104 protein-coding genes and 1 other annotated feature (1 of these 105 running past the window's edge) are annotated in these 115343 nt (G+C 49.5%); of the genes, 67 read left to right on the forward strand and 37 right to left on the reverse strand.

The features are described from left to right. The first annotated feature begins 4 nt into the window (after positions 1 to 4). Positions 5 to 919 (forward strand): DMT family transporter, encoded by a 915-nt coding sequence (locus LOS79_RS07430; protein WP_315417603.1) that lies wholly within the window; start codon positions 5 to 7, stop codon positions 917 to 919. A gap of 53 nt (positions 920 to 972) precedes the next feature. Further along, positions 973 to 1806 carry a class I SAM-dependent methyltransferase gene (locus LOS79_RS07435; protein WP_315417605.1) on the forward strand — a complete coding sequence of 278 codons (834 nt, stop codon included), beginning with the start codon at positions 973 to 975 and terminating at the stop codon, positions 1804 to 1806. Between the two features lie 85 nt (positions 1807 to 1891). Here LOS79_RS07435 and LOS79_RS07440 read toward each other — a convergent pair whose 3' ends face one another. Then, positions 1892 to 2782, reverse strand: a complete 891-nt coding sequence (locus LOS79_RS07440; RefSeq protein WP_315417607.1) for a LysR substrate-binding domain-containing protein — start codon at positions 2780 to 2782, stop codon at positions 1892 to 1894. A gap of 257 nt (positions 2783 to 3039) precedes the next feature. Between LOS79_RS07440 and LOS79_RS07445 the strand changes: the two genes are divergently transcribed. The 9 genes from LOS79_RS07445 to LOS79_RS07485 all read left to right on the forward strand — a co-directional run bounded on the left by LOS79_RS07445 (position 3040) and on the right by LOS79_RS07485 (position 9622). Continuing rightward, on the forward strand, positions 3040 to 3990 hold the full coding sequence (locus tag LOS79_RS07445) for a phosphate ABC transporter substrate-binding protein (protein ID WP_315417610.1): 951 nt from the start codon (positions 3040 to 3042) through the stop codon (positions 3988 to 3990). A gap of 95 nt (positions 3991 to 4085) precedes the next feature. Beyond that, positions 4086 to 4988, forward strand: coding sequence for a phosphate ABC transporter permease subunit PstC (pstC, locus tag LOS79_RS07450; protein WP_315417612.1), 903 nt, complete (start codon positions 4086 to 4088; stop codon positions 4986 to 4988). After that, on the forward strand, positions 4985 to 5881 hold the full coding sequence (gene pstA, locus LOS79_RS07455) for a phosphate ABC transporter permease PstA (RefSeq protein WP_315417614.1): 897 nt from the start codon (positions 4985 to 4987) through the stop codon (positions 5879 to 5881). Before pstC ends, pstA begins: the two co-directional genes overlap by 4 nt. A gap of 46 nt (positions 5882 to 5927) precedes the next feature. Next, positions 5928 to 6704 carry a phosphate ABC transporter ATP-binding protein PstB gene (gene pstB / locus LOS79_RS07460; protein WP_315417616.1) on the forward strand — a complete coding sequence of 259 codons (777 nt, stop codon included), beginning with the start codon at positions 5928 to 5930 and terminating at the stop codon, positions 6702 to 6704. Positions 6705 to 6829: 125 nt separating this feature from the next. Next, positions 6830 to 7039, forward strand: coding sequence for a helix-turn-helix transcriptional regulator (locus LOS79_RS07465; protein ID WP_315417619.1), 210 nt, complete (start codon positions 6830 to 6832; stop codon positions 7037 to 7039). Beyond that, positions 7036 to 7500 carry a DUF6773 family protein gene (locus LOS79_RS07470; RefSeq protein ID WP_315417620.1) on the forward strand — a complete coding sequence of 155 codons (465 nt, stop codon included), beginning with the start codon at positions 7036 to 7038 and terminating at the stop codon, positions 7498 to 7500. Before LOS79_RS07465 ends, LOS79_RS07470 begins: the two co-directional genes overlap by 4 nt. A gap of 88 nt (positions 7501 to 7588) precedes the next feature. Next, positions 7589 to 8302 carry an MBL fold metallo-hydrolase gene (locus LOS79_RS07475; protein WP_315417622.1) on the forward strand — a complete coding sequence of 238 codons (714 nt, stop codon included), beginning with the start codon at positions 7589 to 7591 and terminating at the stop codon, positions 8300 to 8302. Between the two features lie 14 nt (positions 8303 to 8316). Continuing rightward, entirely contained in the window at positions 8317 to 8898 is a 582-nt protein-coding gene (locus tag LOS79_RS07480) for a TetR/AcrR family transcriptional regulator (RefSeq protein WP_315417624.1), read from the forward strand. Positions 8899 to 8929: 31 nt separating this feature from the next. Continuing rightward, on the forward strand, positions 8930 to 9622 hold the full coding sequence (locus LOS79_RS07485; protein ID WP_315417626.1) for an AlkZ-related protein: 693 nt from the start codon (positions 8930 to 8932) through the stop codon (positions 9620 to 9622). A gap of 94 nt (positions 9623 to 9716) precedes the next feature. On the opposite strand, the gene LOS79_RS07490 is transcribed toward LOS79_RS07485, so the two are convergent. After that, positions 9717 to 10889, reverse strand: a complete 1173-nt coding sequence (locus LOS79_RS07490; RefSeq protein WP_315417628.1) for a serine hydrolase domain-containing protein — start codon at positions 10887 to 10889, stop codon at positions 9717 to 9719. 170 nt (positions 10890 to 11059) lie between these two features. Between LOS79_RS07490 and LOS79_RS07495 the strand changes: the two genes are divergently transcribed. Beyond that, entirely contained in the window at positions 11060 to 11503 is a 444-nt protein-coding gene (locus tag LOS79_RS07495) for an Lrp/AsnC family transcriptional regulator (RefSeq protein WP_315417630.1), read from the forward strand. Between the two features lie 12 nt (positions 11504 to 11515). Here LOS79_RS07495 and LOS79_RS07500 read toward each other — a convergent pair whose 3' ends face one another. The 4 genes from LOS79_RS07500 to LOS79_RS07515 all read right to left on the reverse strand — a co-directional run bounded on the left by LOS79_RS07500 (position 11516) and on the right by LOS79_RS07515 (position 16005). After that, positions 11516 to 12715, reverse strand: coding sequence for an MFS transporter (locus tag LOS79_RS07500; protein ID WP_315417633.1), 1200 nt, complete (start codon positions 12713 to 12715; stop codon positions 11516 to 11518). 363 nt (positions 12716 to 13078) lie between these two features. Beyond that, entirely contained in the window at positions 13079 to 13252 is a 174-nt protein-coding gene (locus tag LOS79_RS07505; protein WP_315417635.1) for a hypothetical protein, read from the reverse strand. Positions 13253 to 13478: 226 nt separating this feature from the next. Then, positions 13479 to 14708 carry an aminopeptidase gene (locus LOS79_RS07510; protein ID WP_315417638.1) on the reverse strand — a complete coding sequence of 410 codons (1230 nt, stop codon included), beginning with the start codon at positions 14706 to 14708 and terminating at the stop codon, positions 13479 to 13481. Between the two features lie 58 nt (positions 14709 to 14766). Then, on the reverse strand, positions 14767 to 16005 hold the full coding sequence (locus tag LOS79_RS07515; protein WP_315417640.1) for an aminopeptidase: 1239 nt from the start codon (positions 16003 to 16005) through the stop codon (positions 14767 to 14769). A 168-nt stretch (positions 16006 to 16173) separates the two neighbouring features. On the opposite strand from LOS79_RS07515, the gene LOS79_RS07520 reads away from it, so the two are divergent. Next, entirely contained in the window at positions 16174 to 16455 is a 282-nt protein-coding gene (locus LOS79_RS07520; RefSeq protein WP_315417642.1) for a hypothetical protein, read from the forward strand. Positions 16456 to 16553: 98 nt separating this feature from the next. Here LOS79_RS07520 and LOS79_RS07525 read toward each other — a convergent pair whose 3' ends face one another. Then, positions 16554 to 17900, reverse strand: a complete 1347-nt coding sequence (locus LOS79_RS07525) for a TrkH family potassium uptake protein (protein ID WP_315417644.1) — start codon at positions 17898 to 17900, stop codon at positions 16554 to 16556. A 184-nt stretch (positions 17901 to 18084) separates the two neighbouring features. Between LOS79_RS07525 and LOS79_RS07530 the strand changes: the two genes are divergently transcribed. Continuing rightward, positions 18085 to 18447, forward strand: coding sequence for a VOC family protein (locus LOS79_RS07530; RefSeq protein WP_315417645.1), 363 nt, complete (start codon positions 18085 to 18087; stop codon positions 18445 to 18447). A gap of 64 nt (positions 18448 to 18511) precedes the next feature. After that, the gene (locus LOS79_RS07535; protein WP_315417649.1) at positions 18512 to 19030 is read left to right on the forward strand and encodes a GNAT family N-acetyltransferase; all 519 of its coding nucleotides are present in this window, start codon (positions 18512 to 18514) and stop codon (positions 19028 to 19030) included. A gap of 69 nt (positions 19031 to 19099) precedes the next feature. On the opposite strand, the gene LOS79_RS07540 is transcribed toward LOS79_RS07535, so the two are convergent. Further along, positions 19100 to 20422, reverse strand: a complete 1323-nt coding sequence (locus LOS79_RS07540; protein ID WP_315417652.1) for a hemolysin family protein — start codon at positions 20420 to 20422, stop codon at positions 19100 to 19102. 115 nt (positions 20423 to 20537) lie between these two features. On the opposite strand from LOS79_RS07540, the gene LOS79_RS07545 reads away from it, so the two are divergent. From LOS79_RS07545 to LOS79_RS07600, 12 genes are all read left to right on the forward strand, one after another. Then, complete coding sequence (locus tag LOS79_RS07545) at positions 20538 to 21305, forward strand: DUF1836 domain-containing protein (RefSeq protein ID WP_315417655.1); 768 nt, start codon at positions 20538 to 20540, stop codon at positions 21303 to 21305. An 85-nt stretch (positions 21306 to 21390) separates the two neighbouring features. Next, positions 21391 to 22605 (forward strand): MFS transporter, encoded by a 1215-nt coding sequence (locus LOS79_RS07550; protein ID WP_315417658.1) that lies wholly within the window; start codon positions 21391 to 21393, stop codon positions 22603 to 22605. A 415-nt stretch (positions 22606 to 23020) separates the two neighbouring features. Then, positions 23021 to 24706 (forward strand): TerB N-terminal domain-containing protein, encoded by a 1686-nt coding sequence (locus tag LOS79_RS07555; protein ID WP_315417660.1) that lies wholly within the window; start codon positions 23021 to 23023, stop codon positions 24704 to 24706. A gap of 8 nt (positions 24707 to 24714) precedes the next feature. Beyond that, entirely contained in the window at positions 24715 to 26076 is a 1362-nt protein-coding gene (locus tag LOS79_RS07560) for an ATP-binding protein (RefSeq protein ID WP_315417663.1), read from the forward strand. Further along, positions 26073 to 28298, forward strand: a complete 2226-nt coding sequence (locus tag LOS79_RS07565) for a DEAD/DEAH box helicase (protein ID WP_315417666.1) — start codon at positions 26073 to 26075, stop codon at positions 28296 to 28298. Before LOS79_RS07560 ends, LOS79_RS07565 begins: the two co-directional genes overlap by 4 nt. Positions 28299 to 28795: 497 nt before the next feature. Next, positions 28796 to 29269: a MerR family transcriptional regulator gene (locus LOS79_RS07570; protein WP_315417668.1), complete on the forward strand. Its 474-nt coding sequence runs from the start codon at positions 28796 to 28798 to the stop codon at positions 29267 to 29269. Then, complete coding sequence (locus tag LOS79_RS07575) at positions 29253 to 29699, forward strand: hypothetical protein (RefSeq protein WP_315417670.1); 447 nt, start codon at positions 29253 to 29255, stop codon at positions 29697 to 29699. Before LOS79_RS07570 ends, LOS79_RS07575 begins: the two co-directional genes overlap by 17 nt. A 254-nt stretch (positions 29700 to 29953) precedes the next feature. Beyond that, positions 29954 to 31330, forward strand: a complete 1377-nt coding sequence (locus LOS79_RS07580) for an extracellular solute-binding protein (protein WP_315417674.1) — start codon at positions 29954 to 29956, stop codon at positions 31328 to 31330. Between the two features lie 183 nt (positions 31331 to 31513). After that, entirely contained in the window at positions 31514 to 32404 is an 891-nt protein-coding gene (locus LOS79_RS07585) for a carbohydrate ABC transporter permease (protein ID WP_315417676.1), read from the forward strand. Between the two features lie 18 nt (positions 32405 to 32422). Then, complete coding sequence (locus tag LOS79_RS07590) at positions 32423 to 33247, forward strand: carbohydrate ABC transporter permease (protein ID WP_315417679.1); 825 nt, start codon at positions 32423 to 32425, stop codon at positions 33245 to 33247. 91 nt (positions 33248 to 33338) lie between these two features. After that, the gene (locus LOS79_RS07595) at positions 33339 to 35105 is read left to right on the forward strand and encodes a cache domain-containing sensor histidine kinase (RefSeq protein WP_315417681.1); all 1767 of its coding nucleotides are present in this window, start codon (positions 33339 to 33341) and stop codon (positions 35103 to 35105) included. Continuing rightward, a complete protein-coding gene (locus LOS79_RS07600; protein ID WP_315417684.1) occupies positions 35102 to 36310 on the forward strand; it encodes a response regulator in 1209 nt (402 codons plus the stop codon). Before LOS79_RS07595 ends, LOS79_RS07600 begins: the two co-directional genes overlap by 4 nt. A 106-nt stretch (positions 36311 to 36416) precedes the next feature. Here LOS79_RS07600 and LOS79_RS07605 read toward each other — a convergent pair whose 3' ends face one another. After that, positions 36417 to 36800 (reverse strand): DUF4190 domain-containing protein, encoded by a 384-nt coding sequence (locus LOS79_RS07605; protein WP_315417685.1) that lies wholly within the window; start codon positions 36798 to 36800, stop codon positions 36417 to 36419. An 85-nt stretch (positions 36801 to 36885) separates the two neighbouring features. Continuing rightward, complete coding sequence (locus LOS79_RS07610; protein WP_315417687.1) at positions 36886 to 37683, reverse strand: GNAT family N-acetyltransferase; 798 nt, start codon at positions 37681 to 37683, stop codon at positions 36886 to 36888. Positions 37684 to 37786: 103 nt separating this feature from the next. Between LOS79_RS07610 and LOS79_RS07615 the strand changes: the two genes are divergently transcribed. Next, positions 37787 to 38161, forward strand: coding sequence for a VOC family protein (locus LOS79_RS07615; RefSeq protein WP_315417689.1), 375 nt, complete (start codon positions 37787 to 37789; stop codon positions 38159 to 38161). Positions 38162 to 38229: 68 nt separating this feature from the next. Here the strand turns inward: LOS79_RS07615 and LOS79_RS07620 are convergent, their stop codons facing one another. Then, entirely contained in the window at positions 38230 to 38400 is a 171-nt protein-coding gene (locus tag LOS79_RS07620; RefSeq protein ID WP_315417691.1) for a hypothetical protein, read from the reverse strand. A 163-nt stretch (positions 38401 to 38563) separates the two neighbouring features. Here LOS79_RS07620 and LOS79_RS07625 point away from each other — a divergent pair, with 163 nt between their 5' ends. Both LOS79_RS07625 and LOS79_RS07630 read left to right on the forward strand, forming a co-directional pair. Next, a complete protein-coding gene (locus tag LOS79_RS07625) occupies positions 38564 to 39055 on the forward strand; it encodes a GrpB family protein (protein WP_315417694.1) in 492 nt (163 codons plus the stop codon). Between the two features lie 451 nt (positions 39056 to 39506). Continuing rightward, on the forward strand, positions 39507 to 40916 hold the full coding sequence (locus LOS79_RS07630) for a transposase (RefSeq protein WP_315411930.1): 1410 nt from the start codon (positions 39507 to 39509) through the stop codon (positions 40914 to 40916). Positions 40917 to 41041: 125 nt separating this feature from the next. Here LOS79_RS07630 and LOS79_RS07635 read toward each other — a convergent pair whose 3' ends face one another. Together LOS79_RS07635 and LOS79_RS07640 are read right to left on the reverse strand one after the other, a co-directional pair. Continuing rightward, on the reverse strand, positions 41042 to 42193 hold the full coding sequence (locus tag LOS79_RS07635; RefSeq protein WP_315417696.1) for a C45 family autoproteolytic acyltransferase/hydrolase: 1152 nt from the start codon (positions 42191 to 42193) through the stop codon (positions 41042 to 41044). A 325-nt stretch (positions 42194 to 42518) separates the two neighbouring features. Next, complete coding sequence (locus LOS79_RS07640; protein WP_315417698.1) at positions 42519 to 42641, reverse strand: hypothetical protein; 123 nt, start codon at positions 42639 to 42641, stop codon at positions 42519 to 42521. A 269-nt stretch (positions 42642 to 42910) separates the two neighbouring features. Between LOS79_RS07640 and LOS79_RS07645 the strand changes: the two genes are divergently transcribed. The 5 genes from LOS79_RS07645 (at position 42911) to LOS79_RS07665 (ending at position 48469) form a co-directional block, all read left to right on the forward strand. Next, positions 42911 to 45460 carry a diguanylate cyclase domain-containing protein gene (locus LOS79_RS07645; protein WP_315417701.1) on the forward strand — a complete coding sequence of 850 codons (2550 nt, stop codon included), beginning with the start codon at positions 42911 to 42913 and terminating at the stop codon, positions 45458 to 45460. A 240-nt stretch (positions 45461 to 45700) separates the two neighbouring features. Then, on the forward strand, positions 45701 to 46375 hold the full coding sequence (locus tag LOS79_RS07650; protein WP_315417705.1) for a M14 family metallopeptidase: 675 nt from the start codon (positions 45701 to 45703) through the stop codon (positions 46373 to 46375). Positions 46376 to 46585: 210 nt separating this feature from the next. Next, the gene (locus LOS79_RS07655; protein WP_315417708.1) at positions 46586 to 46966 is read left to right on the forward strand and encodes a GntR family transcriptional regulator; all 381 of its coding nucleotides are present in this window, start codon (positions 46586 to 46588) and stop codon (positions 46964 to 46966) included. A 2-nt stretch (positions 46967 to 46968) separates the two neighbouring features. Then, positions 46969 to 47838 carry an ABC transporter ATP-binding protein gene (locus LOS79_RS07660; RefSeq protein WP_315417711.1) on the forward strand — a complete coding sequence of 290 codons (870 nt, stop codon included), beginning with the start codon at positions 46969 to 46971 and terminating at the stop codon, positions 47836 to 47838. Further along, positions 47831 to 48469 (forward strand): ABC-2 transporter permease, encoded by a 639-nt coding sequence (locus LOS79_RS07665; RefSeq protein WP_315417714.1) that lies wholly within the window; start codon positions 47831 to 47833, stop codon positions 48467 to 48469. Before LOS79_RS07660 ends, LOS79_RS07665 begins: the two co-directional genes overlap by 8 nt. A 105-nt stretch (positions 48470 to 48574) precedes the next feature. On the opposite strand, the gene LOS79_RS07670 is transcribed toward LOS79_RS07665, so the two are convergent. Then, a complete protein-coding gene (locus tag LOS79_RS07670) occupies positions 48575 to 48928 on the reverse strand; it encodes a ribosomal protein L7/L12 (RefSeq protein WP_315417717.1) in 354 nt (117 codons plus the stop codon). Between the two features lie 187 nt (positions 48929 to 49115). On the opposite strand from LOS79_RS07670, the gene LOS79_RS07675 reads away from it, so the two are divergent. From LOS79_RS07675 to LOS79_RS07730, 12 genes are all read left to right on the forward strand, one after another. Then, complete coding sequence (locus tag LOS79_RS07675; protein WP_315417720.1) at positions 49116 to 49466, forward strand: hypothetical protein; 351 nt, start codon at positions 49116 to 49118, stop codon at positions 49464 to 49466. Positions 49467 to 49594: 128 nt separating this feature from the next. After that, positions 49595 to 50305, forward strand: coding sequence for a response regulator transcription factor (locus LOS79_RS07680; protein ID WP_315417723.1), 711 nt, complete (start codon positions 49595 to 49597; stop codon positions 50303 to 50305). Continuing rightward, positions 50295 to 51332 carry a sensor histidine kinase gene (locus tag LOS79_RS07685; RefSeq protein ID WP_315417726.1) on the forward strand — a complete coding sequence of 346 codons (1038 nt, stop codon included), beginning with the start codon at positions 50295 to 50297 and terminating at the stop codon, positions 51330 to 51332. The genes LOS79_RS07680 and LOS79_RS07685 overlap by 11 nt, the downstream gene beginning before the upstream one ends. Before the next feature lie 74 nt (positions 51333 to 51406). Further along, entirely contained in the window at positions 51407 to 52171 is a 765-nt protein-coding gene (locus LOS79_RS07690) for an ABC transporter ATP-binding protein (protein WP_315417728.1), read from the forward strand. Then, positions 52161 to 54119: an FtsX-like permease family protein gene (locus LOS79_RS07695; protein WP_315417731.1), complete on the forward strand. Its 1959-nt coding sequence runs from the start codon at positions 52161 to 52163 to the stop codon at positions 54117 to 54119. Before LOS79_RS07690 ends, LOS79_RS07695 begins: the two co-directional genes overlap by 11 nt. Before the next feature lie 96 nt (positions 54120 to 54215). Further along, entirely contained in the window at positions 54216 to 54407 is a 192-nt protein-coding gene (locus tag LOS79_RS07700) for a hypothetical protein (RefSeq protein ID WP_315417733.1), read from the forward strand. A gap of 102 nt (positions 54408 to 54509) precedes the next feature. Continuing rightward, on the forward strand, positions 54510 to 54968 hold the full coding sequence (locus LOS79_RS07705) for a hypothetical protein (protein WP_315417735.1): 459 nt from the start codon (positions 54510 to 54512) through the stop codon (positions 54966 to 54968). 17 nt (positions 54969 to 54985) lie between these two features. Continuing rightward, positions 54986 to 55534 (forward strand): GNAT family N-acetyltransferase, encoded by a 549-nt coding sequence (locus tag LOS79_RS07710; protein ID WP_315417738.1) that lies wholly within the window; start codon positions 54986 to 54988, stop codon positions 55532 to 55534. An 89-nt stretch (positions 55535 to 55623) separates the two neighbouring features. Beyond that, entirely contained in the window at positions 55624 to 56103 is a 480-nt protein-coding gene (locus LOS79_RS07715) for a MarR family winged helix-turn-helix transcriptional regulator (RefSeq protein ID WP_315417741.1), read from the forward strand. 148 nt (positions 56104 to 56251) lie between these two features. Further along, on the forward strand, positions 56252 to 57475 hold the full coding sequence (locus LOS79_RS07720) for an MFS transporter (RefSeq protein ID WP_315417744.1): 1224 nt from the start codon (positions 56252 to 56254) through the stop codon (positions 57473 to 57475). Positions 57476 to 57559: 84 nt separating this feature from the next. Then, positions 57560 to 58051, forward strand: a complete 492-nt coding sequence (locus tag LOS79_RS07725; protein WP_315417747.1) for a DinB family protein — start codon at positions 57560 to 57562, stop codon at positions 58049 to 58051. A gap of 45 nt (positions 58052 to 58096) precedes the next feature. Continuing rightward, the gene (locus LOS79_RS07730; protein ID WP_315417752.1) at positions 58097 to 58543 is read left to right on the forward strand and encodes a YdeI/OmpD-associated family protein; all 447 of its coding nucleotides are present in this window, start codon (positions 58097 to 58099) and stop codon (positions 58541 to 58543) included. Between the two features lie 55 nt (positions 58544 to 58598). Here LOS79_RS07730 and LOS79_RS07735 read toward each other — a convergent pair whose 3' ends face one another. Continuing rightward, positions 58599 to 59489 carry a helix-turn-helix domain-containing protein gene (locus LOS79_RS07735; protein ID WP_315417754.1) on the reverse strand — a complete coding sequence of 297 codons (891 nt, stop codon included), beginning with the start codon at positions 59487 to 59489 and terminating at the stop codon, positions 58599 to 58601. 164 nt (positions 59490 to 59653) lie between these two features. On the opposite strand from LOS79_RS07735, the gene LOS79_RS07740 reads away from it, so the two are divergent. The 9 genes from LOS79_RS07740 (at position 59654) to LOS79_RS07780 (ending at position 75954) form a co-directional block, all read left to right on the forward strand. Next, a complete protein-coding gene (locus LOS79_RS07740) occupies positions 59654 to 61879 on the forward strand; it encodes a GH92 family glycosyl hydrolase (protein WP_315417757.1) in 2226 nt (741 codons plus the stop codon). Positions 61880 to 62050: 171 nt separating this feature from the next. Then, positions 62051 to 66694, forward strand: coding sequence for a polysaccharide lyase family 8 super-sandwich domain-containing protein (locus LOS79_RS07745; protein ID WP_315417759.1), 4644 nt, complete (start codon positions 62051 to 62053; stop codon positions 66692 to 66694). Positions 66695 to 66787: 93 nt separating this feature from the next. Next, positions 66788 to 68506, forward strand: a complete 1719-nt coding sequence (locus tag LOS79_RS07750; RefSeq protein ID WP_315417761.1) for an extracellular solute-binding protein — start codon at positions 66788 to 66790, stop codon at positions 68504 to 68506. Between the two features lie 235 nt (positions 68507 to 68741). Further along, a complete protein-coding gene (locus LOS79_RS07755) occupies positions 68742 to 69599 on the forward strand; it encodes an ABC transporter permease (protein WP_315422060.1) in 858 nt (285 codons plus the stop codon). Positions 69600 to 69612: 13 nt separating this feature from the next. Then, on the forward strand, positions 69613 to 70491 hold the full coding sequence (locus LOS79_RS07760) for a carbohydrate ABC transporter permease (RefSeq protein WP_315417764.1): 879 nt from the start codon (positions 69613 to 69615) through the stop codon (positions 70489 to 70491). Between the two features lie 89 nt (positions 70492 to 70580). Continuing rightward, a complete protein-coding gene (locus LOS79_RS07765; protein ID WP_315417767.1) occupies positions 70581 to 72308 on the forward strand; it encodes a sensor histidine kinase in 1728 nt (575 codons plus the stop codon). 7 nt (positions 72309 to 72315) lie between these two features. Continuing rightward, on the forward strand, positions 72316 to 73941 hold the full coding sequence (locus LOS79_RS07770; RefSeq protein ID WP_315417769.1) for a response regulator: 1626 nt from the start codon (positions 72316 to 72318) through the stop codon (positions 73939 to 73941). 129 nt (positions 73942 to 74070) lie between these two features. Beyond that, entirely contained in the window at positions 74071 to 75180 is a 1110-nt protein-coding gene (locus LOS79_RS07775; RefSeq protein ID WP_315417772.1) for a glycoside hydrolase family 88 protein, read from the forward strand. Between the two features lie 63 nt (positions 75181 to 75243). Continuing rightward, positions 75244 to 75954 (forward strand): GDSL-type esterase/lipase family protein, encoded by a 711-nt coding sequence (locus LOS79_RS07780; RefSeq protein WP_315417774.1) that lies wholly within the window; start codon positions 75244 to 75246, stop codon positions 75952 to 75954. Positions 75955 to 76594: 640 nt separating this feature from the next. Here the strand turns inward: LOS79_RS07780 and LOS79_RS07785 are convergent. Then, positions 76595 to 77554, reverse strand: a complete 960-nt coding sequence (locus LOS79_RS07785) for an AraC family transcriptional regulator (RefSeq protein ID WP_315417776.1) — start codon at positions 77552 to 77554, stop codon at positions 76595 to 76597. Between the two features lie 113 nt (positions 77555 to 77667). Between LOS79_RS07785 and LOS79_RS07790 the strand changes: the two genes are divergently transcribed. After that, the gene (locus tag LOS79_RS07790) at positions 77668 to 78849 is read left to right on the forward strand and encodes an MFS transporter (protein WP_315417778.1); all 1182 of its coding nucleotides are present in this window, start codon (positions 77668 to 77670) and stop codon (positions 78847 to 78849) included. 60 nt (positions 78850 to 78909) lie between these two features. Beyond that, a complete protein-coding gene (locus LOS79_RS07795) occupies positions 78910 to 79365 on the forward strand; it encodes a sugar O-acetyltransferase (protein WP_315417781.1) in 456 nt (151 codons plus the stop codon). Between the two features lie 301 nt (positions 79366 to 79666). Here LOS79_RS07795 and LOS79_RS07800 read toward each other — a convergent pair whose 3' ends face one another. The 4 genes from LOS79_RS07800 to LOS79_RS07815 form a co-directional block, all read right to left on the reverse strand. After that, positions 79667 to 80020, reverse strand: a complete 354-nt coding sequence (locus LOS79_RS07800; protein WP_315417783.1) for a hypothetical protein — start codon at positions 80018 to 80020, stop codon at positions 79667 to 79669. 496 nt (positions 80021 to 80516) lie between these two features. Further along, on the reverse strand, positions 80517 to 81488 hold the full coding sequence (locus LOS79_RS07805) for an alpha/beta hydrolase (protein ID WP_315417785.1): 972 nt from the start codon (positions 81486 to 81488) through the stop codon (positions 80517 to 80519). Then, on the reverse strand, positions 81485 to 81658 hold the full coding sequence (locus LOS79_RS07810; protein WP_315417787.1) for a hypothetical protein: 174 nt from the start codon (positions 81656 to 81658) through the stop codon (positions 81485 to 81487). The genes LOS79_RS07805 and LOS79_RS07810 overlap by 4 nt, the downstream gene beginning before the upstream one ends. A gap of 178 nt (positions 81659 to 81836) precedes the next feature. Beyond that, positions 81837 to 82802 carry a poly(ethylene terephthalate) hydrolase family protein gene (locus LOS79_RS07815; protein ID WP_315417790.1) on the reverse strand — a complete coding sequence of 322 codons (966 nt, stop codon included), beginning with the start codon at positions 82800 to 82802 and terminating at the stop codon, positions 81837 to 81839. A gap of 233 nt (positions 82803 to 83035) precedes the next feature. On the opposite strand from LOS79_RS07815, the gene LOS79_RS07820 reads away from it, so the two are divergent. Next, on the forward strand, positions 83036 to 83545 hold the full coding sequence (locus tag LOS79_RS07820) for a TetR/AcrR family transcriptional regulator (protein ID WP_315417791.1): 510 nt from the start codon (positions 83036 to 83038) through the stop codon (positions 83543 to 83545). A 77-nt stretch (positions 83546 to 83622) separates the two neighbouring features. On the opposite strand, the gene LOS79_RS33035 is transcribed toward LOS79_RS07820, so the two are convergent. Beyond that, positions 83623 to 83910 (reverse strand): tannase/feruloyl esterase family alpha/beta hydrolase, encoded by a 288-nt coding sequence (locus LOS79_RS33035; protein WP_397386783.1) that lies wholly within the window; start codon positions 83908 to 83910, stop codon positions 83623 to 83625. A gap of 51 nt (positions 83911 to 83961) precedes the next feature. Here LOS79_RS33035 and LOS79_RS07825 point away from each other — a divergent pair, with 51 nt between their 5' ends. From LOS79_RS07825 to LOS79_RS07835, 3 genes are read left to right on the forward strand one after another with little or no spacing between them, the layout of a single operon-like run. Next, positions 83962 to 84423, forward strand: a complete 462-nt coding sequence (locus LOS79_RS07825) for a nuclear transport factor 2 family protein (protein ID WP_315417794.1) — start codon at positions 83962 to 83964, stop codon at positions 84421 to 84423. Continuing rightward, positions 84420 to 84995: a TetR/AcrR family transcriptional regulator gene (locus LOS79_RS07830; protein WP_315417797.1), complete on the forward strand. Its 576-nt coding sequence runs from the start codon at positions 84420 to 84422 to the stop codon at positions 84993 to 84995. Before LOS79_RS07825 ends, LOS79_RS07830 begins: the two co-directional genes overlap by 4 nt. Further along, the gene (locus LOS79_RS07835) at positions 84992 to 85462 is read left to right on the forward strand and encodes a DinB family protein (protein WP_315417800.1); all 471 of its coding nucleotides are present in this window, start codon (positions 84992 to 84994) and stop codon (positions 85460 to 85462) included. Before LOS79_RS07830 ends, LOS79_RS07835 begins: the two co-directional genes overlap by 4 nt. A gap of 143 nt (positions 85463 to 85605) precedes the next feature. On the opposite strand, the gene LOS79_RS07840 is transcribed toward LOS79_RS07835, so the two are convergent. From LOS79_RS07840 to LOS79_RS07905, 14 genes are all read right to left on the reverse strand, one after another. Next, entirely contained in the window at positions 85606 to 87477 is a 1872-nt protein-coding gene (locus tag LOS79_RS07840; RefSeq protein ID WP_315417802.1) for an alanine--tRNA ligase, read from the reverse strand. Between the two features lie 67 nt (positions 87478 to 87544). Beyond that, positions 87545 to 87788, reverse strand: a binding site (T-box leader). A gap of 114 nt (positions 87789 to 87902) precedes the next feature. Continuing rightward, the gene (locus LOS79_RS07845; protein WP_315417806.1) at positions 87903 to 88748 is read right to left on the reverse strand and encodes a hypothetical protein; all 846 of its coding nucleotides are present in this window, start codon (positions 88746 to 88748) and stop codon (positions 87903 to 87905) included. Positions 88749 to 88902: 154 nt separating this feature from the next. Beyond that, entirely contained in the window at positions 88903 to 90099 is a 1197-nt protein-coding gene (cntE, locus tag LOS79_RS07850; protein ID WP_315417809.1) for a staphylopine family metallophore export MFS transporter CntE, read from the reverse strand. Continuing rightward, on the reverse strand, positions 90096 to 90878 hold the full coding sequence (locus tag LOS79_RS07855) for an ABC transporter ATP-binding protein (protein WP_315417811.1): 783 nt from the start codon (positions 90876 to 90878) through the stop codon (positions 90096 to 90098). The genes cntE and LOS79_RS07855 overlap by 4 nt, the downstream gene beginning before the upstream one ends. Beyond that, positions 90865 to 91686, reverse strand: a complete 822-nt coding sequence (cntF, locus tag LOS79_RS07860) for a staphylopine uptake ABC transporter ATP-binding protein CntF (protein WP_315417814.1) — start codon at positions 91684 to 91686, stop codon at positions 90865 to 90867. Before cntF ends, LOS79_RS07855 begins: the two co-directional genes overlap by 14 nt. A gap of 5 nt (positions 91687 to 91691) precedes the next feature. Beyond that, a complete protein-coding gene (gene cntC, locus LOS79_RS07865; RefSeq protein WP_315417817.1) occupies positions 91692 to 92585 on the reverse strand; it encodes a staphylopine uptake ABC transporter permease subunit CntC in 894 nt (297 codons plus the stop codon). Next, on the reverse strand, positions 92586 to 93518 hold the full coding sequence (opp1B, locus tag LOS79_RS07870) for a nickel/cobalt ABC transporter permease (RefSeq protein WP_315417819.1): 933 nt from the start codon (positions 93516 to 93518) through the stop codon (positions 92586 to 92588). A gap of 24 nt (positions 93519 to 93542) precedes the next feature. Then, on the reverse strand, positions 93543 to 95144 hold the full coding sequence (gene cntA / locus LOS79_RS07875) for a staphylopine-dependent metal ABC transporter substrate-binding lipoprotein (protein WP_315417822.1): 1602 nt from the start codon (positions 95142 to 95144) through the stop codon (positions 93543 to 93545). A 47-nt stretch (positions 95145 to 95191) separates the two neighbouring features. Continuing rightward, positions 95192 to 96484, reverse strand: coding sequence for an opine metallophore biosynthesis dehydrogenase (locus tag LOS79_RS07880; protein ID WP_315417825.1), 1293 nt, complete (start codon positions 96482 to 96484; stop codon positions 95192 to 95194). Between the two features lie 26 nt (positions 96485 to 96510). Further along, a complete protein-coding gene (locus LOS79_RS07885; protein WP_315422063.1) occupies positions 96511 to 97293 on the reverse strand; it encodes a nicotianamine synthase family protein in 783 nt (260 codons plus the stop codon). A gap of 29 nt (positions 97294 to 97322) precedes the next feature. Then, positions 97323 to 98159 (reverse strand): histidine racemase CntK family protein, encoded by an 837-nt coding sequence (locus tag LOS79_RS07890; RefSeq protein WP_315417828.1) that lies wholly within the window; start codon positions 98157 to 98159, stop codon positions 97323 to 97325. 287 nt (positions 98160 to 98446) lie between these two features. After that, positions 98447 to 99010: a DUF4240 domain-containing protein gene (locus LOS79_RS07895; protein WP_315417830.1), complete on the reverse strand. Its 564-nt coding sequence runs from the start codon at positions 99008 to 99010 to the stop codon at positions 98447 to 98449. A gap of 290 nt (positions 99011 to 99300) precedes the next feature. Next, positions 99301 to 100620, reverse strand: a complete 1320-nt coding sequence (locus LOS79_RS07900) for an MFS transporter (protein ID WP_397386784.1) — start codon at positions 100618 to 100620, stop codon at positions 99301 to 99303. 11 nt (positions 100621 to 100631) lie between these two features. Continuing rightward, entirely contained in the window at positions 100632 to 101528 is an 897-nt protein-coding gene (locus LOS79_RS07905; protein ID WP_315417834.1) for a LysR substrate-binding domain-containing protein, read from the reverse strand. A 141-nt stretch (positions 101529 to 101669) separates the two neighbouring features. On the opposite strand from LOS79_RS07905, the gene pyk reads away from it, so the two are divergent. Then, on the forward strand, positions 101670 to 103100 hold the full coding sequence (gene pyk, locus LOS79_RS07910; protein WP_315417836.1) for a pyruvate kinase: 1431 nt from the start codon (positions 101670 to 101672) through the stop codon (positions 103098 to 103100). A 102-nt stretch (positions 103101 to 103202) separates the two neighbouring features. Here pyk and LOS79_RS07915 read toward each other — a convergent pair whose 3' ends face one another. Beyond that, a complete protein-coding gene (locus LOS79_RS07915) occupies positions 103203 to 103964 on the reverse strand; it encodes an alpha/beta hydrolase (RefSeq protein ID WP_315417839.1) in 762 nt (253 codons plus the stop codon). Positions 103965 to 104098: 134 nt separating this feature from the next. Between LOS79_RS07915 and LOS79_RS07920 the strand changes: the two genes are divergently transcribed. Next, positions 104099 to 104701, forward strand: a complete 603-nt coding sequence (locus LOS79_RS07920) for a TetR/AcrR family transcriptional regulator (protein ID WP_315417841.1) — start codon at positions 104099 to 104101, stop codon at positions 104699 to 104701. A gap of 51 nt (positions 104702 to 104752) precedes the next feature. Further along, positions 104753 to 105925 (forward strand): response regulator, encoded by a 1173-nt coding sequence (locus LOS79_RS07925; RefSeq protein WP_315417843.1) that lies wholly within the window; start codon positions 104753 to 104755, stop codon positions 105923 to 105925. Positions 105926 to 105950: 25 nt separating this feature from the next. On the opposite strand, the gene LOS79_RS07930 is transcribed toward LOS79_RS07925, so the two are convergent. Next, positions 105951 to 109763, reverse strand: coding sequence for a collagen binding domain-containing protein (locus LOS79_RS07930; protein ID WP_315417845.1), 3813 nt, complete (start codon positions 109761 to 109763; stop codon positions 105951 to 105953). A 134-nt stretch (positions 109764 to 109897) separates the two neighbouring features. Here LOS79_RS07930 and LOS79_RS07935 point away from each other — a divergent pair, with 134 nt between their 5' ends. Together LOS79_RS07935 and LOS79_RS07940 are read left to right on the forward strand one after the other, a co-directional pair. Next, complete coding sequence (locus LOS79_RS07935) at positions 109898 to 113080, forward strand: ATP-binding protein (protein WP_315417847.1); 3183 nt, start codon at positions 109898 to 109900, stop codon at positions 113078 to 113080. Positions 113081 to 113094: 14 nt separating this feature from the next. Then, on the forward strand, positions 113095 to 115343 hold the 5' portion of the coding sequence (locus LOS79_RS07940; RefSeq protein ID WP_315417849.1) for an ATP-binding protein. The gene runs 859 nt beyond the window's last position; 2249 of the gene's 3108 nt are visible here — the first part of the coding sequence; the start codon lies at positions 113095 to 113097; its stop codon lies beyond the right edge, outside the window.

Here is a 115343-nt window from a genome sequence, read left to right on the forward strand (position 1 = left end):
AACGATGAATGCCAAAAAACCGCCCGTTCCCGTTTCTCTGCTTATGGTGATCGGAATTGTGGCCATATCCTTTTCTTCAATTTTTATTAAATGGTCGTCTGCCCCTGTATCGGTACAGGGAATGTACCGGCTGCTGATCACTTCACTGCTGATGCTGCCGTTTGCCCGGCCATACAGCGGAGCAGCAAGAACACTGCATTTCAAGGATTGGCTGCTGCTGGGAGCTTCAGGTGTCATGCTGGCCCTGCATTTCCTGCTCTGGATGGGCTCGCTGAATTACACCTCTGTAGCCAGCTCCACAATGATTCTGGCCTTGGAGCCCTTGTTTATTATGATGGGTGCTTTCATCCTGTATAAGGAACGGAATAGTGGTTCAGCTATCCTTGGTATGGCGGTTGCAATCTTCGGGGTGGTCTTCATCGGCTGGGGCGATATCGGACTGTCTGCCGAGAACCTGAAGGGGGATCTGCTCTCGCTTGGCGGAACGGTGGCGGTTGCTGTGCATCTGCTGATCGGACAGAAGCTGGTGGCACGGATGCCGTCTTATCTGTACAGTCTGATTGTCTTTATTACTGCGGCTGTTGTATTTGCCGTTTATAATCTGGCAACCCGTACACCGTTCTTCGATTATCCGCCGCGGGAATGGGGGATCTTTGTACTGCTGGCAGTGGTTCCGACTGTATTCGGCCATATCCTGTTTAACTGGCTGCTGCAATATACATCGGCAACTACAGTCTCGATGAATATTCTTGGCGAGCCTGTAGGCTCAAGCATTCTCGCCTTTCTGCTGCTGGGTGAACAACTGAGCCGGATGCAGTGGGCGGGAGGGGTACTGGTTATGGCCGGACTCGGTGTCTATCTGTATGCCGGCCGCAAAAAAGCGCTGAAGCTTGAGGCAGCTCTGGCTAATGCATCATAAGGCACATCAACCGTACATTAATATAGAACACAGATAAAGGGGTAAACTAAGCAATGAATGAACATGATCAGAATGAACCGGCTGAACTAAACGGCGGGGCTGCCCCGACGAGTGAAGAGCTGTGGAATGAGGATACGTATTCCGCCTGGACCAGCCGGTTCGGAACACCTGCTGAAGCTGCGGGGAAGCTGGTTAAAGATCCGGCCGGGAAGCTGTTTCCGCTGAACACCTATCTGGGTGAGGTGAAGGGCCGCAAAATCATGAACCTGATGGGCTCAAACGGGATGAAGGCGGTGGCGCTCGCACTGCTCGGTGCGGAGGTTACGGTAGCTGATTTCTCAGAGGCTAATGCGCGTTATGCGTCTGAATTGGCGCAGGCAGCCGGAGTGCAGCTGGAGTACATTGTCTCGGATGTGCTTGGACTGCCGGAAGCCCTGCTCGACAATTCCTATGATGTGGTACTTGCTGAAATGGGGATTGTTCACTATTTTACCGACTTGGCTCCGTTTATGGCTACCGCATACCGGCTGCTGGCATCCGGCGGGAAGTTCGTCCTGCGCGATTTTCACCCGGTAACGACCAAGCTGATCTCTTCTAAAGGTTCAACCGCCAAGGTGCGCAAGCATAAAGTAAGCGGGGATTATTTCGATACGGCGCTCGAAGAGAAGCGGGTGTCGTATTCCAAGTACATGCCGTCCTCAGGCGGTGCTGCAGATGCAGACAAGCCGAATGTGGTCTACTGGCGGCGCTGGACGCTGGGGGAAATCGTGACGGCTGCAGCAGCCGGCGGACTGATTATTCAGGAGCTGGCAGAAGAGCCTAACCTGTCGTCAGATGTCTATGATAAGGGAATCCCCAAGACCTTCACCCTGGTTGCTGTAAAATAAACCTGTACTACAAAGAAACCTCTCCTTTGAAATGGTTGTGTTAACGCCATTTTCTCAAAGGGGAGGTTTCTTTAAATATAAGAATTTAATAAGCGGCTGCTGCACAAACTTCGGCAAAAGCTCTTTGCAGCGGAGATAAAGTGTAGTCCTTACGCCAAGCCAGAACAAACGAGCCGTCCGCCGGCCGGATTCCCGGCAGCGGAGCAGAGGCCAGACGTCCCGTAGCCACCTCTTCCGCGATTCCGGCTTTCGAGAATACCCCGATCATTCCTCCTTCACTTAGCATACATTTGACCGCCTCCGGCGAGCCGACAACGGCATGATTCCACACCCTGACATTGTTCAGCTGCGTCCACTTGTCCGCGATTCCCCGCAGGAAGGAGGCCGCTTCATGCTGAACCCATGGCTCCCGGGCTACTGCTTCCACCGTAAGCTCCGGCAGGACGGCAAACGGATGATCCGGTGCAAAGGTGAGTACAGCTTCATCTGCTGCGATCACCTGAGTCTGAAAGCTGTCATCCTGACCTTCCGCGCTATGAAGAACAGCCAGCTGAATCTCCCGGCTGCGCAGCCGCTCCCGGATTGCATCATCAGGCAGCATGGACAGAAAAACATCAATTCCGCTATGCAGTCCGGTGAATCGGGCCAGCAGTTTAGGCACAAGATAAGAACCGGGAATGTTACTTGCCGTCAGCTCAAGGTTACCTGAAGCAAGAGAGGTGAACTGCTTAACCGTCCGCTCCGCCTCAAGCGTAAGCGAGACGATTCTGTGCGCATATTGATATAACGCTCGCCCAGCATCGGTTAGCAGCACCCGGCCGCTCCTATACTGGAACAGGGAGGCACCCAGCTCACTTTCCAGACTCTTCATATGAAAGGAGACGGTAGGCTGCTTAAGACCCATCTCGGCAGCTACATCTGTAACCTTCTTATACTTTTCAATCAGCACTACAATTTGCAATTTCACAAGGTTCATTAACTTCTCTCCTAATATATGGATAAAGTGCGGCTATTGTTGTTTCGTTATAGATAAAATCTATGTCGTTATTCATTTTATATTATAACTTTTATCCGAGCTTTTACAAACTCAGTACTTTTAAATAACGAACGGGCCCTAGAATAAGAAGAGTCAACGGAGACGCTGACAGGAACAAATGCTTCCAAGATGAGTTTTGTACGAAGCAGAGCGAAATGGAGCACACACTCACAAAACCTTTAGGAGGAAAAACAACAATGCAATTCAGAAAATCTTGGATTATGGCTTTAGCTTTGACAAGCGTGGTAGCACTTTCGGCATGTGGTAATAACGGGGGAAATAATGCAACAACCAATAACGGAGGAAATGCAGCTGCAACAAACACACAAAACAGCAGCGGCGCTGAACTCAGCGGATCAATTCTGGCTTCGGGCTCCACAGCATTGCAGCCGCTGGTAGAGCAGGCAGCTGAGAAATTCATGGATGCTAACGCAGGCGTGGACATTCAGGTTCAGGGCGGCGGTAGCGGTACAGGTCTGACACAAGTAGCTGAAAAGCAAGTAGATATCGGTAACTCCGATGTATTCGCCGAAGAAAAGCTGAAGGATGCTGATGCTGAGAAGGCTGCAGCACTTGTAGATCATCAGGTAGCAGTTGTAGCAATGGCTACTGTAAGCAACCCGGATGCAGGCGTAGATTCATTGACTAAGCAGCAGCTGGTTGACATCTTCACCGGCAAAATCACAAACTGGAGCGAAGTTGGCGGTGCTGACCAAGCAATCCAGATCATCAACCGTCCTGCAAGCTCCGGTACACGCGCAACCTTCGAAACCTTCGCGCTTGGCACGAAGACAGAAGATCTGGCTGGTTCAATCCAAGAGGATTCTTCCGGTACTGTTAAAAAAATCATCGGCGAAACTCCGGGAGCTATCGGCTACCTGGCGCTGTCTTACCTGGATGATACCGTGAAAACACTGAACTATGATGGTGTTGAGCCTTCTGTAGACAACGTAATCTCCGGTAAATATCCGGTATGGGCTTACGAGCACATGTACACTAACGGCGAGCCTAACGAAGTTGTAGGAGCTTTCCTTGACTACATGATGACTGACGAAGTACAGAATGGCGATGTAGTAGAGCTTGGCTACATCCCGGCTTCCAAAATGCAGGTTTCCCGTGATGTTGCCGGAACAGTTACAGCAAAGTAATTGCCTTAATTTCATAACAATTATCCATTAGAACTTTAAGTGATTAGAGGCGGAATTCTTCTGCCTCTCTTTTCACTTTAGAAAGAGGGAGCAACTTGAGGGTAAAGTCTAAAAATACTCGGTTTGAAAAACATCATATTGAGAACTTTATCGGACGCGCTTATATGTCTTTTTGTGTCCTGCTATTGATTGTAATTATAGTATCGATGGTATATTTCGTAGCGTCTAAAGGGATTGCCAATTTCGTTAACGGTAATGTAAAGGTATCTGATTTCCTGTTCGGAACCAAATGGTCACCGGAGGCAGATACACCATCCTATGGAGCATTCCCGTTCATCTCGGGCTCCTTCCTCGTGACACTGCTTGCAGCGCTTATCGCAAGCCCGCTGAGTATCTGCGCCGCATTGTTCATGACGGAAATTGTTCCGGGCTGGGGCAAAAAGCTGCTGCAGCCGGTCATTGAGCTGCTGTCCGGTATTCCGTCCGTCGTATACGGATTCGTAGGCTTAAGCGTTATTGTACCATTTCTGCGGAACACTCTGCCCGGTCAGGGCATCGGGGTTGCTGCAGGCGCGCTAGTGCTGTCGGTAATGATTCTGCCGACCATTACGAGCGTGGCTGCAGACGCGCTTGCATCTTTGCCGCAAAACTTGAAAGAATCTTCCTTTGCGCTCGGTGCCACACGCTGGCAGACGATCTCCCGCGTCATTCTTCCGACAACCTTCCCGGCAATTATGACTGGTGTGGTTCTGGGGATGGCCCGTGCATTCGGTGAAGCACTTGCAGTACAGATGGTTATCGGTAATGCGCCGTTCGTTCCGCGCTCCCTGTTCGAATCCGCATCCACTCTGACGAGTGTTATCACTCTCGGGATGGGGAACACGACAATGGGCTCCCCGCAGAACAATGCGCTATGGAGTATGGCACTCGTGCTCATGCTGATGACATTTGTATTCGTATTGCTGGTAAGAATGCTCGAAAGGAGAGCTAAAATTTGAAGCCGAAAACAGCAGATAAAATCGCCACTGGTGTTATTGTAACCTTCGCTTTATTGATCGTAGCTATACTGATTGGCTTGCTCGGATACATTCTGGTCCGCGGCATGAGTCATATCAGCTGGGACTTCCTGACCTCGGCACCACAGAAGATCCGCGCAGGCGGCGGGGTGGGGCCGCAGCTGTTCAACTCCCTGTTCCTGCTGGTCCTGACCCTGATTATTACAATTCCGCTTGGACTGGGTGCAGGAATCTTCATGGCAGAATATGCCCGTCCCGGCAAGCTGACCAACTTCATCCGCCTGATTGTGGAAGTGTTGTCTTCCTTCCCTTCAATCATCGTCGGCCTGTTCGGTCTCCTGCTAATTGTTAATACATTCAATCTCGGCTTCTCCCTGATCTCAGGCGCGCTGGCGCTGACCTTCTTCAATCTTCCGCTGATGGTGCGTATTACTGAGCAGGCTTTCCGCACTGTGCCTAAGCAGCAGAAGGAAGCAGGTTTTGCGCTTGGACTATCCAAATGGAAAATCGTTACCTCCGTACTGCTTCCTGTTGCGCTGCCAACGATCATTACAGGTACAATCCTGTCTGCAGGCCGTGTATTCGGTGAAGCCGCAGCGCTTATGTTCACAGCGGGGATGAGCAGCCCGCGTCTGGATTTCAGCAACTGGAACCCGCTAAGCCCGTCTTCACCGCTTAACCCGTTCCGTCCGGCAGAGACGCTGGCGGTGCATATCTGGAAGGTGAACAGCGAAGGTCTGGCACCGGATGCCATTCAAATCGCTGCAGGCGCTTCAGCAGTGCTGGTCATTACAGTATTGATCTTTAACTTGGCGGCACGCTTCTTCGGCAGATTCATCTACCGTAAGCTGACTGCATCCAAGAGAATGAACTAGAATCATATTTGATCAAAGAGAAGAGAAACCGTAGGAGGCAGATGAGATGGGTATTGCGGAACCAGTAGTGCGTGAATCATTTCAAACTGAGGATTTGAGTATTTTTTATGGCACATATGAAGCAGTTAAAGGAATCAGTCTTCCATTCGCCCAGAACACAGTAACTGCACTGATCGGCCCTTCGGGCTGCGGTAAATCGACGTTCCTCCGTTCGCTTAACCGGATGAATGATGATATTTCCGGCTCGACCACCAAAGGCAGCATCTGGATTGACGGTGTAGATATCAATGCTTCCGGTACCGATGTAATCAAGCTGCGCCAAAAAATCGGTATGGTATGGCAGAAGCCCAACCCGTTCTATAAATCCATCTACGACAACATTGCCTTCGGTCCGAAGTATCATGGAATCAAAGGCAAACAGGCGCTGGATGAAATCGTTGAGAGCAGCCTGCGCCGTGCGGCGCTATGGGATGAAGTGAAGGACCGCCTGAAGGACTCTGCGCTGGCCCTGTCCGGCGGACAACAGCAGCGTCTGTGCATTGCCCGCGCGCTGTCGGTTAACCCGCAGATTCTGCTGCTGGATGAGCCGGCTTCAGCCCTTGACCCTGTATCTACAGGCAAGGTTGAAGAATTGATTAAAGAGCTGAAAGAAGAACTGCGCATCGTTATCGTAACCCACAACATGCAGCAGGCAGCACGGATCTCAGACTACACCGCCTACTTCTATCTGGGCTCGCTTGTGGAATACGACAAGACCGAGAAGGTCTTCAGTAATCCTGAAAACCAGATGACCCAGGAATACATTATGGGCCGCTTCGGCTGATGGTTGACTCAAGTGAAAACATCCTGCGGGATGTTTTTTTTTGTGATTCATGCAATATATATTGTACATAATGAAAGGTATAGATTACAATTGGTCTATATAACCATCTGGGCAGGAGGTAGCTGATGGGGGACAAGAAGAATGTAAAGCTTAAGCTTGCCCGAATTCAACGCGATTGGTCGCAGGAGCAGCTGGCTGAGGCGGTCGGTGTAACCAGGCAAACGATCGGTCTGATTGAAGCGGGCGGATATAATCCAACCCTCAGGCTTTGTATTGCCATTTGTAAGACACTGGGAACTACTTTAGATGAACTTTTCTGGGAGGAAGAAGAATGAAAGAGCGGGCAATTAAGGATGAACGGATCACAGCAGAGCTGCAAAGTCTGAACTCGCACGGGTTTATGATTGTTTTTGCCGGAATTATGGTCAGTCTGCTGGTTAAGGTGTTTATCCTGCAATGGGACATGAAATACTGGCTGGATACGTTTCTGATTCTGATGGCGGCTTGTCTGTACATTACTGTACGCGGAATCAGGAGCGGCTTGTACCTCCTTCCGGACCGAAAAGGGGATGTTAAGCGCCTTAAGAAGATGAACCTGATTGCCGGAGCAGCCGGTTCACTGGTCTGGGGGATCCTGATGTTCATTGATGAGCTGACTGGCAGCGGAAAGGCTGATTTGGGCAGTAACATCGTAAGTACAGTAGTGGGGATGGTCGTGTTCTTCTTGGGGATTACCGGCCTGCAGTGGCTCTGGCTTAAGCGTTCCACCAAAAATGCAAATAACAAGCTGGAGTGATACTGCACAACATTTCGGTAGCCTATTGCTAAACTAATGTCATTAGTTTATATTATAACTAATACCATTAGTTTAGAGGAGTGTCCGTATGAGAGTAACCCAAGAAGGCTATCTGCATCAGCTTACCTGGCTGCCCAGATTGTTCCCTGTTAATTGCTATCTGATTGAAGAAGAACAAGAGCTGACCCTGATTGATGCCGGCATGCCGTTTAGCACTCAAGGTATTCTCCGCGAATCCGCCAGGTTAAATAAACCGCTATCCCGGATTGTGTTGACCCATGCGCATGCAGATCATGTCGGGGCGCTGGATAAGCTGAAGCAGCTGCTTCCTGAAGCTAAGGTCTACATCTCTGAACGGGATGCTGCACTGCTGGCCGGCGACCGCTCCCTGCGGGACGGGGAGCCGCAGCTGCCGATTAAGGGCAGTGTGCCGGCCAAGGTAGTTACCCGGCCGGATATCCTGCTCTATGACGGGGATACCGTCGGTTCTCTGCGAGCCATAAGTACTCCAGGGCATACACCGGGATCGATGTCATTCCAGGATCAGCGCTCAGGCGCCCTGATTGCCGGAGATGCCTTTCAGACTTTCCGGGGAATGGCAGTAGCCGGCAAGAAGGTGGCCTCGTTTCCATTTCCGGCGATGGCAACCTGGAGCTTCGGTCAAGCCTTGGCCAGTGCACATAAGCTGATTGCGCTTGCACCTTCCGTACTGGCAGCAGGCCATGGGGATCTGGTGAAGAATCCGGTGGAGATTATGAAGCAGGCTGCAGCTGAGGCGGCCAAGGCATTAGGACATCACTGAAAGGGGAGGTAGGCATGGTACGAGCAGGTCTGGATACACACAGCCTGGTGCTGGCTGCAGCAGAGCTGGCGGACACGCAGGGCGTTGAGCAGGTAACACTGGCTGCCTTGGCAGCCAAGCTGGGAGTCCGTCCACCATCGTTGTATAATCACATTAACGGACTGGCCGGACTCCGGACGCTGCTTGCCGTACATGGCCTGGAGCTGCTGCATGAATCTATGTCAGAAGCGGCAGAAGGGCTCAGCGGAGCAGCGGCTGTCCATGCGATGAGTCTGGCTTATATCGAGTTTGCCAGGCAGCGCCCGGGGCTGTACGAGACGACGCTGAGAGCGCCTGAGCAAGGAGACACGCTGCTTGAAGCAGCGGGACAGCAGATTCTGGAGCTGCTCATCGGGGCGCTCTCCGCCTTCGGGCTGGATGAGGAAGGCAAACTGCATGCGGTCAGGGGACTGCGCAGCATTCTGCACGGATTCTCCGCCCTCGAGAATCAGGGCGGATTCGGAATGCCGCTGGACCTGAATGTCAGCCTGATCCGGCTGATCCGCGCGTATCTTGCCGGTATCCGCTGCATGGGACAGGCAGCAGAGGAAGATTAACTGGAAGAATAAGAGTATTGGAGGCGGAAGGATGACAGTTGCAGATGAGCAAGGCATAGTTACGACGTTTGAGGAGATGGCAGAGGTAGTTGGAAGAATGGGGATTGTCCCGCTGGCAGCATTGATCCCCGGGCACCCTTCAGTAAACGGGCTGACGCTTGCGGAGAATTGGCATACCGGCTCTGAGCAGGACCCTTGGGGCTGGCGTGTCAGATTTCCTGGTGAGGGACTTGCCGGATACGGGAAATTTATTAAGAAAAAAGCGGTGCTCGTCTCCCGTGAGTGGCTGCCTGCCTACCTGGCGGCGGCAGGCAGCACGCGGACACTGGAAGAACGGTACGACAGCGGTCTTGCTACCAAAGAAGCGCTGACCCTGCTGCAGATCATACGTGAGCAGGAAGGAATCGAGACCCGGCAGCTGCGGGCAATGGCTGATATGAAGGCCAAAGAGAAGAAGACAGCGTTCGATAATGCGGTAACAGAGCTTCAAGGTATGCTTGATATTGTAATCTCCGGAGTCAAGCAGCGGCTGAATGCTGACGGTGAGCCAAACGGCTGGAACAGCACCTCTTACGAAACTACAGGCCGCTGGATGCACGAAGCAGGAATGATGCCCTTTGAGGGAACGAGAGAAGAGGCAATTGCCTGGCTGCGTTCACAGATGGACGGAGTCTGGACTCCAGAGGCCATCGCCTGGATCAATAAGACACTGGGTTGGAAGTGAGAATAAGCTCAATGGATTTACAACAAAAAGGTAGTTCTCCAGCTTAGCCGAGAGCTACCTTTTTTGTTATTTGATCAGGTGATTTTGCAATTTCTCAAAATAACTTAGCTTCTCGGATACCCTTGTATACCGCTTCGCACAGCTCCGTTGTAAACCTCCCTGACATTCCTTCAAGCGCTGTATTGGTGAACGCTACAACACTAAGCTCCTCGCTCGGATCAACAAACCAGGAATGACCATAAGTGCCGCCCATCCGCCACGTTCCCGGCGATTCCGGTGTATTGGCAGCAACCGGGTCTCTAAGCAGCGTGAAACCAAGTCCAAAGCCTCTCCCCGGCCAATAGGGCATCTCAAGGCTGCCAATTTGATTGGTTGTCATTTCTGCGACAAGAGCCTCGGGCAGAATCGGATTTCCTCCCTGCCGCAAAGCTTCCAGCAGTTTAAGGAAGTCTCCTGCGCTGCCAATCATGCCGGCTCCTCCCGAGGGATAGGCTGTCTTATCGGCAAACCTGCCGGGTGAAAGGAGAAATCCTGCCGTCCCCTCCACGAAAGGAACGGTATCAAAATCCTGCAAACGCCGGGGCTCTCCCGCACTGTCTGCATAAGCCGTGGTCAATCTGTCTGCGTCCACAGCCATGAAATCCGTATCCAGCATTGAGAGGGGATGAGTTACAAGCAAACGTACAGCTTCGCTTAGCGGCATTCCAGTTACCTTTTCAATGACCGCTCCGAGCACGTCTGTTGCTATGGAATATCTCCACATTGTTCCCGGCTCATATAGAAGCGGAACAGAAGCGAGTCGTTGCAGATTCTCTTCAAGTGTAATTCCTGGCAGATCCATGCCGTCCGAGACCCCGGCAAGCTCATAAGTCCCCCTTTCTTTCTGGAAGAAACGGTAGGTTAAGCCGGCGGTATGTGTCATCAGATGTTGTATGGTGATGAAGGCATATTGTCCGTTTGGCAGCTTGGGACGGAAGCCCGGCAGCCATTGTTCCACCGGATCGTTTAACTGCAAACTTCCTTGCGAAATAAGTACTAAGGCTGCCGTTGACACGATCGGCTTCGTTACCGAAGCATATCTGAACAAAGCTTTCTCCAGCATCGGCCGTTTCTGCTCGCGGTCGGCTAACCCGGCAGACCTGCGGTAAACCAGGTTCCCCCCTTGTGCAATCAGGACGACGGTACCTACGATCCTTTTTTCCTCAAGGGTGCGGTCAATTACTTCATCGACGCTTTTATGCAGCCATTCCAGCTTTGTTTTTCTCATGCTTCTCATCCTCTCCTGTTGTAATTTACTTGATTATTCATAGCAAGTGTGTTTATTATATAAATAATTTCTGCTGTCTTACATAAAGCAAACAAGTTAAAAGAAGAAACTTTCGATGATTCTAAAGGTATTTAAAAGAAATAACTTTTAAAACAAAGGGGCTGATTTTCTTGGACGAAATTGATAACAATATCCTGCTTCATTTGCAGAATCAGGCGAGATTATCAATGACAGATATTGGGAAGCTGGTAGGACTGTCTCAACCGGCCGTTACTGAACGTGTAAAACGCATGGAAGAAAAAGGGGTTATCGAGGAATACCGGACCGTAATTTCTTCACACAAAATCGGTAAGCAATGCACTGCCTATATGCTTGTACGGACCCGCAATTGCTATCCCTTCCTTGATTTTTGCCGTGCATCACCGGAGGTCACGGAGTGCTACCGGATAAGCGGAGAGCATAATTATCTGTTGAAGGTCCTCACAGAAACAACACAGGGGCTGGAAGAGTTTGAAAACCGGTGTGATCAATACGGAACCTATACGACTCTTATTGTAATGTCTTCACCGATTGCTTATAAGAATCTCATTGGAGAGACTGATTTGCTCGCATAAGACTCACTTTTTTCAGGAAGGGAAACCATGCTTTTTCGCTTGCCAGGCTGCAAGCAAAGAGGGGAGCAACAAGAAGATTAGTGCCCCCGGAAGGAATCCGGCTCCAAGCAGTTCAAGCAGAAATCCGCCGATGATGCCTCCCCCGCCGATGGCCACATTCCATGCAGTAACCAGCATCGACTGGGCTATATCTGCGCTTTTTCCCCCAGCTTGTGCTATTGCTGTCTGCAGTAAAGTGGCTGCCCCGCCAAACGTAAACCCCCAGGCTGTAACACCAAGAATGATGATTGCAGGTTGATTCATTCCGGTTCCCAAGGCTACAGAAGCCAAAACAAATCCTGTGATGCTGATTAAAACCAGCATTCTTAGAAAACGGTCAATTAGTATGCCTGTCACCCAAATGCCAGCAACCGAGGTAATTCCGAAAATAAGCAGAATTAAATCCACCCGCTGAGCAAATGCGGTTCCCGCAAGATACGGTGCAATATAAGTGTACAAAATATTATGAGCCAGTACCCAGGTCAAGACGACGAACAAAATCGTCCGTACACCAGGAATCAGGAACACTTTGTGGAAAGGGAGCTGATCACCGGCAGGCTCACCAGCATAATCCGGCACCTTCCAGAGCACCCAGCCAATAAGAGCTACTGTGAGTAATGATACAGCTCCGAAAATGAGGCGCCATCCTGTATATGCTCCGAAAAAAGTACCAAGCGGAACGCCCAGCGCCAATGCCAGCGGGGTGCCGATCATCGCTACAGCCATCGCTCTTCCTTTCAGCGGATCAGGCACCATGCGCCGTGCATAACCGGCTGTCATCCCCCACAGAACACCTGCCGAGACACCTGCGAAGAACCGCGCGGCAAGCGTCAGTATGTAAACGGAAGATAACGCAGTGATGGTGTTAAAGGCAAGAAATCCGCTGATACACAGCAGCAGCAGTGGCCTGCGTCTCCACCCGCGGGTAGCTGCTGTCAAAGGAATGGCGGCCAGAAGTGAACCCGCTGCATAGAGTGTGACCAATTGTCCGGCAAAAGCTTCACTAATGCCAAAATCCTGTGCAATTTGCGGCAGTAATCCAGCAGGCAGGCTTTCCGTAAGAATGCAGATGAAGCCCGCCATGGCTAAAGCTAGCAACCCGGCCCACGGAAGACGTTTGGAAGACGGCTCATTTGCAGCGCCTTTTCTTATAAATGCAGTGTTTGAGCTCATGAATAATTCTCCTTTACTTATGTTTTGCTAATAAACTTTGACTTCCGTATAAGCTTATATAAATAAAGCACTTATTTACATGGATGATTAAAGGGGGATGAAGTAATTTAAGAGGAAAAACCTTTTATTTTCAGAGAAATTCCATGATTTTAAAAGCGAAGCAGGCAGAAGACAGAATCAACGGATGCCGCCTAAGGATGAACGGTAATTGACGAGCTTGAGACATGCATTGGAGATCCGGATGCTGCTTCGACCTCACCGGCACTCTATAACAAAAAAAGGCAGTCTCCGCACTGCGGAGACTGCCTTTTTTTAATTTGATCAGGGAAGCGCTTACGATTACGTGCTTATATGGAGAACTTCTTACAGCATAGGTCCAAGGTATGCAATCAGGAAGTATAAGAATCCGAATAGGAGCATGATGTAAGCAGTGTATTTGATTGCATCGGAAGCGACAATACTTAAATCTTTGGGAGGCTGGACATCCATACGCTCAATTTCTGTCGGCTCCGGATCTTGATTCAAAGATTCTTTCATCAGGATTACCTCCTATTAAGGATTGTAAAGAGTTTTCTTAATTGTATTGTGGCATATTTGTGAATATAATTCAACAATATTGTGAAGTTATTTTGAACATTTCTTTGAATTTGGGCTATTGATATGAAATGTGAATAAAAACATGAAAAAACCTCCGGGATTTCCGCTAACGGAAATTTCGGAGGTTTGGCTGCAAAAACTATTCATAGCACAGTAACAGTTACAATCAGGCCCAGTTACCGCTGCGGAAGATCGGCTCAGCTGAGCCGTCGTCGTTAATGCCGTCGATATTCATCTCCGGCGAGCCCATCATGAAGTCGACATGCGTCAAGCTCTGATTCATACCGCGCTCAGCAAGCTGGTCCTTGGTCATGTGGATACCATCCTGCAGAGTGAACGCGTAAGCCGCGCCAAGCGCCAGGTGACAGGAAGCATTCTCATCATACAATGTGGTGTAATAGAGAATGCCGCTCTCCGAGATCGGGGAGTGGAAGGGCACCAGAGCCACTTCACCGAAGTAAGCCGCGCCTTCATCCATTGCCAGCAGGGAAGCCAGAGCCTCCTGTCCGACCTCTGCGGTAAAGTCAGTGACCTTACCGTTCTCCAGGGTCAGCGTGAAGCGGTCGATGATATTGCCGCCGTAGCTAAGCGGCTTCGTACTGCTGACTGTGCCGCTGGCTCCGGTCTTCAGAGGTGCCGTGAACACTTCCTCTGTCGGAATGTTAGCCAGGAACGACTTGCCGCGGCTGTTCACCGCACCGGCCTGGCACCAGATGTGGCCTTCAGGCAGCTCGATAGTCAGATCGGTGCCTGGTGCCGTGTAATGGAGCTTGCGGTATTTCTTGGCGTTCAGCAGATCACAGCGCTGCTTGAGTCCGCCCAGATGCTTGCTCCAGGCTTCAACCGGGTTCTCCTGGTCGGCACGGACAGCCTTGAAGATGGCATCCCAGAGCAGTTCAATCTGCTGCTCCGGGGCAGCATCAGGAAAGACCTTGGCCGCCCATGACGGGGAAGGGAAGGCGATGCCGCTCCAGCTGACATGGTTCGCCATCATCATTTCCCGGTATGGCGCCATAGCCTGTCCGGCGGTCTTCTGATTGTCCGCTATCCGGCTCGGCTCTACGCCATTCAGCAGATCAGGATCTGCTGAGATGATCGTCAGAAAGGCAGCGCCGTTACGGGCCAGGTCCTCCAGCTCATCAGCCTGCCACTTAGGCGGCTCTAAGAAGCTCTCAGACGGGGCGAGATCGTACCGGGTACGTGTAACCTGCTCATCCGAATAATTAACCTTAACCAGCTTTGCGCCAGCCTCATAGGCTTGACGTACAATCAGGCGTACCAGCTCAGCCGATACGATATCAGCATTCACTACCAGCGTCTGGCCGGGCTGAATGTTCACCCCGATCTTCACCGCGAGCAGTGCATAATTTTCCAGCTTTTGCTTGAAATCCGGCATAGCTTTTCAGCTCCCTTAACATCTTCTATGTGTGTACTTTTTGGGTCAGCAGAAAGAATTAGAATGCCCAGTTTCCTTTGAGGAACACAGGCTCCTGCGTACCGTCTGCCGTAATACCGTAGATATCCATCTCAGCTGAGCCGATCATGAAGTCAACATGGGTTACACTGTTATTGAGGCCGCGTGCAGTCAGCTCCTCCTGGTTCATGTCCTTGCCGCCCTCAAGGCAGAAGGCATAAGCAGTTCCGATGGCCAGATGGTTCGATGCATTCTCATCAAACAATGTATTGAAATAGAGGATGCCGGACTCAGAGATCGGCGATTTGTGCGGCACAAGCGCTACCTCTCCAAGGTATTTGGCACCTTCATCCATGCTGATCAGGTATTCCAGAGCTTCCTGGCCCTGCTCCGCGCTGACGCTGGTAATACGGCCGTTCTCGAAGCTGATCGAGAAGCCGTCAATAATGTTCCCGCCATGGCTAAGCGGCTTCGTGCTGCGTACAGTACCGTTAACACCGGTTTTCAGGGGAGCCGTGAATACTTCTTCAGTTGGCATATTAGCGACAAAGGAGTGGCCTTTAGCATTGATGCTGTCACCTTGCGCCCATAGATGTCCTTCAGGCAGCTCGATGACAAGATCTGTTCCAGGGGCTATGTAATGCAGGCTTTTGTATTTCTTGGCGTTGAGCACATCGGCCTTCTGCTCCAGCGTGTCCAGATGCTCCTGCCAGGCTGCAACCGGGTCCTCGCGGTCCAGACGGACTGTGTGGAAAATAGCTTCCCAGAGCTTGTCAACACGTTCTTCGGCAGGCAGCTCGGGGAATACCTTGTCGGCCCACGGCTGGGACGGGATGGCAACAATACTCCAGCTGACTTTGTCGGACATTTGCATTTCGCGGTATTTCGTGAGTGCGGCTCCCCGGGTTTTCTGGAAATTGGCGATCCGCTCGGGATCAATGCCTTTGAGCGCATCAGGATTCTCGGCAATTACGGATAAGAAGGCAGCGCCATTCTCAGCGAATTCCGTCAGTTCACCTGCGAGCCAGGTAGGGGCCTTGGTGAAGACCTCCGGCGCGGCATGCTCGAACTGCTGGCGGGTAACGAATTCATCGCTCCAGTTGACCTTGACCTGGCTGGCACCGATGGCGTAAGCTTTGGCTGTAATCAGGCGCACGAATTCGGCTGCGGTAATAGGTGCATTCACGACCAGAATTTGTCCCGGCTGAACATTAACACCGATTTGCACCGCCAGATCTGCATACTTGCTAAGCTTCAATTGATGCTCTGTTTGTGTCATTGCGATTTCCTCCATTTACTATAGGGTAGCTTCTCGGATAAGCATTGTATTAAATTATTAACCGCCGGATGAAAAAAGTCAATTACAGCGCAAAAGGAAAGGAATTGCTTACATATCAATGTTATACTGATTCTTGCGGGTATGATCAGATGAAAGGAAGGAAAGAGTATGAGCCTGGAAATTATAAAAGCAGAAATGAAACGTGTAGAGGATAGAAGCTTTGTAGGGCGGACGGTATTCAAATTGGAGAATCATAATTCTCCGTATGAGATTACTTTTTTCAGCACACGGGGAACCGAATGGGATTACAGCTTAAGCTTCGCCGGTGAGCCGGGAAGTGAAGAGCAGTTCCTGGAAGTAGATGCACTGCTGGAGAATGACGATGAGACCTACAATCAGCTGCTGGATGCAGCCCTGGATACACAGGAGATCCCGGAAGAAGAAGTGTAACCTGTAAACTTGCATTAATAAAAATGCGACCCCGCGCGGACTGGAGATCTACCGCAGAGGGTCGCATTTTGGGTTTCATGTGACAGCCGGTCAGCCGTTTAGCCGATGGTAATATTGCCCTCCGGATAACGGTACAGCTCCTTGCTGTTCTTGGGTTTGAGTGCGTAAGCAAGCGTAAGCGGCCCTGTCCGGCCGACGAACATCAGAATGACGACCAGCACCTTGCCGATCGTAGTCAGCTCAGTGGTCAGGCCCATCGTAATGCCCGAGGTACCGAAAGCAGATACAGCTTCAAATAGTACTGTCAGAAAATCCGCACTCTCTGTCACCGACAGCAGCATAGTGGAGATCACCACGAGCATCAGGGACAGCAGGGTCATTGTAATAGCCCGGTAGACATTATCCTTAGAGATCCGGTGGCGGAACATCACAATATCCTCCTTCCCCCGGAGCCGGGCATAGGCGGTCATGACCAGAATGGCGAAGGTGGTAATCTTGATTCCGCCGCCGGTAGAGCCGGGTGCCGCACCGATGAACATCAGCAGAATCATCAGGAACTGCGTGGATTCCCGCAGCAGCGGAATCTCGATCGTCGTCACACCGCCGGAGCGGGGCGTAATGGCCTGCAGGAACGAAGCCATTATCTTGCCTCCGGCATGCAGCGGCTTGAGTGAAGAGTTCAGCTCCAGCCAGAAGAATACCGCCGCGCCGATCAGGATTAAGGCAGCTGAAGTAGCCAGAACGACCTTGGAATGCAGGGTCAGCCGTTTGCGTTTGGGAAAGTCAATGACATCGGATAAGACAATAAAACCGATACCGCCGAGAAAAATCAGCAGCATAGACGTAATATTGACAACCGGGTCTTCCACATACCTTGTCAGTCCGCTAAAGGGTCCGTGAACATCGCCGAACAGATCAAAGCCTGCGTTATTGAAGATGGAGATGCTATGAAAGATTCCGTAATACACTGCTTTACCAAAGGGCATGTCGAGCACAAACCGCATAGCCAGCAGGATGGCACCGCTCAGCTGGATCACCAGTGAATAGATCAGAACGCGGCGGATCAGCTTCACAATTCCCTGCATCGAGTTCTGGTTCATGGATTCCTGCAGCAGCAGCCGTTCCTTCAGCGAGATGCGCTTGTTCAGCACCAGCGTGATCAGCGTCGCCATGGTGACGAACCCGAGGCCGCCGAACTGGAACAGCACGAGCAGGACGATTTGCCCGAATGCCGTCAGCTGCGTTCCTGTGTCGAGAACAGCAAGTCCGGTAACACAGGTCGCTGACGTTGCCATAAACAGCGCGTCAATGAAGGAGATTCTCCCGCTTGTGGAAGCGGCGGGCAGGGACAGCAGCAGGGTGCCCGCAGCAATCAGCACTACAAAGCCAAGGGATAATATTTTGGGCGGCGTCAGCCTGAGCTGCCCGAACGATAGGTTAGCCAAGTCACATTCTCCTGACATCTTGATAGTGATCTGACAAGATTATAGCATAACTTATATTTACGTCACTAAATAGGCAGGAAATTGCCAAATTTTATCGAAACCAATAGAAATGGATATGCCGTCCTGTTTTTTTGAACACAAGCTTTGCCTATTACTTGTACTTATAGAGGAGGCTATACTTGTTGTGACAAGTCCGATACGTAATCAGGTTGGTGCGGTCTTCATTCCGGTTAGTGATATCGAAAGGTCCAAAAACTGGTATTGCAGCCTGCTTGGGCTGCCGCTTGACGGTGAGATTCTGTTCGGTCATCTGTATGATGTGCCAATGCAGGGGCCGGGAATCGTGCTCGACAGCAGAATTTTCACTGCTGAATCTGTGCTGAAAGTGCCATCCTTTCATCTGCTTACAGACGATATTGATGCCGCCTATGATCATGTCAAAGCAAGCGGAGCAGAGATTCTCACAGATATTGAGCATGATCACTGGTTCAAATTCAAGGATCCCGACGGCAATATGCTGATGATCTGCCGTTCCGGGGAGGCTTAGCATTAAGCCATACCTATATATCGCATAGCTGAAGCATCAGCTTCGAATTACAGGAGGAATTACAATGATAGTAACCCTGAGAGAACTGGCTCCGGAGGATGCAGGCGCACTGCTCAGCCTGCAGCACCGGCTGGATCAGGAAACTGCGTACATGATGCTCGCTCCCGGTGAGCGGAAGTCTGAAATTCAGCAGGTAGAAGAGATGATCGCAAGCTTTGCCAAGGCAGACACATCGATCCTGATCGGTGCCGAAGCCGGCGGCGAATTAGCAGGATATTTATCCGTGCGCGGAGGGAGCTTTAGCCGCAATAAGCACAGCGCCTATATTGTCATCGGCATCCTGAAGCAATATCAGGGTATGGGGATCGGCAACGGTTTATTCATAGAGATGGACAGGTGGGCGAAGGCGAGCGGGATCGTGCGCCTGGAGCTGACGGTGATGATACATAATGAACGGGCTGTAGCGCTTTATACCCGGCAGGGGTTTGACATTGAAGGCGTGAAGAAAAAATCACTGCTCGTTAACGGGGAATGGGTCGACGAATATTACATGAGCAAACTATTTACTCCCGCACTAATATAAGCACTATTCAAAGGCAAAGGCGCTTCCCCGGAGGGAGCGCCTTTGCCTTTGTAAATGTATTAATTTATCCTACTCGCTGTGCACTGGAGCATCCTCGGCAACCTGCGGGTGAATGACAATCTCAACCCGGCGGATCCGGTGGCGGTTCATCTCGCGGACAGTCAATGTAACATGCCCGTACTCATGGCTTTTGCCGACAACCGGTTCTTCCAGGTGGCTGTACAGCCATCCGCCGATCGTAGTCACTTCCTCGTCATGGAAATCGAGTCCTGTAAGATCCTTGATCTCCAGCAGGGACACATTGCCGTCAAACAGATAATGATTGTCGCTCAGCAGCTCAACATTCTTGCGTTCATCACCGTCGAATTCATCGCGGATTTCGCCGACGATCTCTTCCAGGATGTCTTCAATGGTAATGAGTCCTGAGGTTCCGCCGTATTCGTCAAGCAGTAGGGCGATATGTACGCGTTCCTTCTGCATGCGGGTCAGCAGCGTCTTCACCGGCGTTACTTCCGAGACGGTCAGCAGCGGCAGGATCAGGCTTTTGAAATCGAAATCCGGGTTGTTATCGTATTGCAGGTACAGCTGTTTGGTGTTGATCATGCCGATGATATTGTCTTTACTGCCGTCAGCCACTGGGAAACGTGTATACTGCTCTTTACGGATGATTGCAATATTCTCCTGCAGCGAGTGATCGGTGAACAGACATACCATATCTGTCCGGGGAACCATGATTTCCTTGGCCAGCATCTCATCAAAGGTGAAAATCCGGTTAACATAACCGTATTCCGCTTTGTTGATTTTGCCGCTCTCATAGCTCTCGGACAAGATCAGACGGATCTCGTCTTCACTGTGGGCGTCGCCGTGCTCGCTGGCAGGCTTCATCCCGAACATACGGACGAGCAGGTTGGCGGAACCGTTCATGAGCCAAATCAACGGGTACAATACTCTGTAGAACCAAATAATCAGCGGTGCGGTAACCTGACCAATTTTCTCCGGAATGTTTATAGCGGCCGTCTTCGGTGCTAGTTCACCGACAACGACGTGCAGGAATGTTGCGATAATGAAAGCCAGTGCGAACGCGATTGGCTCGCTGACACTGTGGCTCAGATTCGTCAGGTCGAATACGGGAATGAGCAGCTGCTCAAAGGCAGGCTCTGCAAGTGCCCCGATTCCGAGCGCCGTAATGGTGATCCCCAGCTGGCAGGCGGAGAGATAACCGTCAAGGTTGGCAGCTACCCGCTGTACCGCGAGTGCATTCTTCTTCCCGTCGAGCACCATTTGGCTGACCTGGCTTCCTCTTAATCTCACTACTGCAAACTCCGTTGCTACAAAAAATGCGGTTAAAATAATCAAAATTGCCACGAGCGTCAAACTAAGTCCTATACCCATATAATCTTTACCATCCCTTTCGTCCCTAAAATAGGGTATACTCATATTATGAGTTCATATGAACCTATTGTACGAACTTTTCAGTGAAATATCAAATGGTGGAGGGTTGCCATCTATGGAAGCTTTTACACTTAGCCGGATAGAGATGTCCGGACTATTACTGTCTCTAAGTGAACACTCGGAGCGGAGGCCGCTCCATATTCTGCAGGAAGCCTGGACCAAATTCCACCGCGAAGAGGTCCGTGAGGGGACGTCATTGCCCGCTTTTCTGTCCACCGACATTCCTCCGATTCTGCACAAGCTGATCAAAGGCGGCAGCGTCAAGGGACTGTCCCTTGGTGAAATCGCTGCGCTCGGCAGTCTGATTGAGTATTCCACACTGTCCGTCACGGCTATGCAGAACTGGGTAAAACGGGATTTCAAGGAGTATCTGGGACATCCGCGCGAAGGGAAGAAATATTCAATTAATCAGGCGGCGCTTCTATTTATAATAGATGATCTTAAGGCAGCACTTGATTTCGAGAGTATCCGCCAGCTGTTCCGGATGCTGTTCCTGGCGCCTGAGCGCGACGACGATGATCTGGTTGAGCCGGCACAGCTGTATCACGGTTATGCAGAGCTGTTCGAGGAGATCAAGACCCGTTCCCCGCTGCCGGCGGAAGGACAGGCGCTCCGCGGGAATCCCAGGGAATACTTGTGGAAATCCGACAACGGACTGAGGTCATCCATGGAGGGCATGATGAAGCGGCTCAGCCATCTGACGAGATCACAGCGTGATGCGGTACAGAATATGCTGCTGATTGCGGCGATATCCGTGCAGACCTGTTATTTTCAGGCGATGGCGCGGCAATATTTCAATGCGGTGTTATTCCTTGATTTTTGAACCGCAGGATTCTAGAATGTGTAAGAGAAACTAGTCTTGCCGCGTGCGGGATTAGCCGGAATCAGGGAAGAGGTGCTTAAGCGGGATGGGCGGAATGACGCTGATGAGGAATCCGAAGCAAAGAAAGCTGCTGTTTAGTGCAGGTCTCAGCTGGATGTTTGATGCGATGGATGTAGGGATGATCTCTTTTGTTGTGGCTGCGCTGGCGAAGGAATGGGCGCTCGGTCCGGAAAAGATCGGATATTTAACAAGTATTAATTCCGTAGGGATGGCTGTCGGAGCAGCAGCGGCGGGAATACTCGCGGACCGCTTCGGCCGCAAATCCGTGCTGCTGTGGACACTGCTGATTTTCTCGATTGCCAGCGGCCTGTCGGCATTCGCTGCAGGATATGTAATGCTGAGTGTACTGCGCTTCATCGCCGGCTTCGGGCTGGGCGGAGAGCTGCCGGTAGCCTCAACGCTGGTGTCGGAGAGCATGCCGGTCAAAGAGAGAGGACGGGCTGTCGTGCTACTGGAGAGCTTCTGGGCACTTGGCTGGATTCTGTCGGCGCTGATTGCTTACTTCGTCATTCCGGATTACGGCTGGCGGATCGCTTTTGCCATCGGTGCTGTACCGGCACTCTATGCGCTGTATCTGCGCAAGGCGATTGATGACTCGCCGAAGTTCGCCGAGATTAAGAAGGCAACGGCGGTATCCCTGCGGAATCGTATTGCCGCAGTCTGGTCCCCGGAATACCGCCGTTCGACCATAATGCTGTGGATTCTCTGGTTCACAGTTGTGTTCTCCTACTACGGAATGTTCCTGTGGCTGCCGACAGTCATGGTGCTTAAAGGCTTCAGTCTGGTCCGCAGCTTTGAATATGTGCTGATCATGACGCTCGCTCAGCTGCCGGGTTATTTCACCGCTGCTTACTTCATCGAGAAGTTCGGCCGCAAGTTCGTGCTTGTCATCTATCTGCTGCTGACTGCAGTCAGCGCAGCCTGGTTCGGCAATTCCACGACGGAGGGGATGCTGATGGCCGCCGGTATCTGCTTGTCCTTCTTCAATCTGGGTGCCTGGGGCGGCATGTATGCCTACACGCCTGAGCTGTATCCGACAGCCGTCCGTTCAACAGGTGCGGGTCTTGCCACCTCCTTTGGCCGGATTGGCGGGATTATTGCACCAACGCTTGTCGGCATAATGGTCGGCAAATCGGTGGCGATCGGGTCCATCTTCATGCTGTTCTTCGTAACCATAGTAATCGGTGCAGCTGCCGTTCTGTTCCTTGGGAAGGAAACGAAGGGGATGGAGCTGCAGTAGGGCGGATCGCTTATTTCTATCCGCTATATACAATGAGGCTGTCTCTAAGTAGGAGCTCTACTTACTTGAGGCAGCTTCTTTTCAATTTCAAGGCCTGCTTTCGCTATTGCGGCTCATAGGGGAACTATAGTATATTCATAAAAGAGACGCAAACGAACGTTCCCGTCATCTGCCTGAGTGCAGCGGGATACGCACATTCAAGATCTTGAGGTGCAAGCCAGAGCCCCACATTGTGGGGTTGATTTTCGGGGTCCCCGCAAAGTACCTGAGTAATCCTCGAAGCTAAAGCCCCACATTGTGGGGTTATTTTATATGGAGTAAGTCTAGGCCTGTGTCTGCGTGATTGCCCCGTAGGGCCAATAGGATATGATATAATGGTGAGAATTATTACGGCACACTAATGGAGCGGGTAAGTATGGCTAAAGACAGGCAGGGCCTGCATTTCTCCGAGCTGGTATGGGAGAGTACGGAGCAGAATATGGCGATTCCGCCGCGCAGTTCAGCAGAAGCTGCAATTCCGGTGAAGCCTCCGGCAGGTCCGGGCGCTGCGGGCAGGAGGAAATCTTCCGGGGAAGAAACGGTCCAGCTTCAATTGTGGGACATGGAAGAAACCGCGGAGCCGGTAACGACAACTGAAGGCCAGTTTGTCCACCGTGCCCGGGAGCTTGCAGAACATAAGGAGCCTGCGGCATTGTTTGTTCCTTTCAAAAGCTATTGGCCGACTTACGGGCATATGACCGGCGCGCAGAGCAGGTGGTATTTCTTCTGGCGGGATGAGGTGCGGCAGGGACGTTATCCGAAGACCGACCTTTCTTATATTTTCTTGAATGTGTACGAGCTGCTTAATGGTGTAGGCTGGGACGAGCCGCTGGACGGCTGCCGGCAGCTGAATCTGCTCTGGGAAGCCTACCGGGATCAATACAAACGCCTGGACCAGTACCTTGGCGGCTGGATTGCTGATTTCTCATTCGTGCATAAGCTGGAGATTCCGCTCACGGGCATTGTTGCTCGTTCCCGCGGCCTGGCCGGCGATCTGGCGGAGCTGGAGCTTGTACGCTGTCTGTCCTCGGCTCCGGAGCAGCTTAGCTTCGAAGTGCTGACGGTCATGTCGGATTATGATATCAGCAAGTCCAAATTCTATCTCGGTGACGGCAAAGCAGCGGCGGAGCGGTATATTCCCCAGGTCGTGGCCTTAATTGATGCTTATGTTGCCCGCAAACACGGCTCGAATCTGATCACGATGTTCCCGCCCGGACCGTCAGTTGTCCGTGAGCGTTATTTGTTCCGCAGTGCGGTATACGACATCTCGCTTTATGGTTACTCTGTGCTTGTACCGGTAGTGCGGATCAGCAAGTCCCCTCCGCTGCGCAGTCTGATTACACGATTGTTCCGGCTGACGGAGAACAAGCTTCGTGCGCTTATGGGCTACCGGGGCAGGCTTAAGGATGTCAAAGTGGATGCAGATATGGAAGAGCTGGTGACCCGGTTTCTGGAGCGTGAATTCCGCAAGGCGGAGCAGGAAGAGAAAGGCCCGGCAGTTGTTATTGACCAGCGGAGGCTGGAGCAGCTGGAGACTGATTCCGAGGTGGTGCGGGCACTGCTTACGGTGGAGGAAGCTGCCGAGCAGTTGGGCACTGGGACAACGGAAGATGCACATGATAAACAGAATGCAGAGGATACAGATTTAGACGGCGCTAATACAGATAATAAAGATAGAATTCTGGAAGCTGCGGTAGAAGCTGCTGAAGCTGCTGTAGAAGAAACGGTGGAGGCTGCTATGGAAAAAGTGGTAGAGGCTGCTGCCAAAGCTGCTGTAGTAGAAAAAGCGGATACTCCGTATCCTTCCGGCGATCCGGAAGCTGACAGCTGGATGCTCTTCGCGGCCGCGCTTAGCCCCCTCCAGTGTCAAGCGTTGCTTGCACTGGCAGAGGAAGCCGGACCAGCGAAGGTACAGCGCCTGGCAGCAGGCGGCGGGACAATGGCCGAACTGCTGTTCGATGAGATTAATGAGCTGGCTATGGACATGCTTGGCGATCTCATTATAGACGGCGAAGAGCTGACTGAGGAAAGCAGATCCAGGCTGCATTATATAAAGAGGTGAGAACAGGAATGAGTTCATCAGATAACCTATCAGGAGCGAACCCGTCAGGAGCGAATGTGCTGAAAATACCGAAGCGGATCACTACCGCACTCGTTAACTCGCTGACCGCAGGCGTTGTGCCGCGGATCGGCCTTGAACATATTGCTGTCGGCCGCCGGCCGGAGGTTGAAGCGATTCTCCGCGATATGGAGAATATTGCTGACGGCGGCGCTGCCTTCAAGCTGATTACCGGCAAATTCGGCAGCGGCAAAAGCTTTCTGCTGCAGATCATCCGCAATTACGCTATGGACCGGGATTTCGTGGTCGCCGATGCTGACCTGTCACCTGAACGGCGGCTTGTCGGTACGAAGGGACAGGGACTGGCCACTTACCGCGAGCTTATGAGCCATCTGTCGACCCGCACGCGGCCGGACGGCGGAGCGCTGGAGATTATGCTGCAGAAATGGATTATGACGCTGCAGCAGGCCGTGATGCAGGAGAAGGGCTGTGGTCCGGATGATCCGGGGCTGGCCGGGGAAGTGGAGCAGCGGATCTATGCCGTAGCATCAGGAATGCGCGGGCTTGTGCACGGCTTTGACTTCGCCAAGGTGCTGGCTTCTTACTGGAACGGGCATAAGCTGGCTGATGACGGGCTGAAGCAGGACTCCTTGCGCTGGCTGCGCGGTGAGTTTGCCACCCGTACAGAAGCAAGGAAAGCGCTTGGTGTTGGGGTCATCATTGATGATGACAACTGGTATGACTATATGAAGCTGTGGGCGGAATTCACCGGAGCCATCGGATACAAGGGCTTGCTGCTGTTCATAGATGAAGGAGTGAACCTCTATAAGATTACGAACAGCATCTCACGCCAGAGCAACTACGAGAAGCTGCTGACGATGTTTAACGACACGATGCAGGGCAAGGCGGAGCGGCTGGGCATCTTCGTAGGCGGAACCCCGCAGTTCGTTGAGGATCACCGGCGCGGCTTGTTCAGCTATGAAGCGCTTCGCTCCCGGCTTGTTGCCGGACGATATGCCGGGGCCGGGCTGAACAACTTTACCGGCCCGATTATTGCCCTGGACATGCTCTCCCACGAGGAGATCCTGATTCTGCTGCAGAAGCTGCGGGATATTCATGCCCTGCACTATGGATATGAAGCCGGGCTGACACAAGCGCAGCTGGTGCATTTTATGGAAGAGGCCGTCGGGCGGCTGGGTGCGGAAGAACTGCTCACTGCGCGCGAGGTGGTGCGTGATTTCATGGATCTGCTGCATACGCTGAGCCAGCATCCGGACATTACGTTCGAGCAGCTGGTCGGGGAACGGACTTCGCGGCCTGCCGAGACCGGGCAGAACGAATTGGACGGCTTCCTGGCGGAGTTTGACCTATGAGCGATACTAATCCGTTTTACCGGTTGGCACCATTCATTAAGGAGTTCATCTACAAAAACCGCTGGGAGACACTGCGCGAGGCTCAGGTTGATGCCTGCCGTGTGCTGTTTGATACGCCGCATCACCTGCTGATTGCCTCGGGTACCGCCTCCGGCAAGACGGAGGCGGCCTTCTTCCCGGCACTGACAGAGCTGCACGAGCGGCCGTCCGCCTCCGTGGGCATTCTCTACATCGCCCCGCTGAAGGCGCTGATTAACGATCAGTTCACCCGGCTGAACGATCTGCTGCGTGAAGGGAATATCCCGGTCTGGCACTGGCACGGTGATGTGCCGCAGGCCGACAAAACAAAGCTGATGCAGAATCCCTCCGGGGTATTGCAGATTACGCCGGAGTCGCTGGAAGGGCTGCTGATGAACCGCCCGAATGCCATTCCGGCGCTATTCCATGACCTGCGCTTCATCGTCATCGATGAAGTACATGCTTTCATGGGAGCGGACCGCGGCATTCAAGTGCTGAGCCAGCTGGCGCGGATCTCGCGGATGGCCGGCTGTTATCCGCGGCGGATCGGCCTCTCCGCCACGCTTAGCGACTACGCCTCCGTCACGGAGTGGCTGGCGGCAGGCACGCGTGAGAGCGTGGAGGTCAGTGCCCCGCAAGGCGGGCGCAAGCTGCGCCTGAGCGTGGAGCACTTCTCCTTCCCGGATGCGCGGAATGAGGAGGAAGCCGAACACCTGGAGCGGGCGCGCCAGGCCTATTACGGCTTCATCTATGACCATACGCATGTGAAGAAGGCCTTGATCTTCACGAACAGCCGAACGGACGCCGAAGAGGCGATTCTGGAGCTGCGGCGCATTGCCGCGAAGCGCAGTGAGCGGGATGTCTTCCATGTGCATCATGGAAGCATCTCCGCGATGCTGCGCGAGGAGACGGAGGCTGCGCTCCGCCAGGGTGCGGGGCCGGCTGTGGCTGCAGCGACGCTGACGCTGGAGCTGGGGATTGACCTGGGCGAGCTGGAGCGGGTGCTCCAGCTCGGCGCGCCCTACAGCTGCGCGAGCTTCGTGCAGCGGCTGGGCCGCTCGGGCAGGCGCGGGGACGCCGCCTCCGAGATGATCTTCGTCACGCCCGAGGAGGAGGACGAGGAGGCACAGCTGCCGGCGCGGATGCCGTGGACGCTGCTGCGGGCTATTGCCGTCATCGAGCTGTATGTACGCGAGAAATGGGTCGAGCCGCTGAACGTGCGCCAGCTGCCGGTCGGCCTGCTGTATCATCAGACGATGAGCATCCTTAAGAGCATGGGCGAGGCGGAGCCGGAGGACCTGAAGGAGGCGGTGCTCAGCCTGCCGTCCTTCCGGGGAATTGACCCGGCCGACTATGATGCCTTCATGGAATACATGCAAGGCATGGGGCATATCGAGCAGATGGATGAAGGCAGCCTGCTGATCGGCATGGCGGGTGAGAAGATCGTCAACAATTTCCGTTTCTATGCAGTCTTCAAAGACGATGAGGAGCATGTCGTCTATAACGGCACCGAGGAGATTGGTTCAATTACCACAGTGCCGCCTCCAGGCTACTGCTTCACGCTGGCCGGCAAGCTGTGGAAGGTGGAAGAGGTCGATAACCGCCACAAGGCAGTCTATGTCAAAGGCTCGCGCGGCAAGGTGGATACTTTATGGCTTGGCGCTGGCGGAGATGTCCACACGAGAATTATGACCAAGATCCGCGAGGTGCTGGGTTCTACCGCCTTGTACCCGTATCTTGCCCCAAGTGCTGCCGCCCGGCTGGAGCGGGCGCGGCGGCTGGCGAAGGAGAGCGGCCTGCTAACGCGTTCCGTTCTGCCGGCGGGTGGAGATTCCATGTTCATCCTTCCTTGGGCGGGCAGCCGCCAGTTCCGCACGCTTGAGCGTCTGCTGAAGAATAATCTCAAAGGTCCGCTGGGTCTGCGCTCAGTCGTGCCGATGGAACCTTATTACATGGTAGTCGCAGGTAAGGCGGATGCGGAGACGCTGGAGGAGGAGATCATCGCTGAAACCGGCGGCGTTTCGGATGCTATAGCGCTGCTCGGACCGGATGAGGCGCCTTATCTGGGCAAATATGATGAGTTCATTCCGCATGATCTGCTGCGCAAAGCCTTTTCGCTTGACGGTCTGGATGTGCCAGGACTGGTTAACGTAGTTAAGCAATGGCAGCAGTCAGGCAAGCAGGGAACACCAGAAGAACACTAGAAGATCATTACTGAACAGTAAAATCAGGCCTTCTTTACGATTATCGTAGAGAGGGCTTGTTTCGTTGTTGGGGAAATCCTGAAGCTGAACTGTGAAAATAGTTGGATAATCTACACTTGCTAAAGAACAAAGGAAGCAAGGTCAGCTAACAGTTGGAAAAAGAGCACTTAATATTGGATAAGTAGCCCGGATTAGGTGAAATGTGCAGAAGTAAGATACGTTTATCCACCTAAATGGCCCAATCAAACGAAAATAGCAGAATTAAGATACGTTTATCCACCTAATTCCATTCCGGATGGAAACCGGCTTAAGCAGTCTATTTAGCGGCTACCAACTATAAGAATCTTCGCCTGAAAAGAGAATAGCGGCGAAGCTGACGCTGCGCGGGCAGTTATGTTAAGTTCGCAGGCGGTTATATTCTGTGCCGTGGGTTGTTCTGCAATGCCTCAGAAATCGCATCTTGACATTGGAGTGAACTCCAATGTTATTGTGAATATATGGATAAACAATATTCTATACAACAGGTATCACGGATCCTCGGCATACCGAAGGATACCCTTCGGTATTACGACCGGATTGGGATCGTCTCGCCGTCCAGGGAACACAATTCTTACCGCAGGTACTCGCAGGCTGACCTCACCGATTTAATGAATATCCAAATTATGCAGTATGCGGATTTATCGCTGGAAGACATCAAAGAGAAGTTTCAATTCCGCAAGATGGAGAGTGCAGACCCTGCTTATTATCACGAGCTTGCACAATTCCTCGATGCCAAACAGGCGGAAACGTACCGGAAAATTGCCCGCCTTAACAAGGTAAGCCAGCTACTCGGCGCAGCGGCTGAAACGCTAAGAGATTTTAACCCCGAAAGTGACCGGCGACTGACAGCGTTCGTTCAGCAGATTTACCGGGATCTGCATAAGCAGGATTCCGGACTATCGAAGGGGGACTGTGATGGTGATCAAAATTAACAAAATTAAGAATGGTTATTATCTGCTTGCCGGCGTGCTTGCAATCCTGTTTGCTGTTACGCATGCCTGGAATGGCGAAACCACTGTGCTTCAGGCGCTCCAGGTTAATGAAGCCGCCATGGATACAGCAGTCATATTCAAATATGTCTGGCACATTATCACCGCAGAGAATCTGGTCTTCGGCATCATATTCATTATCTTGTCCTTACAAGGGGAAGGGGCGAAGGCCCGGTTTGCCGCATGGACCATTACTTCACTTCTGTCCGTTCGCCTGCTGGTCATTCTCGGTATAACGGCAGTTTACGATCTTTCGGGACTTAAAGATACGTTTATCGATTCGATAACCATCCTAATCTATATCGCTGTCAACCTATTAGGCATGAAAGTGAAAAAATTGGAGTCCGGAGGTCAGGTCACATCCCGCAGATGAACGGGAAGGTTTGAAGTACTGCCTGAAGATATTGCAATCGTATAGCGTCAGTCTAAGACAGAATCCTCTTGTCCTTAGCTGGCGCTATTCGATTTTGAGGCAACGGAGGAGACGTCACACGCCAAACCAGGCATTTAGAACCGCAAACTGGGCATACCTAGAAAAAACAAACCTTTATTCTGCAGTTCCCACCTTGTTGGAAGCGCTTCATCAGATGATAATAAGCATATCACGAACACAGGGGGCATCTATTAATGGTCAACAGAAAAATGAAGCAAACCGCTGCCATCGCATTCTCCGCAGTTATGGCGCTGAGCCTTGCAGCATGCGGTAACTCGAACAACAATGCGAATACGAATACCAAGGATAACGCAGCACCGAACGCTGCCGCCGGCAGCGGAAACGCAGCAGCAACGAATGCGCCGAGTGACAAGAAAGTTACGATTACGTTCCAGAACATTTATCCGGACCCGGCTACCCCGGCTTACAAAATGATTCATGAGCTGACCGACCAGTACATGAAGGAGCATCCGAACGTTACGATCGAACTGGACACGCTGAACACCGACCAGCAGAAGGTAAAGCTGAAAACCCAAGCCGCCTCCAAAGAAGTGCCGGACATCACCATCGTTAACCCGGCTGCACAGATGAAGCCTTTCGTAGATGCAGGACTGTTCGCACCGCTGAACGATATGCTCGACCAGAACGGCCTGAAGGACACTTACCAGGAAGGCCTGCTTGACTACTACAGCTTCGACAACAATGTGTATGCGCTTCCTGACGGCAACAACATTGAAGTCGTTTACTACAACAAAGACCTGTTCGCAGAAGCCGGCATCGCCGCTCCTCCGACCACCTTCGAAGAGCTGCTGCAGGATGTCAAGATTCTGAAGGACAAAGGCATTACCCCGCTGGCGATCGGTGAAAAGGATTCCTGGACCGGCTCGTTCCTGTTCATGAACATCCTGCTTCGCACCAACGGCGGCCCTGGCTTCCTACAGGACGTGCTTGACGGCAAGAAAACATTCGAAGATCCTGCTTTTGTAGAAGCGGTAGACGCGTTCCAGGCACTGGTTCAGGCTGGTGCATTCCCTGACGGGGCAACCTCGATTGATGCTAACGCTGGCGGTAACATTTTCAAAACAGGCAAAGCCGCTATGTGGTCGATCGGATCATGGGAAACAGGCGCCATTGACGCTTCTCCTGTAGCCGGTAAAGTGGGAGCGTTCCAGTTCCCTACAGTCAACGGCAAGGGTGACCCTAACGAATTCATGCTGGCACCAGGCAGCGCGTTTGCCGTATCGGCGAACAGCGAGCATCTGCAGGAAACGAAAGACTTCCTCAACTTCTTCGCTTCCGAATATCCTAAGAAACAATTTGAGCTGAAGAATGCTGTAGGTATCGGCCAAAAGGTTGACGGCGACCTCAAGGCTGCCGGATACTCGGATCTGGCTGTAAACATTGCCGGCCTGTTCAATCAGGTGAAAGGCGGCGACCTGGCCTTCGATAACACAATGAACCCTGCAACTGCCCAGGTTCACCTTAGCAGCATTCAGAACCTGTTCGTACAGAAGGTAGAATCTGCAGCAGTAGCGAAAGAGCATCAGGCAGCTTTTGAAGCCAACAAATAATTAGCAGTAGTCTCAGCAACGATTCATAGCAACAGCACAGCTGTTCCAACCCGATGCGAAGCGAGCTGATTCCGGCTTCTTCGCATCAGGTTTATCATGAACCTTCAAGAAATCATGCCATTAATAATTAACAGTGTTAATCGTAAATAGATAAAGAATCTGCTTGTTTAGGAGGCGGGAAAGATGAAAGTACTTAAGGTGCCGGCACGCACGATAGCCGTCTTCATACTGCCATGTCTGCTCTTGTACGTGTGCCTTGTGTTTGTTCCCATACTGGTATCATTATATACGGGCTTGTTGAAGTGGGATGGTTTAACTACCTCGCAGTTTATCGGACTTGGCAATTTCAAAGATATGTTCTTAAATGATCCTGTGTTCTGGCCTTCCGTAAGAAGAACACTGCTGTACGCGGTAGCGTCAATGCTGGAAATTCCGCTGTGCCTCGGCATGGCCATTCTGCTTAACCGTTATTTGCGCAAAGCGAATACGCTGGTATCGATCTACTTCACACCGGTAATCCTGTCGGTTGTTATCATCGGACAACTCTGGAAGACCATCTACAACCCTACATCCATGGGGGGCATGCTGAACGGAGTGCTGGTGTCGCTGGGGCTTGAGAGCTGGACGCATAACTGGCTGACCGAACCGAGCATCGCCATGTTCTCGCTGTATCTGGTGTCACTCTGGCAGTACTTCGGCTACCATCTGCTAATCCAGTATACGGGAGTGCAGAATATCCCAGATGAACTATATGAAGCGGCCAAAATAGACGGAGCTGACGGATTTAAGGCGGATCGTTACATTACCATGCCGCTGATCGTTCCGATCTTCAAAATATCAATTATCCTCGCATTTATCGGTTCCCTGCAAGCCTTTGATCTGGTCATGGTAATGACAGGCGGCGGACCGGCGCATGCGACCGATGTCATCTCCACCCATATGTATAACAGCTCGTTCATGTCCCTGAAGTATGGATACGGCAGTGCGATTGCGACCTTCCTGGTTGTCGTCTGTCTCGTCTTTACGGGAATTATCAACATCATCTTCAATAAACTCGAGAGAAAATACAACTAAGAAAGGAGTGCGCGAACCATGCGTAAAGTTAAAAAAGGAATCGTGTATCTTCTTTTTGCCATCCCGGTCGTCACCCAGCTCTATCCGCTTCTTTGGCTGGTGCTGTACTCGCTCAAGACCAACGAAGAAATCCTGGACGGCAGCTTCTTTGCCTTCCCGAAGAAATTCCAATGGCATAACTACTACGAGGCTTATACCTCGGGCAGCTATCTGAGATTCCTGTCGAACAGCGTATTCGTTACGGTACTGACGATGGTCTGCGTAATTCTGCTGGCATCCATGGCGGCTTATGCCATTTCACGGTTCCGCTGGAAGTACGGCAATGTCGTGATGACCATCTTCCTGATGGGAATGATGATTCCGATGCAGGCGACCCTGCTGCCGCTGATGATTATTTTCAAGAATATGCATATCCTGAATACCCACTGGTCGCTGATTCTGCCGTATATCGCCTTCTCCACACCAATTGCCGTATTCATCCTCAGCGGATTCATGAAGGCCATCCCGCATGAGATTGAAGAATCGGCGTTCATCGACGGAGCGAGCGTCTACCGGATCTTCCGCAGCATTATCCTTCCGGTATCTGTACCGCCGGTAATGACCGTGTGCATCCTGACCTTCATCAACATCTGGAATGAGTACATCCTGGCCGCAACGTTCATCTCCTCGGAGAAGCTCAAAACCCTGCCGTTCGGGGTCTACACCTTCGTCAGCCAGTATTCAGTCAACTATGGCAACATCGGCGCCTTCCTCGTCATGGGGGCTTTGCCGGTCATTCTGATCTACTTCTTCCTGTCTAACCAGATTACGAAAGGCATGGTGGCAGGAGCGGTAAAGGGCTGAGCTGCAGCTGCGTAAATTCACACATTGCATATCACTGTAAAGGATTTATAATAGGAAACGGCAGGACAGGATGTTGAAAGGAGAGAGTCCTATGAAAAGCGGCTTTCATTCCATCCATCATCGGTTGTTCTTGCTGTTTCTTTTTTGCATGTCCAGTATTCTGCTTATTGTCAGCCTGCTGTACTATAACCGGACTACGGATCAATTGCATGAGAAGATCAGTGATTTGTCGCAGAAAAACGTCGCCCAGACCGCAGGTCTGTTCACACTCTTGTATAAGGGCTATGATGCTTTGTCCAAATCACTCAGCAATAACTTCGAGATGATTCGTCTGCTCAATGAGCGGACGGATGAGCCGGCGGTAGCTTATATCAATGAGCAGACCGTGACGAATATTATCGGCTCAATTTTTTATTCGCGGGATGATCTCGTGGGCATTCATGTCATTACGGACAGAGGCAAGATTTATAATTACGGGAACTATATGAATGTGGTCGATCCGGATTATGCGCAGGAGGACTGGTATGAGCAGCTGCAGGCTTCCTCCGGTAAAATGGTCTGGCTCGGCGTGTATCAGCACTCTCTGATTGACCAGGTCGAGGACAGTCCTGTATTCGCTTTCGGGCGGCAAATTTATGATCTGAACGAGCATAAGCCGATTGGCATTGTGCTGTACGAGACGAATCCGCAGCCTGTGCTGGACGCACTGGAGAATCTGAAGCTTGGAGAACACAGCCAGGTCTATTTAATGTCTCCAGACGGGAAGTTTGTCACCTCGGCTACAGACCCTACACCGGATGTTGATCATCTGCCGGCGCCGCCAGTCTCACAGAATGTCATGGTCCAGCAGGAGGACGACCGTCTGATCGTCGCCTCCAAGCTGGCGATCTCCGGCTGGTGGGTTATGAGTATTACGCCTGACAGGGACTTAAATGTGGAGCTTATTGAGATGAAGCGCTATTTGCTGATTGTGATCTCCGCGCTGATCCTTGTCTCTACGCTGATTGCGTCCATTGTCTCCCAGACAATCTCTTCACCGCTGAAGAAGCTGATCCGCGAGATGAGGCAGGTGGAGGTCGGGAACTTCCGGGGCATGGTCAATGTGGCTTCCTATCAGGAGATCAATATTCTGGTCGCCTCCTTCAACCGGATGGTCCGGCGGATTGAGGAGCTGATCGAACGGGTGAAGCTATCCTCGGTCAGCGAGAAGAATGCCGAGCTGCATGCGCTGCAGTCCCAGGTCAATCCGCATTTCCTCTATAACACGCTGGATATGATCTACTGGATGCTGGATGAGGAAGGCAATGAGCAGCTGGGTGAGCTGGTGCTGTCGTTATCCTCAATGTTCCGGTACAGCAGCCAGTGGGAGGACGGTGCCGAGGTGACGCTGCGGGAGGAGCTGGCGCAGATCGGCCATTATCTGGCGATCATCTCGATCCGCCTGGAGGGCCGGCTGCAGATTATTACGGAGATCGACGAACGCTGGCTGAATATCCGGGTACCGAAGATGACCGTGCAGCCGGTCATTGAGAATGCGGTCAAGCACGGGCTGGAATCACTCGGGCGTCAAGGCATCCTGAAGGTATACACCCGGGAGGAGGGCTCCACGCTCAAGCTGATAGTTGAAGATAACGGAAACGGAATGAACGGGGAACAGCTGCTGCGGCTGCAAAGCTCGCTTGACGGGGACAGCCCCAAGGAAAGCGGCAAAGGCGGCATCGGTCTGCAAAACCTGCACCGGAGACTCCAGTTCATGTTCGGGGAGTGCTACGGCCTGCAGATTCAAAGCTTTCCGGGAGAAGGAACCCAGGTGGCGATTGTGCTGCCGGTTTCAGTGGAAGGAGAACAGACGACGTGAATATTCTAATAGCCGATGATGAACGGTTCATCCGTGAAGGCATCAAACGCACCATCGGGCAGATTAGTCCGGAGCATCAGGTGTTCGTAGCGGAGCGGGCGGAAGAGGCGGTCAAGATTATGGAAGAGCAGCGGATCCATATCGTGCTGACTGATATTCTGATGCCCGGCATGAGCGGTCTCGAATTCATGAAGATCTCGAAACGGCGTTATCCTTATGTGAAATGGATCGTGATCTCTGCCCACAGCGAATTCTCCTATGCGCAGGAGGCAGTAAGGCTCGGGGCAAGGGATTATCTGCTCAAGCCGATCGGCAAAACCAAGCTGACCGAGCTGATCGACAGCCTGGCTACAGAAATCCAGCAGGATAATCACATCTCCCGCCAGGGCGAGCGGCTGAGGACCAGTCTGCGGTTTCTCCGCGAGGGCGTCTTTCAGCGGCTGGCCTCGGGCCTCGATATCGGCAACCTCGACCTTGAGCCGTTTATTGAGGATTACAACCAATTCTCGCTGGTGCTGATCCAGCTTGATTCCGGTGACCGGAGCGTCCGGCTGGAGCACTTCATTGTCGAGAATGTGCTGTCGGAGCTGATCGACCTGCACGGTCGGGGCTTTGTTGCCAGCTATGACCGGCAGAGCCTGCTCGGCCTGGTCACACTGGCGGATAACATCCGGGTCGAACAATTCCAGGAGGAGGTTAAAGCCCATCTGACGCACTATCTGAAGATCCCGTTTCAGATTATCCACTCGGGTCTATGCTACGACTTCAATACCGTGCCGCTGGTCGTGAAGCGGATGCGTGAGGCTTCAGCCTCCCAGGCACCCCGACTGGAGCCGATGAAAGGCAGCGGCGAGAAGGCGATCGATGTGGCCCTGCATTATATCAAGGAGCATTTCTATGAGGATCTGTCCCTCGAGAAAATGGCTTCAGTCGTCTTCCTCAACCCGGCTTATTTCAGCCAGCTCTTCAAGCAGAAGACCGGGCAAGGCTACAAGGAATACGTCACCTCGCTCCGTCTGGAGCAGGCGAAGCTGCTGTTGCTGAATCCGAAGCTGAAGCTGGCGGACATTGCGGAGCGGGTCGGCTATCAGGACATGCGCCACTTCACGCAGATGTTCCGTAAGAAGTATCAGCTGACGCCGACGGAATACCGCCAGCAGGAGAGCATTAACATCCAAATGAGCAAAGGGAGTCCGCCGCAATAAGCGGGAGTACAGGTGCACGAAGCGTGGATACCCGCGCCTAAGCATAATAAAAAGAAGCTGAGCCGGTAATCGAAACCGGTTCAGCTTCTTTTTATTATTTTCAAATTTAGAAGCTGTTCAAATTGTTGAAGTTGCTGAAGTTGTTGAAGTAGTCTCCAGGGTAGTTGCTGACATCATTAAAGATGGCAACCATGAGAACGAACAGCAGGATAAGAGCCACATAAATAAGCGTGCCGACAATGCCGCAGATCAGACCGGCGATGGCCAGCCCCCGGCCCTGCTCGTAGCGCAGGCGGATCTCTTTGAAGGAGAGCGCGGCAAGAATAATTGAAATGATCCCAAAAATCAGTCCGATGAAGGGAGTCAAAATAGAGAGAATGCCGAGGACCAGCGAAGCGATTGCTTTGCCGTTTGTCTGGTCCTGCTGTGGCGGCGGCGGATACGGATGATAATACTGCTGATCTTCATATGACGGGGGTTGAACATTCATAAATGGGCTCCTTTATCGTGTGAGCAATGCTCCATAGTCAAATACATACTACATAGAGTATATAATATTAAACGGCTTGAGATAATTATTTTTGTAAAAGCTGTTCCGGGGTATAGTTAATCCAGTGCTCCAGCTTCACTGCGAGCTTAAGTCCAAGCGACTCGGCCAGAGTGATTGAGGCAAGATTATCTTCCAGCACCTGATAACGCGGGATGTAGCCTCTTTGCAGGGTATGGGCTAATGCTGTGCGGACAACCCGCTGTGCAAGCCCTTTTCTTCTGGCGGCAGGAACTGTATGTACGGCCCCGATCTCCCAGATGCTCTCTTCATTACGGAACACAATACAGGTGCTGAGCGGCAGTTCCCCGTCAAATAAGGTTGCAGAGAATGCGCCTGCCTGAAAGTACCCGCGGATTTCCTCCAGCGAATAATCATTGGCCGTCCAGAGCGGCAGCAGCCGTTCATCCAGATCCTCACTGACTAGACAATCCGCATCCGGTATGAAACTCTGGTCTTCAGCTGTGGAGTAGGAGTAAATGCTCCGGACCTTGAGCAGCTTAAAATAAGGTGCCAGTTCCTTAAGATACGCTTCCTTTTGAAGCTTAAAGACGTATCTTGCATCCATTGGCAGCAGCGCAAGCAAAGCCTGGAACACTTCAGGGTGGCAGTAATCCATCATCACCACTGTATCCGCCTCCGGGTAGGTGCGCTTGTCATATGCGAAGGTGCCGGCAGGCATCAGCAGGAGTACTCCCCAGTGCGCTTGTTGTTCGATCAGGTAACTATCTATTTTATCATGATAGGCGGTCATCATTTTGAGCAGCGTGATATTGCGGAGCGGATGCTGGCGCAGTCTGGACATTACAGCTTCATAGTGGCTCACAGGATTTGGACCTCCGTTTCTATTCTAAGGTTGCTCCTCTATTATCCATAATTTACAATAGAATTGATAGATTCATTTTGTCTGCCTAAAGGAGAGAGAACAAATGCTGGTAGCCCAATTATATTTGAATGGCGCCTGTTCGGAAGCGATTGAAGTGTATCAACAGGCTTTTAAAACGGAGATTGATTCGATTATGTATGATCCCGATAAAGAACCTGATCAATTCGTGTTTCATGCCGAGATGCATATTCTTGGAACCCGGGTGATGCTCAGTGATTTTGGCGGACAAAAGTGTGCTGGTGCTGAATCGACAATGGAGCTTGTCGCCGTGTTCGAGAACGAAGAAGCATTAAGAGAGGCCTATAATATACTCATCGACGGCGGCACAATCATTACTCCGATAGGTCCAACCTTTTATAGTGTATGCTTAACGTCTTTGACCGACAGATTTGGCGTCCGCTGGTGCTTCATGGTCTAGAAATAGAACAGCAGCAGACCAGGCGCTTCATTCGTCCTCGGCTGCTGCTGAATTATCAGTTGCTGGGGTCAGGTTTCGTTCTTGGTCACGCCATTCAAGCTTGGCACATAATCCTCTGCTTTATCCGGATCCAGCATTTGGGGAATCTCGGTGATACTGGCGTGGTTCTGCTGATTGTGCTTTTTGTCAGCCTTGTTATTGGCCCGGGAATACTTGGGATCTGCGTCATTCTTCGGCATGCGGTTCACCTCCGTCTCTGTAGGATAGTATGGGTTGTAGTTTGGATTTTATCCCAGAGGGTCCGGGCAGTTAAGCTTGCTCTGATTTATCCATAATTCACAATAGGAATGTTAAGAATAGGGGGAGAGTACCATCGCTGAGCGAACAAAAGTTGTTGAAGTAGTGCCATACGATCCGGCCTGGAAAGCGGAGTATGCCCGGATTGAAGCACGGATGCTGGAGATATGCGGCGATCTGATTATCACGGCTGAGCATGTGGGCAGTACCTCCATCGAGGGGCTGGCAGCCAAGCCGGTAATCGATATTGATCTGGTAATGGACAGCTATGACGATCTGCCGGCGATCATTGAGAGATTGGCAGCATTCGGTTATGAGCATCAGGGAAACCTGGGGATTGAAGGCCGGGAAGCGTTCCGGGGCACGCAGGATGACGGATTCATGAAATTTCATCTTTATGTCTGCCCGAAGGACGGCAAAGGCTATCTGGAGCATATTGCCTTCCGCGATTATCTGCGCAGCAGCCCTGCGGCCAGCCAAGAGTATCAGGCGGTTAAACAGCGGCTTGCGGAGAAGTACCGGTATAATATTGACGCCTACTGTGAAGGCAAGACCTCGTTTGTAACGTCAATTCTTCAACAGGCGGCTGCAAAATAAAAAAAGATCAACAGAGAAGCTCCGGGAAGGAGGGGATTTGCCGGTCTTTTGCATAGATAAGGGGATATCTTCAGTTCTAAGAGGAAGCACAGGGATAGTTGTATAATGTGCAATTAAATGGAACGAAAAGGTATTGTTCGATTGGATAGCTGCAGTCTGTACAACTAAATTTGCCCAAATACGTTAAAACAAGCTGCTCGTGGCAGTTTAGTTGCGCGAAATACAGCTAAACCGATAATAGATAGATTATCAGATCATTTAGTTGTACGAAGGAGTCAATTTCATAATTCAAAACCCTTGCTATATCTGGTTTTGTTGAGCATAGAAAAAGGAGTACCTCCCCACATTCTCGAATTTATAGGCGACGAAACCCACCCGAGAACGAAAAGAGGTAATCCCTATTTATTCAATTCGACAAGAAGAACTGTTTTCCTTTAAGGAATTGTTCCAGATGAACCCCGAAGATAAATACAACCATATTTTTGAGCACTTAGATCTCTCCAAGGTGCTGCACACCCTCCGGAAAAAGAGTAACCGTGGCCGACCCGAAAAACTGAATGTACCTGCGATGATCTATTCATTGCTCATCGCCAAAATGGAGAACATCGAGTTTATTTCTTCTCTGGTCTGGCGTCTTTTGCACAGTGAAGAGTTTCGGGCGCAGTGCCGATTTACCGGCTCCGACAATATCCCGAGTGAAGCCTCGTATTCCCGTTTGATTCATGCGCTAGAGCAAACCGGAATGCTCGAGAACCTGCAGGATTCGTTGGTCCTGTCTGCCCTAGAGGAAGGGTTTGTTAGCGGTACACATCTCGCCGTGGATTCCTCTATTGTGGAGGCTTGGGATTGCCAATTCAGCGAAGCTGCGGCGAAACGCCGCGCCGCTCGCCGTCCACCAAAGCCAAGTGAGGCTTCGGTGGCAGAGCCGCAGCTCCAGTTTGAACTCCCGGAGCCGAAGCCCACCGTAGTGAACGGGCCACCGAAGAAACCTGCCTACGCCAAGCGTGGACGTCCATCGCATGCAGAACGAGAATGCCGACGGGAGGAACAAGAAGCTTATGAACAAAGCCTCGGACCGTTTCAGAAAACCATTGAAGCAATGTTGCCTTACACCTATGACGAACTGTTGGCCGCGCTGCCCCGGCATGCCGCACGTTGTGACAAGAAAAATACGAAGGGGCGACTCACCAGTTATTACGGGTTCAAGGCAAATCTGCTGGTTGATACGGACAGTCAATATATTGTTAGTGGCTTATGGAGTTCAGCGAATCCCAATGACCAGCGTATGGCGGTTGTTCTCCTCAAAGGCCTGCTTCTGAAGTTCCCTTCGCTAAACGTAAAGCATATCTTGGGCGACAAAGGGTATGACAGTTCAGCCATTTACCAGTTGATTCATTCCTTAGGCGCTTTTCCTATTATTAAAATGATTCACCACAAAAAACCGCCCGAGGGGATGAACCAGGATTACACCCCTGTGTGCTCGCAGGGACACGCCTACCGTTACGACAGTTTCGATGCCAAATACGAAACGCTGCGTTACACCAGGCCGAACCAGTGTAAAGACTGTCCATTTTCCGAATCCGGCTGCCAAAAAGTGTTTAAGATCCGAATTCAAACCGATTTGCGAAAGCACGCTTACCCAGCAAGAGGGAGCGAGAGCTTTACGCAACTGTATAACAAACGAACGGCTGTAGAACGTGTTTTTGCCTACCTCAAAGAGTATTTTGGGATGAAACGCACACGTCACCGCGGCGTCCGGGCAAGTGTCGATTTCCAGCTCAGCACATTGGCCTACAATTTGAGTAAGTTTGCGCTAGACAAGTTGAACAAGCAGTTGAGTAACTCCCAGCAAGTGGCCTAACTTTTTTTAAAAAACAAACTCAGCTTTTGGCCCAGTCTTGCTATCCAGCAAACTGAATTATGAAATTGACTCCGAAGTACACTTAAATAAACAGATCGTTTTTGGTATAAAACAAACCCGCTGCTCTACGAGCTTACGTTACTCCAAAATCCGGGGGCAGACGGCCTGTCTGGCAGCACTGCGGTATACGCTGTGACCCCGGCCGGCCCGCCGAAACCGAAGGTTCTCCAGGGGTTAAGCTGCGGTGAACCGAAGCAGACATGCGCCTCACAGGCGGTGTTGTCGCAGACCATGGACCATAATGTGCCGAAGCCCTCGCTGTAATGATGACAGCAGACTCCTGCCGGATACACGCTGCCTGCGGCTGCTTTCATGGCTGCGACGGGATCTTTGGCCATCTGTTCACCGGTCAGGGCCAGCCGCGCTGCATCATATCTTGCCTGCGAGTTCTCCATGAGCTGCAGATTATGTACCTGCATCGGAGGAAGGGTATAGTGGTTGGCCGATATAACCAGCTTATCGGTACTGACGGCTGCGGCCGCCTGATACTGAATTTCTTTATGTGTACCCGCGGCTTCAACCAGGGCAGTGGAACCGGCAGCATCGGAGATCAGGAAATTACGGTAGTCGGAGACGGGCATACTGCGCAGAAGCAGCACGGCTTCTTCAGCAGTCTCACAGCTGTCCAGCAGGGCCCGTACCACTCCCGGAAAAACAAACCCCTCGCCGGTCATCACCGGCCGGATTCTCCCCGAGGTGGTGGTTACCGTAAGTCCAGCTTCATTCATCCCGTCATACCGGCCGAACAGCTGCAGTGCAAAGCCGGTATGTGCCGGTTTGCCCTTAACCCGGGTAGTAGTGAGCAGCAGCTGATTATAAGGCTCGTCTTCCCAGCCGAAATCATAAGTACGCATATGGCAGCTGTGTCCGCCTGCTGCGGGGCTGCTCGTAAATGCTGCCTGGGTACAATGGCCGGATGGCTGTAGATAGGAGTAATAGAACACCACAGTCTCCGCAGCTATACCGAGTTCATCAGCGAAGCCCTGGATTTCCTCATTAAGCCCCGGACAATATGCCCCGAAGCTCTCCATTACTTTGCAGGCTGCATCCGGCAGCAGCGGGGGAGCCCCCATGAAGGGTGAGGACATAAACGCAATGAAAGCGGAGTCCTGCTTGTAATAGGCTCCGAGGGCCCGGCCTACCTCATAATGTGTGCCTTCGGTAATGATATGGGTATACTTGGCTGTCTTGCAGGTGGTACTGGACATAGTCTCCATGTATAACTTCCTCTCCCGGTAACTCTCTGCGCAGAGTAGGTTCATTATAACGGTCCTGCGGCAGCGGCGGCAAAGTCCATTCAGGCGAATTTGCCCGGATGGGCAGCCCGGCAAGGAAGCGCATACTTGATATGCTCTCCTTTTCCCGGACAGAGAAGGAAATACTTGTATTTTTGTTATTTTTAAGGTAACTTATTGATATAACTTCCGGATTCAATTTACCCGGGAGCGCTACTTAAATGATGGTATATACAAGCCGAAGAGGAGCATTCCCCCAATGCTCCTTTTTGCGTGGATTAACCTGCAGAACCCTTAAATTGAAGTGCTAAGGCGCAAACGAAACCGTCTGCAGAATATAGCGGATGACGAAGAAGGCAATGATGCTGATCGATGCAAACCCCAGCAGAAACGAAACGATATCTCTCCCTGAACGCTTGTATTTTCGCATAAGGGTCCTCCCCGGAATAATGTACTGGAATATGAACGCGGTAGATCCTTTCAAAATTTCCATATCCAAAGTTTACTATATCTATCCATAGTATACCTAATCATTTCATGCAATACAGCACGGCGAATCCAGCTTTTCACTAGAACAGTTCATCAGCTGCCTGCTCCGGATGCTCCCGGTATTTGTTATTGCTGCGAAAAATAAGCTAGAATGAAGATACGCAGTAAGTCTGCCATGAACTTATTCACATCTTTTGGAGGAGCCCGACTATGACAGATTATAATGCACGGAATGAAAATGATCCGCTTAACAGGACACTGCTGAGCGAAGCCGGACTTGGTCCGCAGGAAGCGCTTGACCTTACCAATTGTGACAAGGAGCCGATCCATATTCCCGGGTTCATTCAGCCGCATGGTGTACTGCTGGCTGTGACGCAGGATAACGGAAGCATTATTGTACAAGCCAGCCGGAACACAGATTCGCTGCTGGGACTGGACGCTGAAGCCCTGCTTGGAACGCCAATGGCAGAGCTTGTTGGTGACAGTCAGCTGGCGGCACTGCTCGAACGCAGTGTGAATGCCAAGGAAACTGCAGATTTACAGTATATTGTGCTTAACATAGAAGTTGCAGGAAAGATCACAGAGTTCTTCAGCATTATCCACGAGAGTGAAGGTCTGATGATTGTTGAGCTGGAGCCTGCTTCTGCCGATGAAAGTGACAGCACCAATGATTTTGAATGGATCCGTACTTTTTTCGGGCGGATCAAGAATACAGCGAACCGGATCGAAGCCAGCCAGGTTGCGGCAGAACAGGTGAAGGAGATGCTGGGATATGACCGGGTGATGATCTATGAATTTGACGAGCAGTGGAACGGAAAGGTCATAGCTGAGGCGAAGGAAGCCGGGCTTGAGCCGTTCCTCGGCCATCATTATCCGGCATCTGACATTCCGAAGCAGGCCCGTGAGCTGTATCTGCGTAACTGGCTGCGGACGATTGTCGATGTCCATTATGTGCCTGTTCCGATTATTCCGGTGCTGCAGCCCCTGACGGGGAAGCCGCTGAATCTCAGCCTGTCCATTCTGCGCAGTGTCTCCCCGCTGCACATAGAATACCTGCAGAATATGGGTGTTGGTGCGACCACGACCATCTCACTCATTCATGATAACAAGCTTTGGGGACTGGTGACCTGCCATCATTATTCACCCAAATACGTCCCGCACCGTGTCCGTAACCTGTGCAATTTCCTCGGCGCCTTCTTCTCAAGCGAGCTGTATCAGCGCCAGCAGCTGGATACCTATCAGACAGAGCTGCAGATGCGCAATAAGGCAGCGAGAATTGCCTCTGCATTCTCCGGCAACACCAGCTCCTTCCGCATTATTGAGCAGCTGGGAGAGGAGAAAGAGACGCTGCTCACCATGATGGAGGCTTCCGGCGCAGCTGTCTGCTACCAGGACCGGCTGATGCTGTACGGGACTACTCCGGCTCCCGGTCAGGTACGGGAGCTGGCCGGCTGGCTCTCGGGCAGAGCCAAGGATTACACCTACAGCACCTCGCGTCTAAGTCTGGAATACGAGGCAGCCAAAGCATATAAAGACAAAGCATCCGGGGTCATGTATCTGGCCTTATCTCCCGGGCAGCAGAACTATATGATCTGGTTCCGGCCGGAGGTGGTGGAGATCGTGGACTGGGCTGGAGATCCGGCCAAGGCTGTAATCCAGGAGAATGACGGAGTGCGGCTGTCTCCCCGTAAATCTTTTGAGAAATGGCGCCAGGTCGTCCAGTCTACCTCACTTCCCTGGAAGGAGCAGCACCTTAATATACTGCCGCAGCTCCAGTCGATTCTGCAGGGACAGACCGAGCATCAGCTGCGGCAGGCTGAAGAGCAGGCGCTGCAGACCGCACGCAGCCTCCGCCATAATGAGCAGCGGTATCTCCAGCTGATGGAGCTGTCCCCGGTAGCGTTCTTCATGATTACGGATGAACGTATCACCTACCAGAATAAACAGGCTCTTGCATTGATGGAAGTGGAGAAGGAGAAGACGCTGATCGGGAAGCCGTTCCAGAATTATGTTCATACCGGCTTCCGCGCTGCCTTACAGCAGTATTTCCTGAAGCTTAGCCGGGATTCCAGCCAGGTCATCACCGGAAGCGGACAATTCCTGACTGCTGACGGGAATCTGCTTGAATTGAATTTGACTCTGGCTTCCGTATTTCATGGAGGCAAACCGTCTATTATGGCTGTCCTCAGCAAAGAATCGGCAACGGATGCGAAGGGCGGGGACTATACCAGTGCAACGAGCCAGCTGCAGAGTTATCTGGCAACAGACCCGTTAACCGATCTGCCCAACCGGCAGGCGTTCATGCAGGAGTTGGAGCAGAAGTGGAAGGATAGCTTGCAGGAACAGCATCCGCTGCTCATACTGTCCATTGATATAGATAACTTCCATGCCTACAATGCTGTGCACGGATTAAAGGGCGGTGATCTGTGCATTCAGTCTGTAGCCGATGCAGTGAACCTGATTGCCAGACAGCACGGCGGCTTCGTCGCCCGCTTTAGCGGGGCAGCTTTTATTCTCACTTTGAGCGGAACTTCTGGCGGGGAGGCAGAGCAGCTGGCAGAAGAAATCCGCAAAGGTGTCTACGATCTGCAGATTCCCCGTGACCGTTATGAGGAAGAGGGAGTAGTTACGGTGAGTATCGGCGGCCTGTTGAAGCTGCCTCTCCCTGCTGACCGTCCAGCGGATTATATTGCTGCAGCGGAGAAGGCGCTGCACGAGGCCAAGACCGGCGGAAAGAACCGGGTAGTGCTTCACCCATAATGAACCTCTGTATCGGAAGATGCCGGGTGTGGTCCTGACTGGACTGCATCCGGCATCTTTTTGAGTCAGCCTCGAAGCCAAAGCCCCACTTTGTGGGGTTATTTTGTGCTGTTTGACGGTGCGTCCAATCCGCTGGTGAGCACAAGCATACATTACAGCATAATCGGTTTATGAGCCTGTAGCTTATCCTTTCTCAAAAAGCCTGCAGCTGCGGTAAACCTAAACGGAGGTGGAACGCCAGTGTCTGTCCAGAAGCATATGTTAGCATCCGGTACTCCGTATGCTACGCCTTATTATGTTATAAGCGGTGTCAGCCCCGGTCCCGTATTTATGATCATATCGGGGATCCACGGCAATGAGCCGGCAAGCACCCGGGCTGCCCAGGCGTTAGCCGGCAGTTTCCTCCGCGGGGAGATGACTCTGCGCCGGGGCAAGCTGATTATTGTTCCGCTGGTGAATGTTATAGCCCGCCGTAAAGGGATACGCGGCCGGCCGGACCTGAACCGGACCTTCCCGGCAGGAGCAGGCTCAAAGGCCAGCCATCCGTTATCCGCAGCACTGTATCAGCTCGCCTTGCGTTACCGTCCGTCCTGGTATCTGGATCTGCACGAAGCGAACGGGCTGTCACAGCTTAATCCGCGGCGGGTCGGCCAGACGCTGCTGATCAGCCGGGGCAGCAGCGCTACAGGGACTGCACGGCGGATCATCCGGCGGATGAACCGGTCCATTACAAACAAAGCATACCGCTTCAATCTCCGCCAGCGGGAACGTGCCGGAACCTCGCGGCTGGCCGTGCAGCATCTCGGAGCCAGGGCTGTTACCGTTGAGACGTGCTGGAGCCTGGACTTCCCCCTCCGCGTGCGGCTGCAGAAGGAGGTAGTCTGCCATTTCCTCTGGGTGGCCGGTGTGTTATAAGATTCGCTGCTGTGCAGCTTCCTGAGCAGCATAAGCAGTTGGAACAGAACAGGCAGCTTGGAATCCTGCTGACGGCAGGAAGCTGCCTGTTCTGTCATACATAGCATTACTTAGAATCGTTAGCGGTACGGGTTGACAACATTGATCATAGTGTATATATTACATATATACATTAAATACAAAGATTACAAAGGATGCTGGTGCCAGAGCATGAATATTTTGATATCAAGTACTTCCGGTGAACCGATCTATGCCCAGATCGCGGGACAAGTCCGCCAGATGATTCTCCAGGGGGAGCTGGTCTCCGGGACACCGCTGCCTTCCATCCGCTTGCTTGCCAAGGAGCTGCAGATCAGTGTCATTACGACGAAGCGGGCTTATGAGGAGCTGGAGCGGGAGGGGCTGATTAACTCCATCGTCGGGAAGGGCTCTTTTGTCTCCGGGGCAGATCAGGAATATATCCGGGAGCAGCGTCTGCGGATCGTTGAGAACAAACTGAAGGAAATTATTGATGAGAGCAGACTGCTGGGTATGGAATATGCTGAGCTGGCGGAGATGCTGAAGCTGCTCTACGAAGAGGAGGAAGAATAGAGATGGGCAATGTAATCCAACTGGACCATTTAAGCAAAAGCTACGACCGGTTTGACCTGCGGGATATTTCCCTTTCGGTTAAGGAAGGCTTCATTACCGGGCTGATCGGCCCGAACGGTGCAGGCAAGACCACGCTGATCCGCATGATGATGGGTATGACCCATCCGGATCAAGGCAGCATCACAATGTTCGGCCAGAATAACCAGCAGCATCAGGCAGCCGTTAAGGAGCGTATCGGTTATGTGTCGGATGAGAATATCTATTATGAGAATCTTACGATCAGGCAGATGAAAAGGATTATAGCCCCGTTCTACGCCCGCTGGGATGAGGATACCTATGTGAAGTTTCAGGAGCTGTTCAAGCTGTCTCCGGGCAAGAAGATCAAGGACCTGTCCAAGGGGATGAAAATCAAATTCTCGCTCGCCATCGCCCTTTCGCACGGTGCCGACCTGCTGATTATGGATGAACCGACCTCAGGGCTTGATCCGATCTTCCGCAGGGAGATGCTGGAGCTGCTAAGCGAACATATCCAGGATGAGAAGAAATCAATTCTGTTCTCCACGCATAATACTACGGATCTGGACCGGATCGCCGACTACATAGTGTTCATCAATGAGGGACGGATTATATTTAACGAGATGAAGGAAACGCTGAGTGAGCAATATCTGCTGGTTAAAGGCAAGAAGGAGCTGCTCGACCGGGATGTCCGGCGCTGGTTCGTCGGCCTCCGTGAGAGCGGGCTCGGGTTCGAAGGGCTGATCAGGAACCGTGCTGAGGGGGAACATTATTTCAAGGACACCGCCATCTGCGAGCAGCCCACCCTGGAAGAAATTATGTACTTTACGGTAAAAGGAAGTGAAGCCCATGTATAGCTCCATGTATCTGATCCGCAAAGACTTTGTGCTTACCCGGAAATTTATGCTGCTGCTCATTCCTTACTATCTGTTAATGGGTTATACAAATGCAGAGGGATATACACTGTTCTCTTTATTCCCGGCAATGCTGATGCTGGTCAACGCCTGTACAATTGACATGCAGAATAATAATCTGAAATTTCTGGTAAGTCTGCCGCTGCCGAGACAACGGCTCGTTCTGGCCAAGTATCTGACGCTTATTCCCTTTACGCTGTTCAGCCTCATTTGCACGCTGCTGCTGTTCTCGTTTGCCACTATAATGGGCCGGCTGGATGAACCTTTGCGCTGGAGGGAGCTTGGCCTGTCTGTTGCCGCTTTTCCGCTGCTTGCTTCCTTCTACCTGCCGCTGTACTACTGGCTGGGACAAAAAGGGAAGCAGGTGGTGAATTTCGTATTTATCATGCTGATTATGTTCAATATAACGGCATTATCGAGTTTAACTAAAAGATATCCGGCACTTTCAGAGTGGGTTCAGACCGGAAATATCAGCAATTCCGTAATCGTGGTTATTGGAATACTGGCCTATATTATTATTATTTATGGCTCTTATCTGCTTTCCCTGCGTATTTTTAGTAAGAAAGATATATAGTGTACGGGCTGAAAAGCCCCGGCCAGAATTAAATTCAAGCCCCCGGATGCCGCTCTGCTGCGGAGTCCGGGGGCTTGTTTGAAGTATAAGATCAATTGGCTGCGGTCAGCGGAAGCTTCCGCTTCGTTCCAGCTTGTCGACGAATTCCTTGGCGTCCCGCAAGGACAGATTGCGCGCTTCCCGCATCACCTTTACCGCCTGAATCTTCTTGCCTTCGGCGAGCAGCAGGTACAGCCGGCGCTCCAGATCCGGGGCAATCTCCAGGTTATGCACATTCAGCGGTGTTGGACTGCCGGTGGAGCTGGCAGCTCCCATGCCTCCGCCAGCTCCCCCGTAGGCATGCTGCTGTTGCAGCTGCACCTCAAGCTCAGTTACCCGCTTCTTCAATCTGAACACACTTAGCATGAGAATAAAAGCAAGAGACAAGGCCGAAATTGCGATGATGTCGGCATTTTCCAAAGAAGATACTCCTTTCTGCAGTTGAAGCCCGTGTTTGTGCTTTCATCATTTACTACCCGCCACAGAGAACTCTGAATACATCATGGAGGATAGTCTTATATTCATGCTCAAAGTCATATCCAACCTGGTGAAAATATGATATTTTTATGCAAATTTCAGCTGTTCAAACTTAAGAGGGAGGTTAGTGATGATTACTCCGCATAATCTTGAAGAGTACTATGTAAGAATCGGACGGCTCAAGCAGCGTTATCTGTCAGAGCGGTTCGAACAGGATCTGCCGGAATTTCGCTCCCATCTGGAGGCGGCCGGCTGGTTCCGCGGATTATTCGCAGCGGACTTCATCTTCGTAGAGGAAATGGAATCTGCAGATGCGAACGCCGGGAGCTATTTCCTGTATGATATTATCCATGACCGGGAGCTGTGGGAACGCAGGCAAAGTGATTTGCGTCTCAAAGGTACGGCGGCCGGTCCGGGAATGCTGCTCTGTGCCCAGCGGGTAGATATCTATGCAGACGGCTCTGTGCAGTTAGCTTTTTAACTGTCTATGCTTCAGGAATACATAGAATATGATATAACCGATTTACACTCAGGCTTGCTGGCAGCTGCAGCAGGCTTTTTTCATCCCTAGGGCATGTCATACTATAATTTCAGGAAGAGGTGTATCATTTGTTCAAGATTATGATCGTGGAAGATGATTTCAGGATCAGGTCGCTGCTGACAGATATCCTGCGCAAATATAACTATGAGGTTGTTGCGGTCGATAACTTCCTGCAGGTGGAGAGCTTCTTCGAACGGGAGGCCCCGCAGCTGATCCTGCTTGATCTGAATCTTCCGTACTATGACGGCTTCTATTATTGCCGCGTCTTCCGCAGGCAAACCACAATGCCGATCATCATCATCTCCGCCAGGGATGAAGAATCCAGCCAGGTACTCTGTATGGAGCTTGGTGCAGATGATTATATCGTCAAGCCGCTTAACCTGCAGGTGCTGCTGGCCAAGATCATGGCCATTCTGCGCAGAAATTACGGGGAATATGCACCCAAAGCGGAGAAGCCGCCGGCAGCACTTCCGTTTCATCTGGATGAACGCAACTTCAGCATAACGTGCCGCGGCATGACTGAAGAGCTGAGCAAAAATGAATACAAGCTGCTGAAGAAGCTGCTGGAGCACCGCGATTCCATCGTTACCCGGGAGGTGCTGCTCGAGGAGCTGTGGGATGATATGCACTTCGTAGTGGATAATACACTGACCGTCAATGTCACCCGCGTAAAGGGCAAGCTGCAGAGTCTCGGATTCCAGGATGTGATCAAGGTAAAGCGCGGGGTCGGTTATATCTTTGATACCTTGGCGCTGGGAGCGGATGCGCATGAGCATTAGACTGATCAAAGAGTTCCTGCGGGATCAGAGGGATTTCACCGTGGTTTATTTCCTCAGCCATGTGCTGATTAGCCTATACAGCAATCATTATCTCAGCAGCAGTATCCGGCTTCTGTATCCCTTCAGCATTTATGCATATATCTATCTCATCTTCATGGGCTACCGGTTCTTCCGGTACGCGGGTACAACCAGGGAGCTGCGCCGGCTGGCGGAGAATATTGACATCGAGGATAAGCCTTATTCCGCTGAGCAGCAGGTATACATTACCTTAATGAGGCAGATTCACCGGAGCTATCAGGAGCAGCTCTACGAGGTCCGGGCGAAGGCAGAGAACACCCATAGGTTCATTTCCCAGTGGATTCACAGCATGAAGACGCCGCTCTCGGTTATTGATCTGATTGTACAGAACTACAAGCTGAATGAGCCGGATATTCATCCGTCAGAAGCAATGGAACAGTTGGCCGAGGAGAAGGACCGGATTCTTGGGATGCTGAATCAGGTGCTGCAGTACTTCCGGCTGGAGCAGTTCACCCGTGACTGCCTGCCTGAGAATATCGGGCTGATGGAATCACTCCGGGGCATCATCAACCGCATGCGGAATCAATTCATTTACAACCATGTGTATCCGGTAATCGACGGGCCGGAGGACGACCTTCTGATCACTACGGACGGGAAATGGAATACGGTGCTGCTGGAGCAAATTATCTCGAACAGCATCAAATACTCTGAAGCGGGTGAGGAAGGCAAGCCGGTTCATTTCCGCGCCTGGCGGGCGGGCGACAAGGCGGTGCTATCTATTCGTGACGAGGGCATCGGGATTGACAGGGTGGACCTGCAGCGGGTATTCCAGCCTTTTTTTACCGGGAAAAACGGACGTTCCGCCCATCAGGCTACGGGCATCGGCCTCTTCGTGTGCGCAGAAATCTCGCGCAAGCTTGGCCATTCCCTGGAGATTACTTCTGAGACGGGCAAGGGCACGGAGGTGAAGATTACTTATCTTTCAAAAATGAAAGAAAGCATAACCTAAATGAATGGATCATCATGGCCAGATTTTCTACAATGGAGTCAAGGCAAGCATAACTGTACTGAGAGGAGAGCGGCATGAGCGTACTTGAGGTAAGAAATATCAGGAAGGTGTATGGAGTGCAAAGTGGGGACAGCTCGACAGTGGCGCTGGACTCAGTCAGTTTCAATGTAGAGGCCGGTGAATTCATCGGTATTATGGGGCCGTCCGGCAGCGGCAAGACCACTTTACTCAATATTCTGAGCGGAATCGGCAAGCCAAGCTACGGCGAGGTAACCATTGCCGGTAAGAATATTACAGGCTTTGACAAGAATGAAATGGCGCTGTTCCGCCGCAAGCATCTGGGCTTTGTGTTCCAGGAGTTCAATCTGATGGACAGTCTGACACTGAAGGAGAACGTGATGCTCCCGCTGATCCTGGATAAGAAAGATAAAGAGGAGATGGAGCGGAAAAGCGAAGAGATTATGAAGCTGCTGGATATCCACGATATCGCCGGGAAATATCCGTACAACATCTCGGGCGGCCAGCAGCAGCGGACAGCAGTCAGCCGGGCGCTGGTCCATGATCCGGATATTGTGTTTGCCGATGAGCCGACAGGGAATCTTGATTCCAAATCCTCTGCTGCCGTGATGAAATGCATGGAACGGATGAACCGTGAACGCGGCAGCACCATCCTGATGGTCACCCATGATGCTTATGCAGCAAGCTTCTGCCAGCGGATTATCTTCATCAAGGACGGGGCGATCTGCATGGAAATCGTAAACGGCGGGATCCGCAAGGTGTTCTTCGATCAGATTCTTGACTGCCTGGCTATTATCGGAGGGGAAAGAAATGACATTTAGAGATATTGCCTTCAAGAATTTCAAGCAGAGTGCCAGAAATTTCTTCTCCTACTTTCTTTGCAGCACCTTTGCCATTACAATCTTCTTCCTGTATGCAGCGCTCTATTTCAACCGGAGTATCCGTTCGGGAGGAACGGAGGAAGTCATCCGGATCGTATTCCTGATGAGTCTGGTAGCGCTTACTTTGTTCTCGGTATTCTTCATCAATTACGCCCATTCCTCCTTCATTAAGGCCCGGAGCAAAGAGTTTGCCATTCTCATGTCCCTCGGGATGCATCAGGCCGAGCTGCAGAAGATTACCGCACTTGAGAACCTGCTGATTAGCCTGATCTCCATGGTTACCGGTATCGTTACAGGGGCCGTATTCTCCCGGCTGTTCCAGAATGTGGCGATCGACCTGCTGGATCTGCAGGGAGTGTCCTTCTCGCTGGATGCCGCCAGCTTTGCAGTTACGGCAGCGGTATTTATAGTCATCTTCGCTGTTTCCCAGCTGCTGTCCATGCAGAAGATCAACAAGCTGGAGCTGACAGAGCTGATGAAGGATTCCCGCAGAGGGGATAATAAGACGGATAACAAAGACGGAAGACGGGGCATCCTCGGCGCAGTGCTGCTGCTGCTCTCGGTCATCTATCTGGTTGTAATCTCCAGCCGGGAGAGTCTGAATACCCATCCGCTGATGATCGGAATCTATATCCTTATGAGCTTCACCGGCGTGTATATGGTTATCGCCTATTTCGGGAACACCATTGTCGCCTTCCTGCGGAATAAAAAGTTCTATTACCATCACATCCTGCCGATCACCGAAATTCATCACAAATTTAATCAGAACAAGCGGATTCTGTTCATTCTGAGCATTCTCAGCGGGATGACTATCTTCCTGGTGGCCTCACCGTTCTCACTGCTGCAGCTGTCGGCCAGCATAGCTGAACGGAATCCGTATGACGCCGAATTTGTGCAGGTGGACGGGGTTCATGCCTTGACCGGATCTGAGCTCGAGCAGCTGCTGAAGCACGGAGATGAGCCAGTACGCCAGGTGGTAGAGACCAGCTTCCTGACACTGCAGATGAACCTCGACGGGGATAAATACGATCGGCTGAAATCGAAGCCGGTAATCTCGCAAGAGGCGTATGAGCGCCTTACAGGCAATAAGCTGGAAGTGCCGGAAGGGGGAGCTGTTAACATTATTACGGCCTGGGAGCCGGGCAATCACGGAATTGCCGAGGGCGAAGAGCTTGTGCTGTCCGATGGGGACCGAAGCTTCAGTTATAAGGTGGCGGCCTCCTATCACGGGGAGTGGTTCGCTACGCCCAGTACCTATCCTTCGAGCTCAGGAGTTGTGGTCAATACCAGTGATTATGAGAAAATGCTGGCCGACGTGGGCCCGGGGGCCATTGCCAAGCATTACGGCATTGATTTTGTCTTCTGGAAAGGAACCGGTAAGATTATTCATCAGCTTAAGGAACTGCTGGATGCCGGCGGCGCGGACGGAAGCGGCAAGCTGTTTCCGGTTGCCTCCAAGCTGGATTCCTATAACATGCTGAAGCAGAACTACTCGCTGTTCGTCTTCGTGACTTCGCTGATCGGAGTGCTGTTTTTTGCCGCCGGCGGGATGGTGCTGTATTTCAAGCAGTATACGGAGATGGGCAACTCGGTAAGCTTTTTCCGCAAATTGTATAAGATCGGGATCAGTGATCAGGAAATCCGCAGGGTTGTCTCGGCAGAGCTGCTGATTACGTTCTTTGTACCGCTAGTGCTGGGTAGTGTATTCGGCTACTGCTTCATTTACCTGATAACCCATGTAATGAGCGGGGCGGATATCATGTCTGAATTCATGAAGAACACCTCATTTGTGGTCGCAATCTATTTCGTATTCCAGCTTAGCTTCTATTACATTACCAAACGGAAATACAGCCGTGAGGTTATCGGCAAGCTGACCCGGGCGGTGTGAATCAGTATTGATTACGGAATAAATGGAAATTCACTGATTCGAAATCCATTAATGAGAGTAAATGGTGTATAATCAAGTGAAAAGGGAGGTGATCCCATGAATAGCTCCTTTCCATCCGGACCAAGTCCGAGACTGCCGGATCCTGACAGCCATAAAGCCAATCATGATGTGAATGCGCGCAAGCTTCATACTGAAGGCATTACCGGGTTTTGGAGGCAGGTAACGGATCTCGTTATTGCTGTGGCGGTCATTGTTCTGTTCGTTTTTATATTGAAGTGGATCTTCTGATCAGCCTTCCCAATAAGCGGAAGTTAAGGCTGGTTAATTGAGTCAACCCCATAGCCAAAGCCCCACATTGTGGGGTTATTTTATTTATCCCAAGGAGGTATCATGATGGCAGCAAGGAATGGGCGTTACCGGCGTATTGCCCTGGCTCTGGTGCTCTTGATTGTAGGGGCAGCAGTCTGGACTTTCGCGGTCCGCCTGCAGTCTGCAGGCAAGCAGAATGAATCCGTTCAGGAGTATATTGCCGGCGCACCGGGAATCAAAGGCTCAGTAGACACTGCACAGTGGGGGGACAATCCCGCTTATGCGATCGGAGCTGACCGTAAGGGCTATGCTGTATTTAAGGACCCGGATCAGGCTTTTGCCCGGATGAAGATTGATTATGCCAAGGGCCTGAAGGCGATCCGGGAGGAATTCGGCCTGCGTGCAGTATCTTTAGCCAATTATCAGCAGTATGGTACATACGGATGGCAAATTACGAAGACAGAGGATGCAGAAGCAGCGGAACAAGCCCGCCGGGTGACGGCTTTCATGGACATTTTCGAGAATAGTTATGTAAAGTAAATGTGAGGTGACTGAATATGAAATATAATGAAGCAGAACACACGCTCGAAACAGACAGGCTGCTGCTGCGCCCATTCAGAATAGAAGATGCGCCTGAAGTAACTGAATACTGCAATAACTATAATATTTACCGGAGCACGCTGAGCCTGCCGTTTCCGTATTCCCAAGACTGCGCAGAGAGCTGGATTGCAGTGCATGAACAGAACTTTAACTGTGACCGGATGTATGAATTTGCTGTGACTGACGTGAAGACCGGGCGGCTGTACGGGGCTATCGGCATTTCACACCAGCAGTCCTATCATAACGGGGAGCTTGCCTACTGGATCGGAGAAGCACACTGGGGCCAAGGGTACGGGACGGAGGCCGCACGGGCAGTCATCGGATTCGTATTTAAGGAGAAGCAGTACCACCGCGTATATGCCCGGCATTTCGCCTCGAACCCCGCCTCCGGGGCCATTATGCAAAAATGCGGCATGAGCTATGAAGGTACACTTAAGGATCAGATCTATAAGAACGGCACCTACGAGGATATCGTGTATTATGGGCTATTGAATCCGGAGGGCTGAACCGGGTTTGCACATACATATTTGCACATACATAGGAGTTCATATAATATTTAATATTGTTAACGCAGCAGCGGCAGGGGGGCTTGGCCATGAACAAGGAAGATTTGGTTATGAATGAATTCCGGAATGTCTTTAACAAGATGGCTTGGCTGAATAAGAATAAGATGGAGGTTGCTCTTGAGGGATATAAGTCTTCGGAGATCCATTGCATCGAATATATCGGCAAGCATGCGGACTCCAACGTGACCCGGCTTGCGGAAGCTTTTTATATGACAAATGGTGCTATCAGCAAAATCGCCAAGAAGCTTATGGCCAAAGGGCTTATTGAGAGCTACCGGAAGCCGGATAATAAGAAGGAAATCTATTTCCGGCTGACTGGGCTGGGGGAAGAAGTATTCACAATTCACGAGGACCTGCACCAGGAGTTCCGGGAGAGGGACCAAGAGATATTCGCGCAGGTCACGGATGCACAATTTGACAGTATGCTTCACTTCATGGAACGTTATAGCAGGCATTTGGATACAGAGATAGAGAAGCAGGGGATAGATCTGAAGCCGGAACAACAATAGATAGTATATAAACTGCAGGCAGTCAGGCTCATGCGGGAGCTGGCTGCTTTTTTATGTCCGGGATTTTGTTGCCAAGGAAACAATATTGTGATACGATACTTTTGTTTCCTGGGAAATAAATATTCATTATCTAAGGAGAGCATTTAACATGTCTACATCTAAAACACATCAGGAGCAGAACGCGGGTCAAACCGTAAACAAGCATGCGCTGATCTTCGGTCTGATTTCTGTCTTTTTATGCGGAATCGGCTTCAGTATTATTACACCCGTCGTCCCGTTCCTGGTCCAGCCTTATATAAGTAATCCAGGGGAACAAGCGGTGATGGTCACGCTGCTGACCTCGGTTTATGCAGTTTGCGTATTTTTTGCAGCGCCTGCACTTGGGGCACTCAGCGATAAATGGGGCCGCCGGCCGCTTTTGCTGATCTGTCTGGCCGGTTCTGCTGTCGGGTACTTTATCTTTGGAATTGGCGGGGCGCTGTGGGTCCTGTTTGCCGGACGGATCATTGAAGGGATCACCGGAGGGAGCATCAGCACGATTTTTGCGTATTTTGCCGATATCATCCCTCCTGAGCAGAGAACGAAATATTTTGGCTGGGTGAGCGCAGTTGTTGGTGTTGGAACGGTAATCGGCCCGGCGCTGGGCGGCTTGCTGGCGAGGTTTGGTTATGCTGTGCCGATGTATTTTGGAGCCGTAATCACGCTGCTGAATGTGTGCTACGGATTGTTCTTTATGCCCGAGAGTCTGGACAAGCAGAACCGGCTGCAAGAGATTACCCTGGTGCGGCTGAATCCATTCACACAGCTGGCCAGCCTACTGTCCATGAAGAACCTGAACCGGCTGCTAATCTCAGCCTTTCTGCTGTGGATTCCGGCTGGTTCGCTGCAGGCCATATTCTCACAATTCACGGTTGATACATTCAACTGGAAGCCTGCTCTGATCGGACTGATGTTCTCTATCATGGGCTTTCAGGATATCATCTCCCAAAGCTTCATTATGCCAAAGCTGCTGGGCAAGCTTCGTGATGCGCACATAGCCATTCTAGGAATGGTCTCAGAGATTACCGGTTACGGCCTGATCGCTGCGTCGGCACTCTTCTCTTTCTATCCGCTGCTCATCGCAGGGATGTTCATCTTCGGATTCGGTGATTCGATCTTCGGGCCTTCCTTTAGCGGGATGTTATCGAAATCGGCTGGTTCCAGTGAGCAGGGCAGAATTCAGGGCGGCAGCCAGTCAATTCAGGCACTGGCCAGAATGATCGGGCCTGTTATCGGGGGCCAAATCTATGTCGCTCTGGGGCATGCTGCTCCTGCTGTCATGGGTATGATCCTGATTGCAGCTGCCATTCCGGTCATGTACAAAGTAGAGTAGAAGTTCACAAATTTGCCGATAGAACTGCCGGGAAGAAGCAGGTTATTCCAGCCGGGATCAAGAATATAGTCACAATCCCAAATTATGAGAATCGAGCTGATGATCATGAGTGACAAGATGGTAGAAGTGTTAAGAAGACAGTTTGAACCGGTAGTCGAAATGCTGAAGCAGCAGGTTGCAGAGTGTCCGGATGAATTCTGGAACGATGCCTCGCAAAAATACTGGAAGCATGTATTTCATGCAGCCACCAGTATGAAGTTCTGGTTCCGGCAGCAGAAGGAGGAGGCGTTCATCATTCCTGACTTCGGTAGAGATATTACAGAAGCGCTTGATCAAGAGTGCTCTGACTATCCTACTAAAGAAGAAATGACGGCATATGTAGAGGAAATGATGAAAGTGGCCCGCAGCTTTGTGGATGAGCTTACGGATGAGACGCTGATGGAGCCTTGTGTCTTATTCGCAGAAATCACCAAAATGGATGTAGTCCTGATGCAGATCCGGCATGTTCAGCATCATGTCGGGTATTGCAACAGTATCCTGAATTCCAATCAGCTGGAAGCTGTGAAGTGGATTTAAGAGGGTAAAGGGTATTATCTTTTAGAAAAAGGAGTGTTAATCCGGATGATGTATGAATTTGACGGGGAAATTAAGCAGCTGGAAGGTAAAATCAAATGGAAAGTCGTGTATTTTCCATATCCGGTAAATGAGGTGTTTAACACAAACGGCCGGGCTGCTGTCCAGATTGTGGTGGATGGCCATCCGTTTGAGCATACGCTGCTGCCGTCGAAGAACGGGCATTATTTTGTATATAATGAATTTATCCGCAGAGCCGTACATAAAGAGCTTGGTGACACTCTGCATGTCATCCTTACCAAAGACGAAGAGCAGCGGAATCTGGTTGTACCGGATTACATTGCGGACATTCTTAATGAGCACCAGACTCTGGAGCGGTTCTTAAGCCAGCCTGATTACTTGAAGCGTGAGCAGATCAATCATATTGAGCTGGCCAAAAAAGAAGAAACGAAGAATAACCGGATCATCGCCTTAATACATAAGCTTAAAGACTGATGACAGAAGTAAAGACGGCTATCGAGGCCGTCTTTTTTGGTGCCGTTGTTAAGTATTAGAACAGCGCTGCCGGAAGAAGGCTGGTATCTATACGGTTAAGCTTCCTGAAGGAGGTAGGCGACATATGGATACGGGCCTGAAAGACGCGGGAAAAGGTGGCATATGAAGTGAACCCGACCTCATAGCAGATGGAGGTGACGGGTTCATCCCCCGAGATCAGCAGGCCGCAGGCATGGGATATGCGGATGCCTTCCAGATAGCGGTGGAAATGCTCCCCGATATAGGCTTTGAAGGAGGAGCTGATATGGGGAACGCTCAAATGGAACCGGTCTGCAAGCAGCTCGAGCTTGATATCCTCCCGGAAATTCTGATAGACATACAGGATGATATCCGCCATGCTTCCTTTTCCGGTAACGGACGCTGGAGCTGTTTGCTCATGCCCACGCGTAAAGCAGTGACGGTCCAGCAGAACAAAGGCTTCGGTTAATTTGCACAAAAAAAGCAGCTGGCTCCAGGATTGGCTGCTGTTTATCTCCCCGTACATCTCCTCAAGCAGCCGGAGCAGCTGCCCGGCGAGCTCCGGCTCCAGCTGATAAGATGGCTCGCCTTCAGTACCTGCGCGCATTAATAAGCTCTGCAGGCTGCCGGTCTCCTGAGAGGCAAACAACGCCTTCAGACCGATAGCACCTACATACAGCTGCAGCTCCTGCCCCTTGTCAATCCGGATCTCGTGGACCTGATGCGGAAGCAGCAGTGTGAAGGTGCCGGCACAGATCTGCCTTTCCTGTCCATTGATGATCTCAGTGCCGCTGCCGTGAACAGCATAGGTATACTCCAGGAAATTATGGGTATGGGGAGGAACATGGTCACTCAGCTTGTGGATTCTTAAGGTATAGGGAAAGGACTGGTGCAGCTCCTGGTCGCCCGGCAGATTGAAAGGAATCATGACAGGTCGCTCCTCTAAACAAGATTATAAAGTTATCATAAACCATAACCGGAAAAAATGAGATACTTTCCGTAAAATTGATAAGCGGTTTATAAATCGGGTTCAGTACAATGAATTTGTTTGTATGCATGTAACCCTATATCTGAAAAGGAAGGTAATGAACCATGAACCTCTTGCAATATGTAAATCCGCTGCAGGGCACCGCTTCAACTTATGAATATTCTAACGGCAACACGCTTCCGCTGGTCGCCCGGCCCTTCGGCATGGCAGCCTGGAGCGCGCAGACCCAGGAGGCCGGAGGCGGCTGGTTCTTCCATCCCTCGCACCGCCGGTTCGAGGGCATCCGGCTGACCCATCAGCCCAGTCCCTGGATTGGCGATTATGGCCATCTGACTCTCCTTCCGCAAACCGGACCGCTTGCCATTGCCGCAGCGCAGCGCTCATCGTCCTTCCGGCCTGAAGAAATGCTGGTGCAGCCGGATTACTTCCGGATCAGGCTCCGGCGCTACGAAACCTTGCTGGAGCTGACCCCCACCGAGCGCTGCGCCAGCATCCGGATGACCTTCGGAAGGGGAGAAGCCGGGCGGGTCATCATTGCTCCTTTTGCCGGAGAATCCTCGTTTCAAATAGACACGAGCGGCGGAAGAATGACCGGCTATACCCGGGCAAACAGCGGGGGAGTTCCCTCCAATTACGCCATGTACTTTGTACTGGAATGGGACTGTGACACGGATGCGGAGGGTTCCGGCCTCTTCGATCAGTATTTTGAGCCTTCCCCTGACTTGTCCGGAACAGGTGAGCGGTTTGGTGCCTATATTGGCCTCCGGCCTCCGGAGTCCGGTCAAGTCAACCTTAGAATCGGCACCTCCTTCATTAGTATTGAGCAGGCAGAGGTCAATCTGGCCCGGGAAATCGGCACAAGCTCCTTCGATGAGGTCCGGGTGGAAGCGGCTGGGGTCTGGAATGGAATGCTGAACCGGATACAGGTGGAGGACCGGAATGAGGAGCGGATCAGGACCTTCTATACCTGCATGTACCGTGTCTGCCTCTTTCCCCGAGTGTGGCATGAATTCACCGCCGGGGAAGAGATGGTGCATTACAGCCCCTATAACGGAAAGGTTACCGCTGGCCCGATGTATTGCGATAACGGCTTCTGGGATACCTTCCGCACCTCGTATCCTTTATTCAGCCTGCTGTTTCCCTCACGGCTGGGTGAGATCCTGGAGAGCTACGTCAATGCTTACAAGGAGGGCGGCTGGATGCCCAAATGGTCCTCTCCAGGTGAGCGCAGTGCGATGCCCGGCACCCTGATTGATGCCGTGTTTGCAGATGCCTATGTGAAGGGGATTGAAGGATTTGATGTTGAAGCTGCCTATGAAGGGCTGCTGAAGCATGCCCTGCAGGCCGCAGAGGATCCGCAGCTGGGAAGAAAAGGTTATGCGGCCTATGAGCAGTATGGCTACCTGCCCGCGGATCAATTCCATGAAAGTGTCAGCAATACGCTGGATTATGTGTATGGAGACTTCTGTATTGCGCAGCTGGCGCAGGGTCTCGGTAAAGAGGAGCAGTATAAGCTATTCATAAGCCGTGCTGCCAACTATACGAAGCTGCTGGACCCGTCAACAGGCTTCATGCGCGCCAAAAAGGCGGATGGCAGCTGGGCAGAAGGCTTCGATCCGGTAGAATGGGGCGGTGCTTATTGCGAAGGCAGTGCCTGGCAATGCAGCTGGGCTGTTCCCCACGACGTTATGGGACTGGCGCAGGCTATGGGCGGCAAGGACGCTCTGCTTGCCCGCCTGGATGAGCTTATGACCGCAAAGCCGGTCTTCCGGGTGGGCAGCTACGGCTTCGAAATTCATGAGATGTCTGAAATGGCTGCGGTGGATTTCGGCCAATGCGCGATCAGCAACCAGCCCAGCTTTCATATTCCTTACCTGTTCACCGCACTCGGCTATCCGGAAAGAACCCGGTATTGGACCTCCAGACTGGCCCGCGAATTATTCAGTGCCGCAGAGGATGGTCTGCCCGGAGATGAAGACAACGGCAGCCTTTGTGCCTGGTATATTTTCACCTCGCTCGGGATGTATCCGTTATGTCCGGGAGTCCCAGAGTATGTCATCGGCAGACCCTTATATGACCGGATAACGGTCCAGCTGGAAAGCGGCAAGCAGATTATGATCGAAGCGGAAGGGGATTCCGCAGAGAATCAACCAGCAGACCCGGATACAGTAAGCCTGATCAGCCTGAATGGACAGCCGCATCATTCCTTATTTTTCAGCCATAATCAGCTTACGGCAGGCGCATTGATCCAGCATAAGTTGTCAGATACGCCGGATCATCATGCATCTGATGCTAAGAAACTGCCATATTCCCTGTCTTTTCAAAGATAATCATCCTATTGATTAACAAAAGTTCATCTTCTTAAGAAACGTTCATTTCCTTCTCTGACCGGCGGTGCAATAATAAGGGCCGGGAGGAGGAGGAAAATCGGGAGTAAGCCTCCTGATAATATGAAAACGCATACATGAGAAGGTGAATCTGAATCGAAGGGGATGGGATGAATGAATAATCTGAGGGCGAGGGTGAGCCTGCTGCTGATTGCCGCAGTAATTGCTTCCTTATTCGGAGCATTGGGGGCAGGCAAAGTGAGCGCGAATGCGGATGAGTTTGACACGATGAGACATAAGTGGAAGACCGGGCTAACCGGAGGAACGGAGCTAGACAGCTCTGACCCGGATATCGCCTACAAGCTGAATAGCGTAGGCCAGACCAGCTGGGGCACGATGGATAAATCCGCCGCCAGAACTTATCTGTGGAGTGACTTGACCAGTTCTTCAAGCTCCTCCCAGATCACCGGTGCTTATCTCCGGATTAAGGGCATGGCCCTGGCTTACAGTACACAAGGCTCTGCTCTATATGGCAACGCTGAGCTCAAGACAGATATTATCGGTGCACTCGACTGGATGTACACGAACCTGTACAACGAGACCAAGTCCGAATATGACAACTGGTGGGACTGGGAGATCGGCACCCCGCTGCATCTGAATGACATTGTAGTTCTGATGTATGATGACCTGATGGCCACGCCTCAGAAGATAACCAATTATATGAAGGCTGTCGAGCAATTTTCCCCCGATCCGGCCAAAGTGAACAAGGGGCAGTATGTTCCGACCGGCGCGAATCTCGTCTGGAAATGCAATATTGTGGCTATGCGCGGGATGATTGTGAAATCTGCAGCCAAGCTGACAGCGGCCAGAGATGCCTTAACTCCGCTGTTTGATTATGTAACCGAAGGGGACGGCTTCTACGGGGACGGCTCATTCATTCAGCATAATGTGTATGCCTATACCGGAAGCTACGGAGTAAGCCTGCTGCAGGAGCTGGCAAATGTCTTGTTTCTGCTCAGCGGCTCCCCGTGGGAACCGGTTACTCCCGGCGTAAGCCATGTGTATCAATGGGTTTATAATGCCTTCGAGCCGGTAATTTATAACGGGGCCATGATGGATATGGTGCGGGGCCGGGCGATATCCAGAAATTACGAGCAGGACCAGCTGGTAGGCCATAATACGATTGCCGCCATCATCCGGTTAGCCCAACTGGCCCCAACGGCCGATGCCCAAAGAATGAAATCCATGGTCAAGGCCTGGATAGGGGCCGATTCACAGTTAAGTTTCTATAAAAATGCAGGGCTAAGTACTGTATTACTGGCCAAAGCAATCATGAACGACAGCAGCATCACAGCCAGAGCAGAGAACATACAGACCAAGGTATTTGCAGGCATGGACCGGGCGGTCCATCTGCGGCCCGGCTTCGGCTTCGGGATCAGTATGTCTTCGGGGCGGGTTGGTACCTATGAATCGACGAATGGTGAGAACCTGAAGGGATGGTATACGGGCGCCGGAATGACTTATCTGTATAATGATGATCTTCAGCAATTCACCGACTACTGGCCGACAGTCAATAAATACCGGCTGCCCGGGACAACAGTTGATACGATGCCAAGAACAACGGATGGCGAGGGCGCCGGCTTCCTAAGCCCCAAGACATGGGCGGGAGGAACAGAGCTGCTCGGGGAATCCGCTACAGTAGGAATGGATCTGAAGGGGTATGGGAGCACCCTAACCGCGAAGAAATCATGGTTCATGCTGAATGATGAGGTAGTTGCGCTTGGAGCCGGAATCAGCAGCACTGACGGAAGAACGATCGAGACGACGGTTGAGAACCGGATGCTGAACAAAACACAGTCCACCCGGGGAATTGATCCGGCGTCTCCGGCAGTTGCACCATCCGGCAGCGAACCCGTCCGACATAAGATCTATGCGGTCAGCGACAGCGGCAACGACGGCAATCTTCCTGTGAATACCTATGATAATAATCTGGGCACCAGATGGTCCTCGTCGGGAGACGGCCAGTGGATCCGGTTCGATCTGGGCAAGACGCAGCCGGTAGGCTATGTGGGACTTAACTTTTATGTGCAGAGCACCAGATTCACCACATTCGATATTCTGGTATCCGAGGATAACGAGACATGGAATACGGTATTCAGCGGAAGCTCGAGCATAGTTGATGATTCTGTAATTCAGGTGTTCGACTTCCCGGATGTGGAGGCCAGATATGTGAAGCTTGTCGGTCACGGCAACTCCTCGAACCTGTGGAACAGCATCAATGAGCTGCAAATTTATGCTCCCTGCGCAGCAGGGAACCTGATTATCCCGCTGGCAGTAGGACCTGTAAGCCCGGCCGCAGTAACGGATAGTCTGGGCTCAGCTTCCGTTCCTTCCGTCAAAGATAACGATATCAGTACCTTCTGGAGTGCAGACAGTGACGGGGCATGGCTGAAATATGACCTGGGAGTAAGTGTTCCGCTAGGCTACACAGGTATAAGCTTCGCGGCGGGCAATGAGCGCAAGTATTCCTTTGATATTGAAACCTCGCCGGACAATACGGTCTGGACCGCGGTTTACAGCGGGCAAAGCAGCGGGCTGACTGCTGAGATTCAAGCTTATGCTTTCAACGAGACCACAGCCAGATATGTGAAATTCAACTTTCACGGGAATGATCATGACCTCTTAAGCAAGGTCTCAGAAATTCAGCTGTATTCTCCTAACACTCTAGGTCCGGTTCTGGCGCCGCTGCATACGGGGCAGAAGGCGAACGGGGATGAAGAGTTCATCGTCAACGGCACGGCTAAGCCGGCAGCCCTTGGCTGGACGGAGGAAATGGATAACGTCTCTTATGCCTACCTCGAAGGAACAGGGGGCTATTATTTCCCGCAGCCGGCTACAGTCAAGGGCTTGAGAAGCGCTTCCCAGGGCAGCTGGTCCGAGCTCAATACGGGAGGCCCGTCGGCTATTTTATCGAAGAATTATTTGACGCTCTGGCTGGATCATGGGGTAAATCCGCTCAATAAAGATTATGCCTATGTCCTGCTCCCGGGCAAGACCGCGCAAGAGACAGCTGATTACAGCAGCAATCCGGATATTGAGATCCTGTCGAATAATACCAATATCCAGGCGGTACGGGATAAGGTGCAGCATATTACCGGAGCGAACTTCTGGGTGCCGGCTACAGTGGATATGCTGACCGCCTCTAATCCGTCTTCCATAATGCTGAAGGAGGAGAACGGTGTGCTGGATGTGGCGGTATCCGACCCGGCCCGGCTCCAGAACAAAGTCACCTATGAAATATTCAAAGAAGGGTTAGCGGTTGTTGCCAAAGATCCTACCGTTACCGTTCTTCAGCTCAGTCCGACCCTCAAATTCGAGGTCAATACCGCAGGCCAGGACGGCAGGTCCCATAAAGTGAAATTCCAGTATGATCCCTCTGTACTGACACCGCTGCCGGTACCTACACCGCCTCCGGTAACACCTCCGACACCGCCAGTTCCAAGTACAGTAACTTTAGTGGATGATCTGGATGATTTCACCCAGCTCTTCGCCCGTAGCGCCAATCTGAGCTTTGACCGGGGAGAGGCGGCAACCTTCGGGGGAGATACTTCCCGGCTGATCCGCAGCAAGAACACGAACGATTATATTATTTACAAAGCGGCAGCGGATAAGGATATGACTGATTTTGCCCTAAAAACCTGGTTTTGGTCCACGGAGCAGACAACGGATTTTCAGTTCTATACTTCACCGGATAACATCACTTATACTCCATTTATACCGGATAAGGCTGCCGGCTCCGCAGGCTGGAAAGAAGTGAATTACAGCGGCAGTCTGCCCGCCGGGACCCGGTATTTAAAGATCGTCTATATGCATAGTACCAGCAATCTCTGGAATCCGCAGATCGGGCAGGCCGTAATCACAAGCAAGGTTCCGGTACCCACCAGCCTGACGGTGCGCGATGAGATGGAGGATTACACTAAAATGTTTGCCCATAGCGGCAATGTATCCATCAGCGGAGGAAACCCGGAGAGCTTCGGTGCGGATACTTCCCGTCTGGTCAGGCTGACGAACACGAACGAATATGTCATCTATAAGGCTGCGCCAGGGATGGACCTGAAGCAGTTTTCGGCAAAAGCGTGGTTCTGGCCTTATGAGGCGGCGGATGACCTGCAATTCTCTACCTCCACAGATAACAGCACTTATCTGCCGTACACTCCGGTTACAGCCTCCGTCTACGGCAGCTGGAATGAGGCTAATTACAGCGGGAAGCTGCCGAGAGGGACCCAGTACCTGAAGATCGCCTATAGCATAAGCCCGGATAAAGTCTGGAACCCGCAGATCGGCAGCGTCGAAACGCTCAGCGAAGTGCCGAAGCCGGCAAGTGCAGTGCTGAGTGATCCATTGTACGACTTCAGTAAAATGTTTGCCCACAGCAGTAATCTGTTTTTTGACATTTCGAATCCGGCCAACTTTGCCGGCGATACCTCCCGTCTGGCCAGGAAGACCAACACGGAGGAATATGTGGTTTATCAGGCTGCAGCCGGAATGGATATGAAGGAATTCAGCGTCACCTCCTGGTATTGGCCGGGTGAGACTGCCGGAGATCTGGAGTTCTACGTATCAGCGGACAACACGGCTTATACCGCATTTACCCCTGTGCGGACAACAGGAGCAGCCAACTGGAAGGAGATCCTGTATAGCGGGCTTGTGCCAGCCGGGACCCGGTACTTGAAAATTGTCTGCAAGGTGACGCCGGAGAAAAGCTGGAATCCGCAAATCGGCAAGGTGGAGATTCAAAGTGAACACGCAGATGATTAACGAAAGTTCATGATCTTAAATATGAATCATGTTATTGGCTTAGCCAGGGTGTGATAATGAAAGAGCAAGGAACAGTATACAAGGGGGGTTAAGATGAAAAAGAAGCAAGCAATAACCGCATTTGTAAGCGTTATCCTGACAGCGGGGATTCTGGGCGGCTGCGCAGGTAACAACAATAGTAATGGCAATGAAGGACAATCGGCCAGCCCGGGTGCCAGCCCGGAGGCTGTTGCCAGCGAAGCGCCCGCAGTACAGCCCAAAGAGAATGACCGGACCAAATTTGACCCGCCGGTAACCATTACCGCAGCCATCGCCATGAAGCCTTCTGACAAGCTGCGTAACGGCGATACGCCGGAGAACAATCCGATTTCCCGGTGGTTTGAAGAGAATCTGGGGATTATAACCAAATATCAATGGGTGGTCACAGATTCACTGGAAACCAAAGTCCGGCTGGCGATGGCCAGCGGGGAAGCTCTGCCGGATGTACTCTATGTATCCGGAACCTTGTTCGAGGATCTCGTGGCCTCGAAGAAGATTCAGCCGATTGACGAGGCCTTCGAGAAATATGCGACGGCCAGGGTGAAGGAATCCTATGCTAAGAACCCTGAAATCTGGAATTCGGTAAAAAGAGACGGCAAGGTCTATGGCCTGCCGAATATCTCAAACGGCATCGTCGGCGATACCGTAATGTGGATCCGCCAGGACTGGCTGGATAAGCTGAATCTGCAGGCTCCAACCACCATTGAGGAAGTTCAGCAGGTGATGGACGCTTTTACCAACCAGGACCCGGACGGCAACGGCAAGAAGGATACGTTCGGGATGGCCATCGGCGGCAACTCCGGCTTTTATAAACCTACTAATAATTATATGGCCGATACAGCCTTTGTCTTCGGCCAGGATCAGCCTTATATGTGGCTTAAGGGGGAGGACGGCAAACTGCAATACGGCTCCATTCAGCCTGCCATTAAGGAAGGGCTGGCAAAGCTGAATGAGTGGTACACGAAGGGATACATCAGCCCGGACTTCGGCACACAGGATGCAGCGAAAGCCATGGGGGACTTCACTTCCGGCAAAGCAGGAATTGCCTTTGCTCCCGGTTGGGCCGGCGGCTGGCCGGTGGGCACTGCAGTAGCGGAGGCCAAGGCCAAGAATGAAACGGTCGTGATCAAGCCTTATCCTCTGCCGTCAGGCATCAAAGGGGAGGTAGGCCGGCAGGAATCCCCTCCGTCCTATGGAACCTATGTGTTTCGTGAAGGCTTCACCCACATGGAGGCCATCTTCAAATACTGGGACACCATGTATGCCGGCCTGGTTGAAGATGAAGCGAGTCCGTTCGGCCAAGGCTACGGGGAAGGCTATGACTACGTGATGAAGGACGGCAAGCCCTCCTGGGATGTTCCGGATGGCGTGGTCAGCTTGAATACGTATTTGCTTATGTCACCCGGCTCGGGAACGGCTCCGATGAATGTTGTCAGCGGCCCGAATATTTATGAGCGGGTAGCTGCCGGCAAGCAGGATAATATCTTCGAGCAGAAGCTGAAGGCGAGCAACGGCGAGCTGACCATTGCCGGCTTCGCAGTCGCCCAGCAGCAATTCGGCCAGGATGTGAAGAGCGGCTTCTACGGGGCCAATACCCCGACGATGAAGGAGAAATGGGACCAGCTGGCCACACTTGAGGAGCAGACCTTCCTGCAGATCATCTACGGCAAGCAGCCGGTAGACTACTTTGATACTTTCGTGAAGCAATGGAATGATCAGGGCGGGGCGAAGATCACTGAAGAAGTGAATGAAAGCGTTCAAGATAATCAGTAAACAGTAAATCGGTCCGGGCATACAAGCCCGGAACCGCAGAGACAGGCAAATGCGGCAGACAAAGTTATTGCGCTGCGTTCTCCGCATTTGCCTGCTCTTAAATATAAGTCATGTTTATGGATAGGAGACTCTCCGGATGAAAACTGTGAAAGTAAATCTCAGTACAAAGAGAAATGCTGTCCGAATCCCCAAGCTGCGAAGCAGCCTCAATCTGCGGAAAACCTGGCCGCTGCATATGTTCCTTTTGCCCTCCGTAATCCTGCTCCTTGTCTTCAACTACACACCGATGGCGGGCTTTATTATTGGATTCAAGGATTATAAGCCCTGGCTGGGCATGTGGGATTCCCCGTTTGTAGGGCTGAAGCATTTCCGGTTCATGTTCCATGATCCCGTTGCCCTCAAAGTGATCTGGAATACCTTCCTGATCGCTGTATTTAAGATTATATGCGGAGCCATCGCTCCCTTTACCTTTGCACTCTTCCTCAATGAAATACGCATTGTCTTCCTTCAGAGAACCGTTCAGTCCCTGGTCTACCTGCCGCACTTCCTGAATTGGGTCATTCTTGGAGGGATTCTGTCAGACATGCTGTCCTCAAGCGGGATGATCAATCAGTTCCTGGGCTGGCTGGGCCTTGAGCCTATCTTCTTCCTTGGGAGCGGCAACTGGTTCCGGTTCACGCTGGTTGTCAGCGATGTATGGAAGGAATTCGGCTTCGGCACAATTATCTATCTGGCCGCCATGGCAGGCATCAACCCGAATCTGTATGAAGCAGCAGATATGGATGGGGCCAATAATTTCCGCAAGGCGCTGCATATCACCATTCCGTCAGTTATTCCGATCGCCATCGTTGTAGCCACCTTATCCCTTGGCAACATTCTGAACGCCGGCTTTGATCAGGTATTCAATATGTATAATCCGTTAGTCTATGACAAAGGCGATATCATTGATACCTATGTATACCGTGTAGGCCTGCTCCAGGGCTCCTTCAGTCTGGCGACAGCCGTAGGGCTGTTCAAATCCGTCATCAGTTTTACGTTAATTGCCACGACCTACCGTTTGGCCAGCAAGTATGCCGATTACCGGATTTTCTGAAAGGATACTGATTATGCTCAAATTATCGTTTTCCAACAAAATGTTTCAGGTTCTCAATAATTTGCTGCTCTCGCTGGTGGCTATTCTATGTATCCTGCCCATGGTCCATGTTCTGGCCGTATCGCTCAGCTCGGATTATGCTACCACTTCTTATCTTGTGAAGTTTTGGCCCGTGGGATTTAACCTTTCGGCCTACAAAAAGGCGCTGGAGAGCAACAACTTCATTATTGCATTTCAGGTAAGCGTACTGCGGACGGTTCTGGGCACGGCCATCACCATGTTTCTAACGATGCTGTCGGCCTACTCCATGTCCAAGGATGACCGCTATTTCCGCGGGAGAACGGTGTACGCCTGGTTCTTCGTATTCACTATGCTCTTCCATGGGGGGCTGATTCCTACCTATCTGGTGGTGCAGAAGACCGGACTGACCAATTCGATCTGGGCCCTGGTAATACCCTCTGCGGTAAATGTATTCAATGTCGTGCTCATGATGAATTTCTTCCGGGGAATCCCGAAGGAGCTGGAGGAATCGGCCATGATTGACGGTGCGGGGCATTTCCGGATTCTGTTCCGGATTCTCATTCCGATCTCCCTGCCTTCAATTGCGACACTTTCTTTATTTACGATCGTCTATCACTGGAATGCCTGGTTCGATGGGCTGATTTATATGAACAAAGCGGAGCTGTTCCCGCTGGCTACCTTCCTGCAGGCACTGATTGCCGGATTTGATTATACGAAGATCGGGCTTAATCCCACGGATCTGGAGAATCTCTCAGAGCGGTCCCTGAAATCTGCACTGATCTTCATCGGCACGTTTCCGATTCTGCTGGTGTACCCGTTCCTGCAAAGGTATTTCGTGAAGGGAATGACCCTCGGCTCCGTCAAGGAATAAATCCGGTATGAATATGGCTGTTAAGGGAGACCTTGGCAGCTATTTTCTGTGTATAATTAGGAGGTATCCGCAGAAGGGGGGAGCAGGCTGTGAAACTGATTAAAAGGGTAATCCTGCTCATTGTTGCCAGCCTGATCCTGATTCTGGCACTGTATTTCTATTCCTACAGGCAAAGCGTATCGGTCATCGAGAATCAGATTAACAGCCGTAACGATGAGAAGCTTGCATACTTCCTCAACCGGATTGAAGGCTTGCTGGATCAGAATATGCTGTTTGCTTCGCTGATGGCCAAAGATCCCGAGGTCAAGCGGGTCTCTTACGGCAATCTGCCTCCGGCCGGTTATGACCGGCTAAATGTGATCCAGTCGATGGAGTACAAGCTTAATTTATTCAGCATTACGAATCAGATCATGAACATCATCTCGATTTATTTTCCAAAATATGATTTGGCTCTATCTTCCGTACCTTCCATGAAATTCAACCAGGCAGAAATAGCTTCGGCGTACACCTCCAACTGGAAAATAAATACGGTTGAAGTAAGCGGCGTGAAAATGGAAGCGTTCTCCCGGTTTTTTGTCTCCCCGTTTCAGGCTGAACCGCCGGATTTGACGAAGGCTGACTTTATTATCCGCGTGGATTTCTTCACCAAGAATATTACGAATGTGCTGGATGAGTTCAAGCTGGGCGGTTATGGCGATGCATTCTTTTATCACAGTGAGGAACAGATGGTCTATAACAGCACAGCCAAGAATGAGCTGATCCGCCAGGTGATGGGGGCTCGTACCCCAGGGATTCATCATACGAAAGGGCAATATCATGAGATTGTGGAGGTGGATGACAAGAAATATATCCTGTATGTTCTTCCTTCAAACAAAATAGATTGGAGTCTCATGGATATCGAGCCGCTGGATGAGATTCTGCAGCCTGTGGTAGACAGCCGTAATTTGTTCGGGCTCATTATGTTTCTGCTGCTGCTGCTGGGGATTATCGCTGCCTTCCTGTTGTACTTCTATATACAGGTGCCGATACGTATTCTGATCCGCAGTGTGGAGCATATCCGCAACCAGGACTTCTCTTACCGGATTCATAGCCAGAAGCGAAATGAATTCCAGCAGCTGTTCGATTCCTTCAATAACATGGTTAAAGAAATCGACCATCTGATCAAGCGGGTGTACACGGAGGAGATCCGTTCGCGGGAGGCCGTCATGAAGCAGCTGCAGTCGCAGATCAATCCTCATTTCCTGTATAACTGCCTGGCGTACATCGTGAACATGGCTAAGCTGAACAAGAACAACTCCATCATAGCTATGGCCCATAGCCTGGGCGATTATTACAAGTACACGACCCGCAACGAAACGCTGGAAACTACGCTGTGGAGTGAGATAGAGCTGGCGGTCAATTATATGGATATTATGAATCATCAATTGGATAAATTCCGTTACACCCTCTCTATACCTGAAGCTATGAAAAATATCAAAATTCCCCGGCTCATTATCCAGCCCGTGATCGAGAACGCGATTGTCCATGGGCTCGAGGAGGTTGTGGCCGACGGACTGATTGTGATTAAAGGTCTGGAGGAAGCGGACTCCTGCCGGCTGATTATCGAGGATAACGGACCAGGATTATCTGCAGAGGAAATTGAGGAGCTGACCAGCAGGACGGAGATCGATGATAATCTTACCGAACAGACGGGGTTATGGAATGTTCACCATCGTCTGAAATACTACTTCGGTGAGCACTCAGGGATCCGGCTGGCTCCTTCGGCCTTGGGCGGACTGAAGATTGAGCTGTATTGGGAGAAAGTGGAGAGGGAGTGAGTCCTGGATGTACTCATTATTAATTGTGGACGACCACAAGCATCAAGTGGATACCTTAGCGGTTACGCTGCCCTGGGAGCAGTTCGGGATCACCTCCGTTCACAAGGCATATGACAGCCGTCTGGCGCAAGAGCTGCTTAGGGATATTCCCATCGATATTATGATTACAGACATCCGTATGCCGGGAATCTCGGGGCTGGAGCTGATCAGCTTCATTAACGAGAATCAACTGGATACCGATTGCATTTTACTTACCGGCTATGCGGAATTTGAGTATGCCAAGAAAGCGATTGAGCTGCATGCAGTGGATTATTTCATCAAGCCGGTGCGCGATGAGCTGCTTCTGGATACCGTGGATAAAATTATAGATAAACGCAGGCGCCATCAGCAGCATTCACGCATGTTCGAGCATGCCACCGCAGTTCTCCACCAGAACTTGCCGCTGCTCAAAGAAAATCTGCTGCTCGAAACCCTCCAGGGCTCCGGCTACACCAGGAATTATCTCACCGAGAAGCTGAGGATGTATCAGCTTCCTTATGCCTATGGGGATTCTGTTAAGCTTATGGTGATCAATTTCGAGTCCAGCTTCTATGAAACATATACTTCGGCCGATATTAAGCTGCTCGAGTATGCAGTCATGAACATGGCGGAGGATCTGCTGTCCCCCCATTTCCACGTATGGAACCGGATTCAATCCGAGATCAATTTGACGTTGCTGCTGTTGCCCCGGACTGCGGATTGTACTGGGGACAGCGATCACTGGAGCCCATCCAGCCGGGAGCTGTTGTCCGCCTTAGCTAACCGGCTGCTTGAGCAGGTGGACCACTATCTGAAGCAACACGTTATCATTGCCATCTCGGGTACAGCCAGGTTCCCGGAAGATATTCACGGTGTGTATTCCTCTGTCCTATCCAGTGTGATTAAGTCAGCGGAGCGGCAGGGGGTTATTGTTCTGGAGCAGCCGGGAATATCCCGAAGTATCGCTCCGCTGCGTTCCCTGTATCAGTCGCCCACCTTAATCCAGCTCATGGATCAGGGCAAGATGGAGAAGCTGAATGATAAATTCCAACAGATTTTCACTGAATTGGAGACACGGGAGTCCGATTCACGTGCCCATCTGCGTGAAGCCTATCTGCATCTGCTAAGCAGCTTTACTTATCTGGCCCATAAGAACGGCAAGGTGCTGGAGGATATTACTGGAACCGCATCTATCCATGCGGAACGCAGTGTGATTCATTCCGCCCGGCAGCTCAAAGCCTGGAGCCGTATCATTATAGAAGCCCTAATCGATCAGGGTCCGGCTGCCAATGATGAGACCCACCAGCAGCTGGTCAACAAAATCCACAGCTACATTCAAGAGAACCTTGAACGGGATGTGACCCTGCAATCCATCAGTGAGTATGTCTATCTGCACTCGGTCTATTTATCTAAGCTCTACAAAGAGATTACCGGGCTTAATCTCAGTGAATATATTCTGCGCGCCCGGATGACGGAGGCCAAGCGCCTGCTGGAGCACACCGCCTACAAAATCTATGAAATTACAGAGAAGGTGGGCTATCAGAGCCCGCAGCATTTCATCCGCAGATTTAAGCAGTACTACGGGGTCACTCCGGATATTTTCCGTAAACAGTAGATTTCCCTGAGTTTCAGGTAGTTAACAGACGTTCATGATCTTTAGAACCGATCATATGCTTCCCCTGGCTCTAGTGACATAATTAAGCAGGGAAGGATATTGATTCTTGGAGCATGGGGGAGCTATGGCATGAAGGACAAATGGCCGGAGATGGCCTGGCAGAGAGTAGCTGAGAAAATCGAACGGATCAGCCGGACAATAGGGGCAGCATTTCCAAACGGCTCCATACATGGCCGTTACCAGCTGGCGGCAGCCCATGACTGGATTGCAGGCTTCTGGCCCGGAATGCTGTGGGCCGTGTATGAGGAGACAGGGAAGGAAGAACTAAAGGAGCTGGCCGTGCAATGTGAACGGCAGATCAGCCGGACACTGTGGGACAGCTTCGAGCTGCTGCATCATGACGTTGGTTTCATGTTTGAGCTTAGCAGTGTCCGGCAGTATAAGCTGATTCAGGATGAGGAGGCCAGACGCCACGGATTGATGGCCGCCAGCCTGCTGGCTGCCAGATTCAACCCGGCAGGCGGGTTCATCCGGGCTTGGCCCAATTGGGGCGATGAAGACCATACGGGCTGGGCAATAATCGATTGCATGATGAATCTGCCGCTGCTCTATTGGGCTTCAGCAGAGCTGTCTGATCCGCGGTACCGGCAAATAGCCGTGCTTCATGCCGATACCGTGCTGCGGGAATTTCTCCAGGCGGATGGCTCGGTCCACCACATCGTCTGCTTTGATCCGGATACTGGTGCACGGGTCGAAGCGTTGGCCGGCCAGGGATATGCGGCTGACTCTGCCTGGTCCAGAGGAGCCGCGTGGGCGTTGTACGGGTTTGCGCTCAGCTACAGATACACGGGGCATGACAGATATTTAGCTGCTGCCTGTAAGGTTGCCGCCTTCTTCCTGAAGCATCTTCCGGAGGATCTGGTGCCGTACTGGGATTTCAGGCTGCCGGAGCCTGATGCCGCGGGTATGCCGAGGGACTCTTCGGCAGCTGCCATTGCCGCAGCCGGATTGCTGGAGCTGGCTGAAGCCGTGCCAGCAGAGGCAGGCAGGGAATATAAAGCTGCAGCTGCAGCCATTATTCGCTCCTTATATGAGAATTACGGCGCCTGGGATGAGGACGAGGAGGGGCTGCTGCTCCAGGGAACAGGCTATTACGGAAGAGAGATTTATGTAGACCGGCCGCTTATTTTCGGTGACTATTATTTCGTGGAAGCGCTTAAACGGCTTAAGAATAGTTAAGCAGATAAGCAGAGCAGAGGCTATGAATTGATTAAACAACCAAGACGAAAGGAAGATTCAAAGATGACAAATGATCGTGTGGTGCTCATTAAGCCGGGGAATTTCGGACAGATTGTGGCGGCAGACGGCCGCAGAGGTGAATTTGACATTGGTAATGAGGTCATTCTCAGCCATCGGCTGCCGGTGGATGCTGTATTTATCGGAGATTCCATTACCCACATGTGGGAGCTGAATGCTTATTTCGGCCGCAACGGCAGATTGCTAGTGAACCGGGGAATCGGAGGCGATATCAGCAGTCATGTAGCAAGACGGTTTGCCGCCGATGTCATCCAGCTACAGCCCAAATGCGCAGTGATCAAGATAGGCGTGAACAACTTCTGGGCGCTGGACGGCTGGACGGCGGCTGACCGCAAGCCTGTGGAAGAGATTGTCGCTGATCTGGTGAGCGATGTTCAGGATATGGTAAGGCAAGCCAAGGAGCACGGTATAGTACCTGTAATCTGTTCGGTTCTTCCAACGCATATGCCGCATTCGGGTAATGACGGACTGCGCAACACCGGGATTCAGAATGCCAACGAGCTGCTGCGCACGCTGGCCGCAGAGCAGGGCGCCATCTATGTGGATTATCATTCCAGGATGGTCCAGCCGGACCGGCTTCAGCTGCGTGGCGGACTAGCAGACGATGGCCTGCATCCGCATGTACGGGGCTATGATATTATGGCTGAGACCTTACGTGAGACACTGCGTACTACAGGGATTGATTGGCTGGCATAGGAGCAACTGCGTGAATGGGTGAATGATAATAATCTTTAACTATCATTTATCCATATGAAATGATCAAAATATCGGGGACTATATAATGATTTGGTTACATTAATCCATATTATTTTGCGTATTGCTCATAAATTCACAAAGTCCTGAGATTCAGTAAAGCTGAAGCAGGACTTTTTTGCTGGAAACTGAAAACTTGATGTAAAATACTGAATACTCAGATTATTTAAGGAGATAAATTAAAGTAGCATTATAAAACTGAGTTATATCTAAATGTTCAAATCCAGGATTACCTGATCTGATCAGTTAGACCGAGGTTGAATTTGGGTTAACTGTTTGGGTTAACTGTAATGAGACTTCGATGTTTAAAAAAAGTTACATCAGTCGGAGAAAAGAGTACGAAATTACATACCATGCAGCAAAGAACATGCCGATCAGCTAAAACCAGGTTTTAGCCGAAGATTGGTAAAATCAGGCTTAATTCAAGCTGCCCTGGTTTATTTACTTACTACTTCTTCACAAAACCCGTATTTTGTACATATGTTGATATATCGATTTCATGCCTAATAGCTACTGATTTTTTATTTTGGAACCTGCTATTATGTTCACACTTATTAAATGATAATCTGAAAATTGTAGCCATCTATTCTATCATAGTTGTTAACCCAGCCCCCGGCTTTTCTGTCCCATGATGCAAAACAGCGGGCCCTTGTTCTATAAAATGTCTACGTAGCTGGTTTGGCGTAACTCCATATGCCTTCTTAAACATGCGGTCGAAATACCCTACATTATCAAATCCGACTGTTCCAGCAATATCTGTAACCGTTCTTTTTGTAGCCAATAACATTTTTCTGCCTTGCTTAAGACGAAATTGGATCAAAAAATCTACAGGTGAAGTAGCTGCTCCTTCTTTAAAACAGCGCAAAGCCTCACTTTTACTTACTTTAGCCGCAAATGCAATATCTTCAAGACGAATTTTGTCCATAAAGTGGTTTCCAATGTATTCTATCATCAAACGCAGACGTGTCTGGGTAGTGATATAGGTTGCGGTATGAGGAGAAAAAATGCAGGAATCTTGATGCAAAAACACTTGGCGCCATATAGAGGTAGTTGCAATTTGTATATCCAGCTCCCTTGTCTCATCCCCTGAATTGCATAAGCTAAAAATATGGTTTAAGGATCTCCGAATATCCTCTTGCCAGCTAACCCTGCTGCTTAAGGTTAAGTATGAGATCTGAGAGGTTTGTATAGGCCGTATATATTTTTGATACACAGTCTGGTTTCCTCCAGCAATTAACTCCGGAGAGAATACTATATTGGGAACAAGTGTATGGTTCTCCGCTTCATAACCGTGAATTATCCCCGAATTGATAAAAATCCCTTCTCCTTTATGGAGCACAACCATTTGATCACCGATCTGATAGTTAGCCTCACCTTCTTGAATGAGTGCAAACTCTATTTCATCATGCCAATGGCAATTAACTCTGTGGTCAGGATAATGATTAATATCATCAAGATAATATTGAAATGGAAAATTTTTGGATCCATGCGTTGTTATTTCCCGAAGCTGGTCATTTGTAATAACCATATTATGTATATCCATCCTTTCTCAATGATTAATGTGATATTGTACAATATTTTTAGGTAATACTGCAAGTAAACTGGAAAGTTCATGTGATATATTACATCTCACATGCATCTCCAGAGGAGGATTTTATGGCAACGCTGTTACTGGTAGTCATTTACATCATTTTTATAAGTCTTGGAATTCCTGATTCTTTGTTCGGGGCAGCTTGGCCAGCTATTTACGAAGAATTTAGCTTACCAGTTTCAGCAGCAGGATCTGTGACGTTTACTATTTCGGCTTGTACAACCATTTCCAGCCTTCTTAGTGCAAGGCTTATTAATAAGTACGGCACAGCCAAGCTTACTGCAATCAGTGTTTTCCTGACAGCTACAGCATTATTGGGCTTTTCACTTTCTCCAAATATAATTTGGTTCTGTTTATTCGCTGTTCCGTTAGGACTAGGTGCAGGAGCTGTAGATGCAGCACTCAACAATTATGTTGCGCTTTATTATAAAGCCAGCCATATGAATCTCTTGCACTGCTTTTACGGTCTTGGAGTTTCTGTAAGTCCATATATCATGTCACTTGCACTTTCACAACAGAATAATTGGCGGGGTGGCTATAGCAATGCTTTTTGGATTCAGATAATTATCGCATTAATTGCCCTTTGTACTTTACCGCTCTGGAAGAAAGTACATCTACGCAAGCAAGAACCTGAAGATGAAGTTTTTCATATAGTTAGCATTACTAAACTATGTAAACTTCCCGCTGCAAGAGCAGTATTCTTTATACTCATCAGCTCTTGCGCTATTGAGTATACGGCTGGCATTTGGGGAAGCACTTTTCTAGTGAACACTAAAGGATTAACTGCCGAGAACGCTGCTAAATGCCTTGCCTTGTATTATATTGGACTAGCTACCGGTAGACTGTTAGCAGGTTTGGCAGCAACCCGATTGTCAAGCTGGAAATTGATTAGTATCGGCCAGAGTGTCTTGATTACCGCGATTTTCATGCTCATGCTGCCATTGCCTACAAGCGTTTCAGTTGGAGCATTATTTTTAATCGGTCTTGGTAACGCCCCTATATTCCCTAATATTCTTCACTTAACTCCACAGAATTTTGGAAAAGAGTACTCACAGTCCATGATGGGAGCACAGATGGCTGTTTCCTATGTCGGGATCGCCCTGATGCCTCCGCTTTACGGTATACTTGCACAAAAACTTAGCATGAGTATATTCCCTTATTTTATAGTGCTCTTATTTTCTTTGATGGTCTTCTCCATTTACCGTCTAAGAGCTACTCTGAAGGAACAGCAAATAAAACAGCATTAGATATTTGCCGAGAAAACACAGAATGATCGAGAGAAAATCACATTTTACGAGGTGTCTGAAATGACAGAAAAAGAAAAATCACATGCTGGCTTGTTGTACCAACCTAATGACCCCGAGCTTGTTGCGGACCGTGATGTAACTGTGAAGAAACTGTACGACTACAACAACCTACACCCTCTTGAGCGCGAATTAAGAAGTACCGCTATACGCGAATTGCTCGGTAAGGTCGGCGAAAATTGTATTGTGGAGCAGCAGCTTTTTTGTACTTATGGGTATAATACTACACTGGGTAATAATTGCTTCATTAATCTTAACTGCAAACTTATGGACAGTGGATTCATTACGATTGGAGACAATGTATTTATTGCCCCTAATGTTTGTGTCATAACGGAGAATCACGCAATGGATGTGGAGCAACGTTTGGCGGGATTAGAATACACAGCTCCTGTCACAATTGGCGATAATGTCTGGATCGGTGCTGGTGTCATCATATTGCCAGGTGTAACAATTCAGTAGGAATCGTTCTTTCGTTTGCACCAACTAACAATTATGGCATCCACACCTAACCGTTCTGCTTCAACACAACTTTGGACTGTAGGATTAATAGGTCTATGTACTAACTAACAGACGAGAGGAAGTACCGACGTGACTAAAATATGCAAAGGCGGTTTTCAAAAAGAGTTTATAGAAAAACATCCTTTCACTAACATCAAAAGGACGCGAGTTTATTCCCATTCTGGAAATGATGGAGAATTTCGGATTGAAATTCGGGGAAACTATCGATTAATATATTGGCTTAGCACATTTACAAGTAATTTCACACTCTTTTTAGCGCCTCAATGCATTCCTCTCTTCTGGCGGCAGGAACTACGAAATCGAAATAAGTTTCTTCGTTCTCTTCTCCCCGTACCAAGTGAATAAACTCCTGCCCAAGAATTTCTGTTCTTTGCTGGACTTGCGGGAGTTGTTTTAGGCTATCAATCATAAAATCAATAAACGTTCTAGACAGTGAGGAACGATCATGACAAGTATGAATAGATGTGAAATCCAAAGCTTTAATTCTCTCTAAATCATGGATAAACTGGTCGAGTGGGATCCACTTTCCGAGTCCATACAACAGGCGTCTGGCAACTGTATCACTGGTGAATAACGAGTTTGTCTTTTCATCCAATAGCAGAATACTTCCGTCCGTATAACCCGGCACATGAAAAATACGAATGACATGTCCGTTGCCAATATCCAGAACATCGCCTTCCCGTAGATAATGGATGGTTTCTGGAATGTCCTCGTAGTCATTTAATCCATATTCTCCCTTGAGCAGGCCCTCATCATTTGGGTGAATCCAGCATTGAGATTTCTTGCCCCTTAATTAGCCAAGAATTCCCTGTAGGACTCCCGAATTCTAAGCTGCGGCCCCAGTGGCTTCCGTTCTCTACAACTTCGCAGATGAAACCTCTCATTTTATTCAGAAGGAAGATCATAGATTAATCCTACAAAATTCCGGTTCAACTCTCCATCGCTTATCCGACTTTGTGATATCGGTTAAACGACTTCTAACGAAAAAAACCTTCCAGCTCATATCCTGATTGATACTAGGACATCAACTGAAAAGTGTATATATTATCTATAAATTCGTGACTTAATCTCTTTCCAAGTTTTGATCTGTTTTATTCACTTGCCATATACCGTTCCAGATACTCATTCATCTTCTCTATATATTTTGCATAAAGCTTATTGTCATTTTGCAGACCATGTCCCGAATGAGGGAATTCGAAATAATCGTGGGGCACATGGTTTTCCTCCAAAGCATTAATCAGATGTTTTACTGACCTAAACGGAGCTACCTTATCGTATTTTCCATAAGCAACCAGTGAAGGCACAGAGTTTTCATTAATCCACATATACGGTGAAATCCCTTTGACTGCTTCCTCATACTTTGGCGTTCCTATCATATTGGTTGTGATGGTGTTGCCGGACATTACGCTGAATAAGTCTGCCGCTGCCTCTGGATTCTTATCCAAACCGTAAGGAGTCCAGTCCTCCGGATAAAAGCTGGGAGGGCCGACCATTTCAAAGACCATTGTAACAGGAATCGGAGAGGCAGCTGCATCGCGGTATGCATACAATAGCGCCAGCGTCCCTCCCGCTGATCCACCGGATATCGCCATCCGATCGAGATTGTAGCCTAACTTTTCCGCTTCTGCTTTTACAACCGGAATACTTTCTTTGATTTCCTGTGACATGGTATACACACTGGCTTCAGGGTTATTGTCATTACGCAGCGTATAATTAATTCCTGCAGCGACGTAACCTTTTGAGGTGAGCCATTTCAGCATATTGGCGTCATCATTTTTGTCACCGGTTGAGAACCCTCCTGCATGGAGATATACAACAAGACCGTAAGTTTTCTTTGTATTATCCGAGGGAACATACAGGTCGAATTTGTTCTGCTCCTTTTCGCTGTAGGCGATATCCGTATATACACGGCCAACGGAGTCATTCCAATCCACCTGCATTTCTCCAGACAGCGGATTGTAGGTCATTTTGATGATGGCCGAAGCGGCAAATGCAATAATGAAAGTCCCCACATAAATAAATCCCCAAAGGACTTTTTTTCTGCCTTTTTCTTTATTTGTCATAGAAAGTTACCTCCGAATAGTGTGCCGCCGAGTAAAGTATTCATAAATGCCCGTACCGCAAGCCGCCCCATAACAGCGGCTACGATAATAACTGCAACTAAAATGATGGTGCGTTTTTGTTTAAGTGTCATCTCTTCATCCCCTTCCATTTGTTCGTTGACAAACTGCATGTAACAGTTGTAACTTTTTTGTGTTACAAATGTATCACCGGTTAAGGTGAGAATCAATACTCGGGCAGAAAATGATACAGAGTGGATATAATGTAACATGCCAGATCTAACGGGCATGAAAAACTGGCAAAAGGGCACCGGAATCAAAGCTCGGCGCCCTTTTTCACAAGTACAATATTCAGTGATTTTTCGCTACATCCTGCCAGTTAGCATTTGTAAGGATCTCAGCATCGTTGCCAAAGAATGCAGTTCCCGCTTGCAGATCGTCTTTCAGCCAATACATAAACCAAGCTGTCATATATCCGTCAGCATGATTCAGCATATCACTGTGGTCTGTGTTTACGCGCCTTGCCATAACCTTGGTTACCGTATCGGGAATAATGGAATAATTCTTGTTCATTGACCAAAGCGGAGCAATCCCCTGCCCTTCTGTAGCCCTTATGTCTTCTGCAGTACCTGCATCAAAATTCCCCGTACCAGCAACCATGAAGTAGGGTATATTAACCTTAGTTATGTCGTAGCTCCAATCCGTTCCGAATACATTTTTCTGGCCCCAGTAGCTTGAAGTGGCGCTTGCCGTAAACATGGACTTGTATAAATTACCATTCTTCTGATTGGTTACAGCATTTATTGTGCCCACGCCTCCCTGCGAATGTCCGCCGATCCCGATGTTATCAACATCAATTTTTCCATAAAAATCGCTCTTGGCGTCTTCATTCAGTTTCAGCAGAAACTCAAGACTTGCAGATGATGAAGCTCCTGTTCGCGAATTTTCGTCCTCATTGCCAACAACGACAAATCCCCAGGAAGCAAGATGTTTAAAAACAGATTTGTATTTTGAAGCCGTAATTCCCGTGCCGTTTGCCATTACAACGAGAGGATAGGCAGATGAACGATCTTTCATTTCGGACGGATACCAAATCTCATATTTCTTATAACTATCATGATCTGCGTCGAATTCTGCATAAGAAACCTTATGGGGTCCAAGTGCCGTATATTGGGCTTCTATTGGCTTGTCAGTCTTTACAAATCTATAATAATGATCATTGCGGTATGACAGATATTTGAAAACCGCCACAACTGCCAAAATAATTACAACAATTACGATAGCCACAAATAGGAATATTCTTTTTAATAGTTTCATTGTTTCCTCCTGAGAATGTTGATATTATAACGCTAAATTGTAAATGGTTGGGCTCCAATAGATTGATGTGCTATATCTGTGTATTACCATCCACAAAGGATGCATTATGATTGTGCAATTTGAACTCCCATTAATGCAACAGATGTATCTTTTTTTGTGCTGCAAATGTATCATTAGATAATATCAAAATCAATATACTAACGGATAATGATACAGAAGGGATAAAATGTAACATGGCCGATAAAAATAAAAAAAACACATTTGTAAAGCTTCAAATTACAAATTCACTTCTTGATCTGTTGAAAATAAAAGAGCTAAAGTCGATCTCCATCAGTGATCTCACCTCCCAGGCAAAGGTAAGCCGTGTTTCCTTTTACCGGAACTATAATGAAAAAGAAGATATTATAAAGGAATATGTCTATAAACTTATTGGGGATTGGCATGAGGAATATCAAGAGAGCATCAAGGCCTCTGAAGAAGACATGCTGGGGAGTATGTTTGATCACTTCAGTAAACAGAGGGAATTCTACCTGCTTCTTACTCAAAGAAATTTGTTTCATCTTCTAAAAGATGTGCTCAAAGCGCTCTATGGACCGAAGCCGGAATATCCAAACTTTGGTGCCTACGTGGCGGCCTATTTTGCTTACGGATTGTTCGGCTGGATTGAAGAATGGTTTGCCCGAGGGATGCAAGAATCAGCAGAAGAAATGACGATCCTTCTGAAGAATCGTGATTTATCGTAAACTGTAATTGCTATAGGGATAGAAAATGAATCCTGAAACACAAAGCCCGCACAGGGTGCGGGCTAATGAGGACTATGTTACCTCATGAATATGCGGTCAACTCGCTTTCCCGAATCCCCCTTTTCTACCCAATCCATTAAAGCCTTCATACCGGTTGTCTTGGTTAGTCCGGGACCATGGGTGTAACAATTTCCATGTCCGTCGCCGGGATTAAAGAACAACCGGAAGAATTTCCTGGTATCTTCATTGCTTCCGATTAGCTGGACGACACGGTTGTAATAATCAAGCACACCATCCGGCGGTACATTAAGAATCGGAAACGATTCGAAATTGGTATTGAATTTGGGATGTAAACTTGCATTAATAAACCGATCGGTTTATACTGAGTCAAAAGGTTTAGAAAGCGAGGAAATTTAATGATTAATTTAGCTCCCCCATTCACTCGTGAAACAGCAATTCAAAAAACTCGTATGGCAGAAGACAGCTGGAATAGCCGAGACCCTCAGCGAGTCTCACTTGTGTATACTGAGGATTGTTATTGGAGAAATCGGAGCGAGTTTGTAACAGGCCGCCAAGAAATTGTCTCTTTGCTAACCAGAAAATGGGCCAAAGAACTGGACTACCGCCTTATCAAGGAGCTCTGGTCATTTACGGATAACCGTATTGCAGTTAGATTCGCATATGAATGGCATGATGATAGCGGCAATTGGTTCAGATCGTATGGAAACGAGAATTGGGAATTCGCTGAAGACGGTTTGATGAAGCGTAGGTTTGCTTCTATTAATGATATGCGGATTAAGGAAGAAGAACGAAAATTCCATTGGCCTCTCGGTACGCGTCCCGCTGAACATCCAAGCCTAAGTGAGTTAAACCTATGACTCGCACTGTTTTTGAAAAATCTGATGTCATCCCTCTCGTTACTGAGGTATTTCGTGAATTAGGTTATGAAGGTGCATCGTTGAGTAAAATAACAGCCCGTACGCGTCTATCTAAAGGAAGTTTATATTATTTCTTTCCGGGTGGAAAAGATGAGATGGCTGCTGAAATTCTTGCTCATATTGATCAATGGTTTATCAAGAACATTTTTGAACCGCTCGAAATGAATGAACCCCGGGCAGCCATTGATCATATGTGGCAAGAGGTCGATTCTTATTTTCAATCTGGTCAGCGTATATGCCTTATTGGTGCATTTGCTTTGGACGAAACAAGAGATCGATTCGCTGCAGTAATTCGGCAGTATTTTAAAAGATGGATTGAAGCCTTAAGCGCGGCACTAGTTCAAACAGGTATCTCTAAAGAGACTGCTGATCAAATCTCAGAGGAAACCATTGCTAGCATTCAAGGGGGATTAATGCTGAGTAGAGCACTTAATGATGAATCCTTTTTTGAGCGTACATTGACAAATCTGTCACAACGAGTCTCGCAACTTTATGGGAGGTCAATATCATGAGCAATTTTGTCGCAGATCAATTGAGATTTGTTCGCCGTCAGGCAGTTGATCATGTGAGGAACATAAATGACTCTGCCTCGGAAAAAATTCCAGCAGGTTTGAAAAACAATATAAAATGGAATCTAGGCCATATGTATGTCGTACATGAGAAGTTCGCTTTCCAGCTTACTGGGGAAGAAACCAAATATCCTGCTAGTTTTAGTAAGTTGTTTGATCCAGGAACTAAACCGTCTGACTGGAATACAGAGCCTCCAACGTTGTCTCAGTTAATCGATTTGTTAACCGAACAAATTGACAGGGTAGAATCGGTACTTTCAAGCAAATTGAAAGAAGAAATCAATCCGCATTACAAGTCTTCTACAGGACTTACCTTTACAAATGTAGAACAATTACTGTGTTTTCTGATTTACCATGAAGCAATGCACTTTGCAACAATTAAAAACATCAAGAGCATAATTGACAGTTAGGATTAGTAAAGAATTGCTAACGCATCTCTAACTCAAAAACGAGGGGAGTCTCAAGCAGCCGTTGCATGGTTTTTGAGACACCCCCTTTTCTTTAAATACTGTTCTCCGGTACGGCCAACGGAAAGGCCAGGCTAAAACATCAGCTATTGTTCCGCGTTTTTATTAATTACTCCTTTAATCCTCCTAACTCCAGCAGCAGAAGATTGTTCTTTTGTGATCCTGAACTTCCCTAAGGTTGTCGTATCTTCTACATGAGGTCCTCCACATACTTCCCGGCTCCAGACTTTCCCGTTGTTATCTTTGATTGTATATACCTTAACGATATCCGGATATTTATCCCAAAAGTTCCCTTCAACATTACTTTCTTTCGCTTCGATTTTAGGCAGCTCTGAAATATAGGTAACTGCTTTTGATGAAATCGCATCATTCACATACTTTTCCAATTCAGCTATTTGCTCTGGCGTAAGTTTCTCTTCATGGTTGAAGTCAAACCGTAATCGTTCTGAAGTAATATTACTTCCTTGTTGATGAACATGATCCCCTAAAACTTCCCTTAACCCAGCAAGTAATAAATGAGATACCGTGTGCAGCGCTGTTGTTTCTGTTGAATGCTCAGCTAATCCGCCTGTGAATTTACCCGCAGAAGCAGTTCTGCTCTTGTCAGCATGTTTCTTTGCCGCCTCTGTGTAAGACGCCTTGTCCTCAATGCTATATCCGCTTTCCGTTAGAAACTCTTCCGTCAATTCCAAGGGAAACCCATAGGTTTCGTAAAAATAAAAGGCATCTGCACCTGTAACGTTGCCCTTATGCTTAAGATGTTTTTGTATTTCAAATTCGCTTTGCTGTAAAGTTCTATAGAAAAGATTTTCTTCCTTATTTACAATATCGATAATTTTCTTTTTATTACCGGTCAAATCTTCATAAGCTGTTGCTTCATCTATATAAACTTCAGACAGCTCACCTACAAAACTTCCTTGTATACCTATTTTTTTACCTGCCCGGATCGCCCTTCTTAATAACCTTCTTGTGATATACCCTGCATCACTATTAGCTGGCTCCGCACCATCATTAATTAGAAAAGTAGCCGCTCTCACATGATCAAGTATGATTCTAAACGACTTTACATCGTCAGTGTATGGTTTACCGCTTAACTCCATCAATTTATTCTTGGGGTTAAGGAAGAAAGCCGTATTATAAATATCCTTGTCACCACTAAGGGCCGTTGCAACCCTTTCTAATCCGCCTCCATAATCAATATTAGGATTTTGCATTTTTACAAATCCTGTGTCTTCTTTTTTGTAGCACATAAATACGTTGTTCCCGATTTCTAAAAACCTCCCGCTATCCGAAGCAGGATGATCCATTGAATCCCCGCCCGGTTCAAGATCATAGAACATTTCACTGTCAGGTCCACCCGGTTCACCAACAGGCATATGGAGTGGGCTTCCGGTTCGGCTCCACCAATTTTCTTTTTCATCGTACAAGAATATTCTTCCGCCTCTAGATGCCCCATATTGGTAGGGATCATCTTCAACGATAGGTTCTATACCCACGGATTTGAATTTTTCTGACCAGAGCCCAATGGCTTCCGTATCTTTCTGTATATTCAAATCATCACTTCCTATAAAAGCACTGATATACAGCCTGCCAGGATCAATGCCTAATTCGCTAATTTGCCAATTCCAAATGGCATCGATTTGCTTTTTCTTATAGTTAGCTTCATTTGCTTTAAATTCCCACCGGCCTATCATTTCAAAAAATGTCAGATGCGACATATCTCCTACTTCATCAATATCCCCTGTCCTTAAACACTTCTGAATATTAGCAAGCTCATTACCTACCGGATGCTTTTCCCCCAATAAATAGGGAACCATTGGCTGCATTCCACTGCCTGTAAACAACGTTGAGGGATCGTTTTCTGGCAACAAGCTGGAAGAGGGGACTTGGCTGGCCCCTCTTCCTTTCATAAAATCAATATACGATTTTCTTAACTCATCTGGTGTCATCTTCACCATGCTCACTACCTCCACTTTAATTATGTACTTAAAACAAAAAAGCCCTAAGCTGACATATTTCTTGTCAACTTAGGGCGAACTATAATGTCCGTGTTACCACCTAATTTCAGATTTCTCTGCACTCAATCAATACGGGATCTCTCCGATATTGTTTCCTGAATAACGGTGGAACTCCGTTGAAGCCTACTAAGATTCCTCTGTTCGGTTCACAGCTCCGAGACTGCTTCACTATTAGATCAATGAAGATTCGCACCAACCATCTTCTCTCTGTGAGATCCCTAATAGCTACTATTTCTCATCATAGCCTTTTCGTTTTAAGTTGAACCCATGGTATCACACTCAAATTGCTCCGTCAATTAACATTTTTGTAAAATTATAAATTTGAGGGTGGTGGGCCGCACCGCGGGGAAATCCCCTATTTTCATTTATTCGAAGTATTTTTTTGTAAACTTATCAAGAAGAGCCTCTGCCTTATTCAATAACTTAATACCTTCTGCCGCCTTCTTTTCACCTGCATTAAATTTGGTGAAGTTTATTTTGGTCGTCTTCAGACTGTCCCGCATTATAGTGAACCCTTCCAGCTGGAGTTTTGCCCCTGCCAGATGGTAATTGTATATTTCTTTCAACTCTGCATTATTATTGGGTTTGATGTTTTTTAGCCCGGATACAAACTTAGTATAATTGGGCACTACAGTATTGTTTAAAGCCAGGAAGATTGTTTTTCTGGTTGAATCGTTTACAACGTCATATTGGTTAATCGTAGTTATGGCTTTCTTTTCATAGGTTGCTATCAGATCCAACTGATCGATGTAATCTGACAAATCCTGTAACATGATCTCTGCTTGAGTAGGTTCCTTTACAACAACCGGTTGGGTTGGTTCAGAAGTTGGTTCAGGAATGACTGTATACTCATCCACCACTTGAACAGTGAATACGTAAGGTTCAAACTTGTCTCCAATATTAACCGTTAAGGTAGCCGTCCCCTTACTTATTGCATGAAGTTCAGAGACCCATTTTGTTTTCCGGACTACCTTGATAATATTCTCATCCGAAGAGGCTGGCGTGAAGTCATGGTCTGTAACATCTGCATCGGTCCAGTCAGAGATGGCTATCTCGTAGGACTTCCACTCTCCAACTTTAATCTCAGCAGGCTTGGTCACTTTAACAATGTCAGTGATGTTTCGCGCGGCCGCGTGGATGCTACCCGCTCCTGATACAACCGATACTATAATTGCCAGCAATAACGAATAAATCAAACTCTTTCGTTTCATAAAAGCTTTTCCCCGCTTAATATTAAGTAGTAAAGCATCAGCCTATTTTGCCAGAAAATTTCTTGTATAGGTTGCAAGTGGCGATAATAGTAAAATACTTTCCTTTTATATTATACGACTTAACTGGAAAAATTGTACTACTGTTTTTACTGCTTTAAGTTCCGCTTGCTGGTACCTCCGCATTTAATTTCAGTTTCAGCTGCTGCCTGGAGATAAAGAGTAGCAATCCCGCTCCAAGCATGGCACAAAATATATACATCCAGGAATAGGATAGCAGGTCCGCAACAGGACCAAGCAGCACTCCGCCAAGCGATACGCCGAGGTCAGCCATAGCAATAAACAGCCCGATCAGCACATTGCGCTTAGACTCCGGGAGAACGAAGGTCAAATAGGTCGTTAAAGTCGGATACAGCATCGCTTGGGCCAATCCCATCAGCAATGCACCGCAGTAGAATACCGCAAATCCGCCATAACCGGATAATCCGGTACACAGGGAAGCAGCAGTAAGGGACAAAATGACCGCTTTTATAAAGGCGGGATGCCATTTGCCGTCAGAGGGTATTTTTTTACGCAAAAAGAATCTTGCAGCTACAATCGTTCCCGCCTGCAGCATTAGATAGAAAGCTGCGCTGGCGTGCTGAATCTGCCCTGCGTACAATGGAATAAATGTCGTGACTCCACCGAAGATAACGGATGATCCAAGCATTAGCATGCCGCACAGAAACAGGTGAGGGTTAGTGAATAACTGGTTAAAGGAACCCTGCCTGTCAGCCTGACGCGGGATTGGGCGGTTATCTGCCGCCTTCATCGTAGCACTAAAGCCAAAAGCGCCGGTAAGCACAGCCATGCTGAGGATTGTTATTGAAAAAACACCCATGTTTCCGGATTCCCAAATATTCAGTGCCAGTAACGGTCCTATGACCCCGGGCATTGTGGCACAGAGCGAATACATGGATATGCCCTGCGAGCGGTCTTTTTCAGGCAGCGAATCGATAATACCAAGCTGCAGCGACATGGAGAAAAAGGCTGTGCACACGCCTTGCAGCATCCGTGCGAAGAAATATCCGCCCAAACCGGTAAACGTGTACAGCGACAAAGCCAGGGCGTTAATGGCCAGGATGATCCGCAGCACTTTTACAGGGCCCTGCCTGTAGATGACCTGACCTGCCCAGGGCCGCAGGAACATCGTTGTAAATAAATAGGCTCCCATGACTATACCTATGGCCGAGTTGCTGGCACCGAGTGATTCACCTTTTAAGGGTATAATTACATTCAGAATTGAATTTGAACTGAAATATAGAAGTGTCAATAGATATAATCTCAGAAAGGGCCAAGCCAAAGCTCCCCTCACAATATAATTCTCTCCTTCCTATCCCTGCTGTCAGTTAAACGTAATGCCATCTGCAGCATCGCTTTAGCGTATTCGGACTGTACCTCGTTTAACCGCCGGGCGGATATGATCTCTTCGATATGACCGCTGCGGATAAACATCATCCGGTCACATAAATAAGCAGCTGCCTGAAGATCATGTGTGATGAAAATATAGCTCATACCGTACGTCTCTTTCAGCTTCTTCAGCAGCTCCAGAATTTGGAACTGAACGGATGCATCCAGCGAACTGACGGCTTCATCCAGGAGAATATATTGAGGATCCGTTGAAACTGCCCTGGCAATGCACACCCGCTGTGCTTGTCCTCCGGACAGCTCATGGGGATACTTTTTCCGGTAAGAGCTGTCCAAGCCTACTTCATGCAGCAGGCGGTCGATTTTGTGATCAATATCTGCATGCTTACGTCCTTGAAGCTTGAGCGGTTCGGCCACTGCCTTTTCCACACTGTAAAAGGGGTGAATTGAGGAAGTATAATCTTGAAATACAGCGCTGATCTTTCCCTTTCTGCCGGCCCGCTCCCCTATATCCCTGCCTTCAAATTGAATTGTGCCGCGGTCCGGCTTCTCGATGCCAAGCAGCAGACGTCCCAAGGTTGATTTGCCGCTGCCGCTCTCTCCGATGATGCCCAGCACCTCGCCTGGCTCTAAGGTAAAGCTGATATGATGCAGCACCTGTTTGCTCTTACTGGAGAACAATTTGCCCCCGGTATATGATTTCTCCACCTGATTAACGGTCAACAAGCTCAAGCCCTCCCATACTCTGGATGAAGTGGCTATTCAGTGCCTGCTTCGCTTCGAGAAGATATTTGGTGTACGCATGCCTGGTATTGGTGAAAACCTCGGCAGCTGCTCCGCGCTCGACAATCTCGCCGTCCTTCATAACGACGATATCATCAGCAATCCGCTTCACTGCGCCAAGATCATGCGAGACAAAAATCATAGAGCAGCCGGACTCGGCCTTCAGGGAAAGTAACTGCTCCATAACCTCATACTGGGATAAGGTATCCAGTGCAGATGTCGGTTCATCGGCAATAATCAGTGTTGGTTTTAGGACGATTGCCAGTGCAATCATCATTCGCTGCAGCATGCCTCCCGATAGCTGATGCGGGTATTTATTCATCAATGTTACCGGATCCTTAAGCATAACGCTTTCCATGGCGCCAGCCATCTTCGCTGTAATTTCCGTGTGGCTCCAGCCATAATGCTGCTTCAGCGTCTCTTTGAAATGATTGCCCACAATACTGGAAGGGTCGAAAGCGCGCATCCCATTTTGCATAATCAGGCATAATTGCCGGCCTCTTTGCTTCCGCATTTCATGCTCGGAGAGCCCGCCGAGATTCATTCCGTTAAGCTTTATACTTCCGCTCTGTCTAAGGTTAGCCCTATTCAGACGCATAATCGCCCGGCAGGTTACAGACTTCCCGCACCCGCTCTCCCCTACAATAGCCAGGCAGCTCTCGGACTTGATCTGAAAGGAGCTGTCCTTGACAAGGATAGTATCCGTTAAACTATCCCATATACGTAACTTTGAAACCTCCAGTGTATTCATTGAAGCTATGCCACCTCCTCCCTCTTCAGTTTGGCAGACAATCTCGTAAATGCCCGCCGCGGTTTGGACAGCCCTCTTTGCAATTTCGGATCTAAGGCTACTTGCAGCGCATCAGAGCAGAAATTTACCGCGGATACCACAATGACGATGGCGAGCCCTGGGGCCAGCATAAGCTCCGGCCGGGAGAACATCACCCCTCGTGCTTCATTAAGCATCATGCCCCACTCTGCATGAGGCGCCTCGATTCCTAAACCAAGAAAGGACAGTCCGGAGATTTGCAGAATCATCGTTCCAAACGCACTGCTTGAAATGACGGCAAAATCCGGAAGTGCTACAGGCACGACATGCTTTATCATAATTGCCATATTACCCATTCCGGTCGTTTTGGCAAATCTTACATAGTCTGTATCGGCATACTGCTGGACCGAAGAGCGGATGACACGTGCAAACCAGGCCCATTTCATAACGACAAAGGCAATTAGAATGTTCCGGATTCCCGGGCCCAATATCCCTACTACAGCCAGCGACATGACATAACCTGGAAAGGAAAGCATTACGTCACAGACCCTCATGATCACACTGTCCGTCTTTCCCTTGAAATAACCGGCCAGCAGTCCGAGCAATGCCCCGAAAAGCGCGGATACAGCCAGCGCAACAAATACCCACAGGACACTGGGACGGATGCCGTAAATCAATCTGGATAATACGCAGCGTCCCAAATGATCGTTGCCAAGCAGGTATTGCCAGGTCGGTGAAGCATAGCGCAGCTCCATTTGAACTTGCTCCGGACTATGGGGCGCTAACCAAGGTGCAAAGATTCCCGCGACTGCCGTCAACATGATGATTATGAGGGATAATGCGGCAAGCTTGTCTCCCCACATCTTTTGGAATACGCTCATCTAGAACTCCTTTCTTAACTTGGGGTCCAGTGCTGCATTAATGAGATCCGAGAGTGTATTAAACAGCACGAAGGAGACGGCCAGCAGCAGGACATAAGCCTGAATGACCGGAAAATCCCTCCCCAGGATTGAATTTACGGTTAAAGTGCCTAAACCGGGCCAGGCGAAGATGCTTTCGACGACGACTGTACTCCCCAGAATAATGGGGACCGCCATGCAGAACACAGAAGTAGCAACCTGCATTGAATTCTTTAACATCATCAGCGTAATTTTACTCTCCTGCAGACCGCAGGCTCTGGCATACAGCGTGTAGTCCTCATGCAGCTGGCTTAGCATTGAACTGCGGACAAGACGGAAGTAAATACCTGCATAGCTGACCGTAAGGACAATTACCGGCAGAATGTAGCTGGCCCAGGAATCCATTCCGCTGGTCGGCAGCCAATCCAGCTTTACTGAGAAATACCAGATCATCATCGCTGCAAGCCATGCCGACGGCATGGAGGTCAGGAAGAATGATATACCCCGGATCGAACGGTCAAGTAGCCGCCCTTCTTGTAACGCACAGAGAACTCCGAGCCCGACGGAAAAAGCCAGAATAGCAATCACCGATACCATAGTTAACTTGAGCGTGTTCATAAAGGCCGGGCCAAGCAGCGCCCACACCGCTGTGCCCGTGATATAAGAGTTTCCGAATTCCAGGCGGAAGCAGGAGGTCAGCCAATCAAAGTAACGGATCAGAAAAGGCCGGTCCATGCCTAGTGCAGCTTTGGTCTCCATGAGCAAGGCTTCAGTGACTTGCGGGACCCCTTGTGCCCGGAGAACAACCTCGGCCGGGTCCAGCGGCGAGAGGTTGTTCAGAGCAAAGGTCAGGAATGAGATAATGATCAGCAGCGGAACCGCAAGCAATGATCTTTTGAGGATAAAACCGCCCATACAGACCTTCCTTTCCTTAACCGGTTATTCAAAAAACATATTCTCGAAAGGCAGCTCAAATTGCGTCTGCTTAAAGCCGATGCCCTGCAAGCCGCTTGGAGCCACTATAGTAAGATTTCCGTTCGTAACCGGAATGAAGACGGCTTCATCATGGACAATCGTCAGAATATCCGTGTACAGTGATTTTCGCTGATCCTCTGTGGTAGTTGCCATAACCCTGTTTATCTTGTCATAAAGCTGCTCTGCTTGAGCAATACCGCTTGTTGCATGATAGTATGAGGATTCAGAGGTAAATGCAGAAACTGTACTTTGCGGGTCATAGGCAAGGCCCCATGTCTGGTTGAACAGCAGATCATAAGTCCCTGCTGCTCTCCGGTTAGCGATGGAGGAGGAATCTTCGCCAATCAGCTTCAGCTCCATGCCGAGCCCTTTCACCGTATTTTGGATCAGTTCGGCTTGTGTCTTCTGGGATATGGAAGCTGCATCATAATAGAGCTCCATGGATAAAGGCTTATCGTCTTTAGTGCGGGTTCCGCCGTCTGAGACATTCCAGCCAGCATCGTCCAGCAGCTGTGCTGCCGCCTCCAAATCATAGGCACGCGTCTTTAATCCGATATCTGCATAGTTCACATTGGCGGAAAATAATGTTTCAGCGGGCGTTTCTTTTCCGCTAAAAATTTGACGGGCGATACTTTCACGGTCGATTGCATGCCAAATCGCTTCGCGGACTGCTTTTTCCTGTGCAGGACTTCCGGCTTTGCTGCTGTTGGCCACAATTACTTTCGTGTTCATCGGCTCACTTCTAACGACTTGATAATCACCGGCCGCAATCAGACGGTCCATTGCCTCTGTATCAATGCTGTCCGTTCCCCTGTCATCAGTAAAGACAAAGTTAACTTCCCCTTTTTGCAGGGCCAGGTAAGTTGTTTCTCCTGTCGGGAGCACCTTGGCGGTAATTTGCTTAATCTTCGGTGCGCCGTTCCAGTAATCAGGATTAGCTTCAAAGATAGCATACTGATCTGTCTGATGTTCGATGAGCCGGTAAGGGCCGGTTCCGTTATAACCGTTTACTCCATCCTTGGTTTCCCCGTGAATAAAGTTTTTCGGTGACAGGAAGACGTAAGGTCTGGTCATGGAAAGCTCAAGCAACGCAGGATAATACGGCTCTGACAAGGTCATCTGGAAGGTATATTCATCCACCGCTTTGGTATCGACAATTTTGGTGGACAGTTTGATCCACGAATGCTTGACCGCATTATGCTGCACTGCATCGATATTCTGTTTAACTGCCTCTGCATTAAACGGTTCTCCATCGTGGAAGACAACGCCTTGTCTCAGTTGAAACGTATACACAGTTCCGTCTTCGGAGATGGTCCAGGATTCTGCCAACAGCGGCTTGATTCCTTCAGGTGTGTTTTCGACCAGTGATTCGTAGACCATTCCTTGGGCCGGCATAGAGCCTGGATAAAGATGCGGATTCATATCGTTAATATCCTTGACTGTTGCGTAAACGAGCTCCTGCTTTGGACTGGACGCAGCGGTTTGTCCGTTCTCCGCCTTACCGCATCCGGCCAGCAAAGCCAGCGCCGTGACTGCCGCCAGTAAAGTGATTAATTTTCGTTTCATTTGATTTCCCCCATGTTATGTTTATAGTTTCTGGAGCTGCATCTGTATCACACAGTCAAATCACTGCAGATCAATTGAATATCTTCCGAAAACGCCTGTATTTGAAACGCACCGGAGAGGTTCTGTCCCTGAAGCAATCGGGCTGAGAACATTAATTGCTGCTCATACCGGTCAATAAAGGTATCAATAGTCGGGCAGCTCCGCTTCAAGTGCCGGGCCAGGCCCTGAATAATTTTGGTGCGGTAATAATCCTCCTTAGGCATTCGTGGAACATCCCACGCCCCGTCCCGGTTTGTGAATATAGACTGGATGGGAACTGCTGAGAAGTCGTAGTATCGTCCGTCCGAATCCGGTTCAGAAAACGGGTCGATCAGCAAGGAGGCATAACGGATGTACAGCAGATACTCCTGATGCACCGGTTCAAGCGAAATGAAGCTGTCGATGCTTGCCTGCGGCAAGCTCTCTGTTCTGACCGGATAATTATCCTCTGTCATAAACTTAAGGAGATTCATACTCTTCAGATTTAAAGCCTCAAACAATACAGACAGCTCTTTCCAGCATTCCAGCATTTCATGGATTAGCGTGTACGTAACCGGGCCTTCAGGAAATAATTTGTATACATACTTAACTCCTGATCTTTGCCTGAATACGGTATTGAGCGAGAAGTCATTCATAAACAGCGCCGGATGCACGAACAGGGAAATATTTCTGCTCTCGGCCTCCAGCGGGGACTTCATAACCTCCAGCATGATATCTAGGCGGTCGTACAGCCCGGTTAACCTGTTCACATTTATATTTTTCACATGCGTGGAGCCAATGAACAGCTTTCTTTTCACGGCCGTGGTTAGTACACAGTTTGACGGTTGTCCATCAATCCAGCGGGTATCGCCCAAATAAGTGGAGCAGCTGATTACTTCCGCTTCCAGGCCGGTCTTTTGTATGTATTTGTGAACCAGACTGTTAGAGCCCAAAGTTGGAGAAATCAACAGAATGCATTTTACATGCGCCAGCACATCCCTGTTAAGGCTGCTTAATACACTCAGATAAGCATCCGCAGTCACGTTAAGGATGATAGTATCCCAGCTCCCCGTCACGGTTTCATAGCCGTGAAATACCTGCTCCGGGCAGCACTCGCCCTCCAGCAACTGGTGGGATTCATTCTGCACCCTCGAGTACAAGCGGTTTCCGCCCGAATGGAGTGCAGCCATGAATAGTTCGGAGCGGCTTGAGACCCGTCCGGCTAATCCCAGCTCACAGTGAAAATCATTTTTGATCAGCACCGCCAGCTGAACCGCAGCAGGCCCTGTGCCCAGCAATAGAACGCGCTTGAACCCGTCCATTATGGCCTCCCTTCTTAAGCAAACCTCTAAACTTTACAGTACAATGCTACGTCAAAGACTTGACCGGGACACGATAGCTGCTCTGCGATCCTCCATTTGGACTCATCCACAGGCTGCATGGGATAATTGAAAAGCGATTTAAGCTGATTCCCGTAACGCATGGATACAACAACTCCCTTAGAGGTAAGTGCATGCAACCGATCCAGTAATTCATACTTCAAGGCAACCGTTGAGCTGAAAATAATATGAGTTGCCGCCTTTATTTCCAGCTTGAAATCATGTATTTCCCCTGTTACCAGACGTATAGGCAAAGTACTGCCCAGCTTTTTCAGGACATTGTTGCTAAGCTCAACCGCTTCCTTATCAATATCTAATCCAAGCACCTCCACATTCTTTTGCCGGCCTATGAGCATCGGAGTTATCGGAAACGCCCCTGACCCGATCATTACAACCTTTGAATCAGAGCTGAGGTGAAAGCTCCCGAATTCCTGTTCAATACAGGATTCAACATTTGCAAAATAAGCAGCTGCCTCTTCAACTCCGCCTAATACTTTAATTGCACGGTTCTTCTCCATAATGGAAACACATCTGGCGGAAACCTCTCTTAATTCTGCTGCTAGCTCATGCCCTCTCCTTGAGCCTGGTTGTTCAAGCTCCTCCCACAACGGTATATTGCTTGGGTTCATGATAAAACCGGTATAACTATCAATAAGTTCAGTGAGCTCTGCGCTTCTCTTTGCTGTACCATCATACATATCCGCTATTTGCCTGAACTTAGATGCGTAATCATGAAGTGAATACAGGGACATCTCCAATCAGCACCTCTCATTAGTATGAGTTAAAGATGGATATATGCTTTACCCTCTGCAACAATGCTGACATTGCCTGATATACTCACACCTGAAATTTTGTGTTCCTCGCAACTTGCTGAGACCCGGATAATTCCGCCGGGCTGTTGTATCGGTGCCTCAAATAATGTTCGATTCTTCCAAGCGGCATAGGCACCCACTGAAGCGGTTCCTGATCCGCAGCCTCTTTCCCAAACCAGACTATCCAGCGCCGGAACATACATAAGCGGGAGCAGCTCATTAGAATCAGGCTTGAACAACAGGACACCGATGAGAGGATAGGATGATGTAATCTCAAGCATCCTTGCTAAATTCTCAGCCAATTTCTTTAAGGAGCCGGTAAACTGCTGTACTTCTAGAATAATGTGAAGGAAATCGGAGTATTGGACTAGCCCGGCGGTGTAATTATTGCCCTCGTGCTTTAAAGTTCTGGCTTCTATATTCCTGGGGACAGGCATCATAACCTTGCAGAAGAAATCATCCTCATCTGTTTTTTGTACCAGACAGTTGATCAATTGATCTGTTCCGGAGGCCTCCAAATGAATTGTTGTGGATTCACTTGGATGGATTGTCTGCTGGTGTGCGGTGAGTGCAGCCAATGCCATACAGGCATTTCCGCAAAACTCACCTCCTGCCATATTCAGGGCAGCAACAGCACCGGGATGTGTAGCTTGTTTGATGAAGCCAACCTGCTCGGCAAATACATTGTCGTAGGACATGAGCCTTGAAGCAATCGGAGCATATTCCTCTTCGCTATGCATGCTTTTTACCAGAATGGTCATGTTTTGAGTGGGACTTAATTTTGCGAATGATATTTCCTGAAGCATCCCTCACCCCCGGCATAGTATTGAATGAAAAGCCTAAATAGTAATGATTACGATTAACAATGTAAATTATATCCATGATTATGACTTTGGTCAATATATTCTTTTTTTATTTTGCTAGGACTGCTCCTGTACAAAAAAAGCTTTCCAGCTGATACCTTAATTAGGCACAGGGAAAGCTTCTGTTCAAAATGATATACCGGGATACCTATCAAATCGGTAAAGGGAGCAGTAGTACGGTCTTTTTATACACTCAAATATCCCTCCATGGGGCTAACGTTAATCTCTTGTTACCAATCAAAAGCCTCGCACAGTTTTGGAAGCCACTTGTGCATCGCTTCTTCGTCGTCTTCGTCCCAATCCTGATCGATATCATCCGCGTACGTGATTTCGGATGTAATGGCCTCAACCGTTCCATCGGCAAGCGGATGGTTGTCAAGGGCAGCATAGAACAGCTCATAATCTGGCGGCAAGCCGAGCTGATGAAGATAGGCGTTGCAGGCTGCACCCAGGATGCGCTCAAAACTTACGTCTCCCTCGCAAGCCTCTACTTCCGCAAGCGAATCGGGATTGTTCAGCGCATTAAGGAAAACATCCTTGCCCTGGGCCGTCAGCCATCCGCGAAAATAATCAAAACCGTCGTCCGAACACCCTCCGTTAATCGTATAAGCCGCCGCCCAAAGTTTGTTTTTATAAGAGAGCTGCTGATACAGGCTGAATATCTGCTGCCACTGTAAAATTTCGGCCGGTTTAAGCGATGACAACGCTTGAACCAATGGCTCGTACATCCTCTCCCAGCCGTTTGCCAATGACCTGGCTTGATCAATGATGCTCCAAAAGGTTTCCTTATTCATGCTGTTGCTCCTTCTCACCTGACCGGTGTTTGGTATGGATACTGGTTTCCTAAGAGATTAACGTTATATGAGAACAGGAAGTACCCTTATTTATAGCTGGACCAAAGTCTTAAATAGATGCTGGGCTCAGGTTTGTTTCTCGCCAATTTGTCAAGTGTAATACTCCTAATCGTAATACATATAACCTTTAAGGAGTGAAATGGCTTGAAATCATCTAAGATTGGCGGGCAAACAGTGAAAAAGGTAGATAGAAAAGTAATTCAAGAATCGTGAAGAGGGCTACAACCTGATCAATTGGTTTTCTTTTTAATTTGAAACCGTAGTATAACCGGAATCAGCAGCAACGATAGAATCCCGCCAGCTAAAGAGAGCGTAGAGTAATCAGAATGAGCCACGATCAGGCCGGACAGCACCCCGCCTGAAGCGCCGGATAAAGCGATTAAAACATCGACTGTACCTTGTGTTTTGGCCCTGATATGCAGAGGTGTAGCATCGATAATCGTTGCCGTTCCGCTTATCAGCCCAAAGTTCCATCCTAAGCCTAAAAGTGCAAGTGCCAATATAAGCAACGGCATTGAGTCACTAGGCGCATATGCTGCTATTAACCCTGCTGACAACAGTGTCAACCCGGCTGCATAAGCCATAATAGTCCGGCCCAGTCTATCAACCAAGATTCCAGTAACTAATGAAGGTAGATACATAGCTGCCACGTGAATGCCGATTACCATCCCTACTGCGCCTAAGCCGTGACCGTGACTCTTCATATGCAAAGGTGTCATTGTCATAATGGCAACCATTACAATCTGTGTTAGAACCATTACCGTTGCTCCGGTGATGAGCCCGGGCTTATTAACGCTTCCTTCCATATCATGTGAGCTGCGTACATCACCATTTGTATTTTTTATCCGGTTCGCTTCTGCAATGGCTTTCGAGACGAGGTAAGGATCTGGCCGAAGAAAAATAAGCAGAACCAGGCCAGCCAGAGTATACGCCACAGCACCTAACATAAATGGGCCTGACAGCGCCGGTGCACCTAGCGAAGTGGCAACTCTCCCCGTAAAATTAACAAGATTAGGTCTTGCCACAGCACCAAAGGTGGTAAAAACCATGGCCATGCTTATAGCTTTGGCCCGCTTAGCCGGCGGCGACAAGTCCGTTGCTGCATATCGTGCCTGCAGGTTTGTCGCAGTCCCAGCTCCATATATGAATAGCGATAGAAACAGCAGAATGACATTATTCAATATTGCCGCAAGAACAACTCCAAATGCACCTGCCCCTCCCGCAAAAAATCCGGCTGCTAACCCTACACGCCGGCCTGATTTTTGAGAAAGCCGGCCAACCACTAATGCTGTACCAGCAGAACCAAGCGTAAATAAGGCAGATGGAAGCCCGGCATAATTATCTGAACCGATCATATCCTGTGCCAGCAGTGCTCCAACTGTAATACCTGCGGCTAACCCTGCTCCGCCAAATATCTGAGAAGCAATTACGACAGCCAACGTTTTTTTGTGTAGCTGATGCTGCTTTTCTGCTAATTCGATATACTCCCTCCATGATTCAGGGATAATAGTACTTTCATTTTCAAGACTGAAAGGCCTTACATCTGACATAATGTTCTCCTTCATGCCCATCCTTTCGACTGCTCCCGGACCAATGAGAGGAATGCCGCAGCCGGTGGTGACAACGTCTCCTGCTTCCGGGTACACACGGCAATCGGATTTAGCAAGGAAGCGCCCTTGACCCTCACACGCTCCACATCCCCGCGCTCCACATTGTCCCTTACGGCCAGGGAGGAGATAAAGACGGCTCCGTAGCCGGCCATGACGGCCCGAACCATCTCGTTCACCCCGTTAAATTGTAGACCAACCTTGGGAGGACTCACGTTTAAAGCCCGGCACAAGGAGAAGAGACGTTCCCGGGTAGAACTTCCTTCTTCACGCAGAATGAAGGGAACCTTCATCATCTCTGCTAAAGTAATTTCTTTCCCGGCGTATGGATGGTTTTTGGGGACGATAAACCAGAGCTCATCCTCCAGAAGCTCCTCCCATTGGATGCCCGCCTGCTCCTCCCAGCCGCCTCCGTATACGGCTACCTCCGCATCATACTGCAATAGCCCCTCCACTGCTTCCCGGGAGTTGGCCGTGGTCAGGACTACCTCCACAGAAGGGTGCTCCTGCTTGTAGAGAGCAAGCCATTCCGGAAGCAGCAGATTGGCTGGCAGATAGGTGGCGACGATCCGCAGGATACCGCTGAACCCGGCCTTATATTCCCGGACCACTTCATCCAGCTCCCGCTCGAGCGCAAACAGCCGTTTCGCGTGGCTGGCCAGCATCTGACCCGCATCGGTCACCAGAATGCCACGCCCTTTGGAGGCTAACAGCTGGATGCCCAGTTCCTTCTCCAGGTTGCGTACCTGGGCCGTAACCGCAGGCTGGCTAATCCGTAGTTCCTCAGCGGCACGGGTGACTCCTCCTTTTTCGACGACGGTGTGAAATATTTTAAGGGCGTGAAGATTCATAAGATGACCTGCCTCCTACATCAAAATTGATGAATAACGAAAATAAATATATTTTTCTGATGAATCTTTTTGCTTTATTGTATTAGTTAAGGAAAATTTTCACAAGTGTTCAATGCTAATTTATGAAGGAGAGAAAAATCCATGAACAAAACTAAAATCGTCTGTACCATTGGCCCCTCCAGCGAAAGTCCCGAAATGCTCCGGAAGCTGATCCGGGCCGGTATGAACGTCGCCCGCCTGAATTTCGCCCACGGAGAGCTGGACGAGCATGCGGAGCGCATCCGCCGTATCCGGGAAGCAGCCAAGGAGCTGAACCAATACGTTGCCGTCCTGCTCGACATCAAAGGTCCGGAAATTCGCATCGGTAAAATGGCCTCGGACTATGCGGAGCTGGTATCGGGTGAAGCCGTGGTTCTGACCACCGAGGAAGTACTCGGCACCAAGGACCGCATACAAGTCACCTACAAGCAGCTGCCCCAAGATGTCAAGCCCGGCACTATCATTCTGATCGATGACGGTCTGGTCCGGTTGGAGGTCGTAAAGGCCGAAGGCACCGAAATCACCTGCCTCATCCTGAACGGCGGCAAGCTGAAGCAGCGCAAGGGCATCAATGTTCCCGGCATCAAAACCAGTCTTCCCGGCGTAACTGAGAAGGACGTCCGGCACATCGAGTTCGGTATTGAGCAGAGGATCGACATCATCGCCCAATCCTTCGTACGCAAAGCCGAAGACATTCTAGAGATTAAACATATCCTAAATAAACACAAGGGCGGCCATATCCAAGTCATTGCCAAGATTGAAAATGACGAAGGCGTGGAGAACCTGGACGCTATCCTGAGCGTAGCTGACGGCCTGATGGTTGCCCGCGGCGATCTGGGCGTAGACCTGCCGGTGGAGGAGGTGCCACTGGTTCAGAAAGACATGATCAAGAAGTGTAACCTGGCCGGAAAACCGGTCATCACCGCCACCCACATGCTGGAGTCCATGCAGATGAACCCGCGTCCGACCCGTGCGGAAGCAAGCGATGTCGCCAATGCCATCTTCGACGGCACCGATTCCGTCATGCTGTCCGGTGAATCTGCCGCAGGCAAGTACCCGCTGGAGTCCGTCGAGACCATGGCGCGCATCGCCGCCCGCACCGAGTCCGTTCTGGGACGTTATGACCGCTACAGCCTCAAGGGTGATGAGGCTGCCGATAACGTAACCGGCGCCATCGGTGAAGCTGTTGCCCGTACTGCGCTCGCGCTCTCCGCCAAGGCCATTCTTGCCCTGACCGAAAGCGGCTTTACCGCCCGGATGATCGCCAAGCATAAGCCGGCTGTACCGGTCATCGCTGTATCCACCCAGGAGAGCGTGCTGTATGCCCTGTCTTTGACCTGGGGGGTAACTCCGCTGCTGCGCAAAGAGTCCGCTTCCAGCACGGATGCAGCTGTAGCAGCCGCTGTTGAACTGGCCAAGTCAGCCGGATACATACAAGATGGCGACTTGGTGGTCATCACCGCCGGTGTCCCCGCAGGCTGCACCGGAACCACCAACCTGCTGCGGGTTCACCAAGTAGGCGAAGGGCTCTAAAAAAGAAAAACATCCGCAGCAGGAGCCTATCGCACCTGCTGCGGATGTTTTTGGTTTACCCTGCGCCTTTATGATAACCTTCCTGCATCTTCCCCTCTTTACCTATTTGAATGAGTTAAACCAATCATCTAACGCCTGGACGACACTCCGGAGTTGTTCATCTTCGGTAATTTCAGGTGCATGATCTCCCTTTTGCATCCCGTATGATCCGAACTGTCCGTGGTTCCCTCCATCAATGCTGACGAATGTTGTGTCCTCAGGTAGATTCGTTTGGGTCTTCTCCCATTCTTCCTTGTTCAGTACGCCATCATCGGTTCCTGTAATTTGTAATGCAGATAAGCTGGTATCCTTTAAGCTTCCACCGTCATCTGCATAAGAGGCCAAGTAAAAAATACCTTCAAGCTTCTCAGGCTGCTCTGCAGCATACCGGGAGGCAAATGCGCCGCCCAGCGAATGGCCGCCAATGACGAACGCTTCATCAGGATGCTCTGCAATGAAAATGTCGGCTTTATTCTGACCAAAGATGGCTAAATTGAGCGGCATCTTGGCAATGTATACCCGGTGGCCTTGTTCCGCCATTGCTCTGGCGAGCGGAGCATAACTTGCGGGTTCTACCAGACCTCCCGGATAAAAAATGATATTGGGCTCCACAGCTTCTTTTCCCTGCGGTTCAAACCGGTAACCCTGCTTTATAGTGGTGACATGTACCTGATCGTCGCTTAGCATTGCTGCTTCAGCATTTCCGGACGGGCTATACGTAACCGATTTGAGATATACAAACACTCCTGCCACAAGGGCGACGACAACCACGCTTATCCATATCAGTATTTTCTTCCATCTGCTCATGCGTTTTGCCGTTTTCAATATACAACCACCTTTAGTATCGCTATTTTGACTACAGATTAATTATATTTACCGGTAAGTAAAATTACAAGTGGATAGTAGATATTGTTTATGCCCGGCTTGTGTCATAATATATCTATGAAGGAGAGTGTGCAATGCCAGAAAAATCAAGAAAGCGGTTGCCGGGTAGACCCAAACAAGCTGACACAGACTTATCTGTTCAGCAAACGATTATTTCTACTGCATCCTCATTGTTTAAGGAATACGGCTACGAATCGGTCACACTCCAGCAAATCGGGAAACAATGCGGTGTCTCCAAGCAGGCCATTTATTATCATTTCGCAAGCAAACCTGAACTATTCAAGGTCGCCATGACTGCGATGTTTCACAATATCCATAGAGTCACTGCCGAGCTGTTGAATGAAGCCGATCATCTGGAACAGGGGTTGGTCCGTTTGGCGGAAGCCAGCTTAGCAAATCCCCATACTGAGATTGAATCGATGATGAGGGATGCTGAGCCTTATCTTGAAAAAGAGCAGATTCGGATAATCCGGGAAGCCGAGCAACAAATTATCGGATTGTTAGCTGTCCATTTCAGGAACGCGATGAACCAGCAGCTTCTTCGTGAAGACGATCCAATGTTCCTGGCAGAGACCTTCTCGACCCTGATGTTGATTGGGAATCGTCCGCTTAAGTATGAATCTCATCTTGTCCTGGGCCGGAGGCTGGTGGCCCTCTTCCTTCGGGGGGCAATTTGAACAGTCTTAATATGAATAATCGGAGAGATCGATCAGGAGGTGTAATATTCTTTGATTAAGGCACTGCTAATAGATGATGAACGACTGGCTATAGTTAAACTGGAGTTTATGCTTAATGAAATGAAAACTGTGGAGGTTGCAGGATGCTTTACGGATCCTGTACAAGCTCTTGAGGCTGCTCCCCGCTTAAGTCCGGATGTGATTTTTCTGGATATTGAAATGCCGGAGCTTAACGGTCTTATGGTCGCAGAACAACTTCAGAGCATCTGTCCCAAAGCAATGATCGTTTTTTTGACAGCCTACAATAACTATGCCGTTGATGCCTTTGAGCTTAATGCGCTGGATTATATTCTAAAGCCTGTTAACCGCAGCAGACTTTCGGTAACACTTGAGCGGCTGGAGAAGCGTCTGGAGGCGCAAGCGTTGTTACATCCGGTCAAAGCTACTCTGGTGCACTGCTTCCAATCGATCCGGTTCGAATACGGGGGCGTTATAATTCCCAATTTCCGCTGGCGCACTACGAAGGCTCAGGAGCTGTTCGCGTATTTATTGCACAATCGTAACCGCTTTGTTCACAGGGATGCGCTTATTGAACTGCTATGGCCTGACTTTCCAGTCAAAAAAGCCTCCTCGCTACTGTACACTACAATTTATCAGGTTAGGCAGTGCCTTAAACAGGGGGAAATTGATCTGCAGATCAGTAATGTCAGTGCCGGTGAAGGCTACCTGCTTGAAGTTAAAGGACTGCATGTCGATGTCGACGAATGGGAAGAAGGTATTCAGCGTCTGTCCTTAATTCATTCCGGCAATGTTCTGGAGCATCATCGCTTATTCGAACTTTACATAGGGGACTATATGGGGGATTATGATTTCTTATGGGCAGAAAGTGAACGGCAGCGTCTTCGCACGATCTGGCTTCATCACGCTATGAATATTGGTAATTTCTATATCTCCTGCAACAAACTTGCTGAAGCAGTAACGGTGTATCAGCGAATCGTTCAGATGCAGCCCTACTTTGAGCAGGCGCATTTCGGATTAATGAAGATCTATGAGACCGTCGGGGACCGGCCAGCTGTTGAGAGTCAATATAATCATCTCTCGGAAATACTTCTGTATGAGCTGGGGATAGAACCTATCACTGAAATTACTAATTGGTATGAAACATGGAAACAAGGTAATCACAAGAATATACCGCTTGAAGACAAAACCGCCGCTTCGTTATGAAGTGGCGGTTTTGTCTTCGACTTGATTATTTTTTAGATTCCCTGAATTTCCTGGAGAGTATGAACCCGAGAAGGATCAGTCCAATTCCAGCTGCGTAAATCAAAATGGGTGCTTCCTCTCCTGTCTGCGGAAGCTTGCCCGGCAGACCGCTTTGGTTCGCAGGTTCTTGTTGCACTGGTTCGTCTACGGTCCCTTTCGGCACCTCGTCAACCACTACCTCGATTTCGAGCTCTTGCTCCTCACCATTATTATTAATGATGATGGTAAACTTATCTTTGCCTGTATAGCCAGGGTCTGGTGTGTATTTCCATTTCCCGTCAGGTGTAATTACGACGGTTCCATGTTCAGGCTTGTCACCAATACTAGGTATCCCTCCAAGCGGGATCTCACCCTCAATCGGAACATCCTCTATTGTAGTGACAGCGGTGGGTTGTGGACTAGAAGGACTGCTAGATGCAGGTGTCACTCCCGGTGCAACAGTAGGTTCTGGTGAAGCTGTTGGAGTCACTGCTGGGGTTACTGTTGGACCCGGTGTGACTACGACCCCTGGTACGCCTGGAGTTGGCGTCGACGACGGTAATGATGGTACATATGGTGTTTCTGTTGGTGCCATTGTTGGCGCAGGAGTCGGCGTTGCCGTTGGTGCTATTGTTGGCGTTGCTGTTGGTGCTTCAGTCGGTGCTACTGTCGGCGTTGCCGTTGGCGCTACAGTAGGTGTTGCTGTTGGCGCTTCTGTCGGTGCTACTGTTGGCGTTGCCGTTGGAGCTATAGTCGGTGCTACTGTTGGTGCTACTGTTGGCGCTAAAGTCGGCGATGCTGTCGGTGACGGTGATACCGTTGGCGCCACTGTCGGCACAACTGTTGTTTTATTTGTAATTTGCAGCTCTATACCTGTAGTTGAATTGATTTTGACTGGATGAGGCGTCGTATCTAACACGTAACCTGCAGGTGAAGTTTTTTCGATTACTGTGTAATCGCCTCCGAGCAATTTAGTGAATTCAAGCTTACCTTCTACATTAGTAACTCCCGAATTAATCCAAATCTGCTCATTGCCGGCGATACGGAATAAATCAAATTCAGCTCCCTGGAGAGTTTTACTATGATTGCTGGCATCGATCTTCTCAATACTAAGGGTACCTCTTACACCGCTTCCTGTACCAGATCCGCTTGAGAGCTTAACCGTGATTTCGGAATTGCTGTCTTTGGTCACTTCTTTTACATTTTTCCCTTCGAGGTTTACCTCATTACTAACCTGCTCGTTATTCTGTGCAGCAATCAGTGACTGGTACTTAAGGATATAGGCTTCTGAAATTTCACTTACAAACTTCAGCTGGAAGCTTTCTTTACCGTCACTGTCCTTCAGAAATTTCAGAGTATAATCCTTCCCGTTAACCAGTTCCTCACTGGCTGGCGTTATTGTTCCGTTGGCCGCAACATTTGTCTTGTAGAGATGATAAGTGTTGGTGAGCAGAATTTGGTTCGCACTCGGAAGGTCTGTTAGTACAGCATCCTTCACAACAGATTGATTCCGGTTAATATATACCGTCCAATCAATCTTATTTCCGTTTTGCGCCCCTGTTTTGTTGATATATTCGCCCCCGTTAGGAATGTTGACAGAAGCATTCAGGTCAGCGGATTCCCGGGCCGTACCGTCATACAGAACCGCAGTGTTGTTAACTTCCTTCAGGTCGATAACCTGACCGGCGAATGAAGTCTTAAAGGTAACATAAAATGCATAATTGATCGTTTTATTAAAGCTTATCTCCAGCTTCCCGCCGCTCAGAGTCACCTTGTAATCCTCTTCATTGACGTTTACATCCTCATCAGGGTTCCCGTTCTTGCCGTAGACCCATTTGAACACCTTAACGGAATCCAGATCTACAATTTGGCCTTCGCTGATCGTATCTGTCAGTTTGGCCTTGGCCAGGGATTTCATATTATAGTTAGCCCCGATATTCCAAGTGATTTTCTTGGCAAGAGCATCGTAAGAACCGTTCTTAAGGCCGTTATTTTTCACTTCAGCTCTAGGATTGAACGTTGAAGTTTCCGTTATTGTCCGCACATCGGTTTCTCCGGTCTCTAACCATTCCAGCACTGCCTGATTAACGAAGCGGTCTTCTCCCTCCGAGAGCCAGTCATAATTGAACTGTGTGGTATAGGTGATGGTATACGGTTCATGAATCGGCGCTTTGAAAATGATCGTAAACCCGTCGGTTGCCGTCACAGGGTTGTGCTCCGTATAGACTACCTCTGTAACGACGGCAGCACCTCCCCCGGCCGGTTTAATTACGAGGGTTCCTGGGACAAGCTTCAGTCCTGCGTTAAGGAAGGTATCCGTTACCTTCAAATTATTCATTGTTTTGGAGTCTTTGTTGATTGTAATTGTCCAGTCTACTGTCTTGTTCAGGTAATGGATATTGCTGTTTCCCTTGGACAATATTTGTTGGGTGATATTCTGGGAAGATGATTCTTTATGTTCACCAAAAATCACTTCATTAGTGACATTACCATTTTTGAATACACGTTCTGATGCCTTTGTCTTGTATTCGATGCGGTATGCCGAGTGAATATCATCTTTGAATTTAAGTGCAAACTGATTTTTACCATCTACCACTGAGGTAGTAACCGTGTATTTATTGTCCGGAAGCGGCTGTTCATCCTTGACCCCTGTACCATCGGCCGCAATAGTCACCGGGTATACCATCAGTGAATTTGCGATGAGCTCTTGTTTGAGGTCTACAGTATCCTTCAGCAGCGCATCGTTTGCCGGAATCAGCTTTTCATTGTAGTTGAATTCAATGGCCCAGCTGATAGTCTGGGTGGCAGAATCGTAGCCGGCAGTCACTTTATTAAGCGGCTTACCTCTTCCTGCGGTAACGGTAGCCTTTGATTCTTTGGATAATCCGCCGTCGCCTGTAAATACCGCAGTATTCTCATAACTAACTGCGTCTTCACCGCTGGCTGTAATATCGGTGGTGAATTCTATACGATACGCCTTGATAATCGGACTCTGATTAAATTTCAATTCCAGCTTCGCCGGGGCAGACCCGGAAGTGTTATAACTGCTTCCCGGAACAATGGCTCCAGGCGTGACTGTGCCATCCAGATTCACTCCAAGCTCGCGCACTACAATGGTACTCGTATCCAGTGACAAACCTGCTGGAATGACATCGGTGACGGCAGCATTGCCTACACTTTCCAAGGCCTTGTTTACATCGACTGTCCAGTTGATTTGCTTCGGATTGTAGAATTGAGGTGCTGGAGTTCCTTTCTTCTCTACGGTCGAACTGACGTTAGGCTTGAATTGTAGTTCAATCACCTGGGTGCCGCCATGGATAGGAAACTCCACAAGCTGTTTCGTAGACCCGGATATTTTTTTAGAACTAAGCAGTGAGCGTACAGTGAAAGTGCCGCTTACTTGATCGTACTGTTCAATAAATTCATTGAACGTAAAGACCACATGATTGCTGTCTTTATTGACATGGTACGTACCGACCGCTTCACTCCCAAATAGAAGCTCTCCATCTAAATCGTTATAGAGCTCGAATTGCCCCGGAAGATCAAATCCAAAAGTGGAGCCTGCTTTATACCCGTGCCCGTCATATAATGACCAGTTGTAGTTTAATTCAGTGTGGGAATCCAGCTGATACACATTCCCGGTGACTGTCTCTGAGTAGTGGTCATCCGTATACACGGCAAGTGTTACACTTTGGATCAGATTTTCAGTAATATTACTGGGTTCTGCATAAGCGCTTTGTGTGAAAGATCCAAAGCTAGTGGTCCATTGGGTAACCATCAGGATAAGAATGAGCCACAGGTTAATTTTTTTCACTTTCATGAATGAATACTTCCTCCTTCTTGGTCATCGATTGGGTTTGACTTCATTGTCCGTTGTACAAGCAATTTCTGGGATCATTGCATTGACAGCAGTTTAAGTTACTGTAAACTTGGCATATGAACAATATCTGAACAATGTCGGCAACCCAATTAATTACAACAAAGAATTCTATTCTTTATTGTGGAAATGAGCGCTTCATGCAAAACGATAATTCAATCTTCCCGTACAAATATAAAGTTGCTGCATTGCTCGCATTGTTTATCCTATTGCTGCTAGGCTGCCGCTTAATCTGGTCCATGGTTAACAGCACACCGGATCACCCTCAGGTGTCCGAGGGGATTCTTGATATGCGCGGCTGGGATGTGGAGCAATCCCATTCCATCCCTTTACAAGGCGAATGGGAATTCTATCCGGATCAGCTGCTTGGACATAACGGATTCCCGGGTCGGAATGCTGGCTACATCCAGGTTCCGGGTGACTGGAGTAACAACCTGGAGGTATCAAAGCGCAGACCAGCCTTCGGATATGGAACCTACAGGCTGCGTATTCTTGTGGACCCGAAGGCTGAAGCTGCTTACGGATTCTGGATTCAGCGGATTCAATCCGCTTCAGAAGTCGAGATTAATGGTGAAATCACGGCGGTCTACGGCAGGGTTGCAACGGAAGCGTCTTTTTATCAACCTGTAACGAGGTCATATACGCCTAACTATACGGGGGGCCAGTCTGACGATGAGCTTGAGCTTGTTATCCGGGTAGCCAATTTCAGCCATCCGCCACAAGGCGGAATTGTGATGAATATCCGTTTTGGCTCACAGGAGGCCATTGCGAGGGAACGTTCGTTATCCATTGGGTTACAGCTGGTTACTTTTATGATTCTGTTGCTTCACATGCTGTATGCCGGCATTCTATATTACTTCAACCGGAAGGAAAAAGCGCTTCTTACATTTCTGTTGCTTTTGGCGGTAGCCGCCCTTTCCATCATGTCTAATCATGATTCTCTATTGCTGCAATGGCTGCCGCTTAATGATATTTGGATGTTAAAGGTCAAAATGCTGGCCTATTTATATATTCCCTTCTTAATGCTCATACTGGTCTGCCAGCTGACTGATTTGCAGGACCCGCTGAAACCACTTATGATTTTCTCCTCTGTACTTGGAATGGTTACACTTTTTATATTAGGGTCTCCTCTGTTGCACATTTATAATTACATAGCCAGCGTCCTGCTCGTGCTGCTTTATGGGATATCTTATATATGGCTATTTATTATTACTGGAAATCTGGTACTCCGCAGGTATAAATATTCATTATTTTTGCTGTTTACAGCTACTGCTATTTGTTCAAGCTTAGTCTGGGGATCGATTCAGATAACCAGCAGGGATTCTGGTATCTATTATCCGTTTGATCTGATTGCCGCTCTTATAGGCTTCTCGACCTTCTGGTTTAAGAAATACTTTGAGAACACCAAAGATAATGCCGAATTGTACCGCAGGCTTAGTGAATCCAGCAAACGGAAAGATGAATTTTTGGCCAATACCGCACATGAACTGCGGACACCCTTGCATGGGATTATCAATCTGGCTCAATCTGTGCTGAGCAGTGACAGGCAGGGTGAGCACCAAATGCCGGTTAGAAACAATATGGGGCAGTTAATCTCAATCAGCCGCCGCATGTCCTATATTGTGAATAGTCTCTTAGACCTCTCACGTCTGCGGGACCATAGGCTCGCTATACAACCAGGGCCTGTGTCGATCCATTCAACTGCAGCCGGAGTAACTGATATGATGCAAAATCTGATACAAGATAAACCGGTTACGTTATCCGTAGATATTCCACCGGATCTTCCCTTAGCCTTCGCAGATGAGAAGCGGGTCATCCAAATATTGATTAATCTCTTAAATACTGCAGTCACATTCACAGAAAGCGGAGCAATTTCCATAACGGCCAAAGCTCTAGAGAAACACCTGCTTATCCAGATCAAATATAAGGGTTATGGTATAGCTGCTGCTGAACTGGACACGATTACCGGGGTCTATGAAATTGCCGGAGAAGAGAATTCAGGAATTGGGCTTGGGTTGATTATTAGCAGGCAACTGGTTGAATTACATGGCGGTTCATTTCAAATGAGTTCCACTTCGGGGGAAGGGAGCCTATTCAGCTTCACGCTTCCAGTAGCGGATACTTCAGCGGAGATCTCCCAGAATATGAACCTGATCAGCGGCGGGAATCAAGGAAGCAGCATGAATGCCATGGTTCAACATGCTTCCGGTGATAAGGGCTTTGAAGATCAGCTTGCTCAATTGCCAGAGCATAAACTTAATATTCTAGCCGTGGATGATCATCAAGTTAATTTGAAGGTTCTTGCCAGCATCCTGCCTGCAAGTCAATTCAGTATAACGATGGCTGGCAGCGGCCTTGAAGTATTGAACCTGCTGACGAACTCAGCACTGGAGTGGGATCTGCTGATAGCTGATGTGATGATGCCCCAGATGTCGGGATACGAATTAACGCGCAGGATACGCAAGCGTTACTCACACTCTGAGTTGCCCATCCTGCTCTTGACTGCCCGTAATCAGATAGAAGATATTCATGCCGGATTCTCAGCCGGCGCCAATGATTATGTATCCAAGCCTGCTAATGCAATAGAACTGCAGTACCGGGTGTGGTCTCTGGCAACCCTCAAACGTTCAGTACATGAACGTCTGAGGATGGAGGCTGCCTATTTACAGGCACAGATCCGCCCGCAATTTATTATCAGCACACTTAATGCTATTATGGCCCTAAGTATCACTGATATTGAGCAGATGCGTGACCTCAGCGAAGCATTTACTACGTACTTACGGATAAGCTTTGACACTGTTAACTCTGACCAGTGGATCATGCTCCGGGATGAGCTTGATTTAGTGCGTGCTTATCTTCATGTGGAGAATGCACTGTTGAGTGAACCCATTACTATTATATGGGAGATCGGGGCTGATTTAAGCCTTCCTGTTCCTCCACTCCTCCTTCAGCCTTTTGTTGAAAATGCTGTGAATCACGGCCTTCGGGATCATAAGTCCGGACAGAAATTGTATATACGCGTTGTGGATCAAAGCAGCTCGACCTTATTCCAAATACGCGATAATGGAGTTGGCATGGAGGACAGCCAGATCCATGAGCTGCTGAACCTCGGCCGGCATGCAGAAGGTGCGGCAGGTATACCGAGCACGAACCGGCGGCTGCTTCAGCGTTATGGCCGTGGACTTACGATAACAAGTATTCCTGGAGAAGGCACTTCGGTTTCTTTTGAAATTCCGCAGCGACAAAAAATACGGCCATAGAAGGTATTTAAACTATGAATAAAGAATCTGTAAAATACTATTTGAGATATGTTGTACTAATCCTATTCTTTTTAATGCTATTCCTTAGCTTACAATGGGTATGGCAAATGAGGTTCATTACACCGGAGCAACCCAGAGCCGAGCAGGGTGTAATTGATTTTCGGGGATGGGATTTCAATCACTCCCATTCCCTCCTTCTGGACGGAGAATGGGCCTTCTATCCGAGTGAGTGGTTGACCCTGGACGATATTCCGGGCGGTGCTGACACCAGCAGCCATACCATTCAGGTTCCCGGAAGCTGGAAAGAGGAAGTAGGATCTTCATTAGGATATGGCACATACCTACTGCGCATTCTGATTGATCAGCCGGTGGACCAGCCATATGTCTTCTGGATTCATCAGATTCAAGCTGCTTCAGAGATCGAAGTTAACGGGAAAGTCCTATACACTATGGGAGATCCTGATGTTATTGAAGAACAATACAGACCGGAATCGGTTCCTTTTACGGTAAGCTATGATGCGTTGAACGGGAATGAGCTTATTGTAATCATCCGGGCAGCCAATTTCGATCACGGAACAAAGGCCGGTATCTCCTACTCTATCCGCTTCGGGACTGAAGCTGCCGTTGATGCAGAACATAAGTATTCAATGGCATTTCAATTCGGAATTATCCTTATATTTATGCTGCATGTGATCTATTCCGGTATACTGTTCATTATGTCCCGGGAGCGTGACTTATTGATTTTTATGTTTCTGCTCATTTGTACCGTCCTGTCCGTTGCTTCCGATAATGATGCATTACTATTAAGTCTGCTGCCCCTCAATTATACGTGGGGCATCAAAATCAAATTGTTAGCTTACTTATGGATGGTCTTCTTTAATCTGCTAATAACCTATAGTTTTAGCGGCTCCAAGGCTGAAGGGAAACTATTTAAAGCCTATCGGATGATACTCTCCATTTATAGTCTTTATCTGTTGGCATTTCCTATTAAAGTGGTGCTGCTCTATGCAGATTGGATCTTCGGAGCCTTATATGTTGTTCCGGCCCTTTGGATGTTAATTATATATGTAAAAATGGTTTGCCTGCGAAAAAAAGATACAGGGTATCTATTGTTTTCCGCATGCGCCATGATCTCTGGAGTGCTATGGGGGTTTGCTGTGAATAGCGGAGAGAAAACGCTCCCGTTCTATCCGGTCGATATTCTTGCTGCCATCATAGGGTTTACGGCTTATTGGCTGAAGCAGTTTTTTCGTAAATCCCAGGAGAATCAGAAATTAACTCAAAAGTTGCTGGAAGATCATCGGGATAAAGATCAGTTCCTGGTTCAGACTTCGCATATTTTGAAAAATCCGCTGGAGCATATTCTTCGGATCGCTCATTCACAATTTGCTGTGATTGATTATTCTACCGGCACAACTTCCAAAGATCATATCGGTTTGTTAATCCAGATTGGCAATCGTATGTCCCTTCTGCTTGATGATCTGCTCGACGCCCCTTTACTTGATGAGCAAGGAATACAGATGGATCTCAAAGATTTGGATATACGGAATGCCATTATGGATGTGATCAACATGCTCCAGTATCTAATAGAGGGCAAACCTGTAGAGATACAAGTTAATTGTCCTGCGACATTACCGTATGTTCATGCAGATGAGAAAAAATTGTCTCAAATCCTATACAACTTGCTGCATAACGCAATTAAGTATACAGAACAAGGTGAAATTATAATTGAGGCCGTTCCTGTAGGTGATCAGGTTAAGATTAGCATTAGGGATACAGGAATAGGAATGGATGAGGAAACGGCTGCCCGAATATTTAAGCCTTACGAACAGGGCAGCCAAATGATGGAGGGTGGTATTGGTCTGGGCCTAAGCATCAGCAAATGGTTAGCAGAGCTTCATCACAGTCAATTAACGGTGTATTCTAAGCCTAATGAAGGATCCACCTTTAGTTTTTCGTTAACCGCATCAGCCAATGGCATCATGCATCCTGAAGAATCTGAGATGATCATACATCCGGTTCATGGGTTAAACAGCCCTTTCCGCAGGAGCAGTCAGCATATTATTCTCACTGAAGATCATTCCGGGGCAGACACCGCAGGGCTTCCTAATGAAATGAACAGACCCCATATTCTGATTGTGATGGATGATCCGGTTCAATTGAAGGTTCTGAATAGTATTCTCTCCGAAGATAATTATAGCCTGACTACAGTCTCCAGTACGCATGAAGTACTTGATCTGTTACGTTCTCAGTCCTGGGATTT

The organism is Paenibacillus sp. MMS20-IR301 (genome assembly GCF_032302195.1).
In the GTDB taxonomy this organism is placed as follows: Bacteria; Bacillota; Bacilli; order Paenibacillales; family Paenibacillaceae; genus Paenibacillus_AQ.

What these genes read in the sequence shown, in the direction of transcription:
- LOS79_RS07430 (WP_315417603.1), top strand. Translation starts at nt 5, where the DNA reads ATGAATGCCAAAAAACCGCCCGTTCCCGTTTCTCTGCTTATGGTGATC.
- LOS79_RS07435 (WP_315417605.1), top strand. Translation starts at nt 973, where the DNA reads ATGAATGAACATGATCAGAATGAACCGGCTGAACTAAACGGCGGGGCT.
- LOS79_RS07440 (WP_315417607.1), bottom strand. Translation starts at nt 2,782, where the DNA reads ATGAACCTTGTGAAATTGCAAATTGTAGTGCTGATTGAAAAGTATAAG.
- LOS79_RS07445 (WP_315417610.1), top strand. Translation starts at nt 3,040, where the DNA reads ATGCAATTCAGAAAATCTTGGATTATGGCTTTAGCTTTGACAAGCGTG.
- pstB (WP_315417616.1), top strand. Translation starts at nt 5,928, where the DNA reads ATGGGTATTGCGGAACCAGTAGTGCGTGAATCATTTCAAACTGAGGAT.
- LOS79_RS07465 (WP_315417619.1), top strand. Translation starts at nt 6,830, where the DNA reads ATGGGGGACAAGAAGAATGTAAAGCTTAAGCTTGCCCGAATTCAACGC.
- LOS79_RS07470 (WP_315417620.1), top strand. Translation starts at nt 7,036, where the DNA reads ATGAAAGAGCGGGCAATTAAGGATGAACGGATCACAGCAGAGCTGCAA.
- LOS79_RS07475 (WP_315417622.1), top strand. Translation starts at nt 7,589, where the DNA reads ATGAGAGTAACCCAAGAAGGCTATCTGCATCAGCTTACCTGGCTGCCC.
- LOS79_RS07480 (WP_315417624.1), top strand. Translation starts at nt 8,317, where the DNA reads ATGGTACGAGCAGGTCTGGATACACACAGCCTGGTGCTGGCTGCAGCA.
- LOS79_RS07485 (WP_315417626.1), top strand. Translation starts at nt 8,930, where the DNA reads ATGACAGTTGCAGATGAGCAAGGCATAGTTACGACGTTTGAGGAGATG.
- LOS79_RS07490 (WP_315417628.1), bottom strand. Translation starts at nt 10,889, where the DNA reads ATGAGAAAAACAAAGCTGGAATGGCTGCATAAAAGCGTCGATGAAGTA.
- LOS79_RS07500 (WP_315417633.1), bottom strand. Translation starts at nt 12,715, where the DNA reads ATGAGCTCAAACACTGCATTTATAAGAAAAGGCGCTGCAAATGAGCCG.
- LOS79_RS07505 (WP_315417635.1), bottom strand. Translation starts at nt 13,252, where the DNA reads ATGAAAGAATCTTTGAATCAAGATCCGGAGCCGACAGAAATTGAGCGT.
- LOS79_RS07510 (WP_315417638.1), bottom strand. Translation starts at nt 14,708, where the DNA reads ATGCCGGATTTCAAGCAAAAGCTGGAAAATTATGCACTGCTCGCGGTG.
- LOS79_RS07515 (WP_315417640.1), bottom strand. Translation starts at nt 16,005, where the DNA reads ATGACACAAACAGAGCATCAATTGAAGCTTAGCAAGTATGCAGATCTG.
- LOS79_RS07520 (WP_315417642.1), top strand. Translation starts at nt 16,174, where the DNA reads ATGAGCCTGGAAATTATAAAAGCAGAAATGAAACGTGTAGAGGATAGA.
- LOS79_RS07535 (WP_315417649.1), top strand. Translation starts at nt 18,512, where the DNA reads ATGATAGTAACCCTGAGAGAACTGGCTCCGGAGGATGCAGGCGCACTG.
- LOS79_RS07540 (WP_315417652.1), bottom strand. Translation starts at nt 20,422, where the DNA reads ATGGGTATAGGACTTAGTTTGACGCTCGTGGCAATTTTGATTATTTTA.
- LOS79_RS07545 (WP_315417655.1), top strand. Translation starts at nt 20,538, where the DNA reads ATGGAAGCTTTTACACTTAGCCGGATAGAGATGTCCGGACTATTACTG.
- LOS79_RS07550 (WP_315417658.1), top strand. Translation starts at nt 21,391, where the DNA reads ATGGGCGGAATGACGCTGATGAGGAATCCGAAGCAAAGAAAGCTGCTG.
- LOS79_RS07555 (WP_315417660.1), top strand. Translation starts at nt 23,021, where the DNA reads ATGGCTAAAGACAGGCAGGGCCTGCATTTCTCCGAGCTGGTATGGGAG.
- LOS79_RS07560 (WP_315417663.1), top strand. Translation starts at nt 24,715, where the DNA reads ATGAGTTCATCAGATAACCTATCAGGAGCGAACCCGTCAGGAGCGAAT.
- LOS79_RS07565 (WP_315417666.1), top strand. Translation starts at nt 26,073, where the DNA reads ATGAGCGATACTAATCCGTTTTACCGGTTGGCACCATTCATTAAGGAG.
- LOS79_RS07570 (WP_315417668.1), top strand. Translation starts at nt 28,796, where the DNA reads ATGGATAAACAATATTCTATACAACAGGTATCACGGATCCTCGGCATA.
- LOS79_RS07575 (WP_315417670.1), top strand. Translation starts at nt 29,253, where the DNA reads ATGGTGATCAAAATTAACAAAATTAAGAATGGTTATTATCTGCTTGCC.
- LOS79_RS07580 (WP_315417674.1), top strand. Translation starts at nt 29,954, where the DNA reads ATGGTCAACAGAAAAATGAAGCAAACCGCTGCCATCGCATTCTCCGCA.
- LOS79_RS07585 (WP_315417676.1), top strand. Translation starts at nt 31,514, where the DNA reads ATGAAAGTACTTAAGGTGCCGGCACGCACGATAGCCGTCTTCATACTG.
- LOS79_RS07590 (WP_315417679.1), top strand. Translation starts at nt 32,423, where the DNA reads ATGCGTAAAGTTAAAAAAGGAATCGTGTATCTTCTTTTTGCCATCCCG.
- LOS79_RS07595 (WP_315417681.1), top strand. Translation starts at nt 33,339, where the DNA reads ATGAAAAGCGGCTTTCATTCCATCCATCATCGGTTGTTCTTGCTGTTT.
- LOS79_RS07605 (WP_315417685.1), bottom strand. Translation starts at nt 36,800, where the DNA reads ATGAATGTTCAACCCCCGTCATATGAAGATCAGCAGTATTATCATCCG.
- LOS79_RS07615 (WP_315417689.1), top strand. Translation starts at nt 37,787, where the DNA reads ATGCTGGTAGCCCAATTATATTTGAATGGCGCCTGTTCGGAAGCGATT.
- LOS79_RS07620 (WP_315417691.1), bottom strand. Translation starts at nt 38,400, where the DNA reads ATGCCGAAGAATGACGCAGATCCCAAGTATTCCCGGGCCAATAACAAG.
- LOS79_RS07630 (WP_315411930.1), top strand. Translation starts at nt 39,507, where the DNA reads ATGAACCCCGAAGATAAATACAACCATATTTTTGAGCACTTAGATCTC.
- LOS79_RS07635 (WP_315417696.1), bottom strand. Translation starts at nt 42,193, where the DNA reads ATGGAGACTATGTCCAGTACCACCTGCAAGACAGCCAAGTATACCCAT.
- LOS79_RS07640 (WP_315417698.1), bottom strand. Translation starts at nt 42,641, where the DNA reads ATGCGAAAATACAAGCGTTCAGGGAGAGATATCGTTTCGTTTCTGCTG.
- LOS79_RS07645 (WP_315417701.1), top strand. Translation starts at nt 42,911, where the DNA reads ATGACAGATTATAATGCACGGAATGAAAATGATCCGCTTAACAGGACA.
- LOS79_RS07655 (WP_315417708.1), top strand. Translation starts at nt 46,586, where the DNA reads ATGAATATTTTGATATCAAGTACTTCCGGTGAACCGATCTATGCCCAG.
- LOS79_RS07660 (WP_315417711.1), top strand. Translation starts at nt 46,969, where the DNA reads ATGGGCAATGTAATCCAACTGGACCATTTAAGCAAAAGCTACGACCGG.
- LOS79_RS07665 (WP_315417714.1), top strand. Translation starts at nt 47,831, where the DNA reads ATGTATAGCTCCATGTATCTGATCCGCAAAGACTTTGTGCTTACCCGG.
- LOS79_RS07675 (WP_315417720.1), top strand. Translation starts at nt 49,116, where the DNA reads ATGATTACTCCGCATAATCTTGAAGAGTACTATGTAAGAATCGGACGG.
- LOS79_RS07685 (WP_315417726.1), top strand. Translation starts at nt 50,295, where the DNA reads ATGAGCATTAGACTGATCAAAGAGTTCCTGCGGGATCAGAGGGATTTC.
- LOS79_RS07690 (WP_315417728.1), top strand. Translation starts at nt 51,407, where the DNA reads ATGAGCGTACTTGAGGTAAGAAATATCAGGAAGGTGTATGGAGTGCAA.
- LOS79_RS07695 (WP_315417731.1), top strand. Translation starts at nt 52,161, where the DNA reads ATGACATTTAGAGATATTGCCTTCAAGAATTTCAAGCAGAGTGCCAGA.
- LOS79_RS07700 (WP_315417733.1), top strand. Translation starts at nt 54,216, where the DNA reads ATGAATAGCTCCTTTCCATCCGGACCAAGTCCGAGACTGCCGGATCCT.
- LOS79_RS07705 (WP_315417735.1), top strand. Translation starts at nt 54,510, where the DNA reads ATGATGGCAGCAAGGAATGGGCGTTACCGGCGTATTGCCCTGGCTCTG.
- LOS79_RS07710 (WP_315417738.1), top strand. Translation starts at nt 54,986, where the DNA reads ATGAAATATAATGAAGCAGAACACACGCTCGAAACAGACAGGCTGCTG.
- LOS79_RS07715 (WP_315417741.1), top strand. Translation starts at nt 55,624, where the DNA reads ATGAACAAGGAAGATTTGGTTATGAATGAATTCCGGAATGTCTTTAAC.
- LOS79_RS07720 (WP_315417744.1), top strand. Translation starts at nt 56,252, where the DNA reads ATGTCTACATCTAAAACACATCAGGAGCAGAACGCGGGTCAAACCGTA.
- LOS79_RS07725 (WP_315417747.1), top strand. Translation starts at nt 57,560, where the DNA reads ATGAGAATCGAGCTGATGATCATGAGTGACAAGATGGTAGAAGTGTTA.
- LOS79_RS07730 (WP_315417752.1), top strand. Translation starts at nt 58,097, where the DNA reads ATGATGTATGAATTTGACGGGGAAATTAAGCAGCTGGAAGGTAAAATC.
- LOS79_RS07735 (WP_315417754.1), bottom strand. Translation starts at nt 59,489, where the DNA reads ATGATTCCTTTCAATCTGCCGGGCGACCAGGAGCTGCACCAGTCCTTT.
- LOS79_RS07740 (WP_315417757.1), top strand. Translation starts at nt 59,654, where the DNA reads ATGAACCTCTTGCAATATGTAAATCCGCTGCAGGGCACCGCTTCAACT.
- LOS79_RS07745 (WP_315417759.1), top strand. Translation starts at nt 62,051, where the DNA reads ATGAATAATCTGAGGGCGAGGGTGAGCCTGCTGCTGATTGCCGCAGTA.
- LOS79_RS07750 (WP_315417761.1), top strand. Translation starts at nt 66,788, where the DNA reads ATGAAAAAGAAGCAAGCAATAACCGCATTTGTAAGCGTTATCCTGACA.
- LOS79_RS07755 (WP_315422060.1), top strand. Translation starts at nt 68,742, where the DNA reads ATGTTCCTTTTGCCCTCCGTAATCCTGCTCCTTGTCTTCAACTACACA.
- LOS79_RS07760 (WP_315417764.1), top strand. Translation starts at nt 69,613, where the DNA reads ATGCTCAAATTATCGTTTTCCAACAAAATGTTTCAGGTTCTCAATAAT.
- LOS79_RS07770 (WP_315417769.1), top strand. Translation starts at nt 72,316, where the DNA reads ATGTACTCATTATTAATTGTGGACGACCACAAGCATCAAGTGGATACC.
- LOS79_RS07775 (WP_315417772.1), top strand. Translation starts at nt 74,071, where the DNA reads ATGAAGGACAAATGGCCGGAGATGGCCTGGCAGAGAGTAGCTGAGAAA.
- LOS79_RS07780 (WP_315417774.1), top strand. Translation starts at nt 75,244, where the DNA reads ATGACAAATGATCGTGTGGTGCTCATTAAGCCGGGGAATTTCGGACAG.
- LOS79_RS07785 (WP_315417776.1), bottom strand. Translation starts at nt 77,554, where the DNA reads ATGGATATACATAATATGGTTATTACAAATGACCAGCTTCGGGAAATA.
- LOS79_RS07790 (WP_315417778.1), top strand. Translation starts at nt 77,668, where the DNA reads ATGGCAACGCTGTTACTGGTAGTCATTTACATCATTTTTATAAGTCTT.
- LOS79_RS07795 (WP_315417781.1), top strand. Translation starts at nt 78,910, where the DNA reads ATGACAGAAAAAGAAAAATCACATGCTGGCTTGTTGTACCAACCTAAT.
- LOS79_RS07805 (WP_315417785.1), bottom strand. Translation starts at nt 81,488, where the DNA reads ATGACAAATAAAGAAAAAGGCAGAAAAAAAGTCCTTTGGGGATTTATT.
- LOS79_RS07810 (WP_315417787.1), bottom strand. Translation starts at nt 81,658, where the DNA reads ATGCAGTTTGTCAACGAACAAATGGAAGGGGATGAAGAGATGACACTT.
- LOS79_RS07815 (WP_315417790.1), bottom strand. Translation starts at nt 82,802, where the DNA reads ATGAAACTATTAAAAAGAATATTCCTATTTGTGGCTATCGTAATTGTT.
- LOS79_RS07820 (WP_315417791.1), top strand. Translation starts at nt 83,036, where the DNA reads ATGGCCGATAAAAATAAAAAAAACACATTTGTAAAGCTTCAAATTACA.
- LOS79_RS07825 (WP_315417794.1), top strand. Translation starts at nt 83,962, where the DNA reads ATGATTAATTTAGCTCCCCCATTCACTCGTGAAACAGCAATTCAAAAA.
- LOS79_RS07830 (WP_315417797.1), top strand. Translation starts at nt 84,420, where the DNA reads ATGACTCGCACTGTTTTTGAAAAATCTGATGTCATCCCTCTCGTTACT.
- LOS79_RS07835 (WP_315417800.1), top strand. Translation starts at nt 84,992, where the DNA reads ATGAGCAATTTTGTCGCAGATCAATTGAGATTTGTTCGCCGTCAGGCA.
- LOS79_RS07840 (WP_315417802.1), bottom strand. Translation starts at nt 87,477, where the DNA reads ATGGTGAAGATGACACCAGATGAGTTAAGAAAATCGTATATTGATTTT.
- LOS79_RS07845 (WP_315417806.1), bottom strand. Translation starts at nt 88,748, where the DNA reads ATGAAACGAAAGAGTTTGATTTATTCGTTATTGCTGGCAATTATAGTA.
- cntF (WP_315417814.1), bottom strand. Translation starts at nt 91,686, where the DNA reads ATGAATACACTGGAGGTTTCAAAGTTACGTATATGGGATAGTTTAACG.
- cntC (WP_315417817.1), bottom strand. Translation starts at nt 92,585, where the DNA reads ATGAGCGTATTCCAAAAGATGTGGGGAGACAAGCTTGCCGCATTATCC.
- opp1B (WP_315417819.1), bottom strand. Translation starts at nt 93,518, where the DNA reads ATGGGCGGTTTTATCCTCAAAAGATCATTGCTTGCGGTTCCGCTGCTG.
- cntA (WP_315417822.1), bottom strand. Translation starts at nt 95,144, where the DNA reads ATGAAACGAAAATTAATCACTTTACTGGCGGCAGTCACGGCGCTGGCT.
- LOS79_RS07880 (WP_315417825.1), bottom strand. Translation starts at nt 96,484, where the DNA reads ATGGACGGGTTCAAGCGCGTTCTATTGCTGGGCACAGGGCCTGCTGCG.
- LOS79_RS07885 (WP_315422063.1), bottom strand. Translation starts at nt 97,293, where the DNA reads ATGTCCCTGTATTCACTTCATGATTACGCATCTAAGTTCAGGCAAATA.
- LOS79_RS07890 (WP_315417828.1), bottom strand. Translation starts at nt 98,159, where the DNA reads ATGCTTCAGGAAATATCATTCGCAAAATTAAGTCCCACTCAAAACATG.
- LOS79_RS07895 (WP_315417830.1), bottom strand. Translation starts at nt 99,010, where the DNA reads ATGAATAAGGAAACCTTTTGGAGCATCATTGATCAAGCCAGGTCATTG.
- LOS79_RS07900 (WP_397386784.1), bottom strand. Translation starts at nt 100,620, where the DNA reads ATGTCAGATGTAAGGCCTTTCAGTCTTGAAAATGAAAGTACTATTATC.
- LOS79_RS07905 (WP_315417834.1), bottom strand. Translation starts at nt 101,528, where the DNA reads ATGAATCTTCACGCCCTTAAAATATTTCACACCGTCGTCGAAAAAGGA.
- pyk (WP_315417836.1), top strand. Translation starts at nt 101,670, where the DNA reads ATGAACAAAACTAAAATCGTCTGTACCATTGGCCCCTCCAGCGAAAGT.
- LOS79_RS07920 (WP_315417841.1), top strand. Translation starts at nt 104,099, where the DNA reads ATGCCAGAAAAATCAAGAAAGCGGTTGCCGGGTAGACCCAAACAAGCT.
- LOS79_RS07930 (WP_315417845.1), bottom strand. Translation starts at nt 109,763, where the DNA reads ATGAAAGTGAAAAAAATTAACCTGTGGCTCATTCTTATCCTGATGGTT.
- LOS79_RS07935 (WP_315417847.1), top strand. Translation starts at nt 109,898, where the DNA reads ATGTCGGCAACCCAATTAATTACAACAAAGAATTCTATTCTTTATTGT.